The sequence below is a fragment of the Bradyrhizobium sp. DOA9 genome (assembly GCF_000617845.2).
Lineage (GTDB): Bacteria > Pseudomonadota > Alphaproteobacteria > Rhizobiales > Xanthobacteraceae > Bradyrhizobium.
This window is the reverse complement of the sequence record NZ_DF820425.1, coordinates 403,242-516,454: the sequence shown is the minus strand read 5'-3', so window position 1 is coordinate 516,454 and position 113,213 is coordinate 403,242. Positions and strand designations below refer to the sequence as shown.

Annotated in this window: 100 protein-coding genes and 1 pseudogene; 62 read left to right on the top strand and 39 right to left on the bottom strand. The window is 65.1% G+C overall.

Annotated elements, in window-relative coordinates; all coding sequences use genetic code 11:
- Nucleotides 1–109 precede the first annotated feature (109 nt).
- Nucleotides 110–838: an OmpW/AlkL family protein gene (locus BDOA9_RS02305; protein WP_025032336.1), complete on the top strand. Its 729-nt coding sequence runs from the start codon at nt 110–112 to the stop codon at nt 836–838.
- 80 nt (nt 839–918) lie between these two features.
- Here BDOA9_RS02305 and BDOA9_RS02300 read toward each other — a convergent pair whose 3' ends face one another.
- Nucleotides 919–1,614: a DUF1013 domain-containing protein gene (locus BDOA9_RS02300; RefSeq protein ID WP_025032335.1), complete on the bottom strand. Its 696-nt coding sequence runs from the start codon at nt 1,612–1,614 to the stop codon at nt 919–921.
- A gap of 265 nt (nt 1,615–1,879) precedes the next feature.
- Between BDOA9_RS02300 and ispH the strand changes: the two genes are divergently transcribed.
- Genes ispH through rnhA form a run of 3 tightly spaced genes read left to right on the top strand, consistent with a single transcriptional unit; the run spans nt 1,880 to nt 4,299 of the window.
- Nucleotides 1,880–2,848, top strand: coding sequence for a 4-hydroxy-3-methylbut-2-enyl diphosphate reductase (ispH, locus tag BDOA9_RS02295; protein ID WP_025032334.1), 969 nt, complete (start codon nt 1,880–1,882; stop codon nt 2,846–2,848).
- Nucleotides 2,849–2,854: 6 nt separating this feature from the next.
- On the top strand, nt 2,855–3,838 hold the full coding sequence (locus tag BDOA9_RS02290) for a homoserine kinase (RefSeq protein WP_025032333.1): 984 nt from the start codon (nt 2,855–2,857) through the stop codon (nt 3,836–3,838).
- Nucleotides 3,835–4,299 carry a ribonuclease HI gene (rnhA, locus tag BDOA9_RS02285; RefSeq protein ID WP_025032332.1) on the top strand — a complete coding sequence of 155 codons (465 nt, stop codon included), beginning with the start codon at nt 3,835–3,837 and terminating at the stop codon, nt 4,297–4,299. Before BDOA9_RS02290 ends, rnhA begins: the two co-directional genes overlap by 4 nt.
- A 171-nt stretch (nt 4,300–4,470) precedes the next feature.
- Here the strand turns inward: rnhA and BDOA9_RS02280 are convergent, their stop codons facing one another.
- The 5 genes from BDOA9_RS02280 to BDOA9_RS02260 all read right to left on the bottom strand — a co-directional run bounded on the left by BDOA9_RS02280 (nt 4,471) and on the right by BDOA9_RS02260 (nt 11,757).
- Nucleotides 4,471–4,956 (bottom strand): peroxiredoxin, encoded by a 486-nt coding sequence (locus BDOA9_RS02280; RefSeq protein WP_025032331.1) that lies wholly within the window; start codon nt 4,954–4,956, stop codon nt 4,471–4,473.
- Nucleotides 4,957–5,260: 304 nt separating this feature from the next.
- The gene (locus BDOA9_RS02275; protein ID WP_025032330.1) at nt 5,261–6,946 is read right to left on the bottom strand and encodes a long-chain fatty acid--CoA ligase; all 1,686 of its coding nucleotides are present in this window, start codon (nt 6,944–6,946) and stop codon (nt 5,261–5,263) included.
- A 190-nt stretch (nt 6,947–7,136) separates the two neighbouring features.
- Nucleotides 7,137–8,639, bottom strand: coding sequence for a D-alanyl-D-alanine carboxypeptidase family protein (locus tag BDOA9_RS02270; protein WP_025032329.1), 1,503 nt, complete (start codon nt 8,637–8,639; stop codon nt 7,137–7,139).
- 189 nt (nt 8,640–8,828) lie between these two features.
- Nucleotides 8,829–10,625 (bottom strand): glucan ABC transporter ATP-binding protein/ permease, encoded by a 1,797-nt coding sequence (locus BDOA9_RS02265; protein ID WP_025032328.1) that lies wholly within the window; start codon nt 10,623–10,625, stop codon nt 8,829–8,831.
- A gap of 82 nt (nt 10,626–10,707) precedes the next feature.
- Nucleotides 10,708–11,757 carry an ABC transporter substrate-binding protein gene (locus BDOA9_RS02260; RefSeq protein ID WP_025032327.1) on the bottom strand — a complete coding sequence of 350 codons (1,050 nt, stop codon included), beginning with the start codon at nt 11,755–11,757 and terminating at the stop codon, nt 10,708–10,710.
- A 226-nt stretch (nt 11,758–11,983) separates the two neighbouring features.
- Here BDOA9_RS02260 and BDOA9_RS02255 point away from each other — a divergent pair, with 226 nt between their 5' ends.
- The 11 genes from BDOA9_RS02255 to BDOA9_RS02205 all read left to right on the top strand — a co-directional run bounded on the left by BDOA9_RS02255 (nt 11,984) and on the right by BDOA9_RS02205 (nt 20,982).
- Nucleotides 11,984–12,346 carry a hypothetical protein gene (locus BDOA9_RS02255; protein WP_025032326.1) on the top strand — a complete coding sequence of 121 codons (363 nt, stop codon included), beginning with the start codon at nt 11,984–11,986 and terminating at the stop codon, nt 12,344–12,346.
- Between the two features lie 117 nt (nt 12,347–12,463).
- Nucleotides 12,464–12,868, top strand: a complete 405-nt coding sequence (gene hisE, locus BDOA9_RS02250) for a phosphoribosyl-ATP diphosphatase (RefSeq protein ID WP_025032325.1) — start codon at nt 12,464–12,466, stop codon at nt 12,866–12,868.
- Between the two features lie 46 nt (nt 12,869–12,914).
- Nucleotides 12,915–13,517: a YqaA family protein gene (locus BDOA9_RS02245; RefSeq protein ID WP_192859539.1), complete on the top strand. Its 603-nt coding sequence runs from the start codon at nt 12,915–12,917 to the stop codon at nt 13,515–13,517.
- A gap of 46 nt (nt 13,518–13,563) precedes the next feature.
- On the top strand, nt 13,564–14,091 hold the full coding sequence (locus tag BDOA9_RS02240; protein WP_025032323.1) for a hypothetical protein: 528 nt from the start codon (nt 13,564–13,566) through the stop codon (nt 14,089–14,091).
- A 34-nt stretch (nt 14,092–14,125) separates the two neighbouring features.
- Nucleotides 14,126–15,526: an aspartate ammonia-lyase gene (locus BDOA9_RS02235; RefSeq protein ID WP_025032322.1), complete on the top strand. Its 1,401-nt coding sequence runs from the start codon at nt 14,126–14,128 to the stop codon at nt 15,524–15,526.
- Nucleotides 15,527–15,693: 167 nt separating this feature from the next.
- The gene (locus tag BDOA9_RS02230; RefSeq protein WP_025032321.1) at nt 15,694–16,662 is read left to right on the top strand and encodes an NAD(P)H-dependent flavin oxidoreductase; all 969 of its coding nucleotides are present in this window, start codon (nt 15,694–15,696) and stop codon (nt 16,660–16,662) included.
- Nucleotides 16,663–16,805: 143 nt separating this feature from the next.
- A complete protein-coding gene (locus BDOA9_RS02225; protein WP_025032320.1) occupies nt 16,806–17,579 on the top strand; it encodes a thioesterase family protein in 774 nt (257 codons plus the stop codon).
- 403 nt (nt 17,580–17,982) lie between these two features.
- Entirely contained in the window at nt 17,983–18,948 is a 966-nt protein-coding gene (locus BDOA9_RS02220; RefSeq protein WP_025032319.1) for an NAD(P)H-dependent flavin oxidoreductase, read from the top strand.
- Nucleotides 18,949–19,099: 151 nt separating this feature from the next.
- On the top strand, nt 19,100–19,348 hold the full coding sequence (locus BDOA9_RS02215; RefSeq protein WP_025032318.1) for a hypothetical protein: 249 nt from the start codon (nt 19,100–19,102) through the stop codon (nt 19,346–19,348).
- A 132-nt stretch (nt 19,349–19,480) separates the two neighbouring features.
- A complete protein-coding gene (locus tag BDOA9_RS02210; protein ID WP_025032317.1) occupies nt 19,481–20,194 on the top strand; it encodes a hypothetical protein in 714 nt (237 codons plus the stop codon).
- Nucleotides 20,195–20,283: 89 nt separating this feature from the next.
- Nucleotides 20,284–20,982, top strand: a complete 699-nt coding sequence (locus BDOA9_RS02205; protein WP_025032316.1) for a hypothetical protein — start codon at nt 20,284–20,286, stop codon at nt 20,980–20,982.
- Here BDOA9_RS02205 and BDOA9_RS02200 read toward each other — a convergent pair whose 3' ends face one another.
- Both BDOA9_RS02200 and BDOA9_RS02195 read right to left on the bottom strand, forming a co-directional pair.
- Nucleotides 20,983–22,563, bottom strand: coding sequence for a GMC family oxidoreductase (locus BDOA9_RS02200; protein ID WP_025032315.1), 1,581 nt, complete (start codon nt 22,561–22,563; stop codon nt 20,983–20,985).
- Nucleotides 22,564–22,670: 107 nt separating this feature from the next.
- Nucleotides 22,671–24,116 (bottom strand): winged helix-turn-helix domain-containing tetratricopeptide repeat protein, encoded by a 1,446-nt coding sequence (locus BDOA9_RS02195; protein ID WP_244521447.1) that lies wholly within the window; start codon nt 24,114–24,116, stop codon nt 22,671–22,673.
- A 3-nt stretch (nt 24,117–24,119) separates the two neighbouring features.
- Between BDOA9_RS02195 and BDOA9_RS39245 the strand changes: the two genes are divergently transcribed.
- The 3 genes from BDOA9_RS39245 (at nt 24,120) to BDOA9_RS02185 (ending at nt 27,392) form a co-directional block, all read left to right on the top strand.
- Nucleotides 24,120–24,338 (top strand): hypothetical protein, encoded by a 219-nt coding sequence (locus tag BDOA9_RS39245; RefSeq protein ID WP_210183856.1) that lies wholly within the window; start codon nt 24,120–24,122, stop codon nt 24,336–24,338.
- Nucleotides 24,339–24,663: 325 nt separating this feature from the next.
- Entirely contained in the window at nt 24,664–26,025 is a 1,362-nt protein-coding gene (gene pcaB, locus BDOA9_RS02190; protein ID WP_025032313.1) for a 3-carboxy-cis,cis-muconate cycloisomerase, read from the top strand.
- A 113-nt stretch (nt 26,026–26,138) separates the two neighbouring features.
- The gene (locus BDOA9_RS02185; protein WP_025032312.1) at nt 26,139–27,392 is read left to right on the top strand and encodes an aminopeptidase; all 1,254 of its coding nucleotides are present in this window, start codon (nt 26,139–26,141) and stop codon (nt 27,390–27,392) included.
- Between the two features lie 179 nt (nt 27,393–27,571).
- Here BDOA9_RS02185 and BDOA9_RS02180 read toward each other — a convergent pair whose 3' ends face one another.
- The gene (locus BDOA9_RS02180) at nt 27,572–28,126 is read right to left on the bottom strand and encodes a hypothetical protein (RefSeq protein WP_025032311.1); all 555 of its coding nucleotides are present in this window, start codon (nt 28,124–28,126) and stop codon (nt 27,572–27,574) included.
- A 235-nt stretch (nt 28,127–28,361) separates the two neighbouring features.
- On the opposite strand from BDOA9_RS02180, the gene BDOA9_RS02175 reads away from it, so the two are divergent.
- Nucleotides 28,362–28,817 (top strand): cupin domain-containing protein, encoded by a 456-nt coding sequence (locus tag BDOA9_RS02175; RefSeq protein WP_025032310.1) that lies wholly within the window; start codon nt 28,362–28,364, stop codon nt 28,815–28,817.
- Between the two features lie 82 nt (nt 28,818–28,899).
- Here the strand turns inward: BDOA9_RS02175 and BDOA9_RS02170 are convergent, their stop codons facing one another.
- The 7 genes from BDOA9_RS02170 to BDOA9_RS02140 all read right to left on the bottom strand — a co-directional run bounded on the left by BDOA9_RS02170 (nt 28,900) and on the right by BDOA9_RS02140 (nt 34,513).
- Entirely contained in the window at nt 28,900–29,952 is a 1,053-nt protein-coding gene (locus BDOA9_RS02170; protein WP_025032309.1) for an amidohydrolase family protein, read from the bottom strand.
- Between the two features lie 110 nt (nt 29,953–30,062).
- Entirely contained in the window at nt 30,063–30,584 is a 522-nt protein-coding gene (locus tag BDOA9_RS02165) for a hypothetical protein (protein ID WP_025032308.1), read from the bottom strand.
- Nucleotides 30,585–30,649: 65 nt separating this feature from the next.
- Nucleotides 30,650–31,462, bottom strand: a complete 813-nt coding sequence (locus BDOA9_RS02160) for an MBL fold metallo-hydrolase (RefSeq protein WP_025032307.1) — start codon at nt 31,460–31,462, stop codon at nt 30,650–30,652.
- 65 nt (nt 31,463–31,527) lie between these two features.
- Nucleotides 31,528–31,923: a type II toxin-antitoxin system VapC family toxin gene (locus tag BDOA9_RS02155; RefSeq protein ID WP_025032306.1), complete on the bottom strand. Its 396-nt coding sequence runs from the start codon at nt 31,921–31,923 to the stop codon at nt 31,528–31,530.
- Nucleotides 31,920–32,174, bottom strand: a complete 255-nt coding sequence (locus BDOA9_RS02150) for an AbrB/MazE/SpoVT family DNA-binding domain-containing protein (RefSeq protein WP_025032305.1) — start codon at nt 32,172–32,174, stop codon at nt 31,920–31,922. The genes BDOA9_RS02155 and BDOA9_RS02150 overlap by 4 nt, the downstream gene beginning before the upstream one ends.
- A gap of 66 nt (nt 32,175–32,240) precedes the next feature.
- Nucleotides 32,241–33,767 (bottom strand): hypothetical protein, encoded by a 1,527-nt coding sequence (locus BDOA9_RS02145; RefSeq protein ID WP_025032304.1) that lies wholly within the window; start codon nt 33,765–33,767, stop codon nt 32,241–32,243.
- Entirely contained in the window at nt 33,764–34,513 is a 750-nt protein-coding gene (locus tag BDOA9_RS02140; protein WP_025032303.1) for an ABC transporter ATP-binding protein, read from the bottom strand. Before BDOA9_RS02140 ends, BDOA9_RS02145 begins: the two co-directional genes overlap by 4 nt.
- Nucleotides 34,514–34,787: 274 nt before the next feature.
- On the opposite strand from BDOA9_RS02140, the gene BDOA9_RS02135 reads away from it, so the two are divergent.
- From BDOA9_RS02135 to BDOA9_RS02110, 6 genes are all read left to right on the top strand, one after another.
- A complete protein-coding gene (locus BDOA9_RS02135) occupies nt 34,788–35,663 on the top strand; it encodes a branched-chain amino acid ABC transporter permease (protein WP_025032302.1) in 876 nt (291 codons plus the stop codon).
- A 5-nt stretch (nt 35,664–35,668) separates the two neighbouring features.
- Nucleotides 35,669–36,820, top strand: a complete 1,152-nt coding sequence (locus BDOA9_RS02130; protein ID WP_025032301.1) for a branched-chain amino acid ABC transporter permease — start codon at nt 35,669–35,671, stop codon at nt 36,818–36,820.
- Nucleotides 36,817–37,575 carry an ABC transporter ATP-binding protein gene (locus BDOA9_RS02125; RefSeq protein WP_025032300.1) on the top strand — a complete coding sequence of 253 codons (759 nt, stop codon included), beginning with the start codon at nt 36,817–36,819 and terminating at the stop codon, nt 37,573–37,575. Before BDOA9_RS02130 ends, BDOA9_RS02125 begins: the two co-directional genes overlap by 4 nt.
- A gap of 4 nt (nt 37,576–37,579) precedes the next feature.
- A complete protein-coding gene (locus BDOA9_RS02120) occupies nt 37,580–38,368 on the top strand; it encodes an ABC transporter ATP-binding protein (RefSeq protein WP_025032299.1) in 789 nt (262 codons plus the stop codon).
- A 92-nt stretch (nt 38,369–38,460) separates the two neighbouring features.
- A complete protein-coding gene (locus BDOA9_RS02115; RefSeq protein ID WP_025032298.1) occupies nt 38,461–40,299 on the top strand; it encodes an AMP-dependent synthetase/ligase in 1,839 nt (612 codons plus the stop codon).
- 137 nt (nt 40,300–40,436) lie between these two features.
- Nucleotides 40,437–41,636: an ABC transporter substrate-binding protein gene (locus BDOA9_RS02110; RefSeq protein ID WP_025032297.1), complete on the top strand. Its 1,200-nt coding sequence runs from the start codon at nt 40,437–40,439 to the stop codon at nt 41,634–41,636.
- A gap of 212 nt (nt 41,637–41,848) precedes the next feature.
- Here BDOA9_RS02110 and BDOA9_RS02105 read toward each other — a convergent pair whose 3' ends face one another.
- Both BDOA9_RS02105 and BDOA9_RS02100 read right to left on the bottom strand, forming a co-directional pair.
- Nucleotides 41,849–42,961 carry a lysozyme inhibitor LprI family protein gene (locus tag BDOA9_RS02105; protein WP_025032296.1) on the bottom strand — a complete coding sequence of 371 codons (1,113 nt, stop codon included), beginning with the start codon at nt 42,959–42,961 and terminating at the stop codon, nt 41,849–41,851.
- A gap of 178 nt (nt 42,962–43,139) precedes the next feature.
- A complete protein-coding gene (locus tag BDOA9_RS02100; protein ID WP_025032295.1) occupies nt 43,140–43,871 on the bottom strand; it encodes a transglutaminase-like cysteine peptidase in 732 nt (243 codons plus the stop codon).
- A 619-nt stretch (nt 43,872–44,490) separates the two neighbouring features.
- Here BDOA9_RS02100 and BDOA9_RS02095 point away from each other — a divergent pair.
- From BDOA9_RS02095 to BDOA9_RS02085, 3 genes are all read left to right on the top strand, one after another.
- Nucleotides 44,491–51,948: a VCBS domain-containing protein gene (locus BDOA9_RS02095; protein WP_042335421.1), complete on the top strand. Its 7,458-nt coding sequence runs from the start codon at nt 44,491–44,493 to the stop codon at nt 51,946–51,948.
- Nucleotides 51,949–52,078: 130 nt separating this feature from the next.
- A complete protein-coding gene (locus tag BDOA9_RS02090; RefSeq protein WP_025032294.1) occupies nt 52,079–54,310 on the top strand; it encodes a CHASE2 domain-containing protein in 2,232 nt (743 codons plus the stop codon).
- Between the two features lie 143 nt (nt 54,311–54,453).
- Complete coding sequence (locus tag BDOA9_RS02085; RefSeq protein ID WP_025032293.1) at nt 54,454–55,152, top strand: nitroreductase; 699 nt, start codon at nt 54,454–54,456, stop codon at nt 55,150–55,152.
- A gap of 101 nt (nt 55,153–55,253) precedes the next feature.
- Here BDOA9_RS02085 and BDOA9_RS02080 read toward each other — a convergent pair whose 3' ends face one another.
- Both BDOA9_RS02080 and BDOA9_RS02075 read right to left on the bottom strand, forming a co-directional pair.
- Nucleotides 55,254–55,802 (bottom strand): sigma-70 family RNA polymerase sigma factor, encoded by a 549-nt coding sequence (locus tag BDOA9_RS02080; RefSeq protein WP_018316216.1) that lies wholly within the window; start codon nt 55,800–55,802, stop codon nt 55,254–55,256.
- Nucleotides 55,802–56,035, bottom strand: coding sequence for a NepR family anti-sigma factor (locus BDOA9_RS02075; protein ID WP_025032292.1), 234 nt, complete (start codon nt 56,033–56,035; stop codon nt 55,802–55,804). Before BDOA9_RS02075 ends, BDOA9_RS02080 begins: the two co-directional genes overlap by 1 nt.
- A 231-nt stretch (nt 56,036–56,266) precedes the next feature.
- On the opposite strand from BDOA9_RS02075, the gene BDOA9_RS02070 reads away from it, so the two are divergent.
- From BDOA9_RS02070 to BDOA9_RS02025, 10 genes are all read left to right on the top strand, one after another.
- On the top strand, nt 56,267–57,073 hold the full coding sequence (locus BDOA9_RS02070; protein ID WP_025032291.1) for a response regulator: 807 nt from the start codon (nt 56,267–56,269) through the stop codon (nt 57,071–57,073).
- A 175-nt stretch (nt 57,074–57,248) separates the two neighbouring features.
- The gene (locus tag BDOA9_RS02065) at nt 57,249–57,878 is read left to right on the top strand and encodes a nuclear transport factor 2 family protein (RefSeq protein WP_025032290.1); all 630 of its coding nucleotides are present in this window, start codon (nt 57,249–57,251) and stop codon (nt 57,876–57,878) included.
- A 232-nt stretch (nt 57,879–58,110) separates the two neighbouring features.
- Nucleotides 58,111–58,533 (top strand): hypothetical protein, encoded by a 423-nt coding sequence (locus tag BDOA9_RS02060; protein WP_025032289.1) that lies wholly within the window; start codon nt 58,111–58,113, stop codon nt 58,531–58,533.
- A gap of 112 nt (nt 58,534–58,645) precedes the next feature.
- A complete protein-coding gene (gene htpG / locus BDOA9_RS02055) occupies nt 58,646–60,523 on the top strand; it encodes a molecular chaperone HtpG (protein WP_025032288.1) in 1,878 nt (625 codons plus the stop codon).
- A gap of 179 nt (nt 60,524–60,702) precedes the next feature.
- The gene (locus tag BDOA9_RS02050; RefSeq protein ID WP_025032287.1) at nt 60,703–60,981 is read left to right on the top strand and encodes a DUF3551 domain-containing protein; all 279 of its coding nucleotides are present in this window, start codon (nt 60,703–60,705) and stop codon (nt 60,979–60,981) included.
- A 212-nt stretch (nt 60,982–61,193) separates the two neighbouring features.
- Nucleotides 61,194–62,999: a long-chain-acyl-CoA synthetase gene (locus BDOA9_RS02045; RefSeq protein WP_025032286.1), complete on the top strand. Its 1,806-nt coding sequence runs from the start codon at nt 61,194–61,196 to the stop codon at nt 62,997–62,999.
- Nucleotides 63,000–63,141: 142 nt separating this feature from the next.
- Complete coding sequence (locus tag BDOA9_RS02040) at nt 63,142–63,387, top strand: acyl carrier protein (RefSeq protein WP_025032285.1); 246 nt, start codon at nt 63,142–63,144, stop codon at nt 63,385–63,387.
- Complete coding sequence (locus tag BDOA9_RS02035; RefSeq protein ID WP_025032284.1) at nt 63,374–64,756, top strand: class I adenylate-forming enzyme family protein; 1,383 nt, start codon at nt 63,374–63,376, stop codon at nt 64,754–64,756. Before BDOA9_RS02040 ends, BDOA9_RS02035 begins: the two co-directional genes overlap by 14 nt.
- Nucleotides 64,749–65,471 carry an SDR family NAD(P)-dependent oxidoreductase gene (locus BDOA9_RS02030; protein ID WP_025032283.1) on the top strand — a complete coding sequence of 241 codons (723 nt, stop codon included), beginning with the start codon at nt 64,749–64,751 and terminating at the stop codon, nt 65,469–65,471. Before BDOA9_RS02035 ends, BDOA9_RS02030 begins: the two co-directional genes overlap by 8 nt.
- Before the next feature lie 126 nt (nt 65,472–65,597).
- The gene (locus tag BDOA9_RS02025; RefSeq protein ID WP_025032282.1) at nt 65,598–65,807 is read left to right on the top strand and encodes a hypothetical protein; all 210 of its coding nucleotides are present in this window, start codon (nt 65,598–65,600) and stop codon (nt 65,805–65,807) included.
- Between the two features lie 9 nt (nt 65,808–65,816).
- Here BDOA9_RS02025 and BDOA9_RS02020 read toward each other — a convergent pair.
- Nucleotides 65,817–66,271 (bottom strand): annotated as a pseudogene (locus BDOA9_RS02020) (hypothetical protein).
- Between the two features lie 144 nt (nt 66,272–66,415).
- On the opposite strand from BDOA9_RS02020, the gene BDOA9_RS02015 reads away from it, so the two are divergent.
- The gene (locus BDOA9_RS02015) at nt 66,416–67,567 is read left to right on the top strand and encodes a DUF3095 domain-containing protein (RefSeq protein WP_025032280.1); all 1,152 of its coding nucleotides are present in this window, start codon (nt 66,416–66,418) and stop codon (nt 67,565–67,567) included.
- On the opposite strand, the gene BDOA9_RS02010 is transcribed toward BDOA9_RS02015, so the two are convergent.
- From BDOA9_RS02010 to BDOA9_RS02000, 3 genes are all read right to left on the bottom strand, one after another.
- Nucleotides 67,564–67,998 (bottom strand): DUF2147 domain-containing protein, encoded by a 435-nt coding sequence (locus tag BDOA9_RS02010; protein ID WP_025032279.1) that lies wholly within the window; start codon nt 67,996–67,998, stop codon nt 67,564–67,566. The two genes, BDOA9_RS02015 and BDOA9_RS02010, sit on opposite strands and share 4 nt — an antisense overlap.
- A gap of 95 nt (nt 67,999–68,093) precedes the next feature.
- Entirely contained in the window at nt 68,094–69,479 is a 1,386-nt protein-coding gene (locus tag BDOA9_RS02005; RefSeq protein WP_025032278.1) for an MATE family efflux transporter, read from the bottom strand.
- Between the two features lie 80 nt (nt 69,480–69,559).
- On the bottom strand, nt 69,560–70,087 hold the full coding sequence (locus tag BDOA9_RS02000) for a GNAT family N-acetyltransferase (protein WP_025032277.1): 528 nt from the start codon (nt 70,085–70,087) through the stop codon (nt 69,560–69,562).
- 246 nt (nt 70,088–70,333) lie between these two features.
- Between BDOA9_RS02000 and BDOA9_RS01995 the strand changes: the two genes are divergently transcribed.
- The 11 genes from BDOA9_RS01995 to BDOA9_RS38715 all read left to right on the top strand — a co-directional run bounded on the left by BDOA9_RS01995 (nt 70,334) and on the right by BDOA9_RS38715 (nt 78,520).
- Complete coding sequence (locus BDOA9_RS01995) at nt 70,334–70,930, top strand: superoxide dismutase (protein WP_025032276.1); 597 nt, start codon at nt 70,334–70,336, stop codon at nt 70,928–70,930.
- A 259-nt stretch (nt 70,931–71,189) separates the two neighbouring features.
- A complete protein-coding gene (locus tag BDOA9_RS01990) occupies nt 71,190–71,801 on the top strand; it encodes a permease (RefSeq protein ID WP_025032275.1) in 612 nt (203 codons plus the stop codon).
- Nucleotides 71,798–72,298, top strand: a complete 501-nt coding sequence (locus BDOA9_RS01985) for a hypothetical protein (protein ID WP_025032274.1) — start codon at nt 71,798–71,800, stop codon at nt 72,296–72,298. The genes BDOA9_RS01990 and BDOA9_RS01985 overlap by 4 nt, the downstream gene beginning before the upstream one ends.
- A gap of 157 nt (nt 72,299–72,455) precedes the next feature.
- Entirely contained in the window at nt 72,456–72,710 is a 255-nt protein-coding gene (locus BDOA9_RS01980; RefSeq protein ID WP_025032273.1) for a hypothetical protein, read from the top strand.
- Nucleotides 72,711–72,712: 2 nt separating this feature from the next.
- Nucleotides 72,713–73,468 (top strand): metal ABC transporter ATP-binding protein, encoded by a 756-nt coding sequence (locus BDOA9_RS01975; RefSeq protein WP_025032272.1) that lies wholly within the window; start codon nt 72,713–72,715, stop codon nt 73,466–73,468.
- 6 nt (nt 73,469–73,474) lie between these two features.
- Nucleotides 73,475–74,344 carry a metal ABC transporter permease gene (locus tag BDOA9_RS01970; RefSeq protein WP_025032271.1) on the top strand — a complete coding sequence of 290 codons (870 nt, stop codon included), beginning with the start codon at nt 73,475–73,477 and terminating at the stop codon, nt 74,342–74,344.
- 2 nt (nt 74,345–74,346) lie between these two features.
- Nucleotides 74,347–75,210, top strand: coding sequence for a metal ABC transporter substrate-binding protein (locus BDOA9_RS01965; RefSeq protein WP_025032270.1), 864 nt, complete (start codon nt 74,347–74,349; stop codon nt 75,208–75,210).
- Nucleotides 75,211–75,261: 51 nt separating this feature from the next.
- Nucleotides 75,262–76,311, top strand: coding sequence for a CobW family GTP-binding protein (locus BDOA9_RS01960; protein ID WP_025032269.1), 1,050 nt, complete (start codon nt 75,262–75,264; stop codon nt 76,309–76,311).
- Nucleotides 76,311–77,330 carry a WD40 repeat domain-containing protein gene (locus BDOA9_RS01955; protein ID WP_025032268.1) on the top strand — a complete coding sequence of 340 codons (1,020 nt, stop codon included), beginning with the start codon at nt 76,311–76,313 and terminating at the stop codon, nt 77,328–77,330. The genes BDOA9_RS01960 and BDOA9_RS01955 overlap by 1 nt, the downstream gene beginning before the upstream one ends.
- 30 nt (nt 77,331–77,360) lie before the next feature.
- Complete coding sequence (locus tag BDOA9_RS01950) at nt 77,361–78,077, top strand: MgtC/SapB family protein (protein ID WP_025032267.1); 717 nt, start codon at nt 77,361–77,363, stop codon at nt 78,075–78,077.
- Nucleotides 78,078–78,178: 101 nt separating this feature from the next.
- Nucleotides 78,179–78,520, top strand: coding sequence for a hypothetical protein (locus BDOA9_RS38715; RefSeq protein ID WP_025032266.1), 342 nt, complete (start codon nt 78,179–78,181; stop codon nt 78,518–78,520).
- 97 nt (nt 78,521–78,617) lie between these two features.
- On the opposite strand, the gene BDOA9_RS01940 is transcribed toward BDOA9_RS38715, so the two are convergent.
- From BDOA9_RS01940 to BDOA9_RS01920, 5 genes are all read right to left on the bottom strand, one after another.
- Complete coding sequence (locus BDOA9_RS01940; protein WP_025032265.1) at nt 78,618–80,060, bottom strand: homospermidine synthase; 1,443 nt, start codon at nt 80,058–80,060, stop codon at nt 78,618–78,620.
- Between the two features lie 49 nt (nt 80,061–80,109).
- Nucleotides 80,110–80,499 (bottom strand): RidA family protein, encoded by a 390-nt coding sequence (locus tag BDOA9_RS01935; RefSeq protein ID WP_025032264.1) that lies wholly within the window; start codon nt 80,497–80,499, stop codon nt 80,110–80,112.
- A 147-nt stretch (nt 80,500–80,646) separates the two neighbouring features.
- Nucleotides 80,647–81,234 carry a GNAT family N-acetyltransferase gene (locus tag BDOA9_RS01930; protein ID WP_025032263.1) on the bottom strand — a complete coding sequence of 196 codons (588 nt, stop codon included), beginning with the start codon at nt 81,232–81,234 and terminating at the stop codon, nt 80,647–80,649.
- Between the two features lie 133 nt (nt 81,235–81,367).
- Nucleotides 81,368–82,510: a type III PLP-dependent enzyme gene (locus BDOA9_RS01925; RefSeq protein WP_025032262.1), complete on the bottom strand. Its 1,143-nt coding sequence runs from the start codon at nt 82,508–82,510 to the stop codon at nt 81,368–81,370.
- Nucleotides 82,511–83,198: 688 nt separating this feature from the next.
- Nucleotides 83,199–83,453, bottom strand: a complete 255-nt coding sequence (locus BDOA9_RS01920) for a hypothetical protein (RefSeq protein ID WP_025032261.1) — start codon at nt 83,451–83,453, stop codon at nt 83,199–83,201.
- 136 nt (nt 83,454–83,589) lie between these two features.
- Here BDOA9_RS01920 and BDOA9_RS01915 point away from each other — a divergent pair, with 136 nt between their 5' ends.
- From BDOA9_RS01915 to BDOA9_RS01900, 4 genes are all read left to right on the top strand, one after another.
- A complete protein-coding gene (locus BDOA9_RS01915; RefSeq protein ID WP_025032260.1) occupies nt 83,590–85,671 on the top strand; it encodes a M3 family metallopeptidase in 2,082 nt (693 codons plus the stop codon).
- Nucleotides 85,671–86,309 (top strand): DUF1007 family protein, encoded by a 639-nt coding sequence (locus tag BDOA9_RS01910; protein WP_025032259.1) that lies wholly within the window; start codon nt 85,671–85,673, stop codon nt 86,307–86,309. Before BDOA9_RS01915 ends, BDOA9_RS01910 begins: the two co-directional genes overlap by 1 nt.
- Nucleotides 86,306–87,421 carry a nickel/cobalt transporter gene (locus BDOA9_RS01905; protein ID WP_025032258.1) on the top strand — a complete coding sequence of 372 codons (1,116 nt, stop codon included), beginning with the start codon at nt 86,306–86,308 and terminating at the stop codon, nt 87,419–87,421. Before BDOA9_RS01910 ends, BDOA9_RS01905 begins: the two co-directional genes overlap by 4 nt.
- Before the next feature lie 121 nt (nt 87,422–87,542).
- Nucleotides 87,543–87,980 carry an acyl-CoA thioesterase gene (locus BDOA9_RS01900; protein ID WP_025032257.1) on the top strand — a complete coding sequence of 146 codons (438 nt, stop codon included), beginning with the start codon at nt 87,543–87,545 and terminating at the stop codon, nt 87,978–87,980.
- A 7-nt stretch (nt 87,981–87,987) separates the two neighbouring features.
- On the opposite strand, the gene BDOA9_RS01895 is transcribed toward BDOA9_RS01900, so the two are convergent.
- Entirely contained in the window at nt 87,988–88,386 is a 399-nt protein-coding gene (locus BDOA9_RS01895) for an MAPEG family protein (protein ID WP_025032256.1), read from the bottom strand.
- A gap of 85 nt (nt 88,387–88,471) precedes the next feature.
- On the opposite strand from BDOA9_RS01895, the gene hemH reads away from it, so the two are divergent.
- The 4 genes from hemH to BDOA9_RS01875 all read left to right on the top strand — a co-directional run bounded on the left by hemH (nt 88,472) and on the right by BDOA9_RS01875 (nt 92,206).
- The gene (gene hemH, locus BDOA9_RS01890) at nt 88,472–89,509 is read left to right on the top strand and encodes a ferrochelatase (protein WP_025032255.1); all 1,038 of its coding nucleotides are present in this window, start codon (nt 88,472–88,474) and stop codon (nt 89,507–89,509) included.
- 10 nt (nt 89,510–89,519) lie between these two features.
- Entirely contained in the window at nt 89,520–90,497 is a 978-nt protein-coding gene (locus BDOA9_RS01885) for an ABC transporter substrate-binding protein (RefSeq protein WP_025032254.1), read from the top strand.
- A 218-nt stretch (nt 90,498–90,715) separates the two neighbouring features.
- Nucleotides 90,716–91,711, top strand: coding sequence for an SPFH domain-containing protein (locus tag BDOA9_RS01880; protein WP_025032253.1), 996 nt, complete (start codon nt 90,716–90,718; stop codon nt 91,709–91,711).
- A 51-nt stretch (nt 91,712–91,762) separates the two neighbouring features.
- The gene (locus BDOA9_RS01875; RefSeq protein WP_025032252.1) at nt 91,763–92,206 is read left to right on the top strand and encodes an NfeD family protein; all 444 of its coding nucleotides are present in this window, start codon (nt 91,763–91,765) and stop codon (nt 92,204–92,206) included.
- 193 nt (nt 92,207–92,399) lie between these two features.
- On the opposite strand, the gene BDOA9_RS01870 is transcribed toward BDOA9_RS01875, so the two are convergent.
- Nucleotides 92,400–92,726: a winged helix-turn-helix transcriptional regulator gene (locus BDOA9_RS01870; RefSeq protein ID WP_025032251.1), complete on the bottom strand. Its 327-nt coding sequence runs from the start codon at nt 92,724–92,726 to the stop codon at nt 92,400–92,402.
- 83 nt (nt 92,727–92,809) lie between these two features.
- On the opposite strand from BDOA9_RS01870, the gene BDOA9_RS01865 reads away from it, so the two are divergent.
- Nucleotides 92,810–93,361: a carboxymuconolactone decarboxylase family protein gene (locus BDOA9_RS01865; RefSeq protein ID WP_025032250.1), complete on the top strand. Its 552-nt coding sequence runs from the start codon at nt 92,810–92,812 to the stop codon at nt 93,359–93,361.
- A 36-nt stretch (nt 93,362–93,397) separates the two neighbouring features.
- Here the strand turns inward: BDOA9_RS01865 and BDOA9_RS01860 are convergent, their stop codons facing one another.
- On the bottom strand, nt 93,398–94,405 hold the full coding sequence (locus BDOA9_RS01860; RefSeq protein WP_025032249.1) for a KpsF/GutQ family sugar-phosphate isomerase: 1,008 nt from the start codon (nt 94,403–94,405) through the stop codon (nt 93,398–93,400).
- Between the two features lie 191 nt (nt 94,406–94,596).
- Between BDOA9_RS01860 and BDOA9_RS01855 the strand changes: the two genes are divergently transcribed.
- A complete protein-coding gene (locus BDOA9_RS01855) occupies nt 94,597–96,348 on the top strand; it encodes an outer membrane beta-barrel protein (RefSeq protein WP_025032248.1) in 1,752 nt (583 codons plus the stop codon).
- Between the two features lie 141 nt (nt 96,349–96,489).
- Here BDOA9_RS01855 and BDOA9_RS01850 read toward each other — a convergent pair whose 3' ends face one another.
- A complete protein-coding gene (locus tag BDOA9_RS01850; protein WP_025032247.1) occupies nt 96,490–97,941 on the bottom strand; it encodes a glutamate synthase subunit beta in 1,452 nt (483 codons plus the stop codon).
- A 145-nt stretch (nt 97,942–98,086) separates the two neighbouring features.
- A complete protein-coding gene (gene gltB / locus BDOA9_RS01845; RefSeq protein WP_025032246.1) occupies nt 98,087–102,832 on the bottom strand; it encodes a glutamate synthase large subunit in 4,746 nt (1,581 codons plus the stop codon).
- Nucleotides 102,833–103,323: 491 nt separating this feature from the next.
- On the opposite strand from gltB, the gene BDOA9_RS01840 reads away from it, so the two are divergent.
- Nucleotides 103,324–104,079, top strand: coding sequence for a hypothetical protein (locus BDOA9_RS01840; protein ID WP_025032245.1), 756 nt, complete (start codon nt 103,324–103,326; stop codon nt 104,077–104,079).
- A gap of 63 nt (nt 104,080–104,142) precedes the next feature.
- Here BDOA9_RS01840 and BDOA9_RS01835 read toward each other — a convergent pair whose 3' ends face one another.
- From BDOA9_RS01835 to BDOA9_RS01825, 3 genes are all read right to left on the bottom strand, one after another.
- The gene (locus BDOA9_RS01835; RefSeq protein ID WP_025032244.1) at nt 104,143–104,913 is read right to left on the bottom strand and encodes an alpha/beta fold hydrolase; all 771 of its coding nucleotides are present in this window, start codon (nt 104,911–104,913) and stop codon (nt 104,143–104,145) included.
- Between the two features lie 159 nt (nt 104,914–105,072).
- Nucleotides 105,073–106,386: a hypothetical protein gene (locus BDOA9_RS01830; protein ID WP_025032243.1), complete on the bottom strand. Its 1,314-nt coding sequence runs from the start codon at nt 106,384–106,386 to the stop codon at nt 105,073–105,075.
- Between the two features lie 160 nt (nt 106,387–106,546).
- Entirely contained in the window at nt 106,547–107,011 is a 465-nt protein-coding gene (locus tag BDOA9_RS01825; protein WP_025032242.1) for an Hsp20 family protein, read from the bottom strand.
- Between the two features lie 217 nt (nt 107,012–107,228).
- Between BDOA9_RS01825 and BDOA9_RS01820 the strand changes: the two genes are divergently transcribed.
- Nucleotides 107,229–108,176, top strand: coding sequence for an alpha/beta hydrolase (locus BDOA9_RS01820; RefSeq protein WP_025032241.1), 948 nt, complete (start codon nt 107,229–107,231; stop codon nt 108,174–108,176).
- Between the two features lie 87 nt (nt 108,177–108,263).
- On the opposite strand, the gene BDOA9_RS01815 is transcribed toward BDOA9_RS01820, so the two are convergent.
- Entirely contained in the window at nt 108,264–111,074 is a 2,811-nt protein-coding gene (locus BDOA9_RS01815; RefSeq protein WP_025032240.1) for a di-heme-cytochrome C peroxidase, read from the bottom strand.
- A gap of 173 nt (nt 111,075–111,247) precedes the next feature.
- A complete protein-coding gene (locus BDOA9_RS01810; protein WP_025032239.1) occupies nt 111,248–113,044 on the bottom strand; it encodes an adenylate/guanylate cyclase domain-containing protein in 1,797 nt (598 codons plus the stop codon).
- Between the last annotated feature and the right edge of the window lie 169 nt (nt 113,045–113,213).

The following is a 113,213-nucleotide window of genomic DNA, read 5'->3' as shown; positions in this document are numbered from 1 at the left end:
TGTGACGCGTCAGTCCAAATTTGATTCAGGTCAAATCCGAAAGCGTCCCCTTTCTGCTCTGACAGCTGTGATCGCGCAACGAGGCGCGCATGGCACTAAGGGGAATTCAATGCGAAGAACAATTCGGAATGTCGCACGGCTGGCAGTGCTCGCCGCCGCGTTCGGCGGAGCGCTTGCATCGGCGCAAGCCGCGGATCTGCCGGTCTATACCAAGGCACCGCCGGCGGTGGCGGCGTGGAATCCCTGGATGATCCGTCTGCGCGTTCTCGGCGTTTTGCCGGACGGCGGTGACAGCACGGTGAATGTCACGGGTGTGCCTGCTCTGTCGTCGCCGAACTCGGGCCTCGACATCAGCAACCAGGTCGTCCCCGAGCTCGACATCTCCTATTTCTTCACCCCGAACATCGCGGCTGAGCTGATCCTCGGCGTGACGAGGCATCACATCACCGGAACGGGGACGCTCCAGGGGCTCGATATCGGCAAGACCACGCTGCTGCCGCCGACGCTCACCCTGCAATACCACTTCACCAATTTCGGCGCCTTCAAGCCCTATATCGGCGCCGGCGTGAACTATACCGTCTTCTTCAACAATTCGGCGTCGAACATCCCGTTCGGCGGCCTCGCCGTCACCAACCTGCATGTCAGCAACGCCTGGGGCGGCGCCGTGCAATTCGGCTTCGACTACATGTTCGACAAGCATTGGGGCGTCAACGTGGACGTCAAGAAGCTGTGGCTCCAGCCGGACTACTCGGCCACGGTCAACGGCGCGATCCCGGTCACCGGCACCGCGCATATCGATCCCTGGCTGGTCGGCGCGGGCGTGACGTACAAGTTCTGAAGCGCGGCACACCAAACAAAAGCGCGGCAGGTTTCGCCTGCCGCGCTCATGCGTTTGAAAGTGAATGAACGGGAGAGGAATTACTCCTCCTCGTGCTCCTGCTTCTTGCCGCCGAGCGTCTTCAGCTTGGCGAACACGGCGTCGACGTTGAGGTCGTCGCTGGACTTCTCCGCGGGCTCGTACTCGTCCTTGCGGGTGGTCTCGGAGGCCGGCAGCAGGGTGGCGCCGCCATAGGATGCGTCGACCGGCTTTTCCTTCGCCGCGCGCTGCACCTCGAAATCGAGCTCGATCTGCGAGCACAGGCCGAGGGTGACCGGGTCGATCGGGGTCAGCGACGAGGTGTTCCAGTGGGTCCGGTCGCGCACGCTGGCGATGGTGCTCTTGGTGGTGCCGACCAGGCGCATGATCTGGGCATCCTTGAGCTCCGGATGGTTGCGCAGCAGCCACAGGATGGCGCTCGGGCGCTCATGGCGGCGCGAGACCGGGGTGTAGCGGGGGCCCTTGCGCTTGGGCTGGGGCGGCAGCACCACCTTGCTCTCCTGGAGGCGGAGCCGGTAGTCGGGGTTCTTCTCGCCCTTCTCGATCTCCTCGCGGGTCAGCTGGCCGTTGGAGAGGGGATCCATGCCCTTGATGCCTTGGGCGGCATCGCCGTCGGCGATGGCGCGCACCTCGAGGGGATGCATCTTGGTGAAGTCGGCGACCTGGTCGAAGGTCAGCGCAGTGTTATCGAGCAGCCAAACGGCGGTCGCCTTGGGCATCAGAGGTGCGTTGCTCATGGCAAATCTCCTTTGTGCTTCGCCCACCCCTCTGGAGGCGAAACCGGTGGTCATCAGCGATGACAGGGAATTCGCGCTATATAAGCCCGTCAGGGGTGGCCATGCAATGGTTCTGCTATAGATAGTGCCTTGACACCGCCTGAAAGGGGGCCCAATTCCCTTTGAACCGCTGTAAGGTTCAAGCCGACAGTTTTAAGCCAATTCCCATCCATTCGACCGCCCCCGCCAGAAGGCGAAACGGGTGATTCGGTCCCGAGATCGCTCAATGTCAGCCAAACCAGACCTCAAGATCGTGCTTTGTTCTCCCCGCGGCTTCTGCGCCGGGGTGGTCCGGGCGATCGACACCGTGGAACGGGCGCTCGATAAGTACGGCGCCCCCGTCTATGTTCGCCACGAGATTGTGCACAACAAATACGTCGTCGACGGGTTGAAGAAGAAGGGCGCCATCTTCGTCGAGGAACTCGCCGAAATTCCTGAGAATGCGACTGCCCCGGTGGTGTTCTCGGCCCACGGCGTGCCGAAATCGGTTCCCGCCGACGCCCAGTCCCGCAACCTGTTCTCGCTGGATGCGACCTGCCCGCTGGTGACCAAGGTGCATCGCGAGGCCGCGATCCATTTCAAGCGCGGCCGCGAGATCTTCCTGATCGGCCATTCCCACCATCCCGAGGTGGTCGGCACGCTCGGCCAGCTGCCGCCCGGCGCCGTGACCCTGATCGAGACCGCCGAGGACGCCAAGACCATCACGCCGAAGGACCCCAACAACCTCGCCTTCGTGACCCAGACCACGCTGTCGATCGACGACACCGCGGAGATCGTCGCGCTGCTCAAGGAACGCTTCCCGAACATCAACGGGCCGCACAAGGAAGACATCTGCTACGCCACCACCAACCGCCAGCTCGCGGTGAAGAAGGTGGCGCCGGTGGTGGACGCACTCATCGTCGTCGGCGCCCCCAACTCGTCGAACTCGCAGCGCCTGCGCGAGGTTGCCGAGCGCGAGGGCTGCAAGATCGCCGTGCTGGCGCAACGCGCCACCGACATCGACTGGGGCAGGTTCGGCAACATCAAGAGCCTCGGCATCACCGCGGGCGCGTCCGCGCCGGAGGTGATCGTCGAGGAGATCATGGACGCCTTCGCCGAGCGCTACACGCTGCACGTGGAGACGGTCTCGGCCGCGGAAGAGAACGAGTTCTTCCCGCTGCCGCGTCAGGTGCGCCCCGAAGCTGCCGCCGAGTAGACCTTTATGGCGGTCTACACCGACGTCGCCGCCGACGAGCTTGCGGATTTCCTGAAGCAATACGATCTCGGCGAATTGCTCTCCTACAAGGGCATCGCCGAAGGCGTCGAGAACTCCAACTTCCTGCTGCATACCAGCCAGGGATCGTTCATCCTCACGCTCTACGAAAAGCGCGTGGCGAAGAACGATCTGCCGTTCTTCCTCGGACTGATGACGCACCTCGCCGAGCACGGCGTCAATTGTCCGCTGCCCGTGCGGGGACGCGACGGCGAGGCGTTGCGCGAGCTCGCAGGCCGGCCCGCCGCGATCATCACCTTTCTCGAAGGCGTCTGGCCGCGCAAGCCGAACGCGACCCATTGCGCCGGGGTCGGCGAGGGGCTGGCCCGGATGCATCTGGCCGGCGCCAATTTCGCGGTCCGGCGCGCCAATGCGCTCTCGGTCGCGGGCTGGCGGCCGCTGTTCGATGCGGCTTCGAACCGTGCCGACGAGGTGCAGCCGGGGCTGCGCGCCTTCCTCGCGGCCGAGCTCGATTATCTCTCGAGCGGGATCTGGCCGAGCGACCTGCCCGAAGGCGTGATCCATGCCGACCTCTTCAACGACAACGTCTTCTTCCTCGGCGACAAGCTCTCGGGGATCATCGACTTCACTTTCGCCTGCAACGACATGCTGGCCTATGACGTCGCGATTTGCCTGAACGCCTGGTGCTTCGAGCCGGATCATTCCTTCAACGTCACCAAGGCGCGCGCCTTCCTCAACGCCTATGGCCGCGTGCGCAAGCTGAGCGAGGCCGAAGAGGCCGCGCTGCCGCTCCTGGCGCGGGGAGCTGCGATCCGCTTCCTGCTGACGCGGCTGGTCGACTGGCTCAACGTGCCGCCGGGCGCGCTGGTCAAGCCGAAGGATCCGCTCGAATATGTCCGCAAGCTGCGCTTCCATCAGAGCGTGGGAAGCGTACGCGATTACGGGCTGACGCCGTCGGGGCTGGTGGCGTGAGCGAGCTTCCCAATGTCACGATCTTTACCGACGGCGCCTGCTCCGGAAATCCCGGGCCGGGCGGCTGGGGCGCGATCCTGAAGTTCGGCGACAAGGAGAAGGAGCTGAACGGCGGCCAGCCGCACACCACCAACAACCAGATGGAATTGATGGCGGCGATCTCGGCGCTCGAAGCGCTGAAGCGGCCGTGCACGGTCGATCTCTACACCGACAGCCAGTATGTCCGGCAGGGCATCACCGGCTGGATCTTCGGCTGGAAGCGCAACGGCTGGCGCACCGCCGACAAGAAGCCGGTGAAGAACGTCGAGCTATGGCAGCGCCTCGACGCCGCGCTGAAGCAGCACGAGGTCCGCTGGCACTGGGTCAAGGGCCACGCCGGCCACCCCGAGAACGAGCGCGCCGATCAGCTCGCGCGCGACGGCATCATGAAGGCGCGGTTGCAGCAGCGGGTGAGGGAGTAGGGGGCACTGTCGGCGCGGTGGAGACTTGGTCTCGCCGTCGTCCCCCGGTTTCGTAGGGTGGGCAAAGCGAAGCGTGCCCACCGCTTCTTCTCAATCGGGGAAAGATGGTGGGCACGGCGCTGACGCGCCTTTGCCCACCCTACGGCACTTGGAAGGAGCTGGGTTAAAAGCTTACAGCTGCCCGAGCAGCGTATCGCCGCCGGAGACCTCGACCTTGCCGGGCATCGCCTCGAGGTTCAGCTTCTTGACCACGCCGTCCTCGATCAGCATCGAATAGCGCTTGGAGCGGATGCCGAGGCCGTTGGCGGAGGCGTCCAGCTCCATGCCGATCGCCTTGGTGAAGTCGGCATTGCCGTCGGCGAGGAAGACGGCCTCGTCGCGCTGGTCGGTGTCGCGTTTCCAGGCGTTCATGACGAAGGCGTCGTTGACGGAGACGATGGCGATGGTGTCGACGCCCTTGTCCTTCAGAGCGTAGGCGTTGAGAAAGATGCTCGGCAGATGCATCTTGTGGCAGGTGCCGGTATAGGCGCCGGGCACCGCGAACAGTGCGACCTTCTTGCCCTTGAAGATGTCGTCGGTGGTCTTCACCTGCGGGCCTTCCGCCGTCATCACGCGGAATTTCGCCTCGGGCAGCTTGTCGCCAATCTGGATCGCCATCGTCGTTTCTCCATGGAAATGGGCCGGGGCTGTTCTAGAGCATTTTACCGCCGGAGGGAAACGGCTTCACCGCGCTGTGATGAGGCCGCGGTGCTTAATTCTCGTCATTGCGAGGAGCTCGCGACAAAATTGCGTAGCAATTTTGCGCTGATGCGACGAAGCAATCCAGGCTGCCTCCGCGGATTCATTCCTGGATTGCTTCGCGGAGCTTGTCACCGGGCCGCGTTCTGCGCGGACCCGGTGGCTCGCAATGACGAACGGGCGCGCAAATGCGCGCCCGTTCGGGACGGCCAGCAAAGGTGCCTTAAGCCGCCTCGGCCTTCTTCTCGTCGCGGAGCTGCCGGCGCAGGATCTTGCCGACATTGGTCTTCGGCAGATCGTTGCGGAATTCGACGTGCTTGGGCACCTTGTAACCGGTGAGCTGCTCGTGACAGAACTTGATCACGGCATCGGCGGTGAGGTTCGGGTCCTTCTTCACCACGAAGGCCTTCACCGCTTCGCCGGACTTGGAATCGGGGATGCCGATCACGGCGCATTCGAGCACGCCCGGATGGCTCGCGATGACTTCCTCGACCTCGTTCGGATAGACGTTGAAGCCGGAGACCAGGATCATGTCCTTCTTGCGATCGACGATCTTGGTGTAGCCCTTCTCGTCCATCACGCCGATATCGCCGGTGCGGAAATAGCCGTCCGCGGTCATCACCTTGGCGGTCTCCTCCGGCCTGTTCCAGTAGCCCGACATCACCTGCGGGCCCTTGGCGCAGATCTCGCCGGCCTGGCCGAGCGGGACCTCGTTGCCGTCGTCGTCCCGGATCGAGATCCAGGTCGACGGCACGGGGATGCCGATCGTGCCGGTGAACTCGGTTGCCGTCGCCGGGTTGCAGGTCAGCGTCGGCGAAGTCTCCGACAGGCCGTAACCTTCGGCGATGAAGCAGCCGGTGATCGCCTTCCATTGATCGGCCACGGGGCGCTGCACTGCCATGCCGCCGCCGTTGGAGATCTTCAGCTTGGAGAAGTCGAGCTTCTTGAAGTCGGGATGGTGCATCAAGCCGTTGTAGAGCGTGTTCACGGCCGGGAAGCTGTTGACCTGGTATTTCGCCAGCTCCTTGATGAAGCCGGGGATGTCGCGCGGGTTCGGTATCAGCAGGTTGCAGCCGCCGGCGCGCACCGCGAGCAGGTAACAGGCCGTCAGCGCGAAGATGTGATAGAGCGGCAGCGCGCAGACGATCATGAGCTGCTCGACATGCGGTGGCGCGGCGAGCGCCGGCTGCAGCCAGGCATCGTTCTGCAGGACGTTGGCGACGATGTTGCGGTGGAGCAGCGTGGCGCCCTTCGAGACGCCGGTGGTGCCGCCGGTATATTGCAGGAAGGCGACGTCGCCGGGCGACAGCTTCGGCTTGTTGAACGTCATGCCGCGGCCGGCGGAAAGCGCATCGTTGAAGGAGACCGAGCCCGGCAGCGACCAGGCCGGTACCATCTTCTTGACCCGGCGGACGACGAGGTTGACGATCACGCCCTTGAAGCCGAGCAGGTCGCCCATGCTTGCGACGATGACATGCTTCACCTGCGTCCTCGCGACCACCTGCTCGACGGTGTGGGCGAAGTTCTCCAGCACGATGATGGCTTCGGCGCCGGAATCCTTGAGCTGGTGCTCGAGCTCGCGCGGGGTGTAGAGCGGGTTGACGTTGACCACCGCGAAACCGGCGCGCAGCACCGCGGCGGTTGCGACCGGGTATTGCAGCACGTTCGGCATCATGATGGCGACACGGGCGCCGCGCTGCAGGCCGCGGCCCTGCAAGTAGGCGGCGAGCGCGACCGACATCTGGTCGAGGTCGCGATAGCTGATCGACTTGTCCATGCAAATGAACGCCTTGCGGTCGGCGAACTTGGTGAAGCTCTCCTCCAAAAGGTCGACCAGCGATGCATATTGCGTCGGCTCGATATCGGCGGGCACGCCGGGCGGATATTGCTTGAGCCAGATGCGCTCCATGGAAACTCCCCTCATTTCACTGAGCCCGTTGCGTCTCGGGCTTGCCTCATTGCCGCCAGTATCGAGCTTGCCGGAACGCGTGGCAAGCCGTCGAGGCTTAGGGCAAAGGTCGGAGCGTAGCTACTGGAATCGTCGCAAACCGCGCTGCCGCAGGTGCGAAGTGCGGGCCGCGGTCAGCTCCGACGGGAGGTTAGCTGTTGTTGGCCGGCTTGGCCGGGGCAGGCTTGGTCGCGGCGGGGTTCGTCGCTGCCTTGGGCTTTGCGGGCTTGGGAGCCTGATCGCCGGTTGCGGCAGGCTTTTCGACAGGTTTCGCCGCTGCCTCGGGCTTGGCCGCGGCATGCTTGGGGCCGGCCGGCTTGGCCGCGGCCGGTTTGGCTGCGGTCTTGCCGTCGCTCTTGCCATCAGCCTGCTTGGCCTCCGGCTTCGCCGCTACCGTCCTGGTGTCCTTGGGCTTATCGGCCGGCTTGTCGGTCGCCTCGGGCTTCTTGGCCACGCGCGACTTCTTGCCACGCGGCTTGGACGCGGCCTGCTGGTCGGCATCGGCCGCGACGGCTGCAATCAGGGCGGTGCCGGTGCGGGTCGGACCGGTATAGACCAGCACGGGCTCGGTCGCCGCCGGCGCCGAGGCCATCAACTCGGAAGCCTTCATCAAGGGCGGCTGCAGGCCGGCGGTGAAGAAGGTGAACTGGGCTGCGCCGCCGGTGGCCGAGGCGGATCCGGACGTGCCGCCATTGGCCGCGATCAGCGCATCGTCGTCGTCGCTGGCCGGCCGCTTGCGGTGCGGGCCGCACATCTCGTCGCGCAGGTTCGGCGGCGAGGCGTCGACCGGCACGAGATTGTCGACCGTGCCGAGCGAGGGGCGCAGCCAGGTGAGATTGTCCTGAGCAAAGCCGCGCTCGAGCAGCTGCGCCGCCTTCACCGCGCGCGCGGTGCCGGAGTTCGCACCGAGCACCACCGCGATCAGCCGGCGGCCGTTGCGCGTCGCCGACGCCACGAGGTTGTAGCCCGAGGCGCAGATGAAGCCGGTCTTGAAACCGTCGGCGCCGGGATAGCGGCCGATCAGCTTGTTGAAATTGCCGGTCACGCGCTTGCCGAAGCGGATCGCGGGGATGTGCACGAAATACTCGTATTCCGGCAGGTCGCGCAGGAAGGCGCGCGCCAGGATTCCGAGATCGCGCGCGGACGTGATCTGCCCTTCTGCGGGCAGGCCGTTCGGATTGACGTAGCTCGTCTGCGTCATGCCGAGCTTTTTCGCGGTGTCGTTCATGATCGCGGAGAAACCGTCGACCGAGCCGCCGACGCCTTCGGCGAGCACCACGGCCATGTCGTTCGCCGACTTGACCATCATCATCTTCAGCGCGTTGTCGACGGTGATCTGCGTTCCCGGACGGAAACCCATCTTCGACGGCGATTGCGAGGCCGCCGTCGGCGACACGGTGAGCAGCGAGTCCAGCGTGAGCCTGCCGTCCTTGACCGCCCTCAGCGTCACATAGGCGGTCATGATCTTGGTGACGGAAGCGGGATACCAGGGAATGGTCGCGTTATCGGCCTGCAACACCTTGCCGCTATCGGCTTCGATCAGCAGCAGCGCTTCGGCGCCCGCGGCCCGCGGTGCGAGCAACGCGGCGCATGCGAGGCCGGCGGCGAACAGGTTGATCAGCGATTTGCGAAGCAGCGGGCCAAGGGCGTGCACTATCCGATTCCGGTCCTAGGAGATCCGCCGGTTCCCGACGGTCCTCGTGATCTGATGTTCGGTTTTGAAATCCAGCGCCGCCGCTTGCGGCGTCGCAAACCTATACCGGCTGGTGCGTCGAGAATAGGGGGATCGGCGCGGTATTCCGCAATGAAACTGGCCGAATTTCGACGGTGCGACGGGGACTTGCTAGGGGGATTTGGCCGCCGTCGCCGCAGTCTCGGCCGCCGTCACGCTGGCCCGTGCGCTTTCCTGGACCATGAACTGCGCCCTGGCGAGCTCGGCGAAATGGCCGCCTCTGGCCACGAGTTCATCGAAAGTTCCGCTTTCGATCACCCTGCCGTTCTCGAACACCAGGATCCGCGTGGCGTTGCGGATGGTGGAGAGGCGGTGGGCGATCACGAAGGTGGTGCGGCCCTTCATCACTTCGTCGAGAGCGGCATTCAGCTTGGTTTCGGTGATGGCGTCGAGCGCGCTGGTCGCTTCGTCCAGAATAAGGATCGGGGGATCCTTCAACAGCGCCCGGGCGATGGACAGGCGCTGGCGCTCGCCACCGGAGAGCATGCGGCCGCGCTCGCCGGCATTGGTCTCGAAGCCGCCGCTGCGCTCGATGAATTCCAGAGCCTGGGCGCGCTCCGCCGCCTTGCGCATCTCGGCCTCGGTCGCATCCGGCTTGCCGACGCGCAAATTTTCCGCGATCGAGCGGTTGAACAGCAGCGCTTCCTGGAACACGACGCCGATGTTCCGCCGCAGCGAGGTCAGCGTGACGCCGCGCACGTCCATGCCGTCGATCTTGATGATGCCGGATTGCGGATCGAAGGCGCGATGCAGGAGCGCGATCGCGGTCGACTTGCCGGCGCCGGTCGGGCCGACCAGCGCAATAGTCTGGCCCGGCAGCGCGGTGAAGGTGAGGTCCTCGATCGCCGGCCGCTTGCCGTCATAGGAGAACGTGACGTCGTTGAACTCGACGAGGCCCGACAGCCTGCCGGCATCGATCGCGTCGGGCCGGTCGTGCACCGCGGGCACGGCGTCGAGCACGTTGAAGAACTCGCGCAGGCGCGGGGCCTCCATGAAGACGTTGTTGATGAAGCTCACGACCTGCTCGAGCTTCTGGATCAGCATCGTCGCGAAGCTCACGAACATCACGATCTCGCCGACGGATGTCAGCCCCTGGTCGTGTAGCGCGATGCCGAAGGTGAAGATTGCCAGTACCGTGATGGTGGTGGAGGCGCGCGTGATCACCGTCACCAGCGCCCACCAGGACAGCACCGGCATTTGCGCGGCCAGCAGCTCGTCGGCCACCGAGCGCAGTCCCTTGACCTCGGATTCGACGCGCACGAAGCTCTGCACCAGCGCGACGTTGCCGAGCGCGTCCGAGGCGCGGGCGGAGAGTTCGCTGTAGTGCTCCTCGACCTCCATCTGCATGCCGAAGGTCCTGCGCACCACGAAGGTGGTCAGGCCAGTGAAGACGATGCAAAGCACGAACAAGAGGATCGCCAGCCGCCAGTTCAAATACAGCGACAGGGGCAGCAGCACCAGGACCGACAGGATCGCGGCAAAATGCTCGCGGAAGAAGCCGAGCCAAAGCCGCCACAGCGCGTCCGTGCCATTGAGCATCACCTTCATCAGCCGGCCGGAATGGGTGCCGGAGTGGAACGTCAACGGCAGCTGCAGGATGTGCTCGAAATAATCGGTCAGCACCGCCTGGCGCTGGCGGTGCGAGAGCCGGTCGGCCTGCAAGGCAACCAGCGCGCTGCAGACGATGGTGAACAGCCCGAACGCGACCCAGGCGGCCAGGAACGGCCAGGCCGAGCTTGAGCCGGCCACGGTCTTGCCCGAGAGCACGTCGACGATCCGGCCGAACAGCACGGGCTCGGCGAACTGCGATCCCGCCAGCAGGAGGTTGGCGACCGCGAGCACCCAGCCGAGCCGCGCCTCCTTGCCGAGCAGCTCGAGAACGCGGGTGTAGAGGCGGAGGATGGACATGCGGGCGAGGGACTCGGCGACCAGGGAGCCCACATTCTAAGCAGGGAGCGCCGCGAGATACAGCGCAAGCTTGCAGTTTTGCTCAGTTGATCAGCCGCTCCGCCAGCGGCGGCAGGAACCGGCCGTCGAAGACGTCGCGAGACGTCGGCCGTTTGCGGAATTTGAAGTCCTGCGAGATCTGATCGATCGAGCGCTCCAGGCGCGCCGGCTCGATGCCGCCGATGCCGTTGCGCTTGACCTCGTCGGTCAGGATGTTGTCGGCAAGGACGGCGTGCAGTCGCGCCAGCTCCAAATTGCGGTCGCCGTTGTCGATGCGGCTCGCGGCCTCCTCCGCCGCACGCGCCGGCTCCCTGACCGTCGCTGTGATGCCCGCGATCAAGGCGCGGACGAAGCCCTTCACGGCATCCGGCTTTGCTGCGGCGAAGGCGGTGTTGGCCACCACGGCAAAGCCATAGGCTTCGCAGCCGTAATCCGCATAGCGCAGCACGACGAGATCGGCTTCGGGCACGCCGCGACCGCGCAGGTTCACCGCCGAGAGGTAGCTGAAGCCGGCGACGGCATCGACCTGTCCTGCCGACAGGATCGGCTCGCGCACCGCGGCACTGATCTTGTGGAGTTTGACGTGCGATGCCCTGATGCCGTTCTGCAGCGCCAGCGCCGGCCACAGCCGCATCGACAGATCGCCATCGACTACGCCGACGGTCTTGCCGTCGAGGTCGGGCAGGAGGCGGACACCGCGGCTCTTCCGCGCGACGATCGCGTAAGGCGCGCGGTCGAACAGCACGAACACGGCCTTGACCGGCGGCGCGTCGTCCTTGTCACGAAAGCGGATCAGCTCGTTGATGTCGACGAGCGCGAGCTCGCTGTCGCCTTTGGCGACGCGTGCGAGCGCCTCCGGCGATCCGCTCGCGCTGTTGAAAGTGACGTTGAGATGCTCGGCGCCGAACCTGCCGTCCTTCGCCGCAAGGAAAAATGGTGCCATGCTTGCATCGATGGGACGGTCGAACGTGAAGTGGATGGCAGTCGAGGGCGTGCCGCTCTCGGACGCGATGGCCTTGCGCGCAGTCAATGCGGCGAAGGAGATTGCAAGGGCCAGCACGCAGTGAAGGACAATCGTCTTGAATCCGGACATCGGTCGCGCCGGTCCCGCATTGTAATGGTTTCGTGACGCCTGCAGCGCCGGCCTCCGTCAACCGTGCGCGCGCCAACATGAACGGCGGATGAGCGGGCTTGCGGCATCGTTACGCAACCCCGTTCAGCTTGTGTTGGGGTTGGGGAACCTACCTAGGTGGATGAGTGTTTGACATACATCAGCCTGTCGTCAGGCACAATCCGAGGTCCCAAGGAGGGTCCAGATCATGTTTGACAGCTTTTCGAAGTTCATCGGCCGCAAAGCCGTCCTTGCCACGGCCGCCGTGGTGGCCCTGACTGCCGCTGTACCCAGTGCCTCCTACGCAGGCGGTCGTCATTGGCATCGCGGTGGCGGCGGCGCCGCTGCTGCTGCAGCGATGTTCGGCCTGGCCGCGACCGGCCTCGCGATCGCAGCCAGCCGCGATGCCTACGCCTATGACCCGGGGCCGGGTTATTACTATGGCGGGGGCCCGGTCTATTACAGCGGCCCCGGCTATGGTCCCTATTATTACGACTCGGGCCGCCGCTACACCTATGGCGGCTACAAGAACCCCTGCGCCCACGGCTATTCCGGCTACAGCTGCTATTAACGATCGGCCATACGCCATCGGCGAACAGGCCGTCGCGCTTGCCGCGGCGGCTTGTTTTTTGCTTATATTGCCGCGTGTTAACACGCCGGCCATTTGTTTCGAGTAGTTTTGAGTACCATGAGTGATTCGCTTGAGCGGCTATATCTGGCTGTGCTCGCGGCCAGAGACCTTGATCCGGCAACATCGCGCACGGCCCGGCTGTTTCAGCGTGGGCCCTCGAAAATGGCGAAGAAACTGGCCGAAGAAGCCATCGAGGTCGTCATCGATGCCGTCAATGGCGACAGCGAGGCCGTGATCCGGGAAAGCGCCGACCTGCTCTACAATCTGACCGTGCTGTGGGCTTCGGCCGGTGTACGCCCCGAGGACGTCTGGCGGGAAATGACGCGGCGGGAGGACATGCTCGGTATTGCCGAGAAACTGCCGAAGACGCCGGCGAAATTGCCCAAAGTCACGCCACCGCGCATGGCCTCGCGGCGGCCTATTGTCGCGCTTGACGGCCGCGCCGCGCGCAAGCGCCACTAGAAACGTCACAAATCGCCCGAAAACTGGCGATGGACAAATCCGTCCCATGGTGCTTCATCGCGGCGCCATGCTGAAACGTATCTACGACTGGTGCATCGACGCCGCCCACAAGCCCTACGCGCTCTGGATCATGGGCATCGTGTCTTTCGCCGAAAGCTCCTTCTTTCCGGTCCCGCCGGATGTGATGCTGATCCCGATGTCACTGGCGCGTCCGCAGCGCGCCTGGCTTTACGCCGCGGTCTGCACCGTGACCTCGGTCCTCGGCGGCGTCGTCGGCTACGCCATCGGCGCGCTGCTGTTCGACTCGCTCGGCCAGTGGCTGATCCAGGTCTACGGCCTTGCCGACAAGGTCGACGCTTTCCGCGCCTCCTATGCGGAATGGGGTGCGGTCATCATCCTGCTCAAGGGACTGACTCCGATCCCCTACAAGCTCGTCACCATCACCTCGGGCTTTGCCGGCTACAACATCCTCCTGTTCATCCTGTGCTCGATCGTCGCGCGCGGCGGACGCTTCTTCGTCGTCGCGATCCTGCTCAACCGCTACGGCGACTGGATCCGGGTCAGGATCGAGCGGCATCTCGGATTGTGGGTCGCACTCGGCGCGATCGTGCTGGTGCTCGGCTTCGTCATCGCCATCAAGCTGATCTAGAGCCGCGGCGCTTTGCCGCCGCGCCGGCTTCGGCTACGGTTGCCTCATGATGGTTCGATCCGGCAATCCGGCCGTGCGGTTCGGAACGTTGATGTCAGCGGCGCTGCTGCTCCTCCTCGGCGGGGGGATGGGGCGGACGCAATCCGTTCCGCCTGCGCTCGGGATCCAGGGGCAGGATGTTCGGGCCGCGTCATCGCCTGCGCCATCCGCCTCACCCGCGCCCGAGGAGAATCCCGGGCTGATCAATGAAATGGGCAAGCTGTTCGACAAGCTGCCCTCGATCCTGCCGCCGATCAAAAGCCCGAGCGAGACCATGAACGATCTGTCGCGGCTGGCGAAGCCGTCGACCATGGTGTCGGGCCGCATCGCTTGCCCGGCCTCCTCGAACGGTGCGCCTGACTGCAAGCAGGCGGCCGACCAGCTCTGCCAGAGCAAGGGTTACAAGGAGGGCAAGAGCCTGAGCGCCGACTCGGCGGAAAAGTGCTCGGCCAAGGTCCTGATCCCGGGCCGGCCGCGCAAGCCGGACGATTGCCGTACCGATACGTTCGTGACCAGCGCGCTGTGCCTGAACTGACGTCGGCCTTGCGCGTGAGCAACAAGGAGCGCCCATGAGCCGCACGGAGCAGGACTTCCTCGGACAGCGTGAGATCGCCGACGACATCTATTACGGCGTCCAGACCATCCGGGGTAAGGAGAACTTCCACATCACCGGCATTCCGATGAACCAGGAGCCTTACTTCGTGAAGGCGCTCGGTTACGTCAAGAAGGCCGCTGCGATGGCCAATCGCGATCTCGGCGCGATCGACGCCAAGGTCGCGAATGCCATCATCCTCGGCTGCGACCGCGTCATCGCCGGCGACATGATGGATCAGTTCGTCACTGATTTCATCCAGGGCGGCGCCGGCACGTCGACCAACATGAACGCCAACGAGGTGATCGCGAACCTCGCGCTGGAATCGCTCGGCTTCGCCAAGGGCGACTACCAGCACGTCAGTCCGAACGATCACGTCAATTACGGCCAGTCCACCAACGACACCTATCCGACCGCCTTTCGGCTGGCGCTGATCCTGCGGCTCGAGAGCTACATGACGGCGTTGCGCCAGCTGCAGGAAGCGTTTTTCGCCAAGGGTCGCGAGTTCGACCGGGTGCTGAAGATGGGCCGAACCCATCTGCAGGACGCGGTACCGATGTCGCTCGGCGCGGAATTCCGGGGCTGGGGCACCACGATCGGCGAGGAGGTCGACCGCATCTCGGAGGCGCGCGCGCTGCTGCGCGAGATCAATCTCGGCGCCACCGCGATCGGCACCTCCGTCACGGCGGCGGTCGGTTATCCCAAGCTCGCCGTCCGGCACCTCAGCGCGCTCACCGGCGTCGATTTCGTCCTCGCCGGCGATCTCGTCGAGGCGACCTCGGACACCGGCGCCTATGTGCAGCTCTCGGGTGTGCTCAAGCGCACCGCCAGCAAGCTGACGAAGATCTGCAACGATATCCGCCTGCTCGCCTCGGGCCCGCGCGCCGGCTTCAACGAGATCAACCTGCCGCAGCTGCAGCCGGGCTCCTCGATCATGCCCGGCAAGGTCAATCCGGTGATCCCGGAAGTGGTCAACCAGACCAGCTTTCTGGTGATCGGGCTCGACACCACCGTGACGCTTGCGGCCTCGGCGGGCCAGCTCCAGCTCAACGTGATGGAGCCGGTGATCTCGTTCGCGCTGTTCTTCTCGATCCGCACCATGGAGCGGGCGGTCAACAGCCTGCGCGAGAATTGCGTCGTCGGAATCACCGCCAACGCGGAGCACACCCGCAACATGGTGCTCAACTCGCTCGGCATCGTCACGGTGCTGAAGCCGCTGCTCGGCTACAAGCAATGCGCCGAGATCGCGCGCGAAGGCTACAAGAGCGGCAAGTCGCTGCACCAGATCGTCGTGGTCGAGCGCAAGCTGCTGACGCAGGAGAAGTGGGACGAGATGTTCTCGTTCGAGCGGCTGATCAATCCGGATTTGATCGGGTAGCGGCTCTCGCAATGACGGAGGAGACGGATGGTAAGAATTCCGCATCTAGGAATTGCGGTAACGGCCTCCACCGTGGCGGACAAACGCAATACTTGACAGTGGAAAGATTGGCTTGTTGGTATGGCTCCGAGCCTTCAATTGACCGGCCAACAAAGGATCGTTCCGCAATGTCCATGCCTGCCTTGTTCAAGGGGCGCCTGTCGATCCCCGTGATCGGCTCGCCGCTCTTCATCATCTCGGTGCCAGATCTCGTGATCGCGCAGTGCAAGGCGGGTGTGGTCGGCTCGTTTCCGGCGCTGAATGCGCGGCCGCCGGAGCTGCTCGACGAGTGGCTGGCGCGGATCACCGAAGAGCTCGCGGCTTATGACCGCGCCCATCCCGACAAGCCGTCGGCGCCGTTCGCGGTGAACCAGATCGTGCACAAGTCGAACAACCGGCTCGACCACGACATGCAGCTCTGCGCCAAGTACAAGGTGCCGATGATCATCTCCTCGCTCGGCGCCCGCGAGGAGCTGAACCAGGCCGTGCACGGCTGGGGCGGCATCGTCTTCCACGACGTGATCAACCAGAAATTCGCCCACAAGGCGATCGAGAAGGGCGCCGACGGCCTGATCCTGGTCGCGGCCGGCGCCGGCGGCCATGCCGGCACCATCTCGCCGCTGGCCTTCGTGGCTGAGACGCGCAAGTGGTTCGACGGACCGATCGCGCTGTCGGGTGCGATCGGCAACGGCAAGGCAATCCGCGCCGCGCGCATCCTGGGAGCCGACTTCGCCTATATCGGCTCGGCCTTCATCGCGACCAAGGAGGCCAATGCGGTCGAGAAGTACAAGGAGATGATCGCGGGCTCGAGCGCCGACGACATCGTCTATTCCAATCTCTTCACCGGCGTGCACGGCAATTATCTGAAGCCCTCGATCCTGGCCGCAGGCATGGACCCGGAAAATCTGCCGACCTCCGATCCCTCCAAGATGAATTTCGGCACCGACGCCTCCGGCGAGCGCGCCAAGCCGAAGGCCTGGAAGGAGATCTGGGGCTCGGGCCAGGGCATCGGCAGCATCGACAAGGTCGTCCCTGCCGCCGAGTTAATCGCGCGCTTCAAGAAGGAATACGACGAAGCGATCGATCCGCCGTTGTGATTATCGTGTCCCGGACGCGGTGCGGCGCGAAGTGCTGCGCCGCCGAGCCGGGACCCATCGCCCACCGACTGGACCCCGGCTCAGCAGCGCACCGCTTACGCGCTGCGCAGCGTCCGGGGAACGCGCCGTGAGAGTGAGTACATATGTCCCCGATCTACCGCGTCGACGGCAACAACGTCGTCACCGGCCCCGATGCGGCCGGCCCCTGGGACCGGCGCATGCAGCACGGCTCGGCACCGGCGTCGCTGGTGACGTGGGCGGCTGAGCGCATCCCGACGGCGCTGCCGATGGACGTCGCGCGCGTGACCATCGATCTGATGCGCCCGGTGCCGGTGGCGCCGCTCACGATCGCGACCGAAGTCTTGCGCGAGGGCCGCAAGATCCAGCTCTGCGGGATCAAGCTGCTCGCCGACGGCGTGCAGGTGGTCGGTGCCACCGTGCTGAAGATCAGGCGCCAAACGCAGCCGCTGCCGGACGAGGTCGAGGAGCTGCCGGTCACGTTGCCCTCGCCGGAGGATTCATTGGTCGAGGACGCTCACGCCGCCACCAGCCCATTCGTGCGAACGGTCTCGATGCGTGCCGCGCGCGGCCGCTTCGGCCGGGCCGGCGCCGGCGCGATCTGGTTTCGCGTCGACCATCCCCTGATCGATGGCGAGGCCATCTCGCAGGCGATGCGCGCCGTGGTCGCGGCCGATTTCTCCAACGGTACCGCCTCGACGCTCGACTTTCGCGCCTGGACCTACATCAACGCCGATCTCACCGTGAGCTTTGCGCGCCAGCCGGTCGGCGAGTGGATCCTGCTCGACGGCGATTCCTGGATCGGCCCCGACGGCGCGGGCCTTGCCATGTCGCGGCTCGCCGACCGCCAGGGCTATTTCGGCCGCGCGGTGCAGAGCCTGGTGATCGAGAAGCGGTGAGCTGACGGCGGGGCCGCGATTGCTCCTTCCGAATGAACGGCAGGCTTCCGCCGCCGCGGAAGGGATGCTCGGCATCCTGCCAGTTCACACACCGTAGAAGATCTTGATCCCCCACAGCACCACGATGATGGCCGTGATCAACGTGATCGCGGCGACCACACTTTCCAGGGAAGCGACTCTCATTTCACTCTCCGCTTCCCCAGCCCCGTCAGCGGTCTAGGTGATTCCCTGATTCGCCGGCAATTGTGCCGGCATGGTGGTGGTAGACTCCGTTGCGTGCTGTGGTGCCGGAGCAACAACGACACCGTAGAATTCCGGAGTATTTACCCGACGGTCCCGCCCGCGCCCGAAGCCGGCGCGCAGAGACTGCGGGAGGAAACGAGCCTGCGAGTGGGAGGCACAGATGCCATCGGATCGACTGCAACGCTTCCGCGATCGTCTCGCTCTGCCGCTGATCGCAGCGCCGATGTTTCTGGTCTCGGGCGTCGAGCTCATGGTCGCAGCCTGCCGCAACGGGGTGATCGGCAGCTTCCCCACGGCGAATTGCCGTGGCGCGGACCAGCTCGATGAATGGATGACCGCGATCGCGACGCGGCTGCGCCGGCACGAAGATCAGGCTGGCCGCAGGGCTGCGCCGCTTTGTCCGAACCTGATCGTGCACCGCTCCAATGCGCGCCTGGAGCAGGATCTTGCCGTGCTGTTGCGGCACAGGCCGGAGATCGTCATCACCTCGGTCGGCTCGCCCGCACCCGTGTTGAAGCCTCTGCAGGACGCCGGCGCGCTGGTGCTGGCGGACGTCGCTTCCATCCGTCATGCCGAACGCGCGGCAGACGCAGGCGCCGACGGTTTGGTGCTGCTCACCGCGGGCGCGGGCGGGCAGACCGGCTGGCTCAATCCGTTCGCCTTCGTCCGCGCGGTCCGTGCATTCTACGACGGCATCATCGTGCTTTCGGGCGGGATCAGCGACGGCTGCGCGCTGCACGCCGCAGAAGTGCTCGGCTGCGATCTCGCCTATATGGGCACCAGGTTCATCGCAACGCGCGAGAGCATGGCGGACGAGCGTCACAAGCAGATGCTGGTCGATTGCAGTGCCGACGACATCTTGCTCACCACCGCATTCACGGGACTTCAGACCAGCATGCTGAGGCCGTCGATCGTGGCCGCCGGGCTCGACCCCGACGATCTGCCGGCGCGCGGCGCGATCGATATCGTCGAGGATATCGACGTCGCCGCCCGCGAAAGCCGTCCCAAACGCTGGCGCGACATCTGGAGCGGCGGGCATTCGACCTCCGGCGTCACCGAGGTGCTCGCGGTCGAGGATCTCGTCGCGCGGACCATCGCCGAATATCGCCGGGCGGGTGGGCGGTAGGTTCCTCGCCCCTCCCAAAAACAACAGAACGCCGGTGCATTGCACACGGTTAATCCCGCATGGCTCCGGCCTGCCCCACTTAACGGCGGATTAACCATCGCCAGCCAAGAATCCCTCTCGTGGCCGCCAATCAGGACGAGAGGGACAGGCGATGGACTTCAATTATCTCGATCGCAAGACAGCCGCCACCATGGACGAGATCCGCGTCCGCGTCGCCCATGCACTGGCCCGCCACCCGCTGTGCCGCAACGTCCGTTTCGACGTCGTCAGCGTCCCCCGGACCCGCCGCGGCGGCAATTGGACGGTGACGCTGCAATCGGTCGAGCCGCGGGCGGTCTGGGAGGCCTCGGAGATCGTGGCCGACATCCAGGACGCCTACGATCTTGCGGCTGCGGCCTGATTTTGTTGGGGTTTCCGGGCGATGTCGCCGTGGTCCGGGCGATTGCCGCCGCAATGGCATGGTTCAGCCTTAATTATCGCCCAGTTACCGGGCAGTGATCACGTGGACTTGAAGTCGGACGCGGAGAGACGTTTGTCCAAAGCCATCACCATCGTCGCGCTGACCTGTTTCCTCGTCCTCGGCGCCGCCACCACCGCCATTCTCGGCCGCGACAGCGTTCCCAGCGTCGGTGCCGAGATGATCGCCGAGACACCCCCGCCCAAGCCGCTCGCAACCAACCGCGCCGCCAAGGCCGACCGCCTGGTCCCGACGCTCGCACTGGCCTCGGCCGCGATCGTGCCGGTCCAGGTCGCCCCCGACAAGCTGTCGCAGGCACCGGTCCTGACCGAGCCGCTGCGTCAGGCCTTCGCCGCCGCCACCCCCTCCGATTTCCCGATGCCGAAGCCGAGCGCGCACGAGGCGCCCGCCACAGCCGAGGTTCCGGCCGTCGAAGTTCCGGCCAAGCCGAAAGTCGTCGCCAAGCCGCAGCCGCAAAAATCCTATTCGCTGCTGTCCGACGTGCAGATCGCGGGCATCAGGGATCGCCTGAAACTCTCTTCGTCTCAGGAATATTACTGGCCCTCGGTCGAGACCGCGCTGCGCAAAGTCGCCCGCAAGATGCAGGCGAACAGGCTGTCGAATCCGAATGCGCCGCCCAGCGCGCAGATCGATCCGAATTGCGACGAGGTGCAGCAGCTGAAATCGGCCGCGATGCCGCTGTTGTTCCAGCTTCGTGACGACCAGAAGGAAGAAGTGCGCAAGCTCGCCCGCCTGATCGGGCTCGAGAAGGTCGCGCAGCAGATCTGATCCGCGCGGTTCCTCGTCGAGGAGCCGCGGCCATCAGGAACATCTGGCAATCCCCAAGCGTTGCCCGCTCCAAAAGAGGGAGTGGATGAATGCGCGCCTCGACAGCCTATTTTGTCGGTGCCGGAACCATCATCGCGGCCATCGCCATTGGTCTCGGCGGCGGTATCGTTGCCGGCAACATCATGAATCCCGTGACGTCTAGGCAGGGGCCGGACACCAGCAAGGTGGCGCAACGCACGGCACCATCAGCCCCGGCGACGACGAACGCTCCCTCCGAGCGCGTGAACTATCTCACCGGCTCGCGAGCCTTCGGCGCGATGATCGCAGCGCCTGCGCAGGCCGAAGCAAAGCCTGAAGCCGCAAAGCCCGACACCCAAACCACGCAGGCGACTGCCGGGCCGGCGGCGCAGCAGCCCTCGCAAGCTGCTGCCGTCGAGCCGTCCAAGGAGCCGCCGAAGCCCGCTCCTGCATCGTCGCCGCAGACCGCAAAACCTGCCGAGCAGCAGGCCTCGACCGAGCCGGCGTCCTCGGTGAACAACGCCTACGCCAAGGCGAGGGATTCCGACGTGAAGCGCGCCGCGTCAGAGCGGCGCCGAGCCGAGCGTCGCGAGCGCTGGGCCGAGCGCCGCCATTATTACGAGTCCCGCGAGGCACGCGGCATGCGCGACCGCACCGATTGGGACGACGTCGCACGCAACATCCGCGAGGATTCCGACGCGCGCGATGTCGCGAGCCGCCCGCGCGGCGGCTTCCCGCAGATCAAGCTGTTCGGGCCTGACGACGATTAGCTAGCCCAGGATCGCCGCTGCGGCGCATTCGGCAATCAAGATCGTCGGCGTCTGGATATTGCCCGAGATCATGATCGGGATCACCGAGGCATCGGCGACATGCAGACCGTCGATGCCGCGCACCTGCAATCGCTCGGGATCGACGACGGCGAGGTCGTCCGTGCCCATCCGGCAGGTCGAGGCGGCATGATAGAGCGTCGTGCAATGGCCGCGGATATAGTCGGCGGTCTCGGCATCGCTGATCGCCTCCGCGCTCGGCGTCACCTCGGTTTCGATCATCTCCTTGAGCGGTGATTGCGCGGCGATGCGACGGTTGATGCGGACGCCCTCGATCATGGTCGCGATGTCGCTGCCGCTCGGGTCCGACGCGAAATAGCCGGGGTCGATCGCGGGATCTTCGATCGGATCGGACGAGCGCAGCGTGATCTCGCCGCGGCTCTTCGGCCGCTGCAAGGTCGCATGCAGGGTGATGCCCGGCCTGGACGACAGGAAGCGGACATAGTCGCGGTGCGGGCTGATCGCGCCATAGAGCTGAAGATCGGGCTCGACCTCGGGGCGGCTGCGCACATGGGCGCCGGCGGCGACCCAGGGCGAGGTGCGCGGACCGCTGCGGTGCGCCTGCCACTCTGCAAGGCTCGCCGCGAGACTTTCGTCGGTCCAGGCGCCGACGCCGATCCTCTCCCTGGTGTAGAAGGTGATGGGAATGTTGATGTGGTCCTGGAGATTCTTGCCGACGCCGGGCAGGTCATGCAGGACGTCGACGCCGACCGCCTTCAACTCGTCAGCCGGGCCGATGCCTGACAGCAGGAGTTGTTGTGCCGAGCCGATGGCGCCGGAGGCGAGCACGATCTCGCTGGTGGCGAAGGCGCTCTTCAGTTGCCCATTGTCGAGAAAGGCCACGCCGGTCGCGCGGCCGCGCTCGACGATGATGCGCGTGACGCGTGCGCCGGTCTTCAGGACGAGATTGGGGCGCGTCAGCGCCGGGCGCAGATAGGCCTTGCCGGTGCCGAAACGTTCGCCGTCCCTGATGACGAACTGGAAGAAGCCGGCGCCTTCCTGGACGGCGCCGTTGAAATCGGGGTTGTGCGGAAGCCCCGCGGCCTGGGCCGCCTCCAGCCATTTCAATTCGTTGGGATCGACGAAAGGGACGTCGGCGACGTGCAGCGGCCCGCTGGTGCCGTGGAAGGGGTCGTCGGCGAAGCGGGCATTGTTCTCGAAGGCGATGAATTTCGGCAGCACGTCGCTCCAGGCCCAGCCCGGGCAGCCCGCCCGCGCCCATCCATCGTAATCCGACGGCAGGCCGCGGATGTAAATCATCGCATTCATCGCGCCGGAGCCGCCGATCATCTTGCCGCGCGGCCAGAAGATGCGCCGTCCCCGGCAGCCTGCTTGCGGTTCGGTATGAAACCCCCAATCGACCGCCGTATTGAACATCGTCGGCCAGTCGGACGGAATGTCCGAGGCGAGCGGGGCAGCGCGACCGGCCTCCAGCACCAGAACCTTGCGATTTGGATCGGCCGACAGCCGATTGGCCAGCACACAGCCGGCCGAGCCGGCGCCCACGATGATCGTGTCGTACATTATCGAGCGCTCCGCGAACATTGCCGTCGCGGAGCGCTTGCAAGTTTCGTGCTTTGCGGATTCCCCTCCTCATCCACAAGGGGAGGCTATGCGGTCAGCGTTGCGCCCTACTTCATGCCTGCACGGCGCAAGCCTTGGAGGTAATGTGTGCGATCCTCTTCCCGCAGCATCGGCAGCTCGCGCGTGATCCAGGCAAGCGAGACCTCGGGCTGGGTGCGGCGCAGGCCTTCCAGGGCGGATGCCGCGAGGGCGGGATCGCCGAGCATGCCGGCGGCCGCCGTCAGCACGCGGTGCGCGCCGACGAAATCTCCGCGCTGGCGCATCGATTCCCGAGCCATCTGCACGGCGCCCCCGTAGTCATGGCCGACGAACCGGGCATAGGCCGCAACCCCGCAATAGATCGCCGCGAGCGGGTCGCGCGGGCTCAGCCGCAGCGCGCGGCGGGCGGCGGCATCGCCGTCCTGCCATCGTCCGGCATAGCACAGCGTCACGCCGTGGAAGGCATGGGCCATCGCGAAGTTCGGATTGAGCCGCAAGGCCAGCTCGAACTCAGCCAGCGCGTCGTCGAAGCGACGGCGGAACAGGTAGGTGTAAGCCAGGCCGTGATGGGCCCAGGCATCCTCGCGATCGGCCTCCACCGCCGCGAGCGCTGCACGCTCGGCGACCGGCACGGTGGCAGCCATGTCGGCCCAGCCCATATGCGCGCCGAAGATATGGCTGGTCGCGAGCAGGCCGAGGGCCTTGCCGTAGGCGGGATCGATCGCCACCGCCTCTTCCAACAGCTTTTGCGCGGCGGCATTGTCCTCGCGGGTGATACGCCAATAATGCGACAGCGCGCGCATCACGAGGTCCCATGCATCCAGGCTGCCCGGCGGCTTCTGCTGGGCCCGGAAGCTTTCGGCGGCGTAGAGCTGCGGCTCGACGGCGGCGACGATCGCTTCCGTGATCTCGTCCTGCACGGCGAAGATATCGGCGAGCTCGCGGTCATAGCGTTCGGCCCAGAGATGGCTGCCGGTCGAGACGTCGTTGAGCTGGGCCGAGATGCGCACCCGCTCGCCGCTCCGCCGCACGCTGCCTTCGACCACGTAGCGCACCCCGAGCTCCCGCGCCACCTCGTGGATATGCACGGCGCGGCCCTTGTAGACGAAGGAAGAGTTGCGCGCGACGACGAAGAACCAGCGCAGCTTCGACAGCGCGGTGATGATGTCCTCGCTGATGCCGTCGGAGAAATAATCCTGCTCGGCCTCGCCGCTCATATTGGTGAAGGGCAGCACGGCGATCGCGGGCCGCTCGGGCAGCGCGAAGACCGCCTGGGGCGGGCTGGTACGGACCGGCCCCGGCGCGACCGTGCCGATTTGCGTCTGGACGTCGCCGACGAAACGAAAACCCTTGCGCGTGATGGTGCGGATCAGCGATTGGCTCACGCCATTGTCGCCGATCGCCTTGCGTGCCGCGTTGATCCGGCTGGTCAGGGTGGATTCGGACACACTGCGCCCGTGCCAGATCTTGTCGATCAGCTCGTCCTTGCTGACGACCCGGTCGCGGTTCTGCATGAGGTGGACGACCAGGTCGAAAACCTGCGGTTCCACGGCAATAGGAACCTGCTCGCGGCTCAGCTCGCGCCGGTCGGTGTCGAGAAGGTGGTCCTGGAACAGAAACTGCACGTCGAAACTCAGGCCTCGTTGCTGAAATCGGGCAAAACAAACAAAATGAAATTTGGGTCGAAAACCCGTATGTCTGCCGAAGGGGCCGTCTGGTTCATCGCGATCGCGTGATGGCAGCCATGCCGTTTGCAGAGGGGAATGCAACCGCAACTGGAATGTTGCGGTCGTGCGCCGCCCAAATCTCTCACCGCAATTGATCCGTCATCCCCAAGGTGCGCAGCGTAGGCTGCGCAGCAGCGTACGCGGAGCCTCGAAGGATGAACGGCCACGATGCAGTCGAGCCGTCCATCCTTCGAGGCCCTGCGCTTCGCTCCGGCACCTCGGGATGACGGCGATGGCGGGACGAATGTGTGGTGAAACTGCTAATGTCCTTTGCCGAGCTGCGCGGCCTGCGTAAGCTGTCGCCCACACAAAACGCCAATCATAAAGAAATGCCATGCCTGCTTTTCCCGCCGCCACCACCGTGCTCGATTCCCTGCTGTTTCGCGACGCCTTCGGCACGTCCGAGATGCGCGAGGTGTTCTCCGACGTCGCGACGGTGGCGCGCTATGCCGAGGTCGAGGTGGCGCTGGCGAAGGCGGAGGCGAAGTGCGGTGTGATTCCACAGGAGGCAGCGGCCGCGATCGCGGCGCGGACCGACGTCGCCGCGCTGGATTTCGATCTGCTCAGGCAGGAGACCGATGTCGTCGGCTATCCGATCCTGCCTTTGGTGCATCAGATGGTGAAGCAATGCGGTGAGGCGGGCCGCTACGTGCATTGGGGCGCCACCACGCAGGACATCATGGACACCGCCGTGGTGCTGCAACTGCGCGCCGCGCTCGGGATCGTCGAGCGCGACATCGCCGAGCTGCGCAAGATCCTCGCCGATCTGTCGAAGCGCCATCGCGACACGGCGATGGCGGGGCGCACCCATCTGCAGCAGGCGCTGCCGGTGACGTTTGGCTACAAGTCCGCGATCTGGCTGGCGATGTTCGATCGCCACGCCGAGCGGCTGGCGCAGCTGAAGCCGCGCGTGCTGGTCGGCCAGTTCGCCGGTGCCGCCGGCACGCTGGCCTCGCTCGGCGACAGGGGGTTCGAGGTGCAGGAAGCGCTCTGCGCCGAGCTGGAGCTCGGTGTTCCCGCCTCGACTTGGCACGTCGCACGCGACGGCTTTGCCGAGGCCGTGAACTTCCTCGCGCTCGTCACCGGCTCGCTCGGCAAGATCGCGCTCGACATCATGATCATGGCTTCGACCGAGTTCGCCGAGGTCTACGAGCCCTTCGTCAAGGGGCGCGGCGCCTCCTCGACCATGCCGCAGAAGCGCAACCCGATCTCCTCGGAGTTGATGCTCGCGGCCTCCAAGGCGGTGCGCCAGCATGCCGGCCTGATGCTCGACGCCATGGTGCAGGATTTCGAGCGTGCGACAGGCCCCTGGCACGCGGAATGGATGGCGATCCCCGAGAGCTTCGTGCTGACCGCCGGCGCGCTGCACCAGGCGAAGTTCGCGCTCGCAGGCCTGATCGTGGACGAGGCGAAGATGAACGACAATCTCGCCCTCAGCCGGGGCCTGATTGTGGCCGAAGCGGTCATGATGGGCCTCGCCCCGCAGATCGGCCGGCAGGAGGCACATGACGTCGTTTATGACGCCTGCCGCCAGGCCAACGAGAAGGGGATGAGCCTTGCTGATGCGCTATCCGCGGATTCACGGGTATCGAGCCGCATCGATCGCGCCACAATCGAGGCGCTCACCTCACCGAAAAATTACCTGGGACTCGCGCCTGCCATGGTCGATCGGGTGCTGGCATCGGCAACGCGTTGAAAACCAAAATGCGTGAAACCGCGTATCTTCCCAGGGCCGCAAGACGCTCGCATACTTGTGTCTCGCGGTGCTAGACTTAAATTGAGTGAGCGACTTTCGGCAGAGGGCCCGGCATGACTGATCACAAGACTTCCACTCCCATCGACCCGGTGAAGCTCGACCGGCTGGCCGAGGTGGCGGTGAAGGTGGGCCTGGGCTTGCGGCTGGGACAGGACCTGCTTCTGACCGCGCCCGCAATCGCGCTGCCCCTGGTGCGGCGGATCGCCGTGCATGCCTACAAGGCCGGCGCCGGCCTCGTGACGCCGATCCTGTCGGACGAGGAAATGACGCTGGCCCGCTACCGCCACGGCCACGACAACAGTTTCGATCGAGCCGCGGGCTGGCTCTACGAGGGCATGGCCAAGGCGTTCTCGGACAACACCGCACGGCTCGCCATCGTAGGGGACAACCCGATGCTGCTGTCGGGCGAGGATCCTTCCAAGGTGGCGCGCGCCAGCAAGGCCAATTCGATGGCCTACCAGCCCGCGCTGGAGAAGATCGTCAATTTCGACACCAACTGGAACATCATCGCCTATCCGAGCCCGTCCTGGGCCAAGCAGGTGTTCCCGAACGATCCGGAAGATATCGCGATCGGCAAGCTTGCGGATGCGATCTTCGCCGCGTCGCGGGTGGACCGCGAGGATGCGATCGGCAATTGGGCGAGCCACAATGCGGTGCTGCGCGAGCGCACCAACTGGCTCAACGGCCAGCGTTTTCGCGCGCTGCAATATTCGGGGCCGGGCACCGACCTCACCATCGGTCTCGCCGACGGACACGAATGGGAAGGCGGCGCCTCGCTGTCCAAGAACGGCATCAGCTGCAACGCCAACATCCCGACCGAAGAGGTCTTCACCACGCCGCATTGCCGCCGCGTCTACGGCCATGTGGTGAGCTCCAAGCCGCTGTCCTACCAGGGCACGCTGATCGACAACATCGCGGTGCGGTTCGAGGACGGCAAGATCGTCGACGCAAAGGCCTCGCGCGGCGCCGAAGTGCTGAACAAGGTGCTCGACACCGACGAGGGCGCGCGGCGCCTCGGCGAAGTGGCGTTGGTGCCGCATTCCTCGCCGATCTCGCAGAGCGGGCTGTTGTTCTACAACACGCTGTTCGACGAGAACGCGGCCTCGCACATCGCGCTCGGTCAGTGCTATTCGAAATGCTTCGTCAACGGCGCCCAGCTGACGCCCCAGCAGATCGCGGCGCAAGGCGGCAATCAGAGCCTGATCCATATCGACTGGATGATCGGCTCGGCCGAGACCGACATTGACGGCATCCTGGCGGACGGCAGCAAGGTGCCCGTCTTCCGCAAGGGCGAATGGGCGAAGTAGCCTTCACTTCTCCCGTAGGGTGTCGGGTCGCATCGATAGATGCGATCCGCGTGAGGGGTTACAGTCTCACCGACCGCCGCGGCCCCTCACCCGGATTGCTGCGCAATCCGACCTCTCCCCGCTGGGGAGAGGTAAGGATCGGCCCGATAGACCTCAGTAGAGTCACGTCTACCGCGCTCTCACGCCGCCGCGTTGCGCGGGGTGGGGTTGTCGTCGATGCTGAAGCGGTTGAACAATGTCGTGAACGGGCTGCCGTCGGTGGCCCGCACGATCGCGTCGGACGCTGCCACCGCCTCGTAGAGCGCACCGACCGGGTCATCCGCCTCCGCCAGTGCGAGCGCGCCGCGAGTGTCTTCGCGGGCCTCGTTGACCCCTCGTTCGTCGTCGAGCGTCGTCTCCAGCGCTTTCGCCGCGCGCCGCATTTCGGCAAGGTCGCCGCCGCCGGAGAATTTGAGGATGTCGCGCCAATAGGGGTGGGCGACGACGAGCTGGATGAAAGCTTCAAAGCTCTCCGCGATGATGCCCGCGCGGCCGTCCGATGAGACATAGAGCACATTCTGCGACGGCAGCAGCACGAACGCGCTGCCGGAGCCGTCGGTGCCGATGTGCCGCGGGCTTTCGACGCCGTCGATGGTGAACCAGGGCTCTTCGTCCGTCGCGAAGGAGACATCGAGCCTGCGGAGCCTGGCGACGACTTCGCTGCTGGCTGTCAGGATCTCGGGCGTGAGGGACATCGGTGCGGCTCCTTCCCAATACTTTGCGCACTTTGTCGCACCCCGGACAGGATCGGTTCATGTGTACGAATTCGCAGAGGAAATCGTGATGTTAACCGTTCGCACCTGCAACTCAGGGCTGATTGTCGAGTGCCATGTAAGAAAGAATTAAAAACCGGCTACTAGCGTCCCAACTTCTTTCGAAACAATCCGGGCCGAGACCCGGCCATTCATATTATATCTTCTGGGGAAGCAGATGTCGCGCGCATTGATTGAAATCGGTAGTTGCAATGTCGAGCTCGAGCTGCGGCCGATCGAGCCGTCCTGGATCATCGAGGGTAATCCGATATCCCGCTCCCGCGTGCTGTCGACCAGCGCCGACGGTACCGCGCAAACGATCATCTGGCACTGCACCGAAGGCCGCTTCAACTGGTACTACGACATCGACGAGACGATCATGATCATGGAAGGATCGATCGTGCTCGAAAGCGACGGCATGCCGCCCAAGCGCTACGGTCCCGGCGACGTGATTTTCTTCCGCGACGGCGCGCATGCCAAATGGCATGTCGAAGGCCACGTCAAGAAGATCGCCTTCTGCCGCAAGACCAATCCGGTGATGATCGGTTTCCTGATCCGCGTCGTCAACAAGCTGAAGAAGATCTTCACCTCCACCGGCGCGCCGCGTCCCGCCTCGCTGATGGGCGCCGGCTAGAGCTCGCAACCACGTTTCAAGGACGCTTCCCAGCGGCCACGACGAAGAGGGGTCGGGATCCATGTCCCGGCCCCTCTTTTCGTCATGACGGCAGCTCGAGCCGGTAGACGTCGATCGCGGTCTGCGAGAACAATGCGGTCCTTTCGGCGTCGCTCAGCTTTGAGGCGATACGCTTGAAGGCATTGAAGATCACCTGGTAGCTGCATTGGCCCTTGTCCGGCGGGAAATTGCTTTCGAACATCGCACGTTTCGGGCCGAACGCCTCGATGCAGGTCTCGACATAGGGCCGCCACGCCGCGGCAAGCTCCTCGGACGTCGGCGGCCTCTCGCGCAAATGGAAGTCATAGCCGAGCAGGCACATCGCGAGACCACCGAGCTTCACAACCACGTTCTCGCATGTCGCGATCTCCCGGATCGAGGCGCGCCATTGCGCAAACACCTCCTCGCGCCGACCGGCGAAGCGGCCGATTCCGGCCGGGCCGCCGCAATGGTCGAGCACGATCCTGGTGTCGGGGAAGGCGCGCGCCAGCGCCGTGAGCTCGCCGATCTGCGGATGGAACAGCCAGGCATCGAAGCTGAGCTTGAGCGGCGCGAGGCAGGCAAAGCCTTTGCGGAAGATCGGGTCCTGCAACAATCCCTTCGGCCTGTTCGCATACATGCCGGCGACGACAGGATCTTCGTCCCAGGCCGAGGAATGCCGGATGCCGCGAAAGCGGCCGTTGCCGGCGGCGATCTCGGCTTCCAGCACGCCCTTCGCGGCCTCGCCGAGCAGCAGATTGGCGTGGCTGACGATGCCGGCGCAGATCGCGGCCTTGCCGTAGCCACCGCTCGCGCTCATGGCGGCAACGCCGTTGGCGAACTCGACCTCGCCGACCGGGCGGAATGCTTCCGGCCCATGCGCGCGATACATCGAACGGCAGTCGACATAGACGGTGGCGATGACGTTGTGACCGGAGGCGATGTCGGCCGACATCTCCTCGATCAGATAGCGGTGCCCGCGATTCCACAGATGGTGATGGGGATCGACGATCGGCCGCAGCGGATCGATGATCTCCTCCCGGTGCAGCGCGAGCCAGTCCTCGCGCGGATCGACGAATAGCCCGCTCGTGTTGGCGGGCACACCGCTTGCTGCCATCGGCGTTCGCTCCCTATGTTTTAGGGTCGGGAGCCTAGCACCTCATCTCCGCACGGGGCAGCGCGCCTTGCGCATCCGCGCCCATCATCGCGAGCAAAGCGGGATCGCCGTCAGGCCCTCCGCCGTGTCGCTCTCACCTCGACCACCAGCCGCCAGTCCGCTGCCGTGGCCGGCTTGACCTCTCCACGCCAAAGGAAGGAGTCGCCGGTGATCTCCGTAAAGCTCCAGCGCGTCAGGTCGCCGGCTTCGGTCGTGCCTTCCTGCATGATGTCGTCGCCACGGGGACGGCCGATCTGCTGCCGGAACACGCGGCGGCCCGGATCGAGCCACGAAATCCGCCACGCATCGATGCCCGGATCGTAAACGCGCAGCGTCGTGCCGTACCAATTGCCGGCGATCGGAAAGGCCGCGCCGCCCGCTTGCCGGGGAATGATCCACACGTCCTGCACCGCACGGCCTTCCAGCACCCAGCCGAAATGGATCTCGCCCGGCGCGGTGTGGCTCGTTCCGTCCGGTCCAAAGGCCGTGATCTCGGCGTCCCAGTCGCCGACGAAGCGGCCGTAGAGCTGGAGCGCCGCGGCGTGCTCGGGGTTGGGCCCGTCCGCGTGCAATAGTCGCGCAAAGTCGGTCATGTCGCTCTCCTGTTGCAGGGAGATCAGCATGACCCGCCAATGGCCGGCTTGGAGAAAATTGCGTCTCAGACCCCGTCGAGGATGATCACCGTCGGCTTCGTCGGCAACGTATCCCGCGACATCCGGAACGAGCGCTCGATGCGCCGGTCGATCTCGAACTGCTGGCCGATCCGGCGCATGAAGTCGTCGAGCGGGGTGGCGAAGCGGTGCATCGGCAGCACCACCGAGGCGCGCAAGCGCTTGGTGATGTCCGAGATCCCTTCGAGCGACATGGTGTAGGTGCCGTCGATCGGCACCATCACGATGTCGAGCCGTCCGATCTGGGCGAAATGGCTGTCGTCGAGCTTGTGATGGAGGTGGCCGAGATGGCCGATGCAGAGGCCGGCCGCCTCGAAGATGAAGATGGAATTGCCGTCGCGGATCATGTCCGCGCCGGCATCGTCGCCGTAATAGCGGCGGATGTCGGTGGTGACGTTGCGGACAAAGGTGTCGCCGATGCGTTCCGACACGATCGCCGGCTTGCCGTCCTCGCTCCAGCCATGCAGCACGTGGGGAATGCGCTTGTCCGGAAAGAGCGTGTAATGGGTGCTGTGGGCGCGGTTCATGGTCACGACGTCGGGCAGCCGGCCGACCTGATAGGCGCCGCTATAATCGGTGGCGATGCGCAGGCCGCCGGGCGTGTCGATGTAGTAGGTGGAATGGCCGGCATAGGTGATCTCGACCTCGGCAGAGCCCGCTGTCGGCCGGAACGCGACCGGCATCGCCCGCGGCGTCGCGTTGGCCATCGCCAGACATTCGCTGCGCTGTGGCTGCTGGGCGAGGGCAGGCGAGAGGAGCAAGCCGAAGAAGGCAAAGATCGTCAGGACCAGTCGAGGCATAACGCGATCACCCGTTGCGCATTCGGCGAGAGTGTATCGTCGAATTTGCGCGACGTCATGCGCCGCTACGGCAGCCGCGCCAATCCGCCGCTTGCCTCTACCAGCTTTAAGGCCTTCTTATCGAATGAAACGAAGGTCTCGGCGCCAAGCCAATAGCCTTCATGAGCAATGATCCCATCGGCAAAATCGCCGCCAGCATCGAGGAGCGCCAACCCAGCCTCAGCCAGAGGCCGGTTGACGACCACATTGGAGGCGCTGATGAAGTGCCGGATAGACGCCGCGATATTCTCAGCGGAAGTCTTGTAGCCTCGCGAGAGGACCCAGGCCAACTCGCACAGTGCCGAGATCGAGATGGCGACTACGTCTGCCTTTTTGAGGATGGCTTCGGCTGCTTTGCTCTGTTCGGCATTATCCCCGACCAGAACCCGTACCAGGACATTGGTGTCTGGTGTGATCTTCATCGCTTGCCGGCCCAGCCGTCAGCTATGATCTCGTTCATCTCTTCGATCGAAAGCGATCGACCGTTCGTTTTCCCTTTCAGGAAGCCGAACGCATCCGAAATCTTTCCGGTGGGCCGAACTGCCCTCACCTCAACTCGCCCCCCAGGGAGCTTTTCTATCGAAATCTTGTCGCCGGGATGCACACCAAGGTGCTCCAAAAGGTCTTTCCGGAGCGTAACCTGCCCTTTCGCCGTAACGGTGAGCGTGCTCATTGGATTCCCTCAATCCTTGAGATCCTTCGATAAGTAAGGAAGTTTCTCCTTACTTTCAAGGCCCCCTCACTCCCGGCGCGGGCTGAACTTCCAGGTGATCGTGACGAGTGCTGCGGTGATCAGGCCGCTGATGAGGCCGGCCAGGGGCAGGGCGAGCAGCAGTGCGGCGCTGGCGGCCCAGCCGATCGAGGAGAAGGCCTCGGCGAAGGTCGCAAGCCGTGAGGACGTCTGGCGGCGCCGGAATTGGCTGCGCCTCGCCTGTACCCGGAACCAGAGCTGGATCGCGGTCGCCGAGGCTGCGCTGATGATGACCGCGACGGAACTGATCGCGGCCTGATAGGGCGAGGCGAGCGCCAGTGCTGCCAGCAGCGGAGCGAAGATCACGGCGATCGCGATCAGCACCACCTCGATCTTGGCGCGGATGATGCCGGACGGCATCAAGGGCGCGGTCGCGACCAGGTCAGGGGCGTCCTCGCCCGAGATCGTCAGCCAGGCGAGCCCGCCGGCAAGCTGTCCGGCCGCCATGACGATGACGGGCGTGATCAGCGTCAGCGCCGCGGAGCTGTCGGCAAAATTGCGCCAGAGCAGTAGCGCCGGTGGCACCAGATAGAGCAGCTGCATCAAGGTCTGCGAGATCAGCCATGGATCGCGCCATAGCAGCATGAATTCCTTGCGACGCAGCGCCTGCTGGCGCGATCCGCCGCGGAACGGGCGGTCCTGGGTATGGACGCGGCCGGACGTGGCGTTGGCCGCCGCATCGATCGCGGTGTCGGCAAAGCGGTGCGAGAAGATCGCCATCACGCCGCCGAGCATGACCAGGGCGAGCGCGAGAAGCAGCGCCAGCGCCTCGCTATCGCCCATCGCTGCCCGCGCCGGCCACCACCAGATGCTGTCGACGTCGGGGGCGTAGGCGGCAATGCTGCCCGAGGTCAGGATGGTGAAGCGCGACAGCGTGCCGTAGGACATGATCGCGGCGACCTGAAGCGCGATCACGAAGCCCGCGCCGATGATGGCGGCGAGGATCTGTGCGATCAGGCGCGTCCGCGCCGGGCCGATCAGCCGGAACAGGAGAATGGTGACGGCGATCGCGATCGCCGCCGCGGACAGGCCCATCGCAATGACGACGCCGAAGGCCGCGAGCCAGCGCGCGCCGCCGCCGATCACGAGAACGTCGATGAAGGGTGTCGAGAACAGCAGCGCGAGCACGGTGACGGTCAGCGCGATCGCGGCGATGCGGACCGAGAACAGATTGGCGAGCCGCGCCGGCGAGGACATGATCAAGTCGAGATCGGCGCGGGCGTAAAATACCCGTGTCACCGATTCGATCGCCTGCGACAGCATTAAGGTCCAGGCGAAAAAGATCGTCGCCGAAATCACGATCAGCGAGGATCTGTCGAGCGGCAGCTGCAGGTCGGCGAAACGGCCGATCACCGCCCAGGCCGGCAAGTGGAGCAGCGCGGCGAAGCACAACAGGCCGATCATTGCCGCGCGTGCCCGTTTACGCCGCCCGCCCGTCATCATGGCGAGCCATTCGCGCCAGGCGAGCCGCAGCTCGTGACGGGCGAACCAGGACAGCGCGGTGGCCGAGCTCATGCCGCTTCCTGAAGCGTCACCAGCGCGATGAAGAGATCTTCCAGGCTGGTGTCGGCATGGCCGTTCTGCTGGCGCAGCTCGGTGAGCGTGCCTTCGGCGACGAGGCGGCCGGAGGCGATCACGCCGATGCGGTCGGCCATGCGCTCGGCGACCTCGAGGATGTGCGTGGTCATGATGACGGTGCAGCCGGCGCGGACACGCGCGCCGAGCAGGCCTTTCACATGGCGGGCGGAGACGGCATCGAGCCCCGTCAAGGGTTCATCGAGGATGATGAGGCGGGGGTCGTGCACCAGCGCCCCTGCGAGGGCGACCTTCTGGCGCATGCCCTTGGAAAAGCCCTCGCAGCGCTCGTGCCAATGCGCCTCGAGCCCGAGCGAATCGAGCAGTTCCTCGGCGACCGGTTGCGCGTTCGACGGCGCGATGCCCCAGAGGCCGGCGACGAATTCGAGGTATTCGAGCGGGGTGAGCTTGTCATAGATCATGGGCTCGTCGGAGACCCAGGCCATCACCTGCTTGGCGGCGACGGGGTCCTGGAGCGCATCGATGCCGAAGATCGACACGGCGCCGGCATCGGGCCTGAGCAGGCCCGCAACCATGCGTAACGTGGTGGTCTTGCCGGCGCCGTTGGGGCCGACCAGCGCGTAGAATTCGCCGGCGTGGATGGTGAGATCGAGGCCGTCGACCGCCAGGCGGTCAAAACGCTTCGTTAACCCCTTAACTTCCAGCGCCGAGCTGTCCGGCTTCATGACGGCCACACCATCCGGTTTGCATCGCCCGCGACCATGCCCCGAAGATGTTTCGGCACCGTGAATCGCACCGCCGCAAATTCCGCCAACCGGATTGGACTAAAGGCAAGGCGTCCCGACAAGTCACCGTTTGTTGACAGCACGCGGGCGTTGAGGCTGAATTGATTCCGGACAAGTGGCGCGAACGCAGCGATACGACTGCGTAGCGACTGGACACAAGATGCGGCAAGGCGACCAAGAGAGCCCGCCGGCTGCGTCGGGAGGATGCGCGGCGATGCTGGATTTCGTTCAGCAGCTGGTCAGCGGTGTTGCGCTCGGCTGCGTCTACGGCCTGATCGCGCTCGGCTTCGTCCTCGTCTACAAGGCCACCGAGGTCGTCAATTTCGCCCAGGGCGATCTGATGATGCTGGGCGGCTTCTTCGCCTTCACCTTCATCGGCATGATGGGCCTGAACTACTGGATCGGCTTTGCCGGTGCGGTGGCGGCGATGGCGCTGTTCGGCATGCTGGCCGAGCGGGTCGTGGTGCGGCCGATCCTCGGCTATCCGCAATTCTCCATCATCATGGCCACGATCGGCCTCGGCTATTTCCTGCGCTCGATCGCCGGCATGATCTGGGGCACCGACGACCTGAAGATCGAGACGCCGTTCAGCCAGGGTGTGCTGCGGATGGGCTCACTGGTGCTTGCCTACGACAAGCTCTCGGTGATCGCGGCGACGATGATCCTGTGCACGCTGCTCTGGCTGTTCTTCAACAAGACTACGCTCGGCACCGCGATGCGCGCCAGCTCCGAGAATATGCTGGCGGCCTATTACATGGGCATTCCCGTCAAGCGCGTGGTGTCGGTGGTCTGGGCGATCAGCGCAGCGGTCGCGACCTGTGCCGGCGTGCTGCTGGCGCCGATCACCTTCATCCATTCCAATGTCGGCCTCGTGCTCGGCCTGAAGGCGTTTCCGGCCGCGGTGCTCGGCGGTTTCGGCTCGATCCCGGGCGCCGTGGTCGGCGGCGTCCTGATCGGTGTGATCGAAAGCATGGCCGGCTTTTACCTGCCCGAGGGCTGGAAGGACGTCGCGCCCTACCTCGTGCTGCTCACCGTGCTGCTGCTGAAGCCCGAGGGCCTGTTCGGCCTCCACGTCCGCAAGAAGGTCTGAACGCGATGCGCTTCCTGTTCAAGACCGACTATGAAGACGACATCAAGCTGTTCCCGCATTCGGGCTATCTCGTCACTTACGGCGTCCTGCTCGCGCTGCTGCTGATCGCGCCTCACGTGCTGTCCAGCTATCTGATGAGCCAGCTGGTTTTCGTCTGCATCTACGCGATCGTCGGCGTGGCGCTGTTGATCCTGACCGGCTTCACCGGCCAGGCCTCGCTCGGGCACGCCGCGTTCCTCGCGATCGGCGCCTATACCGCGGCTTACCTGCAGAAATACAACGTGCCGTTCCCGGTCTACTTCCTCGCCGCCGGCGCCTTGACCGGCCTCATCGGCGCGTTGGTCGGTTTTCCCGCCTTGCGCCTGACCGGCATCTATCTCGTCATCGCCACCATTTCCTTTGCCCTGATCGTCGAGGAGATCCTGGCGCGGTGGGAGAGCGTCACCCACGGCAACGAGGGCATGCGGGTCAAGACGCTGTCGCTGCTCGGCGTCACCGTCCCGCGCGACAGTCCGACCTTCTATTACCTCTGCCTTGCCGTTCTCGTGCTGACCATCGTCGGCACGCTCAATCTGCTGCGTTCGCCGACAGGCCGCGCCTTCGTCGCGATCCGCGACTCCGAGACGGCGGCGCGCAGCATGGGCGTCAATGTCGCGCTCTACAAGGTGAAGTCGTTCGCGATCTCGGCGGCGATCACCGGCTTTGCCGGCGTGCTGTTCGCGCACAAGCTCTCGTTCATCTCGCCCGAGATGTTCACGCTGCAGCTCTCGATCGAGTTCATCATCGTGATCCTGATCGGCGGCACCTTCAGCCTGCACGGCGCCGTTCTGGGGGCGATCTTCATCGTGATGATCGATCCGTTCCTCACCTATCTGAAGGACGACATGCCCGGCATCATCGCCGGCATTGCCGCGACATTCGGCGCTGGCCCGGCCACCGCGGGAAGCATCCAGTCGAGCGTCGCGGCGTTCGCATCGCTCAACGGGCTGAAGGGCGCGATCTACGGCATCATCATCGTGTTGTTCGTCTTGTTCGAGCCGCTCGGGCTCTACGGCCGCTGGCTGAAGATAAAACTCTTCTTCCAGCTGTTCCCGCTCTACAAGCGCGCCACCTTCAAGCGGCAGAAGATCTACGTGAAGTCGGAGCGCAACCGATGAGCTATTTCCGCGCCGAGAACCTGTCGCTGCATTTCGGCGGCCTCAAGGCGGTCGATGCGGTGTCGTTCGCGGTGGAGAAGGGCGAGATCCTCTCGATCATCGGGCCGAACGGCGCCGGCAAGAGCTCGATCTTCAACCTGATCTCGCGGATCTACCGGCCGACCTCGGGCCGCATCTTCTTCGAGGATCAGGACATCACCGAGCAACCGCCCTACGACATCGCCAAGCTCGGCATCGCCCGCACCTTCCAGAACATCGAGCTGTTCGAGAACTCCACCGTGCTGTCGAACCTTCTGGTCGGCCGCCACCGCCATTCGAGCACGCAGCTGTGGCAGGAGCTCTTGTTCCTGCCGAGCGTGCGGGCCAACGAGAAGGTGCACCGCCGCCGGGTCGAGCAGGTCATCGAGTTCCTCGACCTCGAACCCTACCGCGACAAGCTGATCTCGGGCCTTCCCTACGGCGTGCGCAAGGTGATCGAGCTGGCGCGTGCGCTGTGCTCGGAGCCGAAGCTGATCCTGCTCGACGAGCCGTCAAGCGGCCTCAATGTCGAGGAGACCGACGACATGTCGTTCTGGATCCGCGACATGAAGAGCGAGCTCGGCGTCACCGTGCTGATGGTCGAGCACGACATGTCGCTGGTCAACCGCGTCTCCGATCGCGTCATCGCGCTGAACTACGGAAGGGTGCTGGCGATGGGCTCGCCGGCCGAGGTGCAGCAGCACCCCGACGTCGTCGCCGCATATCTGGGAGCCTGAGGCGATGGACGCGACCGCGATGCCAGAAACCATCCTGAAGCTCTCGAACATCGAGAGCTATTACGGGCCGATCATGGCGATCCGCGGCATCTCGCTTGAGGTACCGCGCGGCCGCATCGTCACGCTGCTCGGAGCCAACGGCGCCGGCAAGACCACGGTGCTGAAGACGATCTCCGGCATTCTCGATCCGCAGAAGGGCGCGATCGAGTTCATGGGCAAGCCGATCCAGCGCATGGAGGCCGACAGGATCGTGCGGCTTGGCCTCAGCCACGTGCCGGAGGGACGGGAAGTGTTCCCTTTCCTCTCGGTGCGCGAGAACCTGATGATGGGCGCCTATCCGCGCCGGGATCGCGACGGCGTCGCGGAGGATCTGGAACGGGTCTACGGCTATTTCCCGCGCCTGAAGGAGCGCATCAACCAGCCGGCCGGCCAGCTCTCCGGCGGCGAGCAGCAGATGCTCGCGATCGGGCGCGCGCTGATGAACCGGCCGACGCTGCTCTTGCTCGACGAGCCCTCACTCGGCCTGTCGCCGCTGCTGGTGAAGGAGATCTTCACCATCATCCGACGGGTCAACGAGGAGCAGGGCATGTCGATCCTCCTGGTCGAGCAGAACGCCAAGGTGGCGCTGGAGACCGCACATTACGGCTATGTGCTGGAGATCGGCCGGATCGTCATGAACGACAGCTGCGACCGCTTGATGCATTCCCAGGACATCCAGGAGTTCTACCTTGGCGCCAAGGAAGCGGGCGCGCGCGGCGAGCGGCGCTGGAAAAAGAAGAAGACATGGCGGTGAGGACGAGCTGGCAGTAAGATGAGCTTGCCGTCCGCAACATAGACCGCCGGCAAGGCAGGCAGCGGGGGCAGGACGACGAGGAGGAGAGGTGCATGGCCCGAGCGGCGATGCTGACGGTCGCTGATACGATCGCGAAGAGCTTTCTGCGCGCCGCCGAGACGCGGGGCGACAGGCCGGCGATCCGCGAGAAGAAGTTCGGCATCTGGCAGCCGACGAGCTGGCGAGAGTGGCTGGAGATCTCGAAGGAGATCGCCTACGCGCTTCGCGCCGTCGGCTTCATGCCCGGCGACGTCGCCTCCGTCATCGCCAATGCCGTGCCCGAATGGGTCTACGCCGACATGGGCATATTGTGCGCCGGCGGCGTCTCCAGCGGAATCTATCCGACCGATTCCTCGTCCCAGGTCGAGTATCTCGTCAACGATTCCGCGACGAAGGTGATCTTCGCCGAGGACGAGGAGCAGCTCGACAAGATTCTTGCCTGCCGCGCGCGCTGCCCGAGCTTGCAGAGGATCATCGTGTTCGACATGGAAGGCCTCAGCGGCTTCTCCGACGACATGGTGATGTCGCTCGACGAGCTTCGCGCCCTCGGCCGCAACCACATGGTCGGCCGCGAGGCGCTGTGGCAGGAGATGATCGACAGCCGCGCCGCCGCCGATCTCGCGATTCTCGTCTATACGTCCGGTACCACCGGTCCGCCCAAGGGCGCGATGCACGCCAATCGCAGCGTCACCCACCAGATGCGGCACGCCAACGACTTCATCCCGGCCCGGGAGGACGAGGATCGCCTGGTCTTCCTGCCGCTCTGCCACGTCGCCGAGCGCGTCGGCGGCTACTACATCTCGGTCGCGCTCGGCTCGGTGATGAATTTTGCCGAAAGCCCGGAAACCGTGCCGGACAATCTGCGCGAGGTGCAGCCGACCGCCTTTCTGGCGGTGCCGCGCGTCTGGGAAAAGTTCTATTCCGCCATCACCATCGCGCTGAAGGATGCGACGCCGCTGCAGCAATGGGTCTATCGCCGCGCCATCGGCGTCGGCTACGGCATGGTCGATTGCCGGCTCGAGGGCAGGGCGCCGCCGCTAGGCTTGCGCATCGCCAACCGCATCGCTTATCTGGTCGCGTTCCGCAACATTCGCCGCATGATCGGGCTCGACCGCTGCCGCATCGCCTTCACCGGCGCAGCACCGATCGCGCCGGAGCTGATCCGCTGGTACCTGGCGCTCGGCCTCGACATGCACGAGGTCTACGGCCAGACCGAGAATTGCGGGGTCGCCACCATGATGCCCGCGGACAGGATCAAGCTCGGCTCGGTCGGCACCTCGGTGCCGTGGGGCGAGGTCGCGCTGTCTCCCGAGGGCGAGATCCTGATCAAGGGCGACTTCCTGTTCATGGGTTACCTGAACCAGCCGGAGAAAACTGCAGAGACGATCGATTCCCGCGGCTGGCTGCACACCGGCGACGTCGGCACCATCGACAACGAGGGCTTCGTCCGCATCACCGACCGGATGAAGGACATCATCATCACCTCCGGCGGCAAGAACATCACGCCGTCCGAGATCGAGAACCAGCTCAAGTTTTCGCCCTACATCTCGGACGCCGTCGTGATCGGCGACAAGCGGCCCTATCTCACCTGCCTCGTGATGATCGACCAGGAGAACGTCGAGAAGTTCGCCCAGGACCACGACATCCCGTTTACGAACTATGCCAGCCTGTGCCGGGCGACGGAGATCCAGGACCTGATCTGGCGCGAGATCGAAGGGGTCAACGCCAATTTCGCCCGCGTCGAGACCATCAAGAGGTTCTACCTGATCGAGCGCCAGCTCACGCCCGAGGACGAGGAGCTGACGCCGACGATGAAGTTGAAGCGCGGCTTCGTGAACAAGCGCTACGCTGCCGAGATCGAAGCCATGTATCGCGAGCGTGCGGTGGCGTGACGCGCAAGCCCGGAAAAGCGGGAACCGGTCTTCCGATGAGGGGCAGGCGCAGAAAAGAAGAGTTTCTTTCGCAAAAAGCGAGGGAGCGATGGCCCCGCCCTTCGTACAATACGGGCCCAAAAGGAGAGGAGACGTCAATGTCGAAGTCGTTCCACGCGTTCGGCCTTGCTATGGGCGCTGTCGCGCTCACTTGTCTGCCGGCCAGCGCGCAAACCAAGATCACCAATGAAGGCATCTCGGCAACCGAGATCGTCATCGGCACCCATCAGGACCTGTCGGGTCCGATCAAGGGCTGGGGCGTGCCGGTCTCCAACGGCATGAAGATGGCCGTCGAGGAGATCAACGCCGCCGGCGGCATCAACGGCCGCAAGATTCGCCTGGTGGTCGAGGACAGCGGCTACGATCCGAAGAAGGCCGTGCTGGCTTCGCAGAAGCTGATCGAGCGCGACAAGATTTTCGCGATGGTGGGGCCGATGGGATCGCCGACCGTGCTCGCCGCGCAGGATATCCTGCTCGAGGCCGGCGTCATGCAGCTCTTCCCGCTGACGGCGGCCGAGTTCACTTTCAAGTTCGATCCGGCCAAGCCGCAGGAGCGGCTGAAGTTCAATAACCTGCTTCCTTACGTCGAGAGCACGCGGGCGGCGCTCAAATACATGATCGAGGCAAAGAACTTCAAGAAGCCCTGCATCATGCATCAGGACGATGAGTACGGAAAGAACGTGCTCGATGGCTTCAACCAGCAGCTCGCCGCCATGAAGCTGCAGCCGGCCTCGATCACGAGCTACAAGCGCGGCGCCTCCGACTTCTCGGCGCAGGTCGCCAAGATGAAGTCCGACGGCTGCGACCTCGTCGTGCTCGGCGCGGTCCTCCGTGAGCCGATCGGCACGATGAGTGAAGCCAAGAAGCTCGGCTGGGACGTCACCTTCCTCGGCGCAACGCCCGTTAACGTGCTCGAGGTGCCGGCGCTCGGCAAGGAAACGGTGGAAGGCTTGTATGCCGCTTCGAACTTCGAAATTCCATATGAAGACACCGCAAAAGGAAAGGTGAAGGACTGGCTCGTCAACTACAAGAAGATGTTTGGCGCCGACGCCAACACCCAGGCCATCATCGGCTACAACGCGGTGATGACGTTCGCGCATTATGCCAACAAGGCGGGCAAGGACCTGACTGGTCAGAAGATGCTCGATGCGCTCGAGTCCGGCGACAAGTTCCAGGACATCTTCAATTCGCCGCCGACGGTGTTCTCGAAGACCAACCATCTCGCGACCACCGTCACCCAGGTCCAGCAGGTCAAGAACGGCCGTTGGGTTCTGGTGAAGGACAATCTGATGTTCTGATGCTTGTTCGCCTCTCCCGCTTTGCGGGAGAGGCCGGAATTTGCAGAGGCCGTTATGCCCGGGCTTGTCCCGGGCATCCACGTTCTTTGTGCTGCGTGGAAAGGTGTGGATCGCCGGAACAAGCCCGGCCATGACGCCGTGGGGAGAGTCGGTGCCCTAGCCACGTCGCATATGCGATAGCCCTGCCGCAGGAACGGGCGAGGGAGAAGCCCCTACGATCCCCCGCCTGCGGTGCCCGAGCTCACCGGGGCGAGCTCGTCCTCCCGGCAGCGCCAGCCGTCGGCGGCTTTGACGAAGGCGAAAGTTCGCTGGATTCTCAGCCGGCGCGTGACGTTGAAGGCGCCTGCGGAGCGCTCCTTGTTGCCGCCTCCCTGCTGCGGACGACCGGTCGTGGCGTCCCAGCAGGTGCCGGTGCAGGTGGAGGCGACCTTGCTGCACAGAGTGAAGGGGGCCAGCACGGCCATCTCGATTTCGCCGGTGACCTGCGCCTCCTGGTCGCTCACCTGGCTGTCGAGCGCATAGACGCGGTTGATGCGCAGGAAATTGCCGCAGGAATTGGCCGCGTGAATCCGCGCGGCGCAGAAATCGACCGCGTCGGTGTCGGGGATGCGGGCCGCGACCTGCCGGCCGAACACCTTCTTGGGGTCGCCTTTCGCGGCGCGGATCTCGTCGGTCTTGCGCTTCAAATGTTCGGCGAGACAGCCTTCCGCGGATTCCAGCTCGTGCAGCGGCAAGTTCTCCTTGCCGACCAGATTGCATCTGCGGTCGCGTTCGCGCGTCCACCGTCCATATTCGGCGAAGGCAAAGCGTGCCGCGGTCGGGTCCAGTTTGCCGATCAGGCCGAGCACCTGCCCATTGAGCTCGGTTTCGGCAAGCGCCAGCGAGGGGTCCGCGCAGATAATCGCGCCCGCAGCGGTGTTGGCCGCAAGGCAGTCGAAATCCGGATCGCGAACGATTGCGGCGCGCTCCTCGGTGACCTTGAGCAGGCACGCCTTGACCTGGTCGAATTCGTCGGGGCGGATCGCGGTCTGTCCGACGATGCCGCAGCTGAGGTTGCGCTGGCGGGCCCAGATCGCATTCTCCTCGATCGCCGGCAGGCGATCCGGCAGGCGTGCGAGCCGCGTCTCGATCGCGATGCTCAGCTTCTCGGCGGCGGCGGCAAGCGTGGCATCGCCGCAGAATAATTGATTGCCGGGGTCGCGGATCTGCTGGCAGTTGTTCTTGGAAAACAGCGGCAGCCTGTCGGCGATCGCGCGGTCGGATTGCGCCCACGCGGACGCCGCCGGCAATGCCAGCGCAAGCACAGACATCACGATGAATCGCATTCCAGTCGCCCTCGCACGGAAGGCGCCATGCTAGCGTCTGGTCTTGCGCGATGAAATGGATTTGTGCTGGGAGTACAGTGGAAGGTCTGTAGCCCGGATGGAGCGCAAGCGTAATCCGGGGCCGGTGCGAGTGGTAAGAGTCCCGGATTTCGCTGCGCTCCATCCGGGCTACAAGCGATCAACGCGCCTCGGCGGCCGCCATCGAAACCTGCACCGGCTCGTCGACATATTTCAGCACGGCCGATTGGTGGAGCACGAACAACGGCTGATAGCTCCGCGTCGCGTCGTCCCTGACCATCGCCATGCGGCGATTGTCGAGCATCAGCCATTGGCCGTCGAGCTTTGCTGCGGCAATTGCGTGCGCCTCGCCGGCCCTGACGTCGCGCACCACGACGATGCGGAGGTCTTCAGAGGCAATTCCCGCCAGACGCAGCGCGGCCAGCTTGGCGATGGCATAGTCCTCGCAATCGCCGGCGCCGCGCGCGAAAGTCGCAAGCGGCGAGCTCCAGACGTCGCCGGTGCCGTCATTGGCGGCATGGATGGCGAGATTGATGGCGCGGTTGATCTCACCGAGCCGCGCGCGGCCGTCACGGGCGCGGGCCTGGTCGACGATGGCGAGCAGCTCGAGCGCTGCGGGTGAGGCGCAATTGCCCCGGTCGCCGTCGCATAGCGCGAGCTGCACCATGTCGTCGTCGAGCTTGTCCTTCAGCGCGGACCATTTCTGCTGCAGGCCGCCGGACGAGATCGCGAAGGCGAACACGCCGAACGGTTCGGCGGATTTGCGCACGAGGACGCCGGCGCCCGGCGACAGCAGCGTGCCGGCGCGAAGCTCGGCGGCCGATCCGAGCAGGATCAAGCCGCACACGGCAAGGATTACGCGCCAGGCGCGCGAGCGAGCTGCGGTCTCCATCTGACATCCCCTTCCCAGGCTTCGCGAGATCCCCCTCGATCTCGTCGTGCCGGGCTTTGTTGCTTTCGCGGAGATAGTGCGAGACGGGCCGTTTTGTTCTGCTTAACGCGCCCGGCAGGGGTCTCAAAACCGGGTGGCAGGCTGAATCGGACCCGCCGGAATTGCGTAAAATTTTACGATTCGGCGGCTAGGAGAGCCTTCGCTGCCGCGAAAGGGAACCATTTCAGGTAGAAGTTGCGACGGTCGCCGAATCCGGCGCTTATGGCTAACGACCCGCTATTTCACGGGTTCTGTTAGTTAGGTCACAGATTTGGCTCCGTATTTGCCGCAGGATGTCGCAGGGCATCGCGAACAAAAGATGACGCAAGTATCTGCTCTACCGCTTTACTTTGGATAACTTGGGGCGACGGGAAATGGGCGCATCTAAGCTTGTCTCGACTTGGGAATGCTTGAAATATGACTTCCACTCCGCTGAGAAGGCGCCGCCCCGCAACGGCTCTTACCGCCAAGTGACGCGTAATCACACAAGCAATAGATGGTTTCGCTAAGGACTTGGTAATGCTAAGCAAGCTTAGGCCATCATTACTTACTTAAATTTTAACCCTTTTACGGTGCCCGGTTGAATTACGCTGGCAAATTTGACGCCGCGACGTCTTTGGACGGCCAGGGTTCCAGCTCGCCCGTCTTTGTCCACGTCGATTCCTTCACTGCCAAGCCCTTCATTGCCAAGGCGCATGGCCATGTGCCCGACGGCGCATTCGTCGTTCCCGACCCCAATCTGATCTTCAACGGCGAGTTCAAGCGTGCCGGGCTCGACCTCGTGCTGTCCCACGACGGTCATGAGTTCGTCGTTCACGATTATTTCAGGGGCGACAAGCGCGCCGCGCTCGCTTCGCCCGACGGCGCCCATCTCAGCGGCGACATCGTCAACGCCCTCACCGGCCACGTCCAGGTCGCCCAGGCCGCGCCCGGGGCCGGTGCGGCCCAGGTCATCGGTCACGTCACCAAGCTCGTGGGCAGTGCGACCGCCATCCGCAACGGCGTCTCGGTCATCCTGAACAACGGCGACAACGTCGAGAAGGGCGACGTGGTCTCGACCGGCGCCGATTCGACGCTCGGCATCACCTTCATCGACGGCACCGTGTTCGGCCTGTCCTCCAATGCGCGGATGGTGCTGAACGAGATGGTCTACGACCCCAACGGGTCGAACAATTCCTCGCTGCTCAGCCTGGTCGCCGGCACCATCACCTTCGTCGCAGGCGAAACCGCCAAGCACGGCGACATGAAGGTCGATACGCCGGTCGCCACCATGGGCATCCGCGGCACGGCGGTGCTGACACAGATCAACTTCGTCGTTCCCGCCGGCGGCGGCGATCCGCAGCCGCAGGCGAGCTTCCAGGTGCTGGTCGAGCCGAACGGCACGACCGGCTCCTACATCCTGTTCGACAAGGTCACGCTGCTGCCGATCGCGACGGTCAACCAGGCCGGCCAGATGATCCAGATCAGCGGCGGCAACGTCTCGATCACCAATGCGCTGATGTCGCCGGACGTGCAGAAGCTGATCACGGACGTGTTCACGCTGAAGTTCACCGACAACACCAACACCAAGCTGACCACGAACTTCACCGATACGATCACGCAGACCAGCGACGGGATCTTGATCAAGACCCCGGCTGGCTACGTCGCGACTGCGGTCTTCACCAACCTCAATCCGCAAGGGCAGGAAGGATCGAGCACTCCCCCGCCGCTCATCACCCGTATTCCCGGCCAGCCGCTGGTGCGGAGCCTCGATTCCAGCGGCAATGTGAAGACGGCCTTCGCGCTGACCGAGCGCGCGGACACCACGGGCGACACGCATGCCGACACGGTCTCCGGCCGGATCACCTTCGTCGATCAAAATCTCGGCGACCGGCCGACGGTGAGCATCAGCCTCGCCGAGGCGCCGAACTACGTCTACAAGAGTGCCGGCCAGCAGGACGTCACCGGCTCGCTCTCCGTGCTCCAGAAGCAGGACATTGCAGCGACGCAGATCCAGATCAGCGTCGTCCCCGATCCCGCCAACAACAACAACGGCTCGGCGGTCTGGACCTACACGATCCCGGACAAGGTCTTCGACTTCCTCGCGGCCGGCGAAACGCTGACGCTGACCTACATGGTCCGCGTCGACACCAATTTCTCGGTGAACCCCGAGTCCAGGTTCATCCCGATCACCATCACGATCACGGGAACGAACGACAAGCCGGTGATCAGCACCAGCGTACCCGTCATCACGTTCGAAGGCGGCACCAGCGTGCCGGGCGGCCCGCTCATCAGTCAGGTGCCGACTTCCGGCACGTTGGACTTTTCCGACGTCGATCTCACCGACAGTCACACGGTATCAGTGGCGCTGACGAGCGCGACCTTGCCGGACGGCACGGTGCCGCCGGGCCCGCTCGAGGCGTTCCAGAGCGCGATGTCGGTTTATATCGCGCAGGGCGCCGACAGCACCGGGGACGGTACCGGCACCATCAACTGGTCGCTGGCCGATCTGCCCGTTTACCTCGCCGACTTCATTCCCGAGGGCGAGGTGCTGACGCTGGTCTACACCGTGACGGTGACAGACGGCAAAGGCGGGACCGCGCAACAGACCATCACCGTCACCATCACCGGCACCGACGGCCCCGCCGTGGTGTGGATCGCGACCGATAAGCCCGGCGTTCCCTCGGGCGGGTTCTGGAAGGATGCGACGAACTGGGCAACCGGCACGGTCCCTACGATCGACGACGATGTCATCGTCATCACCGATCAGTTGCACGGCCTGACGCCGTCCTATCCGGTGATCATCGATACCGCGGCCTATGCCAAGTCGTTGACGATGAACGATTTCGGTGGTCCGCCCCCGAAGGTCATCGTCCAGCACTCGCTGACAATAGCAGGTGCGCTCAACATGAGCGCGGACTCGATCCTCACCAATGCGGCGACCGGCACGATGTCGGTCGGCGGCAAGGCCGAGATTCTGGACATCGCCGTGCTCACCAATGCGGGCCAATTGATGCTCGCGGGTGGCGGCGACTTTGCCGCCGGCACCAGCATCACCAATTCCGGCACGATCGAGCTGTCGGGCGGCACCTTGAAGACGCTGGCCGATATAGCCAATGCCGGCGGTACGCTGAAAGCCGACGGCGGTACGACGCTGATCGTGGATGACGCGGCCATCCATGGCGGCACCGTCACCATTCTCGGTACATTGGAACTCGATGGCACCAGCCTCATCGAGAACGGCACACTGAACAATTCCGGATCGGTCAACGTCCAGGGCACGGTCAGGTTCGCCAACGAGGCGGTCTCCAATGCCTCCGGCGGCACGATCAGGGTCCTGGCGAACGGCTGGCTCACCATCGACCAGGGCTCCAGCGTCGCCAACACCGGCCATGTCACAGTCGACGCCTCGGGCAAGCTGTCGATCAGCGGCGCAACCATCAGCGGCGGCACGATCGATGGCGGCGGCGAGATAGACGTCGCCGGCGCCAGCAAGATCGATGGCGGCGCGACGCTGAGCACGAGTGCCGTGACGATCGGAGGCGGGGTCACGCTGACGCTCGACGATGTCACTGTTGCGGGAGCCGCGATCGCCAGTGGCGGCACCGTCAAGGTCGATGCGGGCAAGACGCTGACGCTGGCCGGCGCCAGCCTGACCGGCGGCGCGCTTGATGTCGCCGGCACGCTGGCTTCGACCGGCATGAGCGCGATCGCCAGTGCGTCCATCACGAACAGCGGCAGCGGAGCAATCTCCGTCGGCGCCGGGTCGACGCTCGAGCTCGCCGATGCGACCATCGAGGGCGGCACGGTGACGATCTCCGGCACGCTGGAATCGACCGGCGTGAACGCCATCGACAACGCCGGTATCAGCATTGACGGTACCGGAGTGATCTCCGTCACCAGCGGCACGCTGACGATCGATCCCGGCTTGCTTCACACCATCACCAATCAGGGCCTAATCGAGGCGGTGACCGGCGGCGTGCTGAAGCTGACGATGGCCACCATCGCCAACGCCGGCGGCATGATCGCAGTCGACGGCGCCTCGAAGCTCTATCTGAGCGACGTCACGATCAATGGCGGCAGCCTGACAAATGCCGGAAATCTCTATAGCGTCTCCGGCTCCAATACGGTCTCGGCCGCGGTCGTCAACACCGGCACCATCGAGGTCCTGGCGGGAACGCTGAATCTCTCGGGCGGCCTCAGTGGCGCCGGCTCCTTGATCATCGACGATGGCGCAACGCTTGAACTCGCAGGAGCGACGGCGCAAACCATCACCTTTGCCGGCGGCACCGACACGCTCCGGCTCGACAAGGTCGTCGGCCAGAGCTTTACCGGCACCATCGCCGGCCAATCGGCGACGGCTGGCACGTTCATCGTCACGGGGGCGGCCGATATCACGACATCGGCCGGCGATGCACTCGACTTCACCGCGTCGGGTGGCGCGTCCGGCGCGCCGGCCGACATCGATCTTACGCCCACCGGCGCACTGACGGGTGCGGCCAACGGGCTCGTCGTCACCCAGAATGGCGTCGGCGATGTCTCGCTGACGGCGACGGGCAACATTACCGGCAGCGCCGGCAACGGCATCTGGCTGCGCGACAGCGCGACGGGCGCCGGCAACATGACGATCAACAATCTCAGCGGCAAGGCGACCGGCAACGGCGCGAGTTCGGTCGGTGTTCTCGTCGAGAACGGAAACGCCGCCAATGGCGGGAAAATCTCGATCACGCAGCTGGGCGGCGCCTCGGGCGGTGCGTTCGGCATCGATGTGGTCACGCTGGGCGACGGCGATATCGCGGTCACCGCCGGCGGCAACGTCGCGGGCAATTCGATCTACGGCATCCGGACGCGCAGCTACGGTTCAGGCAGCACCGCTGTGACGACGGTGGCCGGCAGCGTCATCACCTCGGGCAGCTCGGGCGTCGTCGCCGTCAATCGCGCGGAATCGCTTCCGCTCTCGGATCACAGCTCGATCACCATCACCAACTACGGCACGGTCAATTCCGGCGCGAGCCTCAATCTGAGCGGCAACGCGCCGGCCGGCCTGGAGGCAGGCTACCTCGGTGCGACGACCGGCTCTGCCGCCAATGCCAACGTCTACGGCAACGTCGTCGTCAACAACTACGGCAATGTCACAGCTGCGGGCGGCCACGGCATCCACGCCTACAATTTCGCGATTGGCGACGTCACGGTGAATGGCGGCGCCGGCACCAGTGTCGTCGGCGCGGAGATAGGCATCCTTGCACAGGCGCTGAGCGGGGGGACCGGCGACGTAACCGTCACCCTCGGCGCCAACGCTTCCGTCAAGGGAACGACGAGCTACGGCATCCTCGCCTACAGCATCGACCAGGGCGATGTCAGGGTCACGCTCGCGTCGGGCGATAGCGTCACCTCCGGCAGCTCGGGCATCGTCGCGATCAATTACGCGACGGCGATCGCGAGCAGCCTGGGCAGCACCATCTCCGTCGTGGCGCACGGCACCATCCATTCCGGCTCCACACTGAATGGCGACGGCACCACGCCGGGCGCGATCATTGCCGGCTACAAGCCCGGCGGCAGCGCGAGCTTCTCGAATGCCGTCCACGGCGACGTCACCGTCACGAGCGATGCGAACATCAAAGCGGACCTCGGCTTCGGCATTCAGGCGTTCACCTGGGGTGTCGGGGACGTCACGGTCACGACGGGTGCAACCTCGCAAATCATCGCCGCCGGCACGGCTATCTGGGCCGCCAACTTCGGCGGCGGCGACGTGTCCGTCACCAATGGCGGCTCCGCCAATGGCGCGACCGGTCTGGCGGCTGTGGTCGTCGGCGCGGGCGACATCACGATCGTCAATGACGGCCAGATCAGCAGCACGAGCCTTGCGGGCATCAGCGTCACGCAGAACGCGACCGGTGCGACCGGATCGACGCATATCACCAACACCGGCTCCATAGCGGCCCCGACCGGCCAGGCCGCGATCTTTATCCAGGGAAACGCCACCGGTTCTGCGACGATCGACAACGTCGGTACGATCGGACCTGCCGTCGCCTCGACCGTGACCTCGACCACTTACGCGATCGTCGAGACCGGCGGCGCCATCGCGATCAACAACAGCGGCGCGATCAACGGCAATATCTCGGTCGCGAGCGCGACCTTCAACAACAATGCCGGTGGCATCTGGACGGTCAGCGGCAACAGCGTCTTCGGCAACGTCTCCTCGATCGTCAATGCCGGCCAGATCGATCTGCTCGACGGCGCTTCGATTGTCGTGAACGGGACGGGCATCACCAATTGGAGCGGAATCGACAGCTGGGGCACGACATCGATCACCGGCACCATCACCAACAACCAGCTGATCGAGGTCCATTCCGGCACGCTGACGCTGTTCGGCTCGCTGTCTGGTTCGGGCTCGGTTGAGATCGAAGCCGGCGCGACCCTCGAGATCAAGAACGCGGTGGCGCAGACCGTCACCTTCGGCGGCGCCGGTGCCGAGCTCGAGATCGATACGGCGACTTTCGGCGGCTCGATCGCCGGCTTCGCTGCCAGCGAGAAGATCGACCTGTCGACCATCATCTGGGACAGCGGGACCACGGCCGTCTACAACTCCGCGACCGGCAATCTGGTCGTGAGCGATACGCAAGGTCACAGCATCACGCTCAAGCTGATCGGCGACTACAGCGACTCGCACTTCATCACGAGCAGCGACGGCGCCGGCGGTACCATCGTCGAGATCGCCCCGGTCGATGAATGGACAAATCCTGCCGGTGGCGACTGGAATACGGCGTCGAACTGGAGCCTGGGCGTGCCGGCAGCCAGTTACGACGTGAAGCTGCTGGCCGCAGGCGAACCCTACACCGTCGACAGCGCGACCAACGTCACGATTCACGACCTTACCGTCGACTCTGGCGTGACGCTGCTCACCGAGCCCGGCACCGTCTTCACGGTGACAGGCGACGTCGTCCTCAACGGCTTGATCGAAGCCGGCCCGTTCTCCGAAAACGGCGTTGCGACGATCGACATCGAGGGGAACGTCAGCGGCACGGGATCGATCGAGATTTCGAACAAGGCTGTCGTGGAGATCGGAGGCTCGGTTTCGGGAGAGCTGGTCAACGGCTCGTTCTCGGGCATCGTCGTCTTCTTCGACAACGGATTGGGGACGCTGGTCCTGGACCATGCCAGCCAATTCGACGGGCTGATCTCTGGGTCTCCCTCCGGGGCCCCGCTCTCGTCCAACAATCTGATCGATATCAAGGATCTCGCCTGGACCGCGACGATGTCGGCACAGGCTGCGTACGATCAGGGCTCGAACATCACCACCGTCGATTTCTACAACGGCACCACGACCATCACCCTGTCGTTCCTCGGCAAGGATCTGAACTGGCACCTCGAGAGCGACGGCCAGGGGGGAACGATCGTCTACGATCCGCCGGCCACCACGTCGATGACGATCGAGAGCGGGACTGTGCTGAGCCTCAGCGAGCCTTTCGCGCAGAGCGTGACCTTCGCCAACGCGACCGGAACCACCGGCACGCTCGTGATCGACCACGCTGCCGACTTCACCGGCGTCATCAATGGCTTCGACGGCGACGGCACTCTCGCCAATTCGGACCTCCTGGACCTCAAGGACATCGACTTCTCGGCTCTGAACGGAATTACCTACACGGAAGACCCTGATCATCTCGGTGGCACGCTGACGTTGACCGACGGGATCGATACCGCGAACATCAAGTTCGCGGGGAGCTACACGATCGACAGCTTCCACTTCATGAGCGACGGCAGCGGCGGGACGCTGGTCTTGGATCCGCCGATCGGCCCCACTCTCTTTGGGACTGCCGGACAGGACCAGTTTGCTTTCTCCAACTCGACGCTTCCGGTTCAGAGTACGATCGTCGGTTTCGAGCTGGGCCAGGACAAGATCGACGTGCGGGAATTCGCCAACATCCAGTCCTTCGGCGAGATTGCCATCTCGCAACAGGGGAACGACGCGCTGGTCACGCTCGACGATCACCAGTCGATCCTGCTGAAGAACCTCGTTGCGAGCAGCCTGCACGCCAGCGATTTCATCGTCGCGAACTAGGCCTGACGCGCTTCGCTCGGTTCGAGGCGGCACCTCGTCGGCGGCGGATTCCAGTACCAAAGGCATGGCCGATTGCGTAATATGTCGGCCCAATATCGGCCGAAGGCCGGCTGCGGGAAGCTCGACCAGCATGAAGCGTCTCAAGATCCTGCGGCGGTGGTTTGCGCGGAAGCTCGGCTTTGCGCGGCTGATGTGCCTTGCGCTGCTGGTTCTGTTCGCCGTTGCGCGCCTCTGGGATCCGCCGCCGATCCAGGAATTGCGGCTGCGCACCTTCGACATGTTCCAGCTGATCGATCCCAGGGACAAGAAGGCACGGCCGGTCACCATCGTCGACATCGACGACAAGAGCCTCGCCAAGCTCGGGCAATGGCCGTGGCCGCGTACTCGGATCGCCGATCTGATCCAGAGCATCACCACCAACGGCGCGGTGGCGATCGGCTTCGACGTGGTGTTTTCCGAGCCCGACCGGCTCAATCCGGATCTGGTCGCAGGCCAGATGCGTTATCTCGACGACGCCACGCGCGCCAAGCTGCGCCAGCTGCCGACCAACGACCAGATCCTCGCCGAGGCGATCAAGCGCTCGCGCGTGGTGCTGGGCGAGACGGGCCTGCCCGGCGTCCTGACCGAGCTCGACAAGTCGCTTCCGCTCACGGGCGTGGCGACGGTCGGGGAGGCGGGCGCCGAAGGCTTCCTGTTCGAATTTCCGGGCCTGCTGCGCAACGTGCCCGTGATCGAAATGGCGGCCGCGGGCCGCGGCCTGTTCTCGATCAGACAAGAGCGCGACGGCTTCATCCGCCGCGTGCCGATGGTCATGCGTGCCCAGGGCAACATCATGCCATCGCTCAGCCTCGAGATCCTGCGCATCGTGACGGGCACGCCGACGCTGCTGATCAGGACCGACAAGACCGGCGTGCGGGCCGTGCGCCTCAAGGGCCTCGAAATCCCCACTGACAAGAACGGCCGGTTCTGGGTGCACTACGCCCGCCAGGATCCCTCGATCTACGTCTCCGCCGCCGACGTGCTCGACAACAGCGTGTCGCCGAGCAAGTTCGCCGGCAAGCTGGTGCTGGTCGGGACCTCCGCGGCCGGGCTCAACGACATCAAGACGACGCCGGTGTCCGCGACCATGCCGGGTGTCGAGATCCATGCCCAGGTGCTGGAGAGCGTTCTCAGCGGCGCGGTGATCTCGCAGCCGAACTACGCGCTCGGCGTCGAGCTGATCGCAGCGCTGGTGATCGGCCTGCTGGTCATCATCTTCACGCCGAATCTCGGTCCGGTCCGCCTGGTGCTGGCAGGTGCGACCTTCGCCGCCATCCTGGTCGGCGCGTCCTGGTTCTTCTACGTGCAGTACCGCGAGCTCATCGACTTCACCTATCCGCTGCTGTCGACCACCGCAATCTATCTGACGCTGATCTTCGCCAGCTTCGTGCGCGAGCAGCGGCAGCGCGTGCAGATCCGCGGGCAGTTCGCGCAATACATGTCGCCGGTGCTGGTCGAGCAGCTGGCGCAGTCGCCCGAAAAGCTCGTGCTCGGCGGCGAGGAGCGCGAGATGACGATCATGTTCTCCGACGTGCGCGGCTTCACCACGATCTCGGAGAGCTACAAGCACGATCCGCAAGGGCTGATCGCGCTGATGAACCGCTTCCTGACGCCGCTGACCGACGTCATCATCGAGCGCAAGGGTTACATCGACAAGTACATGGGCGACGCCATCATGGCGTTCTGGAACGCCCCGCTCGACGATGCCGAGCACGAGATCAACGCCTGCGAAGCCGCGATCCGGATGCTCGAGCAGATCGACGAGGTCAACAAGGAGCGCGAGCAGGAGGCCGCCGACGGCGGCCACGTCTACATCCCGCTCAATGTCGGCATCGGTCTCAACACCGGCATCGGCGTGGTCGGCAACATGGGCTCCGACCTGAAAAAGAACTACTCGGTGCTCGGCGACAGCGTGAACCTGGCCTCGCGCCTCGAGGGCCAGTCGAAGGCATACGGTTTTCCGATCATCGTGGGCTCGCGCACCGCGCTCGCCGCCAAGGACAAGTTCGCGATCCTCGAGCTCGACTTCATCATGGTCAAGGGCAAGACCGAGCCGGAAGTGATCTACGCCATCGCCGGCCGCGAGGACGTGATGCATTCGGCCGCGTTCCAGCGCCTGCGCAACGTCACCATCGAGATGCTCGGCTGCTACCGCAGCCGCGACTGGCAGGGCGCGCTGGACGCGATCGAGCGCGGCCGCAAGAGCGAGGACGCCGACACGCTGGAGAAGCTGTTCAAGCTGTACGAGGCGCGGATCAAGGATTTCCAGATCGATCCGCCGCCGGAGGGCTGGACCGGCGCCTATGCGCTGCTGACCAAGTAGTCGTCACCGGTCCCGCAGTGGTCCCGCAGGGTGGGCAAGCCGAAGCATGCCTACCATATGCAGCCGCATCGGGGTAAGTATGGCGGCGGGTACGGCGCCTCGCGCCTTTGCCCAACCAAAAGCAAAAAGGGGCGAGCTGAGTGATGGACGCACAAGTGAAACAGAACGACCGCATCGGCGTACTGGAAGAACTCCTCAACGAGCGCTACTCCGTTCGCGCCTTTCTCCCCAAGGAGGTCGATCGCGCCACCATCGAGCACGTGCTGGCGACCGCGCAGCGCACGGCGTCCTGGTGCAACAGCCAGCCCTGGCAGATCATCATCGCCAGCGGCGAGGCCAAGGAGCGCTTTCGCAAGGCGATCTACGCCGAAGCCTCGAAGGGTCTCGGCGATGACTACGACTTCACGCCGCCGCGCGAATATGCCGGCGTCTATCTCGATCGCCGCCGCGAGAGCGGCTTCCAGCTCTACAATACGCTCGGCATCGCCCGCGGCGACAAGGCCGCCTACGCCAGGCAGGCGCTGGAGAATTACAATTTCTTCGGCGCGCCGCATGTCGCCATCATCCACACCAACGAGCCGCTCGGCATCTACGGCGCGATCGACTGCGGCGCCTATGTCTCCAACTTCATGCTGGCGGCGCAGGCGCTCGGGCTCGGCACCATTCCGCAGGCCGCGCTGGCGCGGCATTCCGGCCTGATCCGCCGCCACTTCGATCTGCCCGACGACCGCCGAATCGTCTGCGGCATCTCGTTCGGCTATGCGGACCATGCGCACAAGGTCAACAGCTACCGCACCTCGCGGGCGAGCGTGGCCGAGACCGCGACCTTCGTGGATGTGTGATCACATGCCGCGAGTCCGGCGCCATCAGCGTCAGGCACGCAGGCGAAGACGGCCGCGGAAACGGCCGTCTTGATCTCGTCCCGTTCGATTGACGCCGGCGGTCAGCCGCCGCTGCCGCCGATCACGGCCCGCACGGTCTCGTCGGGTCCGAAGTCCTCGGCGCCGTCGACGTAGAGCAGCGCGGCGAGCTTCGAGCGGGCGCGGTTCACCCGGCTCTTGATGGTGCCGACCGCGCAGCCGCAGATCGAGGCCGCGTCCTCGTAGGAGAAGCCGGACGCGCCGACCAGGATCAAGGCTTCACGCTGATCCTGCGGAAGCTTGTCGAGAGCGGTGCGAAACTCCTCGAATTCGAGGTGAGCATTCTGCGAAGGCTGGGTCTTCAGCGTCTTGGCGTAATTGCCTTCGGCATCCTCGACCTCGCGCCGCCGCTTGCGGTAGTCGGACCGGAACAGGTTACGCAGGATCGTGAACAGCCAGGCCGGCAGGTTGGAGCCGGGCTGGAACGAGTCGATGTTGGCGAGCGCGCGCAGCAGCGTCTCCTGCACCAAATCGTCGGCGCGGTCCGCATTGCCGCTCAGCGAGATGGCAAAGGCGCGCAGACTGGGCACGGCCGCCAAGATGTCGTTACGCAGGGAGTCCGTGAGAGGCATTAATCCCTCCCATTGTTGTTGTCGTTGGATCCGCCCTCATTTTCCACGTGGGGTGACGCTCCCGGCGCATCAAGCTTCTTGATCAGTTCTGCGAACCGATCCGGAACCCCCTGTCGTACGACATCGTCGTACATGGCGCGCAACTGGTGCCCAATCCGGGACTGAATCTCCGGAGTGAGGCCTCCCTTGCCGGGGGTCGTGCTTCTGCTGGCTTGAGACTTGAGATCTTTCATGACCTGTTCCACGTTTCCCCGAGTTAAGTGACTGTAAAATCGAGAAGTTTTCTCAACCGGGAGCCGTTCCCTGGATAGGCACAATTCCAGCTGCGCCAAAAAGTTCCCAGCTTGGCGGAACTTTTGTTGTGGTGAGGCGTAGACAGCCCAGCAGGGGAACCTGGGCCCCCCGCGTGATGCCTGACCTCAGGATTGGACCTCAAGGTTGGCCCGAAGACGAATGGAGTGGGGATGTCCCGTTCACAGGTAGTTGCTGAACATTTGCCGTTGTTGCGCCGGTACGCGCGGGCCCTGACAGGCAGCCAGGCCTCCGGTGACGCCTATGTCGCCGCCATGTTGGAAGCCATGCTGGGCGATCCGTCGGTGCTCGACGAGAGTCATGGGCCCCGGGCGGGCCTGTTCCGGCTGTTCACCCAGATCTGGAATTCGGTCTCCATCAATGACGATGCCGAGGTGACGACCCTGCCGATGCCGCCGGAACGGCGGCTGTCGAACATCACCCCGCTGCCGCGCCAGGCCTTCCTGCTGCTCTCGCTCGAGGGGTTTTCGGAAGAGGAAGTCGCCTTCGTCCTCGGCACCGACGTCGCCGAGACGCGCCGTCTTGCGGACGCAGCCGGACGCGAGATGGCCGCCGAGATCGCCACCGACGTGCTGATCATCGAGGACGAGACCTTCATCGCCATGGACCTCGAGAGCCTGGTGAAGAATCTCGGCCACAACGTCGTCGGTGTCGCCCGCACCCATGCCGATGCGGTGGCGCTGGCCAAGAACAAGCGGCCGGGCCTGATCCTCGCCGATATCCAGCTTGCCGACGGCTCGTCGGGCCTCGACGCCGTCAACGAGCTGCTGCGCACCTTCGAGGTGCCGGTGGTGTTCATCACCGCCTATCCGGAACGCTTCCTCACCGGCGAGCGTCCCGAGCCGGCGTTCCTGATCTCAAAGCCGTTCCAGCCCGCGATGGTATCGGCGGTGGCGAGCCAGGCCCTGTTCTTCCAGCGTAACTCGCGCAACCGCACGCCCAAAGCGCCGGCGGCGTAAGAAGGCGCCGGCGGCGTAACAAGCTGCTGGCGGCTTGCCCAATAGCGAAATCTGGTCCGGCGTGCCCAAGGCACGCCGGATTTTTTGTGCCGATGGCCCGGTTGACGGGCGCCGAATTCGCCGCTCATAGCTGAAGCAGCTGTGCGTGCGACCACGCCAATCGGAAGATGTGCCCATGGACCCGCAACTGCTCGACCGCCTGGCCATCCGCGACCTCGTCGAGAACTGGGCGGTGTGGCGCGATGCCGGCGACTGGGAGCGCTTCGCCACGGTGTGGCACGAGGAGGGCTGGATGTCCGCCACCTGGTTTCAGGGGCCGGCGCGGGATTTCATGCGGGTCAGCCAGGAGGGGTTTGCCAAGGGGGTGCGCATCCTGCATTTCCTCGGCGGCACCAGCATCGATCTCGCCGGCGCGCGGGCCATCGCGCAGACAAAGATGACGATCTCGCAGCGCGCACTCGTGCACGACGTGCTCTGCGACGTCGTCTGCACCGGCCGCTTCTACGATTTCCTGGAGAAGCGGCAAGACCCATCAGGAATTGGGAAGTGGGGCATCGTTCGCCGCCAGCCGATCTACGAGAAGGACCGGATCGACCCGGTCGATCCCGCCGCGACGCTTCGGCTCGACCAGGAAGCGCTGGCCGCGCTCCCCGAGGGCTACCGCCACCTCGCCTACATGCAGGAGCTGATCGGCTACAAGGTCAAGCGCGACATGCCGGGCCTGACCGGGCCCGAGGTCGAGAAGCTCTATGGCGAGGGACGCAAGTGGCTGGCCGGAAAGGAAGTAGACGCCAGACAAAAGTAAGGCGCGACTGGCATCACCACAGTCGCGCCCTACGTCGCCGGCTTATGGGGCAGGGGGGAATAGCCGGCTGCTGAGACGACTCCTGTCCGCGAAAGTCGTTCCACACGTCGCGAAATATTTTGCCGGTCTATAGCTTCTGTCGCACACGGTTAAGTGATCGTAACCGTCAAGAACCCCCGGTCCGTCGGCTGCGTTGTTCCCGTGATCGCCATGGGGCGAGGGATCGACAGCCATGTCACAGATTCAAAAGGTTTTTTTGAGCGCCATTGCAATCATCGCAACGCTCGGTGCGGTGCAATTGGCTTCCGGCCACGACCTCGCCGACCGCTGGCAGGCGGTTGCCGACCTCCCCAGCCACAGCTCCAACGTCGCCCCGGCGCACAACATCAATCGCGCCGCCAAGGCAGACCGGCTCGCCGAGATCAAGCCGGCAGCCGTTCCCACCCGGACGGTGTCGATGCGGCTGAACGACCTCGCCGATACGTCGGTTCTGCTGCGGGTCCCCGCGGTCATCGAGACCGGCAATGCCAAGACGCCGGCGCTGCTCCAGAACCAGAAGAAGCCTCGCAACAAGCCGACGATTGCCTGCGAGCCGATGGTCAGCTCCCTGACCGAGGTCGCAAGGCTGCTCCAGCCCGGCCGCTGCGTGACCTGATCCGCGCCGCCTTGCGACGGGCCCTGCCGGGCCGGGACTTCACATCCTCTTGATCCGTCGTTGCCCCGCGCTATATCCGGGTTCCTTCCCTTTGATTTGACCGGGTAAGCGCATGACGACGTCAGATGCGGCTGTGCATACGCAGCCTTTCCAGGCCGAAGTTTCCGAACTGCTGCACCTGATGGTGCATTCCGTCTATTCGGAAACCGACATCTTCCTCCGCGAGCTCATCTCCAACGCCTCCGACGCCTGCGACAAGCTTCGCTACGAGGCCATCGCAAATCCCGCCCTGCTGGGCGAAGGCGACGCGCTCAAGATCCGCATCATTCCGAACAAGACGGCCAAGACGCTCACGATCGCCGACAACGGCATCGGCATGGAGCGGCAGGAGCTGATCGACCATCTCGGCACCATCGCCCGCTCCGGCACCAAGGCGTTCGTGTCGAAGCTGAAGGAGGCCAAGGACGGGCTCGGCCTGATCGGCCAGTTCGGCGTCGGCTTCTATTCCGCCTTCATGGTCGCCGAGAAGATCGTCGTGATCAGCCGCCGCGCCGGCGAGAGCGATGTCTGGACCTGGAGCTCCCAAGGCGGCTCCGGCTTCGAGATCGCCCGTGCCAGCGACGAGGAGGCGGTGCGCGTGCCGCGCGGCACCGAGATCGTCCTGCACCTGAAGGACGATGCCAAGAAATATCTCGAAACCTACGAGATCGAGCGCATCGTCACCGCCTATTCGGACAACATCCTGTTTCCGATCGAGCTGGTGCCGGAAGAGGGTGAGCCGCGCCAGATCAATTCGGCAAGCGCGCTGTGGCAGCGCTCCAAATCGGAGCTTTCGGCTGACGACTACAAGAAGGCCTATCAGCAGATCGCCTCCGCCTTCGACGATCCCGCCATGACGCTGCATTACCGCGCGGAAGGGCGCTACTCCTACGCCGTGCTGCTGTTCGCGCCCTCCACCAAGCCGTTCGACCTGTTCGAGCCGAACCGCAAGGGGCGGGTGAAGCTCTACGTCCGGCGCGTCTTCATCACCGATGACGCCGACCTGTTGCCGGGGTACCTGCGCTTCATCCGCGGCGTCGTCGACAGCGAGGATCTTCCGCTCAACATTTCGCGCGAGATGCTCCAGAACAATCCGCAGCTGGCGCAGATCCGCAAAGCCGTGGCGACCCGGGTCGTGTCCGAGCTCGAAAGCCTTGCCGAGAAGGATCCGGAGAATTTTGCCAAGATCTGGGACGCCTTCGGCGCGGTGCTGAAGGAGGGCATCTACGAGGATTTCGAGCGGCGCGAAAAGCTGCTGGCGCTGTCGCGCTTCACCACCACGTCGGGCGAGAAGCGGTCGCTGAAGCAGGTGATCGCCGATTTCAAGCCGAACCAGACCGAGATCTATTATCTCGTCGGCGACAGCATCGAGCGGCTGAAGTCCAATCCGCGGCTGGAAGCTGCGACCGCGCGCGGCATCGAGGTGCTGCTGCTGTCGGATCCCGTCGATGCGTTCTGGACCTCGATGCCATCGGAGTTCGACGGAAAGCCGCTGAAGTCGCTGAGCCAGGGCGAACTCAACCTCGATCTGATCCCCCGGATCGACGAGGCGGACGAGCCGAAGAAGGACGAGCCGGCTGCGGACGAGGCGGCCACCATCGCCGTGATCAAGGCCGCGCTCGGCGAGCGCGTCAGCGACGTCAAGGCCTCGACGCGCCTCACCAGCTCGGCCTCCTGCCTCGTTGCCGACAGCCAAGGCCCGAGCCGCGAGCTCGAGCGCATCCTGTCGCAGCAGAACCGCGGCATGAAGACCAGGCCGATCCTCGAGATCAATTTGCGCCATCCGCTGGTCACCGCGGTCAGCAAGGCGCAGGCCGGCTCTAAGGTCGTCGACGATCTCAGCCTGCTCCTGCTCGAACAGGCACAGATCCTGGACGGCGAATTGCCGGAGGACCCGGCAGCATTCGCGGCAAGGCTGAACCGGCTGGTGTTGCAGGGGCTGGGCGGCTAGCGCCACCTCGCAGCATCGTTCCGACCGGGCTTGACCCGTTTTGTCACTTGCGGGGCGCGCATCGCTTCTGGCGGCGTTGCGCGTCCCACTCACCTTGACGTCAATTGGCCCGAGGAACAGTCGCGGACGACGACATGTTGTGCCATATCAAGAGACGTCGCCATTCCGAGGATTTCCCCATGCGCTTGCCATTCCTTACCCTCACCGCGATCTTCACGCTGCTGGGCGCGGCGGATGCCAGTGCGCAACGATACGATCCGGCCTATCCCGTCTGCATGCACCGCTACGTCGGTGGCGGCCCTGGTGGCGGAGGCAGCGACTATTTCGACTGCTCGTTCACCTCGTTGGAGCAGTGCCGCGCCACGGCGTCGGGCCTTGCCGCGACCTGCGACCTCAATCCCTATTACGCCTTCAACGAATCGCCGCCGCCGCGCCGGCGTCCCAAGAAGGTGCACTGAGGCGCAGCGGGACCAAAGCCCGGACTTCTGCATTCATCGCTCTTTCGACCTGATCTCACCCGTCGGCGCGCTGCCGGCGGGTGCGGCTTGGCTGCGCGCTGCCGATTACGGTTAATCGCGGCCCTGACCGGGTTTTACCTTGTCTCTTAACGCCTGGGTCAGGGCGCGCGGGCTAAGCTGCCGGAAACCGCAGACCGTCCGAAAGAGTGAACATGACCACCGGCGTCATCGAGCAGCCGAAAGCCGCGCGCGCACCGTCGGCTTCCAAGATCTGGTTGAGGGCGATCGAGCTCACCGCGCGAATCGAAACGCTGCCGGGCCGTCTGTTCGCCGACGTCATCGACGACTGGGCGCAGCGCCAGCCGAGCCGCGTCGCTCTGGTGGCCGATGAGGCAAGCCTCGATTACGAAGGCCTGTCGAAGAGGGTCAATCGCTACGCGCGCTGGGCCCGCTCGGTCGGCCTCGCCAAGGGCGACACCGTCGCGCTGATCATGCCGAACGGCATCGACTATGTCGCGGCCTGGCTCGGCATCAGCCGTGTCGGCTGCGTGGTCGCACTGATCAACACCAAGCTCGTCGGGCAATCGCTCGCGCACTGCCTCGATGTCGCAAGGCCGGCGCATGTCATCGTTGCGCACGACCTAACGGGAATGCTGGACGGCGCGGCGCCTTACCACGAGACGGATGCCAAAGTCTGGACGCATGGCGATAGTCGCGGCGAATGTGCGATCGACGCCGCTCTTGCCGTGCTCGACGGCGGCCCGCTCGCGCCGGAGGAGCATGGCGACGTCACCATCGACGATCGTGCGTTGCTGATCTACACCTCCGGCACCACCGGCCTGCCGAAAGCGGCCAGCATCAGCCACCGCCGCATCCTCAATTGGGGCTTCTGGTTCGCCGGCCTCACCGGCGCGACGCCGCAGGATCGGCTCTACGATTGTCTGCCGCTGTTCCATTCGGTCGGCGGCATCGTCGCGCCGTGCAGCATGCTGGCCGCCGGCGGCTCGGTGGTGATTGCGGAAAAATTCTCGGCCTCGCATTTCTGGTCCGACATCGTCCGGCACGATTGCACGCTGTTTCAATATATCGGCGAGCTCTGCCGTTATCTGCTCAAGGCAGCGCCGTCGGAATACGAGAACCGGCATCGCCTGCGGCTCGCCTGCGGCAACGGCCTGCGCGGCGATATCTGGGAGGATTTCCAGGCGCGCTTTTCCATTCCGCGCATCCTCGAATTCTATGCAGCCACCGAAGGCAATTTCTCGCTGTTCAACGTCGAGGGCCAGCCGGGTGCGATCGGTCGTATCCCGCCGCTGCTCGCGCACCGCTTTCCTGCCAGCCTGGTCAAGCTCGACCCCGATAGCGGCGCGCCGCTGCGCAATTCCGAGGGCTTCTGCATCGCCTGCAGCCGCGGCGAGGCCGGCGAAGCCATCGGCCGCATCGGCACCGCGGATGAAGGCGGTGGGCGCTTCGAGGGCTACACCGATGCCGGGGAGACCGAGAAGAAGGTCCTGCGCGACGTCTTCGCCAAGGGCGATGCCTGGTTCCGCACCGGCGATCTGATGCGGATGGACGACAAGGGCTTCTTCCATTTCGTCGACCGTATCGGCGACACGTTCCGCTGGAAGGGCGAGAATGTCGCGACCTCGGAGGTGAACGACGCCGTGCGCGATTTCACCGGCGTGGTCGATGCCACCACCTATGGCGTCAGCATTCCCGGCGCCGACGGCCGGGCCGGCATGAGCGCGATCGTCGTGAACGAGGGCTTTGACATCACCGCGCTGCCCGCCCATCTGGCGCAGCGCCTGCCGGTCTACGCCCGCCCGCTCTTCATCCGCATCTCGCACGAGCTCGATGCCACCGAGACCTTCAAGCAGAAGAAGGGCGAGCTCGCCCGCGAGGGATTTGACCCGGCCACGATCTCCGATCCGCTGTTCATGCTCGACCCGACGTCCGGCGCCTACGTTCCGCTGGACGAGGCGACCTATGCGGCAATCTCGGGCGGCACGATCAGGCTGTAGAGCAACCAAAATCGAGAGATAGGTCCAATTTTATCTGAATTGTCCAAGAAGCCATTTACTTCTGTCGGGTAAACAGGCCGCCATGGGAGGCGGTCAGCAAGAGCCGCCGCAACACGAATTGATAATGAAAAGCGAGCCAGCCATGTCGGTAAGGTCAAAGGTCATCGAAGCCATCCAGCAGATCGCCAAGGAGCAGCACGTCACGCTTCCCGTCCTGTCGGACGATCTGTCCCTGCACGAGACGGGCTTCGACTCGCTCGCCTTCGCGATTCTGGTCGCGCGCCTCGAGGACGAGACCGGCGTCGACCCCTTCACCATTTCCGAGGACGCAGCGTTCCCCGCCACCGTGGGCGATTTCGTGCGGGCCTACGAAAATGTCCCCGCGTGAGATCTTTGCGCTTCGCGACCATCTCGGCGCGGAGCTGAAAGGCCGCACCATCTCCGATGCGCACGATGTCGTGTCGCTGACCGACATCCTGTCGCACACGGTTCTGGGCGGCCGGCTGCACGAATTGTCCGGCCGCGCCGTGCTGCTCAAGCTGTCGGACCAGCTCCGGTCCGGCCTTGCCATGATCGAGCTCGACGGCATCGCCCGCCGCATGCTGCTGTGTCCGCCGGACCTCAATCCGGCGCATCTCGACGCATTGATTGCGGACGCCGGGATCGATGCGGTGGTGACCGACGAGCCCGATCGCTGGGCTGCTTCCGGCGTGTCGCTGGTCGTCACCGCACAATTGCCGCTGCAGGCCACCGCGCCGGCCAGGACCGAGCGCGCCACCGAATGGCTGATGCTCACCTCGGGCACCTCGGGCGTGCCGAAGATCGCCGGCCATACGCTGGAAGCGCTGACCGGCGCGATCGTCGCCGAAGGCCCATCGCGTGGTCCGGCGCCGGTGTGGGCGACGTTCTACGACATCCGCCGCTATGGCGGCCTGCAGATCTTTCTCCGCGCCATCCTCTCCGGCGGCTCGTTGGTGCTGTCCGATCCCCATGAGGCGCTGGCCGATCACGTCGCGCGGCTGATGGCGCGCAATGTCTCGCATATCTCCGGCACGCCCTCGCACTGGCGCAAGCTCCTGATGAGCGGCTCGGCGGCGCAGTTCGCCCCGGCTTACGTCCGCCTCTCCGGCGAGATCGCCGACCAGGCCGTGCTCGACGGCCTGAAGGCGGCATTCCCCCATGCCTCCGTCGGCCATGCCTATGCCTCGACCGAGGCCGGCGTCGGCTTCGCCGTCAATGACGGCCTGGAAGGCTTTCCGGCCGCCTATCTCGGCAACCGCAACGGCGTCGAGATGAAAGTCGTCGACGGCTCGCTGCGCATCCGCTCGGCGCGCACGGCCCATGCCTATATCGGCCGCAACGCCTCCGCGCTCACCGACGACGACGGGTTCGTCGACAGCGGCGACATCGTCGAGCTGCGCGGCGACCGCTATTATTTCGTCGGCCGCCGCGGCGGCATCATCAATATCGGTGGGCTGAAGGTCCACCCCGAGGAGATCGAGGCGGTGATCAACCGCCATCCCGACGTGCGGATGTCGCGCGCGAAGTCGCGCAAGAGCCCGATCACCGGCGGCATCGTCGTCGCGGACGTGATCCTGGCTGAGGGCACCGATCCGGCGCGCGCGAAAGAGATCCGCGACCAGATCCTGGCTCTGTGCCGCGCCCAGCTCGCATCCCACAAGGTGCCGGCGGTGCTCCGCTTCGTCGAGGCGCTCGACGTCACCCCGGCCGGAAAACTGGCGCGCACCGATGCATAACGTTCTCGTCACCGGCGGCAGCCGCGGCATCGGGCTCGCGATCGGCAAGCGCCTGGTCGCCGCCGGCTTCAACGTCATCGCGGCGGCGCGGCGCGAAAGCGACGAGCTCAAGGCGGCCATCGCTGCCGCGGACGGGCGCCTGCATTTCCGCGCCTGCGATCTTGCCGTGATCGATGCGATTCCGGCCTTCGCAAAGCTCGTCCGCGACGAATTCGGCCCGATCTACGGTCTCGTCAACAATGCCGGTCTCGGCACCGAAGGCCTGCTCGCTACCATGCACAATACCGAGATCGAGGCGCTGGTGCAGCTCAACGTGCTGTCGCCGATCATCCTCACCAAATATGTGGCCCGGCAGATGATGGCCGACGGCACCGGGCGCATCATCAACATCTCCTCGATCATCGCGACGACAGGCTATAATGGTCTGTCCGTCTACGGCGCGACCAAGGCGGCCGCGACCGGCTTCACCCGCTCGCTCGCGCGCGAGGTCGGCAAGCTCGGCATCACGGTGAATGCGATCGCGCCCGGCTTCATCGACACCGAGCTCACCCACAATCTCTCCGAGGAGGGCCGCAAGCGCATCGCCAGTCGCAGCGCGCTGCGCCGGCTGCCGGAGACGGATGACGTCGCGCGCATGGTGGAATACCTTCTGGGCGACGGCGGCCGCAACGTCACCGGCACCGTGTTCACCGTCGATGCCGGGAACACGGCGTAGGCGGAACCCGGCTGCCACAATTGCGTTGATCGGGCGCAATGACAGCGAGCCGGATTTGGTCGTAAGATGCCCCGCAATCGATTGAGTTACGACAATCGATCTGCCCTAATTGAAGGGGAGCAGTCGATGGCCGCTTCAAACATGACCGCTTCAAGTCGGGCCCTGACGGAGCCGGTGCGCGTGAAGCCGGACGAGGTTCGCTGTCCGCCGATGTCGCATCAGAATTCCGGCGATCACGGCCACGAGGCGTATCCGCAGCAATTCGTGCGTCTGGTCGGCTGCCACGACGTCCCTGCATCTCGGCTGCGCAAGCGGCAGGACGAGAAGCTGCATTAGTCTAACGACTCACGGCCGCTGCTTCGGCAGGTCCTTACGTTCGTGTGAAAATTCCGGCGGTCCTTCGGTGAGACGGCGGATGCGGCGCTCGCGCTCGTCTGCAGGCAATGCAGGATCGAGCAGCGACTCGATCTCATGCACTGCGATCTCTTCGATCTTGGTGGCGTCCGATGCGATCGGGTGCGCTGGCGCAGAGACCGGGAGCGCCGTCTTCAAGCCCAGCTCGATCAGCTGGCAGATCGCATCCGAGCGGGTCAAGCGGTGAGCTTCAGCCCAGGCATCGACGGCCTCCGTCAACCGTTCCGGCATCTTGACAGCACTGATCGGCTCGACGCCGGTGCGTCTGCGGACCGAAGAGGCGGAGTCCTTGCTGCTGAAGTCGGACACCTCGATTTTCCCATGCAACCCCTTGAAGCCGACCGACGATAGCCGCTCTCCCCGGGCGGTCGTTTGATGCCGATCAATGATCCCGCCCCGGCATTGCAATGCGGCCGCATCTTGTTGTCCGGGCCGGTTTCGGCCAATGATCAAAACGGGGCGCCGGCCCGCGAACCCGGATCGATCCCGCCGCGTATCTTGCTTCGTAGTCCAACCATCCGGCAATTGCGATGAGCTCAGGCGAGCCCTTCTATGGCGGCATTCCCGTCTTCCGAGGCTTCACCAGCCTGATGGACCCTGCGCTCTATGCGCCGCTGCCGGACGACTGGAGCGTCGGTGTTGCCGATATCGTCGATTCGACCAAGGCGATCGCGGCGCAGCGCTACAAGGCCGTGAACATGGCCGGCGCCGCCGTGATCGCAGCGGTGACCAATGCGCTGCAAGGGCGGGAATTTCCCTTCGTGTTCGGCGGCGACGGCGCCAGCTTCGCGGTGGCGCCTGACGATGTCGAACTTGCCCGCGAGGCGCTGGCTGCGACCGCGACCTGGGTGCGGGAAGACCTCGATCTGACCATGCGCATCGCCTTGGTGCCGGTCAGCGCCATTCGCGCACAGGGCCTCGACGTGCGCGTCGCCCGGTTCGGGCCGTCGGCCAACCTGTCCTATGCGATGTTCTCGGGTGGCGGGCTCGCCTGGGCGGACGCCGCGATGAAGCGCGGCGAATTCGCCGTCGAGGAGGCGCCCGCCGGCACGCAGCCGGACCTCTCGGGCCTGTCGTGCCGTTTCGAGGTGATGCCGGCGGCGCGCGGCCTGATCCTGTCGGTGCTGGTGATGCCAGCGCGCGGCGTCGATCAGGTGGCCTTCCGCAAGGTGATCGAGGACATCATCCATCTCGTCGAGCGCAGCCCGGACGGCGGCCGCCCGGTGCCGGCGCAGGGGCCGCCGCTGAAATGGCCGCCGCAGGGCGTGGAATTCGAGGCCCGCACCAGGCGCGGGGGGCCGCTGCTCGCGCGCAGAGCCAGCGTGCTGGCCTATACGCTGTTCGCCTATCTCATCATGCGCTTCGACATCAAGATCGGCGGCTTCGTGCCCAGCCTCTACAAGCGCCAGGTGGTCGAGAACTCGGACTTCCGCAAATATGACGACGGCCTGCGCATGATTCTGGACTGCACGCCGCAGCTCGCGCGCGCGTTGAGCGATCGTCTGGCGGCCGCCGCGCGCGAGGGCAGCGTGCGCTACGGCCTCTACCAGCAGGACGCTGCGATGATGACCTGCTTCGCGCCGTCGGCGCTGCGCAGCGATCACGTCCATTTCATCGACGGCGCGCGCGGCGGCTATGCCTCGGCGGCGACGGCGTTGAAGGCGATGATGGCAGCGGGTTAGCGCCCCGCGCGCGTCCAGGTCTCGCCGCCGCAGAGCGCGCCGACGCAGCCTTCGACCCGCAGCGCGTCCGCGCCAGTCAGGCTGATGCTGCTCGCATAAGTGCCGCCGTCGTCGGCATTGTAGATCTGGCCCGCCCATTTGCCCGGTCCCGCCGGCTCCATGCCGCTGAACAATGGCAGGCCGATCATCGGACGCCTAGCGAGCGCGGGATTGGGATTCTTGCTGTCGGTGGCGGGCTGGCCGGTTGTGGTGTCCATGGGCTCGCGCAGCCAGACGATGTGGCCGCAGATGCCGCCGCCGCATTTGCCGATCTTGACCCGCGCGTCGCCCGCCTGGGTGAGCCAGGTCCCTTCGGCGCTCTGCGCATGGGCGGAAGGCGCACCGATCAGCGCAGCCAGAATGACGGTGAGAGCGGCGAATCTGAATGTCATGGAGAGGAGCCCTGGAATGGAGGCGCCTCCATAGCAGCAAATCGAGCGCGTGCAACGCCCGATGGAATCACATTTCTGAGCTTATCTGCCTGCGATCATTTGCCCCAACGCGCGAAAGCGACCGAGGCGGCGGTCGAGAGCCCGAACACGACCATGGCGCCGCCGACCAGCGCGAACAGGGTCCAGGCCGGCGCCTGCGCGGTCATCAGTCCGATGCCGCCGATCGCGACGATCAGAAGCCGTGCCGTGGAGGCGAGCACGGGACCGCCGACGCGTGCGGCGCCTTGCGAGGAGAAGTAAAGCGACACGCCGATGCCGAAGAACACGAAAGCCGGACCTGCCCAGTGGAAATAGCTGTGCGCGGCGGCGGTGACGCCGGGATCGCGCGTGAACAGCCCGACCCACAGCGACGGCGCGAGCGCAACGATGAGGCCGATCAGGCCGACCGTGAGTCCGGAGGCCGCAGCCGCGGTCCAGGCCACGCGCCGCGCGCGCTTCACGTGTCCGGCACCGATCGCCATGCCGACCATCGGCACCGAGGCGATGCCGAAGGCGAAGGTGATCGGGATCAGCAGAAATTCCAGCCGCGAGCCGATGCCGTAGCCGGCCAGCATCTCGGTGCCGAAGGTCGCGAGGATTTTCGTGAAGATCAGGATGGTGAGCACGGTCTGCAGCGGCGACAGGCAGGCCACCGCGCCCACTTTGAGAATGTCCAGGAACATCGCGCGCTCGAAATGGAAAGCGCGAAGATCGAGCGGCAACCGGCTGCGGCCGGACAGGAGATACCAAAGCAAGAACAGCGCGGCGCAGCTGAACGCGATCAGCTGACCGCTCGCCACGCCCGGCATGCCGAATTGCGGAACGCCGAACAGGCCGAGCCCCAGCGTGCCGCCGAGCACGATCTGGAGCACGCTCGCTCCGATCAGAATCATCGAAGGCAGGCGCATGTCGCCGGTGCCGCGGATCACCGAGGCCAGCGTGTTGACCAGCCAGATCGCGACCGCGCCGGAGAATAGCACCTGCGAATAACCGCTGGCCTCCTCGAGCACGCGCTCGCGTCCGCCGAGCAGCGCGAAGAAGGAGCGGCCGAAGGCGAGCATCGTCACTGTGAAGAACAGTCCGCCGCAAAGACCGATGATGGCGGCATGCAGCGCCAGCGTCGCGGCGCGGTCGCGATCCCCTGCGCCGAGCGCGCGGCTGATCGCGGAGGAGACGCCGCCGCCCATCGCACCGGCGCTCATCATCTGCGTCAGCATCGCGAACGGAAACACCAGCGCGATCGCCGCGAGCGGAATGGTGCCGAGCCGGCCGATATAGGAGGTCTCGGCCACTGCAACGAGCGTGCTGCCCACCATCGCGATCATGTTGGGGATCGCAAGCCGCAGCAGCGTCGGCAGGATCGGCGCGGTCAGGAGGCTGGCGATGGGGGAGGCGACCGGCGCAACCGGCGGGACGGCATCCAAAGGGGCGTCGATCGTCATGTTCACCGGGCGGAATTAAATGATGACCGACATATTATAAGAGAACGAGGCGGCGGGCGCAGCCCTGGCTCACGCAGGGCTCACCACGGCAGGCCGCATAGGTCGATGGTGCCCAGCGTCGGCGCGCGCACGATGTTGAAGACGTAGGGCGCCATGTAGGTGAACCGGATCCGCCCCTGTGGCTGCTCGCAATAGACCTCGCCATTGAAGGGCAGCCAGCTCCGGGCCGCGTAGAAGGCGGCGTTGTGCGGCTCGCAGACCAGCAGCGCGAAACGGACCGCCTCGTTGGCGCGGATCGTATGCACCGCTGCCTCGATCGCCGTGGTTGCATAGCCACGGCCGCGCTGGTCTTCCCGCGTGCAGACGCCGCCGATGCCGCCGACGTGAACCTTCTGTCCGTTCCAGGTGATGGTGCGGAAGTAGATGCCGACATGGCAGACGAGACCGTCCTCGGGTGTCTCGATCAGCACGCGGAGGTCGGCATTGGCCCATTTGACGTGAGCCCAGGGCTTGCCCGCGATCAATTGCGGTCCCCAGACCGCCTGATGCAGCGGCTCGGCAATCGGCCATGAGGCGTCGCCGTTCAATATGTCGATCTCGATGCTCATCGCGTGGTCCTTCACAGCTCCGCTTCGCGGCGCGTTTGTTCTGTCTTAAGCGCTTCAAAGGCAATGATATTTTACGACAAACCGCAGGTCTGATCGACGCCGGCCGGTTGCGGCGAATTTGTGCATTCAGTCAGGGCGCGTTCGCGTCACGCCTTTTCGCAAATTCTGAGGTATTTAATGGCGGCGGAACCTTCTATAAGGGGTGACCGTTAGAACTCGTTCCCCACCAGTTGCGGACAAGAAGCCATGACCTTTACGCTGCCCCCACTTCCTTACGCCTATGACGCCCTCGGCCAGTACATGTCGAAGGAGACGCTGGAATATCACCACGACAAGCATCATCAGGCCTACGTCACCAACGGCAACAACGCGCTCAAGGGGACCGAATGGGAAGGCAAGTCCCTTGAAGAGATCGTCAAGGGCTCGTTCGGCAAGAACCCCGCGGTGTTCAACAACGCCGGCCAGCACTACAACCACATCCACTTCTGGAACTGGATGAAGCCCAATGGCGGCGGCACCAAGCTGCCGGGCAAGATCGAGAAGAAGATCAACGAGGACCTCGGCGGCTTCGAGAAGTTCAAGGCGGACTTCCAGGCGGCCGGCGTCGGCCAGTTCGGCTCCGGCTGGGCCTGGCTCCAGGTCAAGAACGGCAAGCTCGAGATCTCCAAGACCCCGAACGGCGAGAATCCGCTGGTGCACGGCGCCACCCCGATCCTCGGCGTCGACGTCTGGGAGCACTCCTACTACATCGACTATCGCAACCGCCGCCCCGATTATCTCAAGGCCTTCGTCGAGAACCTCGTGAACTGGGAATACGTGGAGTCCCTGTTCGAGAAGGCGTGACGATGTCATTCCGGGGCGCGCGAAGCGCGAGCCCGGAATCCATTTGTCCGCTCGGGTGACCCCCGATGGATTCCGGGCTCGGCGCTGACGCGCCGCCCCGGAATGACGGAAACAAAGGCGGTCGCAGACGCGACCGCCTTTTTTGCTGTGCGGAATTGCCCTGCGCGGCGCGCGCATTGGTCTGTCATCACACCGTTTGCATCGGGAGAACACCGCCCTTAATCAGGACGGGCATCACCCTTGAGCCGCTCCACACCCCTTGTCAGAACCTTCCCCGAACAATCCGGCGCCCGTCGGCGACGCGGAATCCGAGCCGCGGCCGGGCCGGGTCCGCAAGCCGATCGGCTGGTCCACCATCATCATTGCAGGTCTGGTGGCGGTGAGTGCGGCCCTGGTCTGGCGGCGGGACGGCACCGACGGTGTTCTGGACATTCTCACCCACGATCTCTCGCTGTTCTCGGGCATCCTGCCGCGCGTGCTCGCCGGCTGCCTGTTAGGGGCCTTCATCTCGGAAATCCTGCCGCACGAGAAAGTCTCGCGCTCGCTCGGGCCGAAATCCGGCCTGATGGGCCTTTTGATCGGCACCGCCTTCGGCGCAATCCTGCCCGGCGGCCCCTTCACCGCCTATCCGGTGGCGAGCGCGCTGCTCGCGGTCGGCGCCGATTTCGGCGCCACCATCGCCATGGTCGTGAGCTGGACCCTGATCGGCTACGGCCGGGCGGTCGCCTGGGAAATCCCGATCATGGGCACCGATTTCACGCTGTGGCGGATTTTGATCTCGCTGCCGCTGCCGGTGCTCGCCGGCGCCCTCGGCCGCTTCGTCTACACCAGGCTGTATCCGAAGCCGCTCGCGAAGGACGACGAGAGTTGAGCGCAGCGCTCCTGATCGACATCCTGTTGTGGGGCTCGGTGCTCGGCGTCGGGCTGATCGCCTTTCGCCGCGGCCCGCCGGTGTTCAAGGCCTCCTTGCGCGAGGGCACGATGGACTTCGTCAACATCGTGCCGCGGATCGCGCTGGGCGTGATCGGCTCCGGCTATATCGCCGCCATCATCCCGCAGGAGGTGATCACCGGCTGGCTCGGCCCGGATAGCGGCTGGCTCGGGGTTGCCACTGCCGTCGTCGCCGGCGCCGCCACGCCGGGCGGCCCTGTGGTCGGCTTTTCCATCGGCACGGTCGCGCTGAAGTCGGGCGGCGGGGTGCCGCAGGTGGTCGCCTATGTCGTCGCCTGGGCGCTGTTCGCCTTCCAGCGGGTAATCCTGTGGGAGATCCCGTTCATGCCCGCCCGTTTCGTCTGGTTCCGCTGCGCCGTCTCTGTGCCGTTTCCGTTCGTGGCGGCGGCGATCGCCATGGTGATCGGCAAGCCCTGAGGCGAGGGACCGTCATTCCGGGGCGGCGAAGCCGAACCCGGAATCCGGAGATTCTCAGCTGCGCAATTGCGCACCATAGTTCGATGCTGCGCATCGCCCCGGAATGACGTTGGCCCCGGCCGTGGACAGGCGTAATGTTATAATATAACGTCCACAAATGGCTCCCGTCGCGCCCCACGCCCACCAGCACGACCATGCCCATGGCCATTCCCATGGTCACGGCCACGGGCATTCGCACGGGCACGATCACGCCCATGCCCGTGCACATGCTCATGTCCACGATGCGGCCTCGCCGCATCCGGCCCAGGCCGCGCCCTGGTCGATCCTGCGCATGACCGTTGCGGGCCGTCTCGCGGCCGCGCTCGCGGTCTGTGCCGTGCTCTGGGGGATCGTCTTGCTGGCGATGAGGTGACGATGGCAGCGCTGCATTTCCACAACGTCACGCTCGGCTATGACCGGCATCCGGCCGTGCATCATCTCAGCGGCGAGGTCGCGCCGGGCGCGCTGGTTGCGGTGATCGGCCCCAACGGCGCCGGCAAATCGACGCTGCTGCGCGGCATCGTCGGCATCCTGAGGCCGCTCGACGGGACGATCCATCTCGGCGGGCTCGACGCCCGCGACATCGCCTATCTGCCGCAGAGCGCGGAGATCGACCGCAGCTTCCCGATCTCGGTGTTCGATTTCATCGGCACCGGGCTGTGGCGTGGCACAGGCCTGTTCGGCGGCATCGGCAAGGCCGCGCGCGACAAGATTCTCCGCGCGATCGGAGCCGTTGGCCTCAGCGGTTTCGAGAACCGCCCGATCGGCACGCTCTCCGGCGGCCAGATGCAGCGCGTGCTGTTCGCGCGGGTGCTGCTTCAGGACGCGCGCCTGATCGTGCTGGACGAGCCGTTCAACGCCATCGACAGCAAGACCACCACCGATCTGCTCGCGCTGGTGAAGCGCTGGCACGGCGAGGGCCGCACCGTGCTTGCCGCGCTGCACGACATGGAGATGGTGCGCAACCATTTCACCGAAACGCTGGTGCTGGCGCGCGGCCCGGTCGCGTGGGGCCCGACGGCGGAGGTGCTGACGCCCGAAAATCTGCTGGTCGCGATGCGGATGTGCGAGGCCTTCGACGACAGCGCAGCCGCCTGCGCGGCCGATGATGTCAGCTCGCGGGCGGCCTGATTTCCGATGCTCTATGGCGCGCTGATCGGTCCGTTCACCGAATTCGAGTTCATGCGGCGGGCGCTCGCCGCGGTGATCGCGTTGGCACTGGCGGGCGCGCCGATCGGCGTGTTCCTGATGCTGCGCCGGATGAGCCTCGTCGGCGACGCCATGGCGCATGCGATTCTGCCCGGCGCCGCAATCGGTTTCCTGCTCTCCGGCCTCAATCTGTTCGCGATGACAGCCGGCGGCCTGATCGCCGGCTTCGCGGTCGCGATCCTCGCCGGAGTGGTCGCGCGCTCGACCGGGCTGAAGGAGGACGCTTCGCTCGCGACCTTCTATCTCGCGTCGCTCGCGCTCGGCGTCACCATCGTCTCGATCAAGGGCACCAATATCGACCTGCTCCATGTCTTGTTCGGCAACATCCTCGCGATGGACGATCAGACCCTGCTGGTGGTGGCCTTCAACGCCACGGTGACGCTGCTGGTGCTCGCGGTGATCTACCGTCCGCTGGTGATCGAGAGCGTCGATCCCCTGTTCCTGCGCACCGTGAGCCGGGCCGGCGGCCCGGCTCACCTCGCCTTCCTCGCGCTGGTCGTCATCAGCCTTGTCAACGGTTTTCAGGCGCTGGGCACGCTGCTGGCGGTGGGCCTGATGATCCTGCCCGCGGGCATCGCAAGGTTCTGGTCGCGCGATCTCACCTCCATGATCTGCATCGCCGTCGTTGCTGCCGCGGTCTCGGGCTATGCCGGCCTCGTGCTGTCGTTCCAGACCCGCGTGCCATCCGGCCCCGCGATCATTCTGGTGGCGACGGTGATCTACCTGATCTCGGTTCTGTTCGGCCGCGTCGGCGGCATCGTCCGGCAGCTGTTTCCCGGCCGGCATCTGGAAGCATGACGATGCGGTTCATCCTGGTTTGTGCAATGTTGCTGATCGCCTCGCCGCTTGAGGCCGCCGAGCGGCTCAACGTCGTCGCGAGCTTCTCGATCCTCGGCGATTTCGTCCGCAATGTCGGCGGCGATCGGGTCAGCGTCACGACGCTGGTAGGGCCCGACAGCGACGTCCACGTCTATACGCCGGCGCCGAGCGATGCGAAGCGGGTCGCGGCGGCGAAGCTCGTCATCGTCAACGGGCTCGGCCTCGAAGGCTGGCTGCCGCGCCTCGTGCAATCCGCAGGGAGCAAGGCCAAGGTGATCACCGCGAGCGCCGGCATCGCGCCGCTGAAGCTTGGCTCGGCCGCTGATCCCCACGCCTGGCAGTCTATCCCCAACGCCAGGATCTACGTCACCGACATTGCGAGCGCGCTCGCCACGGCCGCTCCTGACGATGCGGAGTTCTTCCGCGCCCAGGCCAAGGCCTATCTGGAAAAGCTCGAAACACTGGACCGCGAGGTCCGCGACGCCGTCGCAAAAATCCCAGCCGAGCGGCGCAAGGTGATCTCCACCCATGATGCCTTCGGCTATTTCTCCAGCGAATACGGTATCCGGTTCATCGCGCCCCTGGGCGTCTCCACCGAAACCGAGCCGAGCGCGCGCGATATCGCCGCCATCATCGGCCAGATCAAGGCCGCGAGGATCCCGGCCGTGTTCCTTGAAAATATCACCGACGATCGCCTGATCCGGCGGATCGCCGCCGAGACCGGGGCGAGGGTCGGCGGGACCCTGATTTCGGACGGTTTGACCGGCGAAAAGGGGCCTGCACCCACTTACATTGACATGGTCAGGCACAATATAAAGGCCCTGACCAGCGCGCTTGACCATTAGGCAGGGGCCACCCCGCCTCGCGTCGCGCGACCAGCCGACCCCGGAGTTCTTATGTCTGAAGCGACCGCCTCCAAAATTCCCGTGACCGTGCTGACCGGCTATCTCGGCGCCGGCAAGACCACGCTGCTCAACCGCATCCTGTCGGAGAACCACGGCAAGAAATACGCCGTCATCGTCAACGAATTCGGCGAGATCGGCATCGACAACGACCTCATCATCGGCGCCGACGAGGAAGTGTTCGAGATGAACAACGGCTGCATCTGCTGCACCGTGCGCGGCGACCTCGTCCGCATCATGGACGGCCTGATGAAGCGCAAGGGCAAGTTCGACGCCATCATCGTCGAGACCACTGGCCTTGCCGATCCCGCGCCCGTCGCGCAGACCTTCTTCGTCGACGAGGACGTGCAGAAGAACGCGCGGCTCGACGCGGTCGTGACGGTCGCCGACGCCAAATGGCTGTCGGACCGCTTGAAGGATGCGCCTGAAGCCAAGAACCAGATCGCCTTTGCCGACGTCATCGTTCTGAACAAGACCGACCTCGTCAACAAGGGCGAGCTCGCCGAGGTCGAGGCCCGCATCCGCGGCATCAACCCCTATGCGAAGCTGCATCGCACCGAGCGCTGCGCGGTGGCGCTGGCCGACGTGCTCGACCGCGGCGCCTTCGACCTCGACCGCATCCTCGACATCGAGCCGGATTTCCTGGAGGCCGACGATCATGACCACGACCATGATCATCACCACCATCACGACCACGACCATCATCACCATGATCACGGTCACGGCCTGAAGCACTATCACGACGAGGACATGCAGTCGCTCTCGCTGAAGACCGACAAGCCGCTCGATCCGAACGTGTTCATGCCCTGGCTGCAGAACCTGGTGCAGGTCGAGGGCGGCAAGATCCTGCGCTCCAAGGGCATACTCGCCTTCCACGACGACGACGACCGCTATGTCTTCCAGGGCGTCCACATGATGCTGGAGGGCAACCACCAGCGGAAATGGAAGGATGGCGAGCCGCGCGAGAGCCGCCTCGTCTTCATCGGCCGCGAATTGCCCGAAGAGGCGATCCGCAAGGGTTTTGAGAGCTGCATCGTCTCGTGATGAAAGAGTTTACGCCGGCGCCCGAGTCCGCTTCGATCGTTTCCGTCACCGACCGCGTCAAGCCCATCGCGCTCGGCATGGCCGTGACTTCTGTGCATTTCCTCAAGGAGCGCGCCGCCTTCGTCGGCGGCGAGGAGACCGTCGCATTCGTTGATAGCAATTGCGAGATCACCACGGTTGCCGTGCACAGCGGCGGCATTCTCTCGACCGCATCCGACGGCAAGCGCATCGTGATGGGCGGCGACGACGGCAAGGTCGTCTCGCTCGATGCCAAGGGCGAGGTGACGCTGCTCGCCACCGACCCGAAGCGCCGCTGGATCGACGCGGTGGCGCTGCACGCCGACGGCGCCTTCGCCTGGTCGGCCGGCAAGACCGCGACCGTCAGGAGCGGCAAGGCCGAGGAGAAGTCGATCGACGTGCCCTCGACCGTCGGCGGCCTCGCCTTCGCGCCGAAGGGCCTGCGGCTCGCAATCGCGCATTACAACGGCGTGACGCTGTGGTTTCCGAACATGGCGGGATCGGCCGAATTCCTGCCCTGGGCCGGCTCGCACCATGCGGTCGCCTTCAGCCCCGACAACAAATTCCTGGTCACCGCGATGCACGAACCGGCGCTGCACGGCTGGCGGCTCGCCGACAACAGGCACATGCGCATGACCGGCTACCCCGGCCGCGTCCGCTCGATGTCGTGGAGCGCGGGCGGCAAGGGGCTGGCGACCTCGGGCGCCGACACCGTGATCATCTGGCCGTTCGGCAGCAAGGACGGTCCGATGGGCAAGGAGCCCGCGATGCTGGCGCCGCTGCAGGCGCGCGTCTCCGTGGTCGCCTGTCATCCCAGGAACGACATCCTCGCCGCCGGTTACAGCGACGGCACCGTGCTGATGGTCCGCATGGAGGACGGCGCGGAGATTCTGGTCCGCCGCAACGGCACGCCGCCCGTGGCCGCGCTTGCCTGGAACGCCAAAGGTACGCTGCTGGCCTTTGCCGATGAAAATGGGGACGGCGGTCTGCTCGAGCTTTGATCTGTCATGGTTCCCGCCGTATAGGGGACCATGCGATTTCTGACGACCTTTCAGCTTGCCGATTTCGCCGACACGCTGATCAGCCTGATCACGGCCTTCGTGCTGGGCACCTTGATCGGCGCCGAACGGCAATACCGCCAGCGCACCGCGGGGCTGCGCACCAACGTGCTGGTCGCGGTGGGCGCGGCCGCCTTCGTCGATCTCGCCATGCACCTGACCGGCGCCGACGGCGCGGTGCGGGTGATCTCCTACGTCGTTTCCGGCATCGGCTTCCTAGGGGCCGGCGTCATCATGAAGCAGGGCATGGACGTGCGCGGCCTCAACACCGCGGCGACGCTGTGGGCCTCGGCCGCGGTCGGCTCCTGCGCCGGCGCCGACATGGTCGCGCAGGCGGCCGCGCTGACTGTGTTCGTCATCGCCGGCAACACCATGCTGCGCCCGCTGGTCAACGCCATCAACCGCATCCCGCTGAACGAGAAGGCGCTGGAAGCGACCTACTATTTCAAGCTCGCGGTTGCGGCCGACGCCTTGCCCGACATGCGCGACCGCCTCGTCGACAAGCTCGAAGCAGCGAAATATGCGGTGGCCGACATCGAAGTCGCCGAGATCAGCGAGGACGTTCTGGAGATCGCCGCCAGGCTGGTCGCGACCGCAGTCGACCCGAACGAGCTGAACGCGGTGGCGACCGATCTGCAGCATCTGCCGGGCGTACGACACGCAACCTGGGAAGTCAGCACGACGGAGTAGCGCGGCGTTTTGGCGCGTAGCGGGTGGTTCCCCGCGTCTTCGGTTCCGGAACCGGCGCGCCCCAGTTTCGTTGATCCCCGTGGATAAAGGCGGTGATCGACATGCCCGGCCGAGATGACAAGCGCAGACTGAAGCTCAACCTGACAATCGGCGCTGCGATGTTCGCGGCAGGCGTCGTGGTGTCGGTGCTGTCGCTGGCGCAAATCCGCGCTGAAAGCCGGATGCAGCTGGCACAGGCAACGCCCCCGCTCCAGGGCACGCCGTCCAGCGATCAGGACAAGACGCCCGCAGAGGCAAAACCCGGCGGCGACCGGCCGACCACGCCGGCACCTGAGCCGGCGCGGCCCGATCCGCAGACCCAGGGCGCGGCAGGCGCGGCCAAGCCCGCGCTGCCACCGGCCCCGGCCGAGAAGATCGCGCCGCCGATCAAGGACAAGCAGTAGACGGAACTCGTCTTTTTGCCCCACGCGCGCAAGGGCGTGCCATTGCGCTGTCTACTGTGCATGGGGTTGTTTTCGCTGTTTTTATCAGCGTGCCGCCTCACCGCACCAGAATATTCCGGAACTGCCAGGGATCGCTGGTGTCGATATCCTCCGGGAACAGTCCCGGACGATCCGTCAGCGGGGTCCAGTCGGTATAAAAACCTTTCACCGGACCGAGATACGGCAGCTGAATTTCGAGCAGGCGCTCGAAATCCATCTCGTCGGCTTCGACGATGCCCTCGTTCGGGTTCTCCAGCGCCCACACCATGCCGCCGAGCACGGCAGAGGTCACCTGCAGGGCGGTGGCGTTCTGATAGGGTGCGAGCTCGCGGGTCTCTTCGATCGAGAGCTGCGAGCCGTACCAGTACGCGTTCTTGTCATGACCGAACAGCAGCACGCCGAGCTCGTCGATGCCGTCGATGATTTCGTCCTCTTCGAGGATGTGGTGCTTCTCCTGCATCTTCCCGGCGCGGCCGAACATTTCATGCAGCGACAGCACGGCATCGTCGGCCGGGTGGTAGGCGTAGTGGCAGGTCGGCCGGTAGACCGCCTTGCCCGAGGCGTCGCGCACGGTGAAGTAATCGGCGATCGAGATCGACTCGTTGTGGGTGACGAGGAAGCCGTACTGGGCGCCGCGGGTCGGGCACCAGGTGCGCACGCGCGTATTGGCGCCGGGCTGCATCAGATAGATGGCAGCGCCGCAGCCGGCTTCATGGGTGTGCGCATTCTCGGGCATCCATTTCTCATGGGTGCCCCAGCCGAGCTCGGATGGCTGCATGCCTTCCGACAGGAAACCTTCTACCGACCAGGTGTTGACGAAGACGTCGGGCTCCTTCGGCTTCTTCGAGCGCTGGGTGTCGCGCTCGGCGATGTGGATGCCCTTGATGCCGGCTTGCCGCATCAAATCCGCCCATTCGCCCTTGGTCTTCGGCCTGGGGGCGTTGAGCTTCAGATCGGCCGCGACGTTCAGCAGCGCCTGCTTGACGAAGAACGAGACCATGCCGGGATTGGCGCCGCAGCAGGACACCGCCGTGGTCGAGCCCGCCGGGCGGGCCTTCTTGGCGGCGAGCGTCGTTTCGCGCAACGCGTAATTGGAGCGCGCTTCGGGGCCCTTCGAGGAATCGAAATAGAAGCCGAGCCAGGGCTCGTTGACGGTGTCGATGTAGAGCGCGCCGAGCTCGTTGCAGAGCTCCATGATGTCGGTCGAGCCGGTATCGACCGAGAGGTTGACGCAGAAGCCCTGGCCGCCGCCCTCGGTGAGCAGCGGGGTCAGCAGCTCGCGGTAATTGTCCTTGGTCAGGCCCTTCTGGATGAAGCGGACATTGTGCTTCTCGCAAAGCGCCTTGCGGCCCTCGTCCTTGGGATCGAGCACGGTGATGCGCGACTTGTCGTAATCGAGATGCCGCTCGATCAGGGGCAGCGTGCCTTTGCCGATCGAGCCGAAGCCGACCATGACGATGGGGCCGGTGATCTTCGCGTAGATCTGCGAGGGAGGGCTCATGGGATGGTTTCTCCGGAACGTGCTGGTAGGCAGAAGGGGTGGGACGGGATCAAGCGCTGCGGCGCTTGGCGGTGACTTCGATCTCGACCTTCATCTCCGGCCTGGCGAGCGCCGAGACGACCAGCAAGGTCGCCGCCGGCCTGATGTCGCCGAGGACCTCGCCGCAGACGGCGAAGTGGGCATCGATATAGCTGGCGTCGGTCACGTAATAGGTCGCACGGACGATATCGGCCATCTCGAATCCACCCTCCTTCAGGGCGGCCGCGATGGTCTTGAAGCAGTTGCGTGACTGGCTCGTGACATCTGCCGGCATGGTCATCGTGGTGTAGTCGTAGCCGGTGGTTCCGGCGACGAAGGCGAAATCGCCGTCGATCACGGCGCGGCTGTAGCCGACGGTCTTCTCGAGCGGGGAGCCGGTGGAGATCAGGCGACGGGACATCGGTCGTGGGCCTCGACTGAGGGGGTGTTTCGCGGGGTTAAAGGGCGTTTCCGGCGCCTGCGCAACCCCAAAGCAACGGGTCTGGCGCAGGCGCGGCCAGGCGCTGCCGCGCGATGCGGCGGCGGTCGTCGCTACAGGGGCGATCCCTCAGGCCGCGTGCGCCTCAGGCGCGCGAACCGACCTCCGTTTGGGCACGGCCGCGCCGGTCGGGACGATCATCCCTTCGGCGCCGTCCAGCGCGCCCTCGGTGAACTCGATCGCCAGCAGGCGGTCGCGCTCGAACGGGCCCGGCAGCGACAGCTCCGCGGTCCTCTCCGTCGAGAAGCCGAAGCGGGCGTAATAGGGGGCATCGCCGAGCAGGATCACGGCGTCATGCCCGCGCGCCCGGGCGGCAGCCAGCGCATGTTGCATCAGCGCGGCGCCGATCCCGAGCTCGCGGCAGGCAGGGTCGACCGCCAGCGGTCCGAGGACCAGAGCGGGCCTGCCTCCGGCGCTGACATGCCACAGCCGCACGGTTCCCACGAGCTTGCCATCGCGCATCGCCGACAGGGCGAGGCCTGCGGCGGGCGTGCGTCCGTCGCGCAGGCGCTGGCAGGTGCGGCCATGGCGGTTCTCGCCAAAGCAGGCATCGAGCAGCGCTTCGCGCGTCGCGACGTCTCCAGCACGTTCCGCACGGATCACGAACGGAGCGGCTTTCGAGGTGAAGGCAACTTGCGGCTTCCGAGGAGCAGTCATGGCACATCAGTCCTCGCTTGAACCGGCGTGCGCGCAGCACGCCTGTTCAAGACGTCTTCAGAAATCGAGATGTGAGGGAGGAGCCGGCAAGCCGGCTCCCGGGTTCGTCAGGCCTCTAGAACAGAGAGGCGGATCAGATGTGATACGTGCGCAGCGGCGGGATGCCGTTGAACGCCACCGACGAGTAGGTCGACGTATAGGCCCCGGTGCCCTCGATCAGCACCTTGTCGCCGATCTCGAGCGTGACGGGAAGCGGATACGGGTTCTTCTCGTACAGCACGTCGGCGCTGTCGCAGGTTGGACCTGCGAGCACGCACGGGGTCATGTCCGCGCCGTCGTGACGGGTGCGGATGGCGTAGCGGATCGACTCGTCCATGGTCTCGGCGAGACCGCCGAACTTGCCGATGTCCAGGTACACCCAGCGCACCTCGTCCTCGTCGCTCTTCTTCGAGATCAGCACGACCTCGGATTCGATGACGCCGGCGTTGCCCACCATGCCGCGGCCCGGCTCGATGATGGTCTCCGGGATCTGATTGCCGAAGTGCTTGCGCAGCGCGCGGAAGATCGAGCGGCCGTAGGTCACGACCGGCGGCACGTCCTTCAGGTACTTGGTCGGAAAGCCGCCGCCCATGTTGACCATGGTCAGGTTGATGCCGCGCTCGGCGCAGTCGCGGAACACCTGCGAGGCCATCGCCAGCGCACGGTCCCACGCCTTCACCTTGCGCTGCTGCGAGCCGACATGGAAGGAGATGCCGCACGGCTCCAGGCCCAGGCGCTTGGCGAGGTCGAGCACCTCGACCGCCATTTCCGGGTCGCAGCCGAACTTGCGCGACAGCGGCCACTCGGCGCCGGCGCAGTCATAGAGGATGCGGCAGAACACCTTCGCACCGGGGGCGGCGCGGGCGACCTTCTCGACCTCGGCCGCGCAATCGACCGCGAACAGGCGAATGCCGAGCGCAAAGGCGCGCGCGATGTCGCGCTCCTTCTTGATCGTGTTGCCGAAGGAGATGCGGTCGGGCGTCGCACCCGCAGCCAGCGCCATCTCGATCTCGGCGACCGTGGCGGTGTCGAAGCAGGAGCCCATGGAGGCGAGCAGAGCCAGCACTTCCGGCGCCGGGTTCGCCTTGACGGCATAGAACACGCGGCTGTCGGGCAGCGCCTTGGCGAAGCTCTGGTAGTTGTCGCGCACGACCTCGAGGTCGACGACGAGGCACGGCTCGGTGTCGCGGCCTTCGTTGCGGCGGTTGCGCAGGAATTCCTGGATACGTTCAGTCATGGCACTCTCCAACGGTCCCAGCGACGGGAACCGCATCAACATGACGTCTGATGAGAGTGCTTCGGCCGCATCGCGCGATGGAGGCGCGTCGAGGCCAAAAAACTCAAACCAGACTGTGCTGCCGTGGATTGGTTGGGAGAGTTTCCCGCCCGCTCACCTGGCAATGAAGGACAAGCCTTTTCAGTAGCCCGCGCCGGCGTTGGACTGCCGGTAGAGACCAAAAAAGCCCGATCCGTCGTTGCTTTAAGTCGCGTCCCCCGTTGAGAGCGGGGTGCGCCGGTTCGCCTCCGGCTGCCAGTCACGGTTGCAAAGGGCGAAGTCACCTTCGACATGGCATCTCTTTGAGAGAGATGCTGGGCGCTCCGGGTTTGCTTCGTCGTCCGACTTTGCGGTCTTGCGACCTCAGTCTTCCGACTTCCGCACTTCCGAAGAGCCCCTCGGCTTCTTCACCCCTTGGCGGCTGTCCGGCCTCTTGTCCGGATACCTACCGACTGACACACGACCACAGGCACGTGCGAAATTGGGCAAGTCCGCACATAAGCGTTTTGACTCTGGTTCGCAAGAATTTTTTTAGGCTGAGAACAGAATTGCCTAACATCTGCTTGCGCGCTGTTGCGCGAGCGACGCGGAAGATGAACGCGCGTTAAGTTTTCGCCGAGCTGCGCGTGTTGCCCACGCGCGCGAAGCGTCAGCGGCGCTTGGTGAAGGGCTCGATGCGCTGAGCGCCGCGGATGAAAGCAGTCATCACGAGCACGCCGAGTGCGAACAGCACGGCCTGCAGGATGTGGGCGCCCTGATCGCCGAGCCCGAACAGGATCGCGAGCGCCCAGCCGCCGGCAAAGGCCGCGCCGAACACCTCCGCGCCGATCAGGATGGCGGCGCTGATGACGGTGATGACGCTGGGCCAGACGATCTGGCGGGACGATGACGAAGACGCGTTCATGGCTTCAGGGGATCCTGGCTTCGAGGGCCGCAATCTCCCCGAAAAGGCGGCCGGGGGCAAGGGCAAACGGCCCAAAAAAGCCCCACGCGTGCTATAGCTGGCCGCAACGATCGAGCCATGAAATTCGGGACTTGTGATGTCAGAAACCCGCCAAACTACGGACGCCGAGACCAATCCGCTGCTGAAGGCCTGGGTGACGCCGTTCGCGACCCCGCCCTTCGACGAGATCAGGCCGGAGCACTTCCTGCCGGCCTTCGAGCAGGCCTTTGCCGACCATTCCGCCGAGATCGCGGCGATCACCAACGATCCGGCCGCGCCCGACTTCGCCAACACCATCACGGCGCTGGAGCGCTCCGGCAAGCTCTTGAGCAAGGTCGCGGCGGTGTTCTACGACCTCGTCTCGGCGCATTCCAACCCGGCCATCCTGGAGATCGACAAGGAGGTCTCCTTGCGGATGGCGCGGCACTGGAATCCGATCATGATGAACGCCGTGCTGTTCGGCCGCATCGCCCATCTGCACGAGAACCGCGCGGGTCTCGGTCTCACGACCGAGCAGCTCCGCCTCTTGGAGCGCACCTACACCCGCTTCCATCGCGCCGGCGCCGGCCTCTCCGAAGAGGCCAAGACCCGGATGGCCGAGATCAACGAACGGCTGGCCCAGCTCGGCACCGGCTTCAGCCACCATCTGCTCGGCGACGAGCAGGACTGGTTCCTGGAGCTCGGGGAGGGCGACCGCCAGGGCCTGCCTGAGAGCTTCGTCGCCAGCGCCAAGGCTGCGGCGGAAGAGCGCGACATGGCAGGCAAGGCCATCGTCACGCTGTCGCGCTCCTCGGTCGAGACGTTCCTGAAGAGCTCCGCCCGGCGCGACCTCCGCGAGAAGGTCTACAAGGCCTTCATCGCGCGCGGCGACAACGGCAACGCCAATGACAACAACGCGACCATCGTCGAGATCCTGAAGCTGCGCGAGGAGAGCGCCAGGCTCCTGGGCTATCAGACCTATGCCGCCTACCGGCTCGAGGATTCCATGGCCAAGACGCCGGACGCGGTGCGCGGCCTGCTCGAGCGGGTCTGGAAGCCGGCCCGGGCCCGCGCGCTCGCCGACCGCGACGAGATGCAGGCGCTGATCACGGAAGAGGGCGGCAATTTCAAGCTCGCCCCCTGGGACTGGCGCTTCTACGCCGAGAAGCTGCGTCTGCAGCGCGCCAATTTCGATGATTCCGCGATCAAGCCGTATCTCGGCCTCGACAACATGATCGCCGCCGCCTTCGACTGCGCCACGCGCCTGTTCGGCGTCACCTTCGAGGAGCGCAAGGACATTCCGGTCTGGCATCCCGACGTCCGGGTCTGGGAGATGAAGGGGCCGGACGGCAAGCACAAGGCGCTGTTCTATGGCGACTACTTCGCCCGGCCGTCGAAGCGCTCCGGCGCCTGGATGACCTCGCTGCGCGACCAGCAGAAGCTCGACGGCGACGTCGCGCCGCTGGTTCTCAACATCTGCAATTTCGCCAAGGGCGCCGGCGGCGAGCCGGCGCTGCTGTCGCCCGACGATGCCCGCACCCTGTTCCACGAGTTCGGCCACGGTCTGCACGGCATGCTCTCCAACGTGACCTATCCCTCGTTGTCGGGCACCTCCGTGTTCACCGATTTCGTCGAGCTGCCCTCCCAGCTCTACGAGCACTGGCAGGAGCGCCCCGAGGTGCTGCAGAAGTTCGCCCGCCACTACCAGACCGGCGAGCCGCTGCCGGACGACCTGTTGCAACGCTTCCTCGCCGCGCGAAAATTCAACCAGGGCTTTGCCACGGTCGAGTTCGTCTCCTCGGCGCTGGTTGACCTCGAATTCCACACCCAGCCGGCGTCGGCCGCGGAGGACGTGCGCGCCTTCGAGAAGAAGGAACTGGAGAAGATCGGCATGCCCGAGGAGATCGCGCTGCGCCACCGTCCGACGCAGTTCGGCCACATCTTCACCGGCGACCACTATGCCGCCGGCTATTACAGCTACATGTGGTCGGAGGTGATGGACGCCGACGCCTTCGGCGCGTTCGAGGAGGCCGGCGACATCTTCGATCCTGCCGTGGCCAAGCGTCTGCACGACGACATCTACTCGAGCGGCGGGTCGGTCGATCCCGAAGCCGCCTACGAGGCCTTCCGTGGCCGCCCGCCGGAGCCGGATGCGCTGCTGCGCCGCCGCGGCCTGCTCGAAGACGCCAAGGCGGCATGATGGGCATGCGCCGCCTGTTCGGATTCCTGCTCGCCGCCGCGATGACGCTGGCGGCGGGCGCGGCACGCGCGCATCCGCATGTCTGGATCACCGCGACCAGCGAATTGCTCTACGCAGCCGACGGCAGCATCACCGGCGTCCGCCACGTCTGGACCTTCGATGACATGTTCTCGGCCTATGCGGTGCAGGGGCTCGAGAGCAAGAGCAAGGGCGCCTATACCAGCGAGGAGCTCAAGCCGCTGGCGCAGACCAATGTCGAGTCGCTGAAGGAATACGCCTACTTCACCTTTGCGCGAGCTGACGGCAAGAAGGAGCGATTCCAGGAGCCGGTCGACTATTTCCTCGACTACAAGGACACGGTGCTGACCCTGCACTTCACCTTGCCGCTGAAGAACCCGGTCAAGCCCAGGCAGCTGGTGCTCGAAGTGTTCGACCGCTCCTTCTTCATCGACTTCCAGATGGCCAAGGACAATCCGGTCAAGCTGGTCGGTGCGCCCGCGGGCTGCCAGATGAAGCTGGAACGGCCGAACGACGGCACCGCGAGCGCGCAGAAGCTGAACGAGCAGACCTTCCTGAACGGCGAGAACTCGAATTTCGGCATGATGTTCGCCAACAAGATCACGGTGGATTGCCCTTGAAGCCGCAACTCTCTCCGCTCGCGCGCGGGCTGCTCGCCTGTGCCGCCGTGCTGCTTGTCGTGGGCGTGACTGACGCCGCGCTTCATGATCTCCTCGCGCAAAACCCGTTCGGCGCGCCGCGACCGGCGCAGGCGGCCGAGCCTGAAGCAAGCGGCCTGATCGGCTGGCTCCTGGCAAAACAGTCGGAATTCTATCGCCAGATGTCGGCAACTATCCGCGCCGCGAAGTCCGACGGCTCGGCGGTGTGGACGCTGCTGTTCATCTCATTCGCCTACGGCATCTTCCACGCCGCCGGTCCCGGCCACGGCAAGGCGGTGATCGCCTCCTATCTGGTCGCCAATCGCGAGACGGCGCGGCGCGGCATCGCGCTGTCCTTTGCCTCGGCCCTGATGCAGTCGCTGGTCGCGATCCTCATCGTCGGCATCTCGGCCTGGGTGCTGAATGCGACGGCGAAGACGATGTGCAAGGCGGAAGGGGTGATCGAGATCGCGAGCTACGCCATGATCGCGCTGTTCGGCCTGCGCCTGGTCTGGGTCAAGGGCCGCACCTTCATCGGCGCACTCCAGGCCGCCCAGCCGGTGCCGGCGATGGCGGGCGTGCCGCACGACCATGGCCATCACCATCATGATGCGCACGATCATCATCACCACGATCACGGCCATGATCACCACCATGGCCACGGCCACGCTCACCATCACCACGGGCACGACCACGTTCATGACGAGCATTGCGGCCATTCGCACGGACCCACGCCAAGCGAGCTCGCGGGCCCCGGCGGCTGGCGGCGCGGCTTCGCCGCGATCCTGACCGTCGGCATCCGGCCCTGCTCGGGGGCCATCCTGGTCCTGGTGTTCGCGCTCGCGCAGGGCCTGTTCTGGGCCGGCGTCGCCGCGACCTTCCTGATGGGATTGGGCACCGCGATCACGGTGGCGGCCATCGCCGTCGTCGCCGTCTCCGCCAAGGACATCGCCGCCCGCCTCAGCGCCGGGCGCGACGGCGGCGGCGCGCTGTTCATGCGCGGCATCGAGTTCGGCGCCGCGGGTCTGGTCCTGCTGTTCGGCGTCGGCCTGTTGTTCGGCTACATCGCCGCCGAACGGACCACGTGTTTTTGAGGTCGTATCTGCGCTTCGCGGCGCTCATTGAGCAAGACGGTCGAGCGCCTTGCTCCGTCATTGCTTCGTCGCAAGGGCTCCTCGCAATGACGAGCCTGAAATATCTCAGTCGGGGGATTGGATGTCGCGCGAAAACTTCTGGTTCTTTCATCCGTTCCGGGTGCGCTATTCCGAGATCGACGGCCAGGGCGTCGTCTTCAACGCGCATTATTTGACTTATTTCGACACCACCATCACCGAGTATTTTCGCGCGCTGGGCTACGACCAATATACGGACGCAAAGACGACCGGCATCGATTTCCACGTCGTCAAATCGCTGATCGAGTACAAGGCGCCTGTCAGGTTCGACTGGGAGCTCGACGTCGGCGCCCGCGTGGCGCGGATCGGCAATTCGAGCCTCGTCTTCGAGCTCGCCATCTTCCGGAAGGGCGGCACTGAGGCGCTGGTGACCGGCGAGATCGTGTGGGTCTACACGGACCAGAAGACCCATCGTCCGGTCACGATCCCGGCATCGATGCGGGCGCTGATTGCGACGCGCGAGCGGCATCTGCTGGCGTGAGGCCCGCTCACACCGGGAGAAACCGCTTCAACGCCGGCATGAAGAAGATGCCGAGATTGATCGCAAAGCCGATGCTCCAGAGGATCGAGCGCAGCGTCGGGCGGTTGCCGAGATAGGTCAGCACATAGGCGATCCGCACGATCAGAAACAGCACCGCGAGTTCGTCGATCAGCCGCTGCGGCGATTCCCTGTATTCGGCGAGCAGCACCGCGAAGGCGAAGAACGGAAACGTCTCGATGCCGTTCTGGTGCGCGCCGAGCGCGCGCTGCGACAGGGCGTCCTCATAGAAGGCGGGATCACGCGGCCGGGAATTGTCGAAGCGGCGAAACCTGATCCATTTGACCGAGACGATCGTAGACAGATAGAGCAGCAGCGCCCCGAAGACACACCATTCCGCGAGCGTCATCGTCCCCTCTCCCCCGATTGGGTGCGACCCTAGCGAACCCCGGCTCATCTTGACAAGTTCGGACCAACGCGCGACCCAACCAGCCATGACCAGCGTCGTCCCCCTCGAGACCGCGAAACCGGCCACCCGATCCGCCCTGCCGCGTGTCGGCGTGCTCCTGATCAATCTCGGAACGCCTGATACGGCCGATGCCCCCGGCGTGCGGGTCTACCTCAAGGAGTTCCTCAGCGACGCCCGCGTCATCGAGGACCAGGGCCTGATCTGGAAGCTGGTGCTGAACGGGATCATCCTGCGCAGCCGTCCCCGCACCAAGGCGCTCGACTACCAGAAGATCTGGAACAATGAGCGGAACGAATCGCCGCTGAAAACCATCACGCGCTCGCAAAGCGACAAGCTCGCGGCCGCCCTGTCGGACCGCGACAATGTCGTCGTCGCGTGGGCGATGCGCTACGGCAATCCCTCGATCAAGTCGGGCATCGACGCGCTGATCGCGAAAGGCTGCGAGCGCATCCTGGCCGTCCCGCTCTATCCGCAATATTCCGCCTCGACCTCGGCGACGGTCTGCGACGAAGTCTTCCGCGTGCTCGCGCAGCTGCGCAACCAGCCGACGCTGCGGGTGACGCCGCCCTATTATGATGACGCGGCCTATATCGAGGCGCTCGCCGTCTCGATCGAGGGGCATCTGGCGACGCTGTCCTTTAGGCCGGAGCTGATCGTGGCGTCTTTCCACGGCATGCCGAAATCCTATGTCGACAAGGGCGATCCCTATCAGCAGCACTGCATCGCGACGACCGAGGCGCTGCGCCGCCGGCTCGGTATGGACGAGAGCAAACTGCTGCTGACTTTCCAGTCGCGCTTCGGCAACGACGAGTGGCTGCAGCCCTATACCGACAAGACCATGGAGCGGCTCGCCAAGGAAGGCGTGCGCCGCATCGCGGTGGTCACGCCGGGCTTTTCCGCCGACTGCCTGGAGACGCTGGAGGAGATCGCGCAGGAGAACGCCGAGATCTTCAAGCACAATGGCGGCGAGCAGTTTTCCGCGATCCCCTGCCTCAACGACAGCGGACCGGGCATGGACGTGATCCGCACCCTGGTGCTGCGCGAGCTTCAGGGCTGGATCTGATGGGCGTCCCATGAACCGCCGCCGCTGCCTGGCGCTTCTTGGGGTGCTCGCGGCGCTGCCGGCCCCAGTGCAGACGCAGCACCCGGCTGCAACACGCCGGCTCGGCGTGCTCTCGGTCACGGCCGCCGAGGATGCGATCGGGCAGGTGCGCAGCACCATTCTGGTCGAGGCGCTCGCCGGCCTGGGCTGGAAGGAGCCCGACAATCTCAAGATCGACTGGCGCAGCGGTGGCGGCGACCGCGCCCGGATCGCGCAGCTCGCCGACGAGCTGATCGCGCTCAAGCCCGACATCCTGCTTGCGGTCGGCACACCCCCGGTGGAAGAACTGCGCCGGCGCACCACGACGATCCCGATCGTGTTCGCCGTGGTCACCGATCCCGTCAGCCAGGGCTTTGCCGAAAACCTCGCGCATCCCGGCGGCAACATCACCGGCTTCACCGATTATGACGGCCCGCTCGCCGGCAAATGGCTGGAGGTGCTGACCCAGGTCACCCCGCCCGTTCGCCGCGTGTTCGTCGTCTACAATCCAGCCACCGCGCCGTTCGCGCCCCTGATGCTGCGCACGATCGAGGACGCCGCACGGACGCTGCGCCTGACGGTCGAGCCCGCACCCGTCCATGACGTCGTCTCGACCGGGGCGCTGGCTTCCCGGCAAGACGGCGCCATCCTGGTCTTGCCGGACTTCTTCACCATGGCCAACCGCGCGCAACTGCTTTCGGCGATCGCACGGGCGCGCCTGCCCGCGGTGTTCTGGAGCCGGACCTTCGTCGACGAGGGTGGGCTGATGTCCTACAGCACCGACAGCGCCGAGCAGCTCCGCCGCGCGGCGGGCTACATCGACCGCATCCTCAAGGGCGCGCGCCCGGCCGACCTGCCGGTGCAGAACCCCACCAAGTTCGAGCTTACGGTCAACCTGAAGACGGCCAAGGCGCTCGGCGTCACGCTTGCCCCGGGCCTGCTTGCAATTGCGAATGACGTCATCGAATAGCCCGTCGTGACGGCGCAATTCTTAACGTTGGCCGGCTAGGTCTGCGCCCGCTCGCTTTCAAGAGCCTGTCGCAAATACATATCGTGACCGTTCTCTTGCTGTGCGTCTTGTGCAGAATTGCGCCGATACCGACGTGAATCGCGACCGCTGAACCGCTAAGGTCGTGATCCCGACCAATGACAGCGCGGGAAGGGGCATTTTCCCGGCTTGGAGGAGATATGAGCGGCTTCGACATTTTCGCGATTGTTCTGGTGTTGCTCGTCATCGTCACGCTGGTCGCCGGCGTGAAGACGGTGCCGCAGGGCTATGACTGGACCATCGAGCGGTTCGGCAAATACACCCAGACGCTGAGCCCCGGGCTCAATCTGATCGTGCCCTATTTCGATCGCGTCGGGCGCAAGATCAACATGATGGAGCAGGTGATCGACATTCCCGAGCAGGAGGTGATCACCAAGGACAACGCCACCGTGACGGTGGACGGCGTGGCCTTCTACCAGGTGTTCGATGCAGCGAAGGCGAGCTATGAGGTCGCCAATCTCAACCAGGCGATCACGGTCCTGACCATGACCAACATCCGCTCGGTGATGGGCTCGATGGACCTCGACCAGGTGCTGTCGCACCGCGACGAGATCAACGAGCGACTGCTCCGCGTGGTCGACGCCGCGGTCTCGCCCTGGGGCGTCAAGGTCAACCGTATCGAGATCAAGGACATCGTGCCGCCGGCCGACCTCGTCGAAGCGATGGGCCGGCAGATGAAGGCCGAGCGCGTCAAGCGCGCCGACATCCTCGCGGCCGAAGGCCAGCGCCAGTCCGAGATCCTGCGCGCCGAGGGCGCCAAGCAGGGCCAGATCCTCCAGGCCGAAGGCCGCCGTGAGGCCGCCTTCCGCGACGCCGAGGCGCGCGAGCGGTCGGCGGAAGCCGAGGCCAAGGCCACGCAAATGGTCAGCGATGCCATCGCCAAGGGCGATGTCGCTGCGCTTAACTATTTCATCGCCGACAAATATATCAAGGCATTCGGGCAACTGGCCGACTCGCCGAACCAGAAGGTCATCATGCTTCCGGTCGAAGCGATGAGCATGCTGGGCTCGCTCGCCGGGATCGGCGAAATTGCGAAGGCCACGTTCGGGGAGACCGCGGCGACCGCCGCCCGTCGCGGCGGCTCGGTACCGACGACTGGCAGCACGCCGCCGGCGGTGCCGCCGCGGCAGGGATAGTGGCGCATGACCTTCCGATGAGGACTTGCGCCAATTGATAGAGGTCGTGTCATGACCGACATGTTCGTATCGCTCGGCAACTGGAACTGGCTGATCCTCGGCTTCATCCTGATGGCGCTGGAGGTGCTGGCGCCGGGCATCTTCCTGTTCTGGCTTGGGCTCGCTGCGCTGCTGGTCGGCCTGATCTCGTTCGTGGCGGCGATCTCCTGGCAGATCCAGCTCGTGATGTTCGCGATCTTCGCCGCCGCTGCCGTGCCGGTCTGGCGCCGTCTCGCCAGGCCGAAGCCGGACGCCGGCGCCAGCCCCTTCCTCAACAAGCGCACCGAAGCCTTGCTCGGCCGTGAGTTCACGCTGGAGAAGCCGATCATCGACGGCACCGGCACCGTGCGCATCGGCGACACGGTGTGGCGCGTTGCAGGCCCCGATACGCCCGCGGGCACGCGGGTGAAGGTGGTGCAGGTGGACGGTGCGAATTTGACGGTCGCCGTGGCGTGAGGATTCTTCGCTTACCCTCGCTTACCCTCCCCCTGGAGGGGGAGGGTCGATCGCGCGAAGCGCGAGCGGGGTGGGGTGATCTCTCCACTCGGGCACTGTTGGATGTGGATGCACCGTCACTCCACCCCGTCTCACATTTCGCTACGCTACATGTGAGTTGACCCTCCCCCTCCAGGGGAGGGTAAGAGGCGTCTCACCTTCTCCACCGCTCCGCAAACCTGTGCAGCGGCATGAAAGTCTCGCACAATTCCCGCCCGAGCGGCGTAAGTCCGTAACCGCCGCCGTCGCCCAACTCCACGAAGCCCGCCTCGCGCAGCTCGGTCAGCCGGGCCTGCAGCACCGTGGGCGAAGCCTCGTCGCAGGCGCTGCGCAGGGCGCGCGAGGTGAGGGGCTCTTCGCGCAACTCCCATAATATCCGCAAGGCCCAGCGTCGGCCGAGCAGGTCGAGCAATGCCATGATCGGCCGCCCGCTGCGCGAGCCGCGGACGCTGCGTGTCGCCGTGCCGGCCTGTTTCGCCATCGTCGCCTCTTGCGCCTTGCTACAAATAATGTAGCGTATTGCTACGATAAATGTAGCACAGGAGCCGGTCCATGTCTGTTGCGATGTCCGAGGCCCCACCGCGCATCGTCCCGCTCTCGCCGCCTTTTCCCCCGGAGATCCAGGCCCAGTTCGACCGCATCATGCGCGGTGCGCCGCCGCTGATGCTGTTCCGGGTGATGGCGGGCCATGGCCGCGCCTGGGACAAGTTTCGCGCCGGTGGGCTTCTCGATCCGGGGCCGCTGTCGCTGCGCCAGCGTGAGATCGTCATCGACCGCACCTGTGCGCTGAACCGATGCGAATACGAATGGGGTGTGCATGTCGCGATCTTTGCCGGGCCGGCAAAGCTCACCGCGGAGGAGGTGCGTGCGACGGTGTTGGGTGACGCGAATTCAGCCCTTTGGTCGCCGGCCGAGCAGGCGCTGATCGCAGCCGCCGATGCGCTGCATCATCGCGCGGCACTTGACGACGAGGAGTTCGCCGCGCTTTCGGCGCATTACGACGAGGCGCAGATCCTGGAAATCATGCTGCTGTGCGGCTTCTATCGCACGGTGTCGTATCTGGCGAACGGGCTGCGCTTGCCGCTGGAGCAGAACGCGGCGCGGTTTCCCCGGTAGACTCCCTCGCGCCGCTTGCGGGGAGAGGCGAAGGAACTACGCCACCCCAGCGCGCAGCAGATCGTGCAGGTGCACGATCCCCACCACCTTGTTCGCTTCCGTCACCAGCAGCGAGGTGATCTTGCGGGTGTTCAGCACCTCGATCATCTCGGTCGCGAGCATCGAGGGCGGCACGGTCTTGGGCTGCTTCGTCATGATCTCGTCGACGGCCACCGTCAGCAGGTCGGGCCGCATGTGGCGGCGCAGATCGCCGTCGGTGATGATGCCGACGGCCTCGCCCGCAGCGTTGACGATGCAGACACAGCCGAGCCCCTTGGCCGACATCTCGACCACGGCTTCCGACATCTCGGTGCCGAGCGGCTTGAGCGGGATCTCCGCGCCGGTGCGCATGTAGTCGCGGACGAATTTCAGCATCGCGCCGAGCTTGCCGCCGGGGTGGAAATGCGCGAACTCCAGCGCCGTGAAGCCGCGCCCCTCCAGCAGCGCGATCGCGAGCGCGTCGCCGATCGCGGCCTGCATCAGCGTCGAGGTGGTCGGCGCCAGATTGTGCGGGCAGGCCTCGCGCGCCTTCGGCAGCTCGATCACGAGATCGGCGGCCTGGCCGAGCGATGACGACGCGTTCGACGTCACCGCGATCATGGGGATCGCAAACCGCGCCGAATAGTTCACGAGGTTCTTCATCTCCGGCTGCTCGCCGGACCAGGACAGCGCCAGGATGACGTCGTCGGGCGTGATCATGCCGAGGTCGCCATGACCGGCTTCGGCGGCGTGCACGAAGAAGGAAGGCGTGCCGGTCGAGGCCAGGGTCGCGGCGGTCTTGCGGCCCATATGGCCCGACTTGCCGAGGCCGGTGACGATGACGCGGCCCTTGGCGTTACGGATCAGGTCGACCGCTTTCGCAAACGTCTCGCCCAGCGGGCCGCGCAGCGCGGCGGCGAGCGCGTTGATGCCGCTGCTCTCCGTCTCCAGGGTGCGGAGCGCGGATTCGACGCTATCGGGAATGGAGCCGGATGATTGGGTCATCAGCGGATTCGAGCTCGGCATGATCTGGTCCAGGGAAGAAGGGCGTTCGCCCATTGGCGCCTGCTTAGCACGCCCGGATCAGCGAGGCGACGCGCGCCCCAACGCCCTCAACGGGTCATTAACCATAATTGTTTTAACTCCATTAACGATGGTTCCCGCCGGCCGGCGGGGATGATCGAGAAAGTACTTGATTTCGTTGGGGTAATTCCATCGTGGGGTCGTCTCCAGGCAGGGGCCGGAGCACTGTCGCGCATTTCCTGCGCGCCGCTTTGCCGTGCCTTGTGCCGGGTCTTGCGCTGACTACCCTCGCAAGCGGCCCCGCGGCCGCCCAGAGCCTGACGCCCGACCTGTTCAATCCCAACCGTGGCGCCTTCGCCTCGCCCGAGACACTGCCGACCCGCCGCACCGCCGGCGTGCCCCAGCCGCCCTCCGACGCATTGCCGAAGCTGCCCGACCCCAACGCCGATTCGCGTCAGCGCCAGCAGGCGCCGGCGAGCTCGCGTGTCGGTCAGGTCCCGACCTATGGCCTGCCCGCCGCCACCGGCGCGAGCGGCTCCGGCTACGATTCGCTCAACCGCAAGAGGCAGCAGCCCAAGCTCTATCCGGGCCAGCCGAAGCCGAAGCGCGTCGGTCCCGGCTCGCCGCCGCCACCCGCAAAGCCGGCCACGACGTTGGGACCACAGCGCATCGCACCGCCGCCGTCCGAGACTGCGCACAAGGTGCCGGTGCCGGCGGCGATGGCGGGCAATGCGCCCGGCCAGCCGCTGCGCCGCCGCCTCAGGGCCGATGACGATCCGTTCGGCGCGGTCGGCGACTACGCCGGCAGCTTCCTGATCAAGGGCGGGCTCGAGCTCTCCGCCGGCTACGACAGCAATCCGACGCGCCTCAACAAGCCGGTCGGCTCGCCCGCCTATGTCGTCGCGCCCGATCTGCTCGTGGTGTCGGATTGGGAGCGCCACGCGCTGGTCGCCGATCTGCGCGGCTCGTTCTCGGGCTACACCAACGACATGCCGGCGACAATCAACGGCGTTGCCTCGCCGTCGCCGGTCGAGGCCAACCGTCCCGATTTCAACGGCCATGTCGACGGCCGGCTCGACGTCAGCCGCGATCTCAAGCTGACCTCGCAGCTGCGCCTGCGGCTTGCCACCGACAACCCCGGCAGCCCCAACGTGCAGGCCGGCCTGCAGAAATACCCGGTCTACGCCGCCTACGGCACGACGCTCGGCTTCGACCAGACTTTCAACCGCTTCCAGGTCGCCGCCGGCGCCACGATCGACCGCACCGCCTACACCGATTCCAAGCTCACCGACGGCTCGACTTTCAGCAACGACGACCGCAACTTCAACCAATATGGCGGCGTCGGTCGCTTCTCCTACGACCTCAAGCCCGGCCTGAAGCCCTTCGTCGAAATCCAGGGCGACAGGCGCGTCCACGACCAGGCCGCCGACCGCAACGGCTACTTCCGCGATTCCAACGGCGGCTACGCCAAGGTCGGCTCGTCCTTCGAGTTCTCGCGCATCCTCACCGGCGAGATCTCGGTCGGCTATTCCGCGCGCAGCTACACCGACCCGCGCCTCAGCCAGCTCGCAGGGTTTCTCACCACGGGCTCGCTGATCTGGAGCGCCAGCGGCCTCACCACGGTGAAGTTCTTCACCGACACGCAGATCTCGGAGACCACGGTCCCCGGCTCATCCGGCGTCCTGGTGCGCACCTATGCGGCCGAAGTCGACCACGACTTCCGCCGCTGGCTCACCGCGGTCGGCAAGTTCACCTACGGTACGCTCGACTACCAGGGCCAAAACCGCAACGACAAGACCTACTCGCTCGAAGGCAATCTGATCTACAAGCTCAACCGCAACATCTGGGTCAAGGGCACGCTGCGCCACGACATCCTGGATTCGAACCAGCCGGGCTCGAGCTCGCAGGGCACGGTGGTGTTGCTGGGGGTGAGGCTGCAGAATTGAGCGAGCCTGCTGCCGAGCGCATCCTCTCTGTCGTCATTCCGGGGCGCGCGAAGCGCGAACCCGGAACCCATCAATCCATCAACTCTGAGGCCCGATGGATTCCGGGTTCGCGCCAAGTGGCGCGCCCCGGAATGACCAGGCCTACCTTGGCAGATCCGTCTTCCCCATCAGGAACGTATCGATCGACCGCGCGCACAGCCGGCCCTCGCGGATCGCCCACACCACGAGCGATTGCCCACGCCGCATGTCGCCGGCGGTGAACACGTTGGGGCGCGAGGTCTGGTAGTCAAGCGTGTTGGCCTTGACGTTGCCGCGCGGGTCGAGGTCGACCGCGAGCAGCTTCAACAGGCCCTCGTGCACAGGATGGACGAAGCCCATTGCGAGCAGGACGAGCTCGGCATCGAGCTCGAACTCGGTGCCGGCAATCGGCTTGAACTTGTCGTCGACGCGGACGCAGTGCAGCTTCTTGACCTGGCCGTTTTCGCCGGAGAACTTCTGGGTCAGCACGGCATATTCGCGCACCGCGCCTTCGGCCTGGCTCGATGACGTCCGCATCTTCAGCGGCCAGTTCGGCCAGGTCAGCGCCTTGTTCTCGCGCTCGGGCGGCGCGGGCATGATCTCGAGCTGGGTCACCGACAGCGCGCCCTGGCGCAGCGAGGTGCCGATGCAGTCAGAACCGGTGTCGCCGCCGCCGATGACGACGACGTGCTTGCCGCCAGCCAAAATCTCCTGGACGCCGCCGAGAGGCTCCTCGGAGACGCGGCGGTTCTGCTGCGGCAGGAAGTCCATGGCGTAGTGGATGCCGGCGAGCTCGCGGCCAGGGATCGGCAGGTCGCGCGGAGCTTCCGCGCCGCCGGTCAGCGCCACCGCGTCGTACTCGTTGAGCAGCTCGCGCGGATCGACATTGCCGGCTGCGCCGACATGGCTGTTGTAGTGGAAGGTGACGCCTTCGGCTTCCATCTGCGCCACGCGGCGGTCGATGACGCCCTTCTCCATCTTGAAGTCGGGAATGCCGTAGCGCAGCAGGCCGCCGGCCTTGGCGAACTTCTCGTAGACGTGGACGTCGTGGCCGGCGCGCGCCAGCTGCTGCGCGCAGGCCATGCCGGCGGGGCCCGAGCCGATCACCGCGACCTTCTTGCCGGTCTTCTCCGCGGCGACTTCAGGCTTGAGCCAGCCATTGTCCCAGGCGCGGTCGACGATCGCGCATTCGATGGTCTTGATGGTGACGGGGTTGTCGTCGATGTTGAGCGTGCAGGACGCCTCGCACGGCGCCGGACAGATGCGCCCCGTGAACTCGGGGAAATTGTTGGTCGAGTGCAGGTTGCGCGAGGCCTCTTCCCAATTGCCCTGGTAGACGAGGTCGTTCCAGTCGGGGATCTGGTTGTTGACCGGGCAGCCCGGCGTGCCCGGCGCGACCGAGCCGGTGCCGTGGCAATAGGGAATGCCGCAATTCATGCAGCGCGCGGCCTGGTCGCGCACCTCCTTCTCGGAAAGCGGAACGACGAATTCCTTGTAATGCTTCACGCGCTCGGCGACCGGGGTGTACTTGCGGTCGTGCCGTTCGATTTCCAGAAAACCCGTGATCTTGCCCATTAAACCCGAAGTCCCTGCCGCTTAAGTTCGTCTTGTTGTTTCCTCACCGTCATTGCGAGGAGCGAAGCGACGAAGCAATCCAGTCTGCATCAAGGAAGAAAGTCTGGATTGCTTCGCTTCGCTCGCAATGACGGGGTGTGATGCCTTACGCCCCGATCGCGATTTTCGGCTCGGCGTCCGCGTTGGCGGCCATCTCGCGCAGCGCGCGCCGGTACTCGACCGGCATCACCTTGCGGAATTTGGGCAGCCAGTCCTTCCAATTGGCGAGGATGTCGGCGGCGCGCTTGGAGCCGGTGGCTTTCGCGTGGCGCGAGATCAGGACGTGCAGCCGCTCGACGTCGGAGGCGAGCAGGTTCTTGAACACGTCGACCCGGCCATGCGCCTCGAGGTCGCCGGAATGGTGATAGGTGCCGGCGTTGATCAGCTCTTCCGACAGGACCGGCTCGAGCTCGACCATCGCCATGTTGCACAGCTTGTCGAAGGAGCCATCCTCGTCGAGCACATAGGCGATGCCGCCGGACATGCCGGCCGCGAAGTTGCGCCCGGTCTTGCCGAGCACGACCACGATGCCGCCGGTCATGTATTCGCAGCAATGATCGCCCGCGCCCTCGACCACGGCGACCGCGCCCGAGTTGCGCACGGCAAAACGCTCGCCGGCGATGCCGCGGAAGTAGCACTCGCCCTCGATCGCGCCGTACATCACGGTGTTGCCGACGATGATGCTTTCTTCCGGCACGATGGCCGAGTTCCTCGGCGGCTTGACGATGATCTTGCCGCCCGAGAGGCCCTTGCCGACATAGTCGTTGCCTTCACCTTCGAGCTCGAAGGTCACGCCGTGGGCGAGCCAGGCGCCGAAGGCCTGGCCGGCGGTGCCCTTGAGGCTGACATGGATGGTGTCGTGCGGCAGGCCGGCATGGCCGTAGATCTTGGCGACCGCGCCCGAGAGCATCGCGCCCGCGGAGCGGTTGGTGCTGTTGATCGCGGCCTCGATCTTCACCGGCGCGCCGCGGTCGAGCGCAGGCTGCGCCTGCTCGATCAGCGAGCGGTCGAGCACCGCCTCCAGATGATGGTTCTGGCGCTCGGAGTGATAGATCTTCTGGCCCTTCTCCTCCTTCTGCTTGACGAAGAGCTTGGAGAAATCGAGGCCCTTGGCCTTCCAATGCGCCACCAGCTTGGTCTGGTCGAGCAGCTGCACCTGGCCGACCATCTCATTGAAGGTGCGGAAGCCGAGGCTCGCCATGATCTCGCGAACTTCCTCGGCGACGAAGAAGAAGTAGTTGATGACGTGCTCGGGCTGGCCGGTGAAGCGCTTGCGCAGCACCGGATCCTGGGTCGCGACGCCGACCGGGCAGGTGTTGAGGTGGCACTTGCGCATCATGATGCAGCCGGCCGCAATCAGCGGCGCGGTGGCGAAGCCGAACTCGTCGGCACCCAGCAGGGCGCCGATCACGACGTCACGGCCGGTGCGGAAGCCGCCGTCGACCTGGACCACGATGCGGCTGCGCAGCCGCTCGCGCACCAAGGTCTGGTGGGTTTCGGCGAGCCCGATCTCCCACGGCGATCCCGCATGCTTGATCGAGGTCAGCGGCGAAGCGCCCGTGCCGCCCTCGAAGCCCGCGATGGTGACATGGTCGGCGCGCGCCTTGGCGACGCCCGCGGCGACCGTGCCGACGCCGATCTCCGAGACGAGCTTGACCGAAACGTCGCCCGTCGGGTTGACGTTCTTGAGGTCGTAGATCAGCTGCGCCAGATCCTCGATCGAGTAGATGTCGTGGTGCGGCGGCGGCGAGATCAGGCCGACGCCCGGCGTCGAGTGCCGGACCCTGGCGATGGTCGCGTCGACCTTGTGGCCGGGCAGCTGGCCGCCTTCGCCGGGCTTGGCACCCTGCGCCATCTTGATCTGCATCATGTCGGAGTTGACGAGATACTCCGTGGTGACGCCGAAGCGGCCCGAGGCGACCTGCTTGATCGCCGAGCGCATGGAATCGCCGTTCGGCATCGGCTTGAAGCGGTCGGCTTCCTCGCCGCCTTCGCCGGTGTTCGACTTGCCGCCGATCCGGTTCATGGCGATGGCGAGCGTCGTATGCGCCTCGCGCGAGATCGAGCCGAAGCTCATCGCACCGGTGGCGAAGCGCTTGACGATGTCCTTGGCCGGCTCGACCTGGTCGAGCGGCACGGGCTTGCGCTTCTCCTCCTCCGCGTTCTTGATCCGGAACAGGCCGCGCAGCGTCAACAGGCGCTCCGACTGCTCGTTCAGGATCTTGGCGAAGGCGCGGTAGCGTTCCTGCGAATTGCCGCGCGCGGCGTGCTGCAGCAGCGACACCGATTCGGCGGTCCAGGCATGGTCCTCGCCGCGGCTGCGATAGGCATATTCGCCGCCGACGTCGAGCGCGCTCTTGTAGACCTGCGCCTCGCCGAACGCGTCGGCATGACGGCGCACGGCTTCCTCGGCGATCTCGGCGAGGCCGACGCCTTCGACGCGGGTATGCGTGCCGGCGAAGAACTTCGACACGAACTCCGCCTTGAGGCCGACGGCGTCGAAAATCTGCGCGCCGCAATAGGACTGGTAGGTCGAGATGCCCATCTTGGACATCACCTTCAAAAGGCCCTTGCCGATCGACTTGATGTAGCGCTTGACGATCTCATAGTCGTCGAGCGAGCCGGGCAGGCGGTCCTTCATCGCGATGATGGTCTCAAACGCGAGGTACGGATTGATCGCTTCGGCACCATAGCCGGCAAGGCAGGCGAAGTGATGCACTTCGCGCGGCTCGCCGGATTCGACGACGAGGCCGACCGAGGTGCGCAGGCCCGTGCGGATCAGGTGATGATGCACGGCGGCGCAGGCCAAGAGCGAGGGGATCGGCACGCGGTCGGTGCCGACCATGCGGTCGGACAGGATGATGATGTTGACGCCCTCGCGCACCGCGCTCTCGGCGCGCGCGCAGAGCTCGTCCAGCACCTGGTCCATGCCGGCCGCGCCGAGACCGGAGTGGAAGGTGGTGTCCAGCGTGCGCGACTTGAAGTGCGACTCCGCCACCTCCGAGATCGAGCGGATCTTTTCCAGGTCCGCGTCGGTCAGGATCGGCTGGCGCACTTCGAGGCGCTTGGTCGTGGCCATGCCCTGCAGGTCGAACAGGTTCGGCCGCGGCCCGATGATCGAGACGAGGCTCATCACCAGCTCCTCGCGGATCGGGTCGATCGGCGGGTTGGTGACCTGCGCGAAGTTCTGCTTGAAGTAGGTGAACAGCGGCTTGGCCTTGTCCGACAGCGCCGAGATCGGCGTGTCGTTGCCCATCGAGCCCGCGGCTTCCTCGCCCGTGGCCGCCATCGGCGTCATCAGGATCGTGATGTCTTCCTGGCTGTAGCCGAACGCCTGCTGGCGATCGAGCAGCGACAGGTTGGAGCGCACGCCTGTTGTCGGCACCTTCGGCAGGTCTTCGAGCACGATCTGGGTCCGCTCCAGCCACTCCTTGTAGGGATGGCTGGCGGCGAGTGAAGCCTTGATCTCGTCGTCCGGGATCAGGCGGCCCTGCTCGAGGTCGACCAGCAGCATCTTGCCCGGCTGCAGCCGCCATTTGGTGATGATCTGGTCCTCGGGGATCGTCAGCACGCCCATCTCCGACGCCATGACGATGCGGTCGTCCTTGGTGACGAGATAGCGCGCCGGCCGCAAACCGTTGCGGTCGAGCGTGGCGCCGATCTGGCGGCCGTCGGTGAAGGCGATCGCGGCGGGGCCGTCCCACGGCTCCATCAGCGCGGCATGATATTCGTAGAAGGCGCGGCGCTTCTCATCCATCAAGGGATTGCCGGCCCACGCCTCCGGAATCATCATCATCACGGCATGGGGCAGCGAGTAGCCGCCCTGCACCAGGAATTCGAGCGCGTTGTCGAAGCAGGCGGTGTCCGACTGGCCTTCATAAGAGATGGGCCAGAGCCGGTTGATGTCCTTGCCGTAGAGCTCGGAGCTGACCGAGGCCTGGCGCGCCGCCATCCAGTTGACGTTGCCGCGCAGCGTGTTGATCTCGCCGTTATGCGCGATCATGCGATAGGGATGTGCCAGCGACCAGGCCGGGAAGGTGTTGGTCGAGAAGCGCTGGTGCACGAGGGCGAGCGCGCTCTCGAAGTCCTTTTCGTGAAGGTCGGGATAGTACTTGCCGAGTTGGTCGGCGAGGAACATGCCCTTGTAGATTACGGTGCGGCACGACAGCGAGCACGGGTAATAGCCGGCGAGGCCGCGGTCGCGGCGCTGGTAGATCGCCTGCGAGATCGACTTGCGCAGGATGTAGAGCCGGCGCTCGAATTCGTCCTCGGTCTTGGCGGTGCCATTGCGGCCGATGAACACCTGCATGCAGGCGGGCTCGGTCGGCTTCACGGTGACGCCGAGCGAGGAATTGTCGGTCGGCACGTCGCGCCAGCCGAGCAGGGTCAGCCCCTCTTCCTTGATCTGGTCGGCGATGATGCTCTTGATGACGTTGCGCCAAGCGGTGTCGCGCGGCATGAACAGCGCGCCGATGGCGTATTCGCCCGGAGCCGGCAGCGTAAAGCCGAGCTCTCCGGCCTTGCGGCTGAAGAAGGCGTGCGGGATCTGCACCAGGATGCCGGCGCCGTCACCGGCGCGCGGGTCGGCGCCGACGGCGCCGCGATGCTCGAGGTTGCAGAGGATGCTCAGCGCGTCCGAGACGATCTCGTGCGACTTCTTGCCCTTGATGTTGGCGATGAAGCCGACGCCGCAAGAGTCCTTTTCCAGGCTCGGATCGTACAGGCCTTCGGCGTTGGGGCGCGAATTGTGCTCCTGAATCGGTGAGGTGATCGGATCGGCCGTTTTCGAGGCGACCGTCGCCGACAGCTGTTCTGCCACGATGTTTGCGCGCTCGAATTGCGACCCGTTCATTGTTCCAATCCTCTCCATGCGGCAAGCTGTCTCACCGGCTTCTTCGGCGCACCTTGGGCGTTCCGCGGCACCCGCCTCTGGGTCACCGCTCGTCCTCTGCGAGCCGCATTTTCTTAAATTCAGGCCTAGGCGTTCTTCGTCCCCGAGAACGGCTTTGCCTGGTACCTTGCCGGCGCTCGAGAGCACCGATTCTCGCTGCAATCCCTATGCCGGAACCGCAAGCAAAATGAGACAGTCTTCCTGTCCTAACCATCACCTTGCCAAATTTTTGTCTAGCACACAAGCGCGCGAAAGTCCCGATTCCGCAGTAGCCGATCAATCGCTTTCCAAAAGTTGCGCAGCCCCGGTTTTGAAGCAAACGCGCCCTGATCCGGCCCCGGCGGCGCCGAAATCCCCGATGAAGCTTCGGATCAACCCTTCGGAAGGCGGTGCCACGCCGCGAGAAGCGAAAGAGGGCGGCCACCGGAGGGCCTGACAGGAGCGTCTCGATCATGAAGTTTTTCACAGGATGTGTCGCGGCCGCCGCGCTGGTGCTGGCGGCCGCTGCGGGGCATGCGCAGGTTCCCGCCAGCGGTATTGCGAGAGGGGCCGTCATCACGGTGTCGGATTTCGACGGGCCCTACGCCCCGCCGGAGGCCCCGCCGCCGCGCTACGGTTACGGCTACGAGGAACGCGGCCCGGCGCCGGCCCTGTTGCCGCCGACCGAGGTCTACGCCGTGCTTCGTGAAAACGGCTTCTCGCCGCTGGGCATTCCGCGCCTGCGCGGCAGCGTCTACACCATCGCGGTGATCGACAGAAGCGGCGACGATGGCCGGCTGGTGATCGACGCCCGAGACGGGCGGATCATCCACTTCATGCCCGCCGCCGATGCCTATGGCATGGCGCCGGCCTATGAGGACCGCGCGCTCGCACCCTACGGGCCGCAAACCGCGCTGCCGCCGCCGACCGCGATCCGCAGCGGCCCGCCGCGCCCCCCGGCCTCGATCCCGCATGTGGCAAGCCGCGCCGTGCCGCTGCCGAAGCCCGCCCCGCGGCGCGCCGAGACGCCGACCGCTGCGAAGCCGACCGAGCCCGCAGCACGACAGGCTCAGGCCGCGCAGGCCCAACCCGCACAGCAAGCCGCGGCCATGCAGGCGAAGCCGGCCGAGGCTGCACTGCAAGCTGCCGCGCCAACCGTGGGTCAGGCCAAGGCGCCCCCGACCATCCTGCCCACGCAGGAGATGCCGGCCGCGCAGGGGCTGGATTAACCGTCAGCAAACGGAAAAGCGCCCGAGAACCGCTCGGGCGCTCTTGCGTGAAATGACTGCGCCTCAGCTCCGCGGATAGCCCGCCGCATCCAGGATCAGATTCGCCACCTCCTTCGGATGCGACACCAGGGAGAGGTGGCCGGCATCGAGCTCGATCGTGGTGGCGTTCATGCGCTTGGCGAGGAAGCGCTCGAAATCGGGGTTGATGGTGTAGTCGTTCTTCGACACCGCGTACCAGCTCGGCTTGGAGCGCCAGGCCGCCTCCGTGGTGCGGCCGGCGAAGATCGAGGCCGCGGTCGGCCATTGCACCGCGTAGAGCTCCCTCGCCTGCGCCGGCTTCACGCCGTTGGCGAAGTACTTCAGGAAGGCCTCTTCCGAGAGCTTGGTATAGCCGTCGCGCTCCACGATGCCGGCACGCGCCGGTCCGGTCGGAAACTGCTTCGACAGCGCCACGAAATCCTCGTTCGCATCGGGCGCGCGCGCGGCGACGTAGACGAGGCCGGTCACCTTCGGGTCGGTACCGACCTGGCTGATCACGGTGCCGCCCCAGGAATGCGCGACCAGCACGGTCGGGCCATCCTGCTCGGCCAGCGCCCGCTTGGTCGCCTCGACGGAATCGCTGAGCGATGACAGCGGATTCTGCACGGCGGTGACATGCAGGCCTGCAGCCTGCAGGATCGGGATCACCTCCGACCAGCTCGAGCCGTCGGCCCAGGCGCCGTGCACCAGCACGACGTTCTTCGCCTTCACCGTCTGCGGTGTCTGGGCATGAGCAAGGCCGAGGGGAGCCGCCAACAGGCTCGCGGCGACGAAAAGGCTGCGCCAGAGTGACATGATCTTTCTCCGTGTTTTTGGTGCGATGCCCAAAGGACGGAGGGCGAGGCGACGGTGTTACGCCTTCACCGCTCTGTGATGCAGTGCAGCGGCAGGAGCCGGATCGCGCTTCTTATGCCGGATCTCTGCATGCTCCGTCGCCAAGGACTGTTGACGCACTCAAGGCAGTGACGGATCGAGATTGGTCGGGCGGCTGAGGTTCGTCACTGCGTGGAACGAAGCCGCCGTTGCGACAGCCGCTTCGCGGTATCGTTTGACTTCGGCTGCGATCGCTGGATCGTTGACATTGGTCGTGGGAACCCGGGCCGCGGCGGTCTGAGCGGCCTGCTCCAGCTCACGTAACGCCTTGACGGATTTGTTCAGATCCGCAAGCGCCGGAGGCGAGACGAGCTTGCCGGTGACGTACACCACTTGGCTGAGCCCCAAGATGCCGAGCAGTGTGGCGGGGATTTCGAACGTGGCGAGCTGATTGACGCCGACCACGAGCAATGCGCCGCCGACGATGAGGCTGAAGATGCAGCTTTGATAGCGGTACACGTCGAATTCGCCGTCGGTCGTGAGTATGTCGCTCCATTTCGCCTCGTTGGTTCGTGCAAGGCCTCGTACGCCGATCCAGTTCTTTTGCGCGAGCCAGTTCGCGTTCTCGAATTCGAGCTGGTTCTGCCGATTATCGGTACCCTTCGCCGCCGTCGATCCGATGGCCGCAATGCCAAGCAACAAGAGTATCGTCTGCGAAAGATCGGAAAGCTCTCCGGTTCTGAGCAATATGAAGAGCAGCAGCACAAAGACGATGATCGAGAAGAACAGGATCTGCAGCTTCGCCAAGCTTCCCCGACCGTCTATGCCGGCCGTCATGATGACGGGGTCGAGAAACCTTTCCCTGGCTCTGCGCTCGGCCAGCGTTGCATTTCCGTCGGTCGGGAGCTTGGTGCGAAAGGCGAATGCTGCCGCAACATAGAGCAGGATCACGGTGACGAGCGCGATCGGGGTGCTCCAGGAGGTCGAACTCACGTACATCTTGACGATGCTGTTGACGGAAGGAGCGTTGTCATTTTCGCAGGCATAGATTCTGATGACACCCGTCATCCAATGAGAGCCGAGCGCGGCGGGAACGCTGACCGAAGCCAGCGTGTCCCCTTTATTGGCGAGCCCACTGGTGATGTAGGGGTGATTGTCTGGAATCTGTGAGGCAGAAATTGCGTTTCTGCCGCCAATGGGAGGGCCTTTGAGATAGTGCGCGTCGAATTTCACGTAATACGTGGCGTCGGGCTTGAACTGTTCCTTGAGGATGAAGTTCGCGGTGTTGCCCGCGGCAAGGAAGGTCGTGGTGGGAACAAGTTGGGTCCCGGCATGATAGATGAACTTGTTGTCCCCCATGCAGTCGCCGACGGCCTTTGCGGGCGCCGCGTTCGTGGGCCCGGCAGTTGCTGACATTGCGAGGATGAGGAGCGGCATCAACGAGCGGAAACGCATGAAACAATCTCGCGCGCGAAAATGAAAACAACGACGAACAAAATCAACCAATAGTTTATGATGTAATCATATCGCCCACTGATTGCATGCGCAACAAAAAACGCCCCGGGGCACCGGGGCGTTTTCGCAACCTGGAAGTCGTTCGGTTTGGTCGCCTGGCTCAGGCGGCCTGCGCGGCCGAGTTCTCGATCACCTGCGCCTTGGCGCCGGCGTTGATCGCGATCTGGCGCGGCTTCTTGGCCTCGGGAATCTCGCGGACGAGGTCGACGTGAAGCAGCCCGTTCTCGAGCGAGGCGTCCTTCACCTGCACGAAGTCGGCAAGCTGGAAGGCGCGCTCGAAGGCACGCGCGGCGATGCCGCGGTAGAGCACTTCGGATTTCGAGTTCTCGTTCGCGACCTTCTCGCCCTTGATCGTCAGCGTGTTTTCCTTCGCGACGATGGAGAGCTCGTCCTTGGCAAAGCCCGAGACCGCAACGGTGATGCGGTAGGCGTTCTCGCCGGTGCGCTCGATGTTGTAGGGGGGATAGCCGGGGCTGCCGTCGGAGCTGGCCTGGTCAAGCAGGTTGAAGAGACGGTCGAAGCCGACGGTGGAACGGTAGAACGGAGTGAGATCGTAGGTACGCATGGTCAAGTCCTCCATTGAGCGACTGTTGGTAACCCGCCCGCCAATCGGGCCGGGCTTTAGTCTGTGTGCAGCCTGATGTTCCGGTTCCGAAACACTGGTAGCGGCCTGCACGAAGGTGATATGGGTGGAACGAGACGGCGTTCAAGAGGGCGGGACAGGCGCCTTTTCGGCGCTTTGGCCCCTTGATTTGCAGCACTTTCCGCCCAAGCACGCCCCAATGACGCTGGTCTCGATTCCCGCCAATCCCGTCCCCGAAAACGTCGTCAGCGGCACCATCAAGACCCCTGATGGCGTCGAGCTGCGCTTTGCGCGCTGGGCGCCGCCGGCGGGCCGCAAGGGTACGGTTTGCGTCTTCACCGGGCGCAGCGAGCAGATCGAGAAGTATTTCGAGACCGTGCGCGATTTGCGCGACCGCGGCTTTGCGGTGGCGATGATCGACTGGCGCGGGCAGGGCCATTCGTCGCGCCGCCTGCGCGATCCGCGCAAGGGCTATGTGCGCGACTTCGCCGATTTCGAGATCGATGTCGAGACCTTCGTGCAGCAGGTGGTGCTGCCGGATTGCCCGCCGCCCTTCTTCGCGCTCGCCCACTCCATGGGCGGCACGGTGCTGCTGCGGGTGGCGCATGCCGGCAAGCGCTGGTTCGACCGCATGGTGCTGTCGGCGCCGATGATCGACCTGCCCGGGCGCACCACCTCGCTGCCGGTGCGTGCGCTGCTCAAGACGATGCGCCTGCTCGGGCAGGGCGGCCGCTACGTTCCCGGCGGCAGCGACCGCCTCACCGGGCTCGAGCCCTTCATCAACAATCCCCTGACCAGCGATCCCGTACGCTATGCGCGCAATGCCGCGATCCTGGAGGAAGATCTGACGCTCGGACTGGCCTCGCCGACGGTCGCCTGGGCCGATACCGCCTTCCGCGCCATGCACACCTTCAAGCGCGTGAACTACCCCTCCCAGATCCGCCAGCCGATCCTGATGCTGGCGGCCTCCAACGACACCGTGGTCTCGACCGCGGCGATCGAGGAGTTCGCCTATCATCTGCGCGCCGGCTCCCATCTCGTGATCGCTGGCTCCAAGCACGAGATCCTCCAGGAGCAGGATCGCTACCGCGCCCAGTTCTGGGCCGCCTTCGACGCCTTCGTGCCGGGCACGCCGCTGTTCAAGTGAGAGCACGGCCCGGACGCATCCTGAGCTACTGCTCGTTCCGCAAACTCCATCATGCCCGGGGACAAGCCCGGCCATGACGACAAGGCGCTACAGCGTCTTCAGATACTCGATCAGGTCGTAGCGCTCCTGCTCCTTGAGCACGCGGCCGATGGTGCCGTCCTTGCCGGGGCCCGGCGTGCCATCGAACGAGTGGCCGGCATTGCTGTTGCCGAACAGCTCGGTGCCATCAGACGCCCGCGTCGAGAAGCGCGACTGCCCGGTCTTGCAGCTCTCGCCGTCGGCGACCGCGAAGCCGACCAGCTTCGGATCGTAGTCGCGGCCACCACCCATGCAGAACGATTTGGGGCGCTCGGCCGCGGGGCTCAGCATCCAGTAGAGCGAGGGGACCGATCCGTTGTGCAGGTAAGGCGCGGTGGCCCAGACGCCATCGAGCGGGCGCGCGCGATACCAGGGCCCCCGCTCGTTCTTGTCGGGCGGCTGCGGACCGGGATTGGGGCAGTTCTTGCGCTTGCCCCACCAGGCTTGCTGAACCTTCGGGTCGATCTTGGCATCGTCCATTGCCTTGCGGGCGACGATGTCGACGAGCACCATCAGGCCGAGCGAATATGGCATGTCGGTCGAAGAAATATCCGGCAGATTGCAATTCCACCAGGCATTGAGGTTCTGCGTGGGATCGAGCTTGAGAAAGCCCGGCACCTGAACCGTGCGCGTCGCCAGCACGCTGGCCTGAGCGGGGTCGGTCCCCATGCCCTTGGCGCTTTTCTGGACCTCGTTCAGGAATTTCTCGTCGCCGATGGTCTCCCACCGTGACGAGGACCAGATGCTCTGGGCGGGAAACTCGGTGTCGAACACGGGATCGTTGACCGGACCCAGATGGCATTCGACGCAGATCTCCGAGTAGAGCTTGCGGCCACGTTTGACGCGGTCGCCATCGATCTTCCAGGCATCATCGCCGAAGATGTCCGACGGCCATTTCGGCGATGTCAGTCCGGAGAGCTGCTTTTTCGGATAGGGCGCCGATCCCTTCAGCAGATCCTCGATCCAGTTCAGATTCTTGACGTCCATCGACGAGCGGAACAGCCGGTCCTTGGGCGTATTGTCGGACAGATTGAGCAGCGCGGTCACGCCCAGCGCTTCGCCGGCGTTGCGGATCAGCGGCTGTTCGATCGAAGCGTCATATTGCGCGTATTTGAGCCAGGGTACGGTCCAGATCGGCGGGAAGCTGACCGGCGCGTCCTTGGCATGCAGATTCTTCTCGAAGCCGCTGAGGCCGCTGAGCGCCATGTCCTGGGAGAAGACCTGGTTGCCGATGCGGTTGAGCGCATCGAGGCGGCCATAACCTTCCTCGGTGTCCTGCTGCTTCTCTTCCCGCTTCGTCTTCTCGTTGAACCTCGTCTTGCCGTCGATGGTCTTCGCGTAGGTCTTCTCCCAGTCGACCAGGAACGTGCTGATCGCACTCAGCTTCTGCTTCAGCGCGTCGCGGTCCGCATCGCTGGCGGAAGGGCCGAGCACGCGATCGGCGAAGCGCGTGAAGCGCCCCGGTACGTAGAGCGTGTAGGCGATCGACAGACCGGTCGTGACCTCGAGCTTCCTCAGGTCGGTCATCGCCGGACCGCCGTCGAAGCGGATGTCGATGCCCTTGTAGTGGATCTGGCCGGTGTGGCAGGCGGCGCAGGTCAGGCCGATCCGGTCCTCGCCGATCTGGCCGGTCGCGGGATCGGGTACGCCGGTCATGCGTGCGAAGCCGACCGGCAGGCCGTCGACGTTTTCGGCCTGGGGACCCCAGTTCACCGGCGGATTCCAGAGACGCGCCGGCACCGGCTTCGTCTTGTCGTAGACGTTGGCATAGCCGAACCTGCGCAGCGTGGCGTCGTCGGTGTTGATCGTTTGCGGGCTCGGGATGAAGCCGAAGCGCTGAAGATGGTCGCTGTCATGCAGCATCCCGGGCTTTGCGAAGAAATGAAGCCGCGGCTGCTCGAGCGCCATGAACCAGCGATAGGGCACCGGGAAAGTCGCGGTGCCCTGGCTGGCGTGATGAAACCAGTGCCGGTCCTCCAGCGCCCAGTTCTGCTCGAGCCAGTACGCGGCCCGGGGTTCGACGTGCGCGGGCAATGGCGGGGCCACGAGGTCCCCGAGGATGCCGGGCAGCATCGGCTGGAATTGATCCGGAAAGCGCAGCGCCACGATGCCGAAGACGAGGAGCGCGGCGACCAGTCCGCCGGCCGCGCGCAAGATCAGCGAGGGCGGGGTGACCGGCTGGCTGACGACCCGCTGAGTGATCCTGTCAGGGAATTTGCGCTCGTTGAACAATGTCCTCACCTCGGCCACGCTGAGATAGCGGTCGTCACCCTGACCCTTGCCCATGATCTTGAGCAGGATCGGCCATTCGAACTTCATGAGGATCGGGTAGTACCAGCGCGCTTGATTGCCGGCGCGCTTGAGGTTGTCCTTCATGAAGGTCTGGATTTGCGAGGCGTTGAGCCCGGTCTCGGTGCCGCCGCCATCGGGATCGTCATAGGTGCCGCCGAAACCGGCAAGCCGTGCAATCTCGTCCTCGTTGACGCGACCATCGACGCCGAGGATGCGCGAGCCGGCACCGAGCTTGTCGAGCGGGCCGCCGCGCAGCGTGTTGAGCTGTGCGCCCCAGAAGATGCTTTGCAGGATGTGACAGGCGCCGTTGGCGATCAGTGCGACGCCGCGGACCTGGATGCGGGCCGAGGTCTTCTTCAGCCCGGTCTCGCCGCTCGCATTTGCGATGGTCTGCGACAGCGTCCGGAGTGGGACGGTGCCGCCATCGACGAAACCTTCGCCGACGAGGCCGCGCAGGAAGGGGCAGGGATTGTTCGGCGAGACCTGGATCGAGGGGTCGAAGGGCGGCTTCGAAGCGCGGTCATGCATGGCCCAAATCCTGAAAACGGCGAATCGCAAATAAGGACGCGCCGATCAAGCGCGGAAAGTCCTAAAAAACCGGCAGCAGACTATACTACTTCAACGTGTGATGAAGTGTGGCTGATTTCACGGTCCTGTCAACGGGCGCGAACAGCTTGTTGCGAAGGACCGCGGCCTGCCGTTCAGGACTCGGCGGCCCGTTTCACGTCGCTCTGAACCAGCGTCAGCTTGCCGAGCGGTACGCCGGCCTTCAGCAGCCCCTCGCGATAATGCGCGACGTCCTCCGGCCGCTTCCAGTGGAAGTTGCGCAAGTGCCTGTCGACGTTCAGCGTTGGATAGTTTGCCATCAGCACGCGGGCGGCTTCGCCGGCCTCGTCGCTGCGTCCCAGCTGCGCCAGCGCCGCGGCCCGGATCGCCAGCGCCTGCATGTGATTCGGGTTGATGTAGAGCTGTTCGCGCGCCCATGACAGCGTCGCGTCATATTGGCGCAACAGATAATGGCTGAACGCGTTCAGCGCCGCCCATTGGTAGCGCGGGTCGCTGTTGTCGCGCTGCGCGGCCATTGAGAACAGCTCGATCGCCTCGCGGTGCTCGCCGACCATGAAATGGCAGATGCCGAGCACGCCGCGCGCGCCATTATCGTAGGGGTTGAGCGCGACCGCGCGCTTGGCGGCGTCCATTGCCGCCTCGTGATGACCCTCCAGCGCGTGCGCCCAGGTCAGGATCGAGAACGCGAAGGACGAGCGCGGATCGAGCCGGACGCTGGTTTCGGCGAGGCTCATCGCCTCGGCCCACATCTCGCGCGTGCCCTTGACCCAGCCGAACTGGATGCTCTGGATTTGGATCGTGGCGAGATAGGCATGCGCGATCGACAGCTTGGGATCGAGCCCGATCGCCTCGCGGAACAGCTCGACGGCGGCCGCCAGATCCTCCTTGGTCTGCCGGTAGTAATGCGACAGCCCCTTGAGGAAGCGGTCCCAGGCGGTGACGTCGGTCGAGTGCCGCGCCGGCGCCGAGGCTTCCGCCCGGACGATCTCGGTGGCGATGGCGGCAGACAAATTGGTCGTGATCTCGTCCTGCATCGCGAACAAATCGCCGATGTCGCGGTCGTAGCGGCCGGTCCAGAGCTGCTCGCCGGTCTCCGGCGCGATCAGTTCGGCGGTGACGCGGATCTTGGCGCCGGCGCGCCGCACCGAGCCCTGGATCAGATAGGTGGCGTCGATCTCGCGCGCGATCAGCCGGGTGCCGATGTTCTTGCCCTTGAAGGCGAAGGTCGAGTTGCGGCTGAGCACCCGATAGAAGGATTGCAGCGACAGCGCGTGGATCAGGTCCTCGGTGAGGCCGTCGGAGAAATATTCGTCCTGGGCGTCGCTGAGATTGGCAAAGGGCAGCACGCCGACGATCGCGGTACGGTACTGCTGCGACAGCGCCGAGGCCTCCCGGAGCTCGGGAGCAAGCGCCGGCGCGCCCTCGGGCGTCCAGGTAAAGACCCCGATCGCGTCCTTGATGTTCTTGAAGCGATGGTTGCCGGCGTCGGTCAGCGGCACCGACAGATGCTTGCTCGCCTCCCGGTAAGCCTTGGCCGAGATCGCGAACCCGCCCGGGCTCGCCACCGATTCCAGGCGGACGGCGATGTTGACGTCGTCGCCGAAGACCTCGTCCTCGTCGGCGATGACGTCGCCCATGTGGATGCCGAGCCGAAACTGCATGGCGCGGTCGGCTGGCAGGTGGCGGTTGCGTTCGGCCATCAGCGTCTGCATCGCGATCGCCGCCTCGGTGGCGCCGACGATCGAGGCGAATTCCAGCAGGAAGCCGTCGCCGGTGTTCTTCACGACGCGGCCGCCGTGATTGAGGATGATGGGATGGATCGCGGCGCGATGGGCCTTGAAGGCGGCATGAGTGCCGGCCTCGTCGCTGCCCATCATGCGCGAATAGCCGGCGACATCGGCGCAGACGATGGCGGCCAGACGTCTTTCCATATCCTCAAAGCTCCAAGGGATTGAGGTGACCGCCACGACGTGGCGGTTGCCGCGAATCCCGCATTTCAAGAACTCTGCCTTTATAGAGCAGATGCGCCGGAGCGGAAGCATGATCCGCATTGCAAATTCGAGGTAAATCCTCCGCAATTCCGGCGGTGGACGGGGACGG

What these genes read in the sequence shown, in the direction of transcription:
- BDOA9_RS02305 (WP_025032336.1), top strand. Translation starts at nt 110, where the DNA reads ATGCGAAGAACAATTCGGAATGTCGCACGGCTGGCAGTGCTCGCCGCC.
- BDOA9_RS02300 (WP_025032335.1), bottom strand. Translation starts at nt 1,614, where the DNA reads ATGAGCAACGCACCTCTGATGCCCAAGGCGACCGCCGTTTGGCTGCTC.
- ispH (WP_025032334.1), top strand. Translation starts at nt 1,880, where the DNA reads ATGTCAGCCAAACCAGACCTCAAGATCGTGCTTTGTTCTCCCCGCGGC.
- BDOA9_RS02290 (WP_025032333.1), top strand. Translation starts at nt 2,855, where the DNA reads ATGGCGGTCTACACCGACGTCGCCGCCGACGAGCTTGCGGATTTCCTG.
- BDOA9_RS02280 (WP_025032331.1), bottom strand. Translation starts at nt 4,956, where the DNA reads ATGGCGATCCAGATTGGCGACAAGCTGCCCGAGGCGAAATTCCGCGTG.
- BDOA9_RS02275 (WP_025032330.1), bottom strand. Translation starts at nt 6,946, where the DNA reads ATGGAGCGCATCTGGCTCAAGCAATATCCGCCCGGCGTGCCCGCCGAT.
- BDOA9_RS02265 (WP_025032328.1), bottom strand. Translation starts at nt 10,625, where the DNA reads ATGTCCATCCTCCGCCTCTACACCCGCGTTCTCGAGCTGCTCGGCAAG.
- BDOA9_RS02260 (WP_025032327.1), bottom strand. Translation starts at nt 11,757, where the DNA reads ATGTCCGGATTCAAGACGATTGTCCTTCACTGCGTGCTGGCCCTTGCA.
- BDOA9_RS02255 (WP_025032326.1), top strand. Translation starts at nt 11,984, where the DNA reads ATGTTTGACAGCTTTTCGAAGTTCATCGGCCGCAAAGCCGTCCTTGCC.
- hisE (WP_025032325.1), top strand. Translation starts at nt 12,464, where the DNA reads ATGAGTGATTCGCTTGAGCGGCTATATCTGGCTGTGCTCGCGGCCAGA.
- BDOA9_RS02245 (WP_192859539.1), top strand. Translation starts at nt 12,915, where the DNA reads ATGGTGCTTCATCGCGGCGCCATGCTGAAACGTATCTACGACTGGTGC.
- BDOA9_RS02240 (WP_025032323.1), top strand. Translation starts at nt 13,564, where the DNA reads ATGATGGTTCGATCCGGCAATCCGGCCGTGCGGTTCGGAACGTTGATG.
- BDOA9_RS02235 (WP_025032322.1), top strand. Translation starts at nt 14,126, where the DNA reads ATGAGCCGCACGGAGCAGGACTTCCTCGGACAGCGTGAGATCGCCGAC.
- BDOA9_RS02230 (WP_025032321.1), top strand. Translation starts at nt 15,694, where the DNA reads ATGTCCATGCCTGCCTTGTTCAAGGGGCGCCTGTCGATCCCCGTGATC.
- BDOA9_RS02225 (WP_025032320.1), top strand. Translation starts at nt 16,806, where the DNA reads ATGTCCCCGATCTACCGCGTCGACGGCAACAACGTCGTCACCGGCCCC.
- BDOA9_RS02220 (WP_025032319.1), top strand. Translation starts at nt 17,983, where the DNA reads ATGCCATCGGATCGACTGCAACGCTTCCGCGATCGTCTCGCTCTGCCG.
- BDOA9_RS02215 (WP_025032318.1), top strand. Translation starts at nt 19,100, where the DNA reads ATGGACTTCAATTATCTCGATCGCAAGACAGCCGCCACCATGGACGAG.
- BDOA9_RS02205 (WP_025032316.1), top strand. Translation starts at nt 20,284, where the DNA reads ATGCGCGCCTCGACAGCCTATTTTGTCGGTGCCGGAACCATCATCGCG.
- BDOA9_RS02200 (WP_025032315.1), bottom strand. Translation starts at nt 22,563, where the DNA reads ATGTACGACACGATCATCGTGGGCGCCGGCTCGGCCGGCTGTGTGCTG.
- BDOA9_RS02195 (WP_244521447.1), bottom strand. Translation starts at nt 24,116, where the DNA reads ATGCAGAACCGCGACCGGGTCGTCAGCAAGGACGAGCTGATCGACAAG.
- pcaB (WP_025032313.1), top strand. Translation starts at nt 24,664, where the DNA reads ATGCCTGCTTTTCCCGCCGCCACCACCGTGCTCGATTCCCTGCTGTTT.
- BDOA9_RS02185 (WP_025032312.1), top strand. Translation starts at nt 26,139, where the DNA reads ATGACTGATCACAAGACTTCCACTCCCATCGACCCGGTGAAGCTCGAC.
- BDOA9_RS02180 (WP_025032311.1), bottom strand. Translation starts at nt 28,126, where the DNA reads ATGTCCCTCACGCCCGAGATCCTGACAGCCAGCAGCGAAGTCGTCGCC.
- BDOA9_RS02175 (WP_025032310.1), top strand. Translation starts at nt 28,362, where the DNA reads ATGTCGCGCGCATTGATTGAAATCGGTAGTTGCAATGTCGAGCTCGAG.
- BDOA9_RS02170 (WP_025032309.1), bottom strand. Translation starts at nt 29,952, where the DNA reads ATGGCAGCAAGCGGTGTGCCCGCCAACACGAGCGGGCTATTCGTCGAT.
- BDOA9_RS02165 (WP_025032308.1), bottom strand. Translation starts at nt 30,584, where the DNA reads ATGACCGACTTTGCGCGACTATTGCACGCGGACGGGCCCAACCCCGAG.
- BDOA9_RS02160 (WP_025032307.1), bottom strand. Translation starts at nt 31,462, where the DNA reads ATGCCTCGACTGGTCCTGACGATCTTTGCCTTCTTCGGCTTGCTCCTC.
- BDOA9_RS02155 (WP_025032306.1), bottom strand. Translation starts at nt 31,923, where the DNA reads ATGAAGATCACACCAGACACCAATGTCCTGGTACGGGTTCTGGTCGGG.
- BDOA9_RS02150 (WP_025032305.1), bottom strand. Translation starts at nt 32,174, where the DNA reads ATGAGCACGCTCACCGTTACGGCGAAAGGGCAGGTTACGCTCCGGAAA.
- BDOA9_RS02145 (WP_025032304.1), bottom strand. Translation starts at nt 33,767, where the DNA reads ATGAGCTCGGCCACCGCGCTGTCCTGGTTCGCCCGTCACGAGCTGCGG.
- BDOA9_RS02140 (WP_025032303.1), bottom strand. Translation starts at nt 34,513, where the DNA reads ATGAAGCCGGACAGCTCGGCGCTGGAAGTTAAGGGGTTAACGAAGCGT.
- BDOA9_RS02135 (WP_025032302.1), top strand. Translation starts at nt 34,788, where the DNA reads ATGCTGGATTTCGTTCAGCAGCTGGTCAGCGGTGTTGCGCTCGGCTGC.
- BDOA9_RS02130 (WP_025032301.1), top strand. Translation starts at nt 35,669, where the DNA reads ATGCGCTTCCTGTTCAAGACCGACTATGAAGACGACATCAAGCTGTTC.
- BDOA9_RS02125 (WP_025032300.1), top strand. Translation starts at nt 36,817, where the DNA reads ATGAGCTATTTCCGCGCCGAGAACCTGTCGCTGCATTTCGGCGGCCTC.
- BDOA9_RS02120 (WP_025032299.1), top strand. Translation starts at nt 37,580, where the DNA reads ATGGACGCGACCGCGATGCCAGAAACCATCCTGAAGCTCTCGAACATC.
- BDOA9_RS02115 (WP_025032298.1), top strand. Translation starts at nt 38,461, where the DNA reads ATGGCCCGAGCGGCGATGCTGACGGTCGCTGATACGATCGCGAAGAGC.
- BDOA9_RS02110 (WP_025032297.1), top strand. Translation starts at nt 40,437, where the DNA reads ATGTCGAAGTCGTTCCACGCGTTCGGCCTTGCTATGGGCGCTGTCGCG.
- BDOA9_RS02105 (WP_025032296.1), bottom strand. Translation starts at nt 42,961, where the DNA reads ATGCGATTCATCGTGATGTCTGTGCTTGCGCTGGCATTGCCGGCGGCG.
- BDOA9_RS02100 (WP_025032295.1), bottom strand. Translation starts at nt 43,871, where the DNA reads ATGGAGACCGCAGCTCGCTCGCGCGCCTGGCGCGTAATCCTTGCCGTG.
- BDOA9_RS02090 (WP_025032294.1), top strand. Translation starts at nt 52,079, where the DNA reads ATGAAGCGTCTCAAGATCCTGCGGCGGTGGTTTGCGCGGAAGCTCGGC.
- BDOA9_RS02085 (WP_025032293.1), top strand. Translation starts at nt 54,454, where the DNA reads ATGGACGCACAAGTGAAACAGAACGACCGCATCGGCGTACTGGAAGAA.
- BDOA9_RS02080 (WP_018316216.1), bottom strand. Translation starts at nt 55,802, where the DNA reads ATGCCTCTCACGGACTCCCTGCGTAACGACATCTTGGCGGCCGTGCCC.
- BDOA9_RS02075 (WP_025032292.1), bottom strand. Translation starts at nt 56,035, where the DNA reads ATGAAAGATCTCAAGTCTCAAGCCAGCAGAAGCACGACCCCCGGCAAG.
- BDOA9_RS02070 (WP_025032291.1), top strand. Translation starts at nt 56,267, where the DNA reads ATGTCCCGTTCACAGGTAGTTGCTGAACATTTGCCGTTGTTGCGCCGG.
- BDOA9_RS02065 (WP_025032290.1), top strand. Translation starts at nt 57,249, where the DNA reads ATGGACCCGCAACTGCTCGACCGCCTGGCCATCCGCGACCTCGTCGAG.
- BDOA9_RS02060 (WP_025032289.1), top strand. Translation starts at nt 58,111, where the DNA reads ATGTCACAGATTCAAAAGGTTTTTTTGAGCGCCATTGCAATCATCGCA.
- htpG (WP_025032288.1), top strand. Translation starts at nt 58,646, where the DNA reads ATGACGACGTCAGATGCGGCTGTGCATACGCAGCCTTTCCAGGCCGAA.
- BDOA9_RS02050 (WP_025032287.1), top strand. Translation starts at nt 60,703, where the DNA reads ATGCGCTTGCCATTCCTTACCCTCACCGCGATCTTCACGCTGCTGGGC.
- BDOA9_RS02045 (WP_025032286.1), top strand. Translation starts at nt 61,194, where the DNA reads ATGACCACCGGCGTCATCGAGCAGCCGAAAGCCGCGCGCGCACCGTCG.
- BDOA9_RS02040 (WP_025032285.1), top strand. Translation starts at nt 63,142, where the DNA reads ATGTCGGTAAGGTCAAAGGTCATCGAAGCCATCCAGCAGATCGCCAAG.
- BDOA9_RS02035 (WP_025032284.1), top strand. Translation starts at nt 63,374, where the DNA reads ATGTCCCCGCGTGAGATCTTTGCGCTTCGCGACCATCTCGGCGCGGAG.
- BDOA9_RS02030 (WP_025032283.1), top strand. Translation starts at nt 64,749, where the DNA reads ATGCATAACGTTCTCGTCACCGGCGGCAGCCGCGGCATCGGGCTCGCG.
- BDOA9_RS02025 (WP_025032282.1), top strand. Translation starts at nt 65,598, where the DNA reads ATGGCCGCTTCAAACATGACCGCTTCAAGTCGGGCCCTGACGGAGCCG.
- BDOA9_RS02015 (WP_025032280.1), top strand. Translation starts at nt 66,416, where the DNA reads ATGAGCTCAGGCGAGCCCTTCTATGGCGGCATTCCCGTCTTCCGAGGC.
- BDOA9_RS02010 (WP_025032279.1), bottom strand. Translation starts at nt 67,998, where the DNA reads ATGACATTCAGATTCGCCGCTCTCACCGTCATTCTGGCTGCGCTGATC.
- BDOA9_RS02005 (WP_025032278.1), bottom strand. Translation starts at nt 69,479, where the DNA reads ATGACGATCGACGCCCCTTTGGATGCCGTCCCGCCGGTTGCGCCGGTC.
- BDOA9_RS02000 (WP_025032277.1), bottom strand. Translation starts at nt 70,087, where the DNA reads ATGAGCATCGAGATCGACATATTGAACGGCGACGCCTCATGGCCGATT.
- BDOA9_RS01995 (WP_025032276.1), top strand. Translation starts at nt 70,334, where the DNA reads ATGACCTTTACGCTGCCCCCACTTCCTTACGCCTATGACGCCCTCGGC.
- BDOA9_RS01980 (WP_025032273.1), top strand. Translation starts at nt 72,456, where the DNA reads ATGGCTCCCGTCGCGCCCCACGCCCACCAGCACGACCATGCCCATGGC.
- BDOA9_RS01975 (WP_025032272.1), top strand. Translation starts at nt 72,713, where the DNA reads ATGGCAGCGCTGCATTTCCACAACGTCACGCTCGGCTATGACCGGCAT.
- BDOA9_RS01970 (WP_025032271.1), top strand. Translation starts at nt 73,475, where the DNA reads ATGCTCTATGGCGCGCTGATCGGTCCGTTCACCGAATTCGAGTTCATG.
- BDOA9_RS01965 (WP_025032270.1), top strand. Translation starts at nt 74,347, where the DNA reads ATGCGGTTCATCCTGGTTTGTGCAATGTTGCTGATCGCCTCGCCGCTT.
- BDOA9_RS01960 (WP_025032269.1), top strand. Translation starts at nt 75,262, where the DNA reads ATGTCTGAAGCGACCGCCTCCAAAATTCCCGTGACCGTGCTGACCGGC.
- BDOA9_RS01955 (WP_025032268.1), top strand. Translation starts at nt 76,311, where the DNA reads ATGAAAGAGTTTACGCCGGCGCCCGAGTCCGCTTCGATCGTTTCCGTC.
- BDOA9_RS01950 (WP_025032267.1), top strand. Translation starts at nt 77,361, where the DNA reads ATGCGATTTCTGACGACCTTTCAGCTTGCCGATTTCGCCGACACGCTG.
- BDOA9_RS38715 (WP_025032266.1), top strand. Translation starts at nt 78,179, where the DNA reads ATGCCCGGCCGAGATGACAAGCGCAGACTGAAGCTCAACCTGACAATC.
- BDOA9_RS01940 (WP_025032265.1), bottom strand. Translation starts at nt 80,060, where the DNA reads ATGAGCCCTCCCTCGCAGATCTACGCGAAGATCACCGGCCCCATCGTC.
- BDOA9_RS01935 (WP_025032264.1), bottom strand. Translation starts at nt 80,499, where the DNA reads ATGTCCCGTCGCCTGATCTCCACCGGCTCCCCGCTCGAGAAGACCGTC.
- BDOA9_RS01930 (WP_025032263.1), bottom strand. Translation starts at nt 81,234, where the DNA reads ATGACTGCTCCTCGGAAGCCGCAAGTTGCCTTCACCTCGAAAGCCGCT.
- BDOA9_RS01925 (WP_025032262.1), bottom strand. Translation starts at nt 82,510, where the DNA reads ATGACTGAACGTATCCAGGAATTCCTGCGCAACCGCCGCAACGAAGGC.
- BDOA9_RS01920 (WP_025032261.1), bottom strand. Translation starts at nt 83,453, where the DNA reads ATGAACGCGTCTTCGTCATCGTCCCGCCAGATCGTCTGGCCCAGCGTC.
- BDOA9_RS01915 (WP_025032260.1), top strand. Translation starts at nt 83,590, where the DNA reads ATGTCAGAAACCCGCCAAACTACGGACGCCGAGACCAATCCGCTGCTG.
- BDOA9_RS01910 (WP_025032259.1), top strand. Translation starts at nt 85,671, where the DNA reads ATGGGCATGCGCCGCCTGTTCGGATTCCTGCTCGCCGCCGCGATGACG.
- BDOA9_RS01900 (WP_025032257.1), top strand. Translation starts at nt 87,543, where the DNA reads ATGTCGCGCGAAAACTTCTGGTTCTTTCATCCGTTCCGGGTGCGCTAT.
- BDOA9_RS01895 (WP_025032256.1), bottom strand. Translation starts at nt 88,386, where the DNA reads ATGACGCTCGCGGAATGGTGTGTCTTCGGGGCGCTGCTGCTCTATCTG.
- hemH (WP_025032255.1), top strand. Translation starts at nt 88,472, where the DNA reads ATGACCAGCGTCGTCCCCCTCGAGACCGCGAAACCGGCCACCCGATCC.
- BDOA9_RS01885 (WP_025032254.1), top strand. Translation starts at nt 89,520, where the DNA reads ATGAACCGCCGCCGCTGCCTGGCGCTTCTTGGGGTGCTCGCGGCGCTG.
- BDOA9_RS01880 (WP_025032253.1), top strand. Translation starts at nt 90,716, where the DNA reads ATGAGCGGCTTCGACATTTTCGCGATTGTTCTGGTGTTGCTCGTCATC.
- BDOA9_RS01875 (WP_025032252.1), top strand. Translation starts at nt 91,763, where the DNA reads ATGACCGACATGTTCGTATCGCTCGGCAACTGGAACTGGCTGATCCTC.
- BDOA9_RS01870 (WP_025032251.1), bottom strand. Translation starts at nt 92,726, where the DNA reads ATGGCGAAACAGGCCGGCACGGCGACACGCAGCGTCCGCGGCTCGCGC.
- BDOA9_RS01865 (WP_025032250.1), top strand. Translation starts at nt 92,810, where the DNA reads ATGTCCGAGGCCCCACCGCGCATCGTCCCGCTCTCGCCGCCTTTTCCC.
- BDOA9_RS01860 (WP_025032249.1), bottom strand. Translation starts at nt 94,405, where the DNA reads ATGCCGAGCTCGAATCCGCTGATGACCCAATCATCCGGCTCCATTCCC.
- BDOA9_RS01850 (WP_025032247.1), bottom strand. Translation starts at nt 97,941, where the DNA reads ATGGGCAAGATCACGGGTTTTCTGGAAATCGAACGGCACGACCGCAAG.
- gltB (WP_025032246.1), bottom strand. Translation starts at nt 102,832, where the DNA reads ATGAACGGGTCGCAATTCGAGCGCGCAAACATCGTGGCAGAACAGCTG.
- BDOA9_RS01840 (WP_025032245.1), top strand. Translation starts at nt 103,324, where the DNA reads ATGAAGTTTTTCACAGGATGTGTCGCGGCCGCCGCGCTGGTGCTGGCG.
- BDOA9_RS01835 (WP_025032244.1), bottom strand. Translation starts at nt 104,913, where the DNA reads ATGTCACTCTGGCGCAGCCTTTTCGTCGCCGCGAGCCTGTTGGCGGCT.
- BDOA9_RS01830 (WP_025032243.1), bottom strand. Translation starts at nt 106,386, where the DNA reads ATGCGTTTCCGCTCGTTGATGCCGCTCCTCATCCTCGCAATGTCAGCA.
- BDOA9_RS01825 (WP_025032242.1), bottom strand. Translation starts at nt 107,011, where the DNA reads ATGCGTACCTACGATCTCACTCCGTTCTACCGTTCCACCGTCGGCTTC.
- BDOA9_RS01820 (WP_025032241.1), top strand. Translation starts at nt 107,229, where the DNA reads ATGACGCTGGTCTCGATTCCCGCCAATCCCGTCCCCGAAAACGTCGTC.
- BDOA9_RS01815 (WP_025032240.1), bottom strand. Translation starts at nt 111,074, where the DNA reads ATGCATGACCGCGCTTCGAAGCCGCCCTTCGACCCCTCGATCCAGGTC.
- BDOA9_RS01810 (WP_025032239.1), bottom strand. Translation starts at nt 113,044, where the DNA reads ATGGAAAGACGTCTGGCCGCCATCGTCTGCGCCGATGTCGCCGGCTAT.